Origin of the sequence: Sphingobium sp. (genome assembly GCF_036170395.1) — a bacterium.
Lineage (GTDB): Bacteria > Pseudomonadota > Alphaproteobacteria > Sphingomonadales > Sphingomonadaceae > Sphingobium.
In genome coordinates this window covers 1-90,561 of record NZ_JAVHPD010000021.1, presented here as the reverse complement: position 1 = coordinate 90,561, position 90,561 = coordinate 1, and the positions used below count along the sequence as shown (strand labels likewise).

Annotated in this window: 93 protein-coding genes and 1 pseudogene; 39 read left to right on the top strand and 55 right to left on the bottom strand. The window is 65.8% G+C overall.

Going from position 1 to position 90,561, the window contains the following annotated elements:
- From atpA to V2B31_RS07285, 3 genes are all read right to left on the bottom strand, one after another.
- A partial coding sequence (atpA, locus tag V2B31_RS07295) for a F0F1 ATP synthase subunit alpha (RefSeq protein ID WP_328276919.1) occupies positions 1 to 893 on the bottom strand: 893 nt, incomplete at its 3' end.
- A 12-nt stretch (positions 894 to 905) separates the two neighbouring features.
- A complete protein-coding gene (locus V2B31_RS07290; RefSeq protein WP_328276916.1) occupies positions 906 to 1,460 on the bottom strand; it encodes a F0F1 ATP synthase subunit delta in 555 nt (184 codons plus the stop codon).
- Between the two features lie 204 nt (positions 1,461 to 1,664).
- A complete protein-coding gene (locus V2B31_RS07285; protein ID WP_328276914.1) occupies positions 1,665 to 3,212 on the bottom strand; it encodes a S1C family serine protease in 1,548 nt (515 codons plus the stop codon).
- Positions 3,213 to 3,328: 116 nt separating this feature from the next.
- Between V2B31_RS07285 and ada the strand changes: the two genes are divergently transcribed.
- Positions 3,329 to 4,393, top strand: a complete 1,065-nt coding sequence (ada, locus tag V2B31_RS07280; protein WP_328276912.1) for a bifunctional DNA-binding transcriptional regulator/O6-methylguanine-DNA methyltransferase Ada — start codon at positions 3,329 to 3,331, stop codon at positions 4,391 to 4,393.
- 94 nt (positions 4,394 to 4,487) lie between these two features.
- A complete protein-coding gene (gene bchE, locus V2B31_RS07275; RefSeq protein WP_328276910.1) occupies positions 4,488 to 6,032 on the top strand; it encodes a magnesium-protoporphyrin IX monomethyl ester anaerobic oxidative cyclase in 1,545 nt (514 codons plus the stop codon).
- Here the strand turns inward: bchE and V2B31_RS07270 are convergent.
- Together V2B31_RS07270 and V2B31_RS07265 are read right to left on the bottom strand one after the other, a co-directional pair.
- Positions 5,998 to 6,156 (bottom strand): DUF1289 domain-containing protein, encoded by a 159-nt coding sequence (locus V2B31_RS07270; protein WP_328276908.1) that lies wholly within the window; start codon positions 6,154 to 6,156, stop codon positions 5,998 to 6,000. The two genes, bchE and V2B31_RS07270, sit on opposite strands and share 35 nt — an antisense overlap.
- Positions 6,156 to 8,324 carry a primosomal protein N' gene (locus V2B31_RS07265; protein WP_328276906.1) on the bottom strand — a complete coding sequence of 723 codons (2,169 nt, stop codon included), beginning with the start codon at positions 8,322 to 8,324 and terminating at the stop codon, positions 6,156 to 6,158. The genes V2B31_RS07270 and V2B31_RS07265 overlap by 1 nt, the downstream gene beginning before the upstream one ends.
- An 84-nt stretch (positions 8,325 to 8,408) precedes the next feature.
- On the opposite strand from V2B31_RS07265, the gene fsa reads away from it, so the two are divergent.
- On the top strand, positions 8,409 to 9,062 hold the full coding sequence (gene fsa, locus V2B31_RS07260; protein WP_328276902.1) for a fructose-6-phosphate aldolase: 654 nt from the start codon (positions 8,409 to 8,411) through the stop codon (positions 9,060 to 9,062).
- Positions 9,063 to 9,074: 12 nt separating this feature from the next.
- Here the strand turns inward: fsa and V2B31_RS07255 are convergent, their stop codons facing one another.
- Entirely contained in the window at positions 9,075 to 10,250 is a 1,176-nt protein-coding gene (locus tag V2B31_RS07255) for a vWA domain-containing protein (RefSeq protein WP_328276898.1), read from the bottom strand.
- A 137-nt stretch (positions 10,251 to 10,387) separates the two neighbouring features.
- On the opposite strand from V2B31_RS07255, the gene V2B31_RS07250 reads away from it, so the two are divergent.
- Positions 10,388 to 11,752, top strand: coding sequence for a methyl-accepting chemotaxis protein (locus V2B31_RS07250; RefSeq protein WP_328276923.1), 1,365 nt, complete (start codon positions 10,388 to 10,390; stop codon positions 11,750 to 11,752).
- Here the strand turns inward: V2B31_RS07250 and V2B31_RS07245 are convergent.
- From V2B31_RS07245 to V2B31_RS07205, 9 genes are all read right to left on the bottom strand, one after another.
- The gene (locus tag V2B31_RS07245; RefSeq protein WP_328276894.1) at positions 11,740 to 12,594 is read right to left on the bottom strand and encodes a DUF817 domain-containing protein; all 855 of its coding nucleotides are present in this window, start codon (positions 12,592 to 12,594) and stop codon (positions 11,740 to 11,742) included. The two genes, V2B31_RS07250 and V2B31_RS07245, sit on opposite strands and share 13 nt — an antisense overlap.
- Positions 12,595 to 12,619: 25 nt before the next feature.
- Positions 12,620 to 13,654 carry a hypothetical protein gene (locus tag V2B31_RS07240; protein ID WP_328276890.1) on the bottom strand — a complete coding sequence of 345 codons (1,035 nt, stop codon included), beginning with the start codon at positions 13,652 to 13,654 and terminating at the stop codon, positions 12,620 to 12,622.
- A 92-nt stretch (positions 13,655 to 13,746) separates the two neighbouring features.
- Positions 13,747 to 14,160, bottom strand: coding sequence for a GFA family protein (locus tag V2B31_RS07235; RefSeq protein WP_328276886.1), 414 nt, complete (start codon positions 14,158 to 14,160; stop codon positions 13,747 to 13,749).
- A gap of 3 nt (positions 14,161 to 14,163) precedes the next feature.
- The gene (locus V2B31_RS07230; RefSeq protein ID WP_328276882.1) at positions 14,164 to 15,009 is read right to left on the bottom strand and encodes an AAA family ATPase; all 846 of its coding nucleotides are present in this window, start codon (positions 15,007 to 15,009) and stop codon (positions 14,164 to 14,166) included.
- A gap of 73 nt (positions 15,010 to 15,082) precedes the next feature.
- Positions 15,083 to 15,763, bottom strand: a complete 681-nt coding sequence (locus tag V2B31_RS07225; RefSeq protein ID WP_328276878.1) for a DUF6975 family protein — start codon at positions 15,761 to 15,763, stop codon at positions 15,083 to 15,085.
- Between the two features lie 155 nt (positions 15,764 to 15,918).
- A complete protein-coding gene (gene rpoD / locus V2B31_RS07220; RefSeq protein WP_328276876.1) occupies positions 15,919 to 17,967 on the bottom strand; it encodes an RNA polymerase sigma factor RpoD in 2,049 nt (682 codons plus the stop codon).
- Positions 17,968 to 18,011: 44 nt separating this feature from the next.
- On the bottom strand, positions 18,012 to 19,883 hold the full coding sequence (gene dnaG, locus V2B31_RS07215; RefSeq protein ID WP_328276874.1) for a DNA primase: 1,872 nt from the start codon (positions 19,881 to 19,883) through the stop codon (positions 18,012 to 18,014).
- Positions 19,880 to 20,278 carry an endonuclease domain-containing protein gene (locus tag V2B31_RS07210; RefSeq protein WP_328276872.1) on the bottom strand — a complete coding sequence of 133 codons (399 nt, stop codon included), beginning with the start codon at positions 20,276 to 20,278 and terminating at the stop codon, positions 19,880 to 19,882. The genes dnaG and V2B31_RS07210 overlap by 4 nt, the downstream gene beginning before the upstream one ends.
- Before the next feature lie 59 nt (positions 20,279 to 20,337).
- A complete protein-coding gene (locus V2B31_RS07205) occupies positions 20,338 to 20,790 on the bottom strand; it encodes a GatB/YqeY domain-containing protein (RefSeq protein WP_328276869.1) in 453 nt (150 codons plus the stop codon).
- 154 nt (positions 20,791 to 20,944) lie between these two features.
- Between V2B31_RS07205 and carA the strand changes: the two genes are divergently transcribed.
- From carA to V2B31_RS07175, 6 genes are all read left to right on the top strand, one after another.
- Positions 20,945 to 22,123 carry a glutamine-hydrolyzing carbamoyl-phosphate synthase small subunit gene (gene carA / locus V2B31_RS07200; protein WP_328276866.1) on the top strand — a complete coding sequence of 393 codons (1,179 nt, stop codon included), beginning with the start codon at positions 20,945 to 20,947 and terminating at the stop codon, positions 22,121 to 22,123.
- Positions 22,120 to 22,488 carry a ribonuclease E inhibitor RraB gene (locus V2B31_RS07195; RefSeq protein ID WP_328276864.1) on the top strand — a complete coding sequence of 123 codons (369 nt, stop codon included), beginning with the start codon at positions 22,120 to 22,122 and terminating at the stop codon, positions 22,486 to 22,488. The genes carA and V2B31_RS07195 overlap by 4 nt, the downstream gene beginning before the upstream one ends.
- 8 nt (positions 22,489 to 22,496) lie before the next feature.
- The gene (locus tag V2B31_RS07190; RefSeq protein ID WP_328276862.1) at positions 22,497 to 22,871 is read left to right on the top strand and encodes a hypothetical protein; all 375 of its coding nucleotides are present in this window, start codon (positions 22,497 to 22,499) and stop codon (positions 22,869 to 22,871) included.
- Positions 22,871 to 26,206: a carbamoyl-phosphate synthase large subunit gene (gene carB / locus V2B31_RS07185; RefSeq protein ID WP_328276860.1), complete on the top strand. Its 3,336-nt coding sequence runs from the start codon at positions 22,871 to 22,873 to the stop codon at positions 26,204 to 26,206. Before V2B31_RS07190 ends, carB begins: the two co-directional genes overlap by 1 nt.
- An 83-nt stretch (positions 26,207 to 26,289) precedes the next feature.
- Positions 26,290 to 26,766, top strand: coding sequence for a transcription elongation factor GreA (greA, locus tag V2B31_RS07180; RefSeq protein WP_328276858.1), 477 nt, complete (start codon positions 26,290 to 26,292; stop codon positions 26,764 to 26,766).
- 5 nt (positions 26,767 to 26,771) lie between these two features.
- Positions 26,772 to 27,431: a rhomboid family intramembrane serine protease gene (locus V2B31_RS07175; RefSeq protein ID WP_328276856.1), complete on the top strand. Its 660-nt coding sequence runs from the start codon at positions 26,772 to 26,774 to the stop codon at positions 27,429 to 27,431.
- Between the two features lie 80 nt (positions 27,432 to 27,511).
- Here V2B31_RS07175 and V2B31_RS07170 read toward each other — a convergent pair whose 3' ends face one another.
- From V2B31_RS07170 to V2B31_RS07150, 5 genes are all read right to left on the bottom strand, one after another.
- The gene (locus V2B31_RS07170) at positions 27,512 to 27,733 is read right to left on the bottom strand and encodes a DUF4170 domain-containing protein (RefSeq protein ID WP_328276854.1); all 222 of its coding nucleotides are present in this window, start codon (positions 27,731 to 27,733) and stop codon (positions 27,512 to 27,514) included.
- 112 nt (positions 27,734 to 27,845) lie between these two features.
- Complete coding sequence (locus V2B31_RS07165; protein WP_328276852.1) at positions 27,846 to 28,421, bottom strand: hypothetical protein; 576 nt, start codon at positions 28,419 to 28,421, stop codon at positions 27,846 to 27,848.
- Positions 28,414 to 28,707 (bottom strand): hypothetical protein, encoded by a 294-nt coding sequence (locus tag V2B31_RS07160; protein ID WP_328276850.1) that lies wholly within the window; start codon positions 28,705 to 28,707, stop codon positions 28,414 to 28,416. The genes V2B31_RS07165 and V2B31_RS07160 overlap by 8 nt, the downstream gene beginning before the upstream one ends.
- A gap of 26 nt (positions 28,708 to 28,733) precedes the next feature.
- Entirely contained in the window at positions 28,734 to 29,141 is a 408-nt protein-coding gene (locus V2B31_RS07155) for a phage holin family protein (RefSeq protein ID WP_328276848.1), read from the bottom strand.
- Positions 29,142 to 29,195: 54 nt separating this feature from the next.
- Complete coding sequence (locus V2B31_RS07150; protein ID WP_328276846.1) at positions 29,196 to 29,798, bottom strand: hypothetical protein; 603 nt, start codon at positions 29,796 to 29,798, stop codon at positions 29,196 to 29,198.
- Positions 29,799 to 30,296: 498 nt separating this feature from the next.
- On the opposite strand from V2B31_RS07150, the gene eno reads away from it, so the two are divergent.
- The 4 genes from eno (at position 30,297) to V2B31_RS07130 (ending at position 34,630) form a co-directional block, all read left to right on the top strand.
- The gene (gene eno / locus V2B31_RS07145) at positions 30,297 to 31,571 is read left to right on the top strand and encodes a phosphopyruvate hydratase (protein WP_328276844.1); all 1,275 of its coding nucleotides are present in this window, start codon (positions 30,297 to 30,299) and stop codon (positions 31,569 to 31,571) included.
- A 77-nt stretch (positions 31,572 to 31,648) separates the two neighbouring features.
- On the top strand, positions 31,649 to 31,960 hold the full coding sequence (locus V2B31_RS07140; protein WP_328276842.1) for an FtsB family cell division protein: 312 nt from the start codon (positions 31,649 to 31,651) through the stop codon (positions 31,958 to 31,960).
- 214 nt (positions 31,961 to 32,174) lie between these two features.
- Positions 32,175 to 33,251, top strand: a complete 1,077-nt coding sequence (pdhA, locus tag V2B31_RS07135; RefSeq protein WP_328276840.1) for a pyruvate dehydrogenase (acetyl-transferring) E1 component subunit alpha — start codon at positions 32,175 to 32,177, stop codon at positions 33,249 to 33,251.
- Positions 33,251 to 34,630 (top strand): pyruvate dehydrogenase complex E1 component subunit beta, encoded by a 1,380-nt coding sequence (locus V2B31_RS07130; RefSeq protein ID WP_328276838.1) that lies wholly within the window; start codon positions 33,251 to 33,253, stop codon positions 34,628 to 34,630. The genes pdhA and V2B31_RS07130 overlap by 1 nt, the downstream gene beginning before the upstream one ends.
- Before the next feature lie 33 nt (positions 34,631 to 34,663).
- Here V2B31_RS07130 and V2B31_RS07125 read toward each other — a convergent pair whose 3' ends face one another.
- From V2B31_RS07125 to V2B31_RS07115, 3 genes are read right to left on the bottom strand one after another with little or no spacing between them, the layout of a single operon-like run.
- Complete coding sequence (locus V2B31_RS07125) at positions 34,664 to 35,329, bottom strand: TadE family protein (protein ID WP_328276836.1); 666 nt, start codon at positions 35,327 to 35,329, stop codon at positions 34,664 to 34,666.
- Positions 35,326 to 35,934: a TadE/TadG family type IV pilus assembly protein gene (locus V2B31_RS07120; RefSeq protein ID WP_328276834.1), complete on the bottom strand. Its 609-nt coding sequence runs from the start codon at positions 35,932 to 35,934 to the stop codon at positions 35,326 to 35,328. The genes V2B31_RS07125 and V2B31_RS07120 overlap by 4 nt, the downstream gene beginning before the upstream one ends.
- Positions 35,934 to 38,009, bottom strand: a complete 2,076-nt coding sequence (locus V2B31_RS07115) for a TadE/TadG family type IV pilus assembly protein (protein WP_328276832.1) — start codon at positions 38,007 to 38,009, stop codon at positions 35,934 to 35,936. Before V2B31_RS07115 ends, V2B31_RS07120 begins: the two co-directional genes overlap by 1 nt.
- A 141-nt stretch (positions 38,010 to 38,150) precedes the next feature.
- On the opposite strand from V2B31_RS07115, the gene V2B31_RS07110 reads away from it, so the two are divergent.
- Positions 38,151 to 38,807 carry a hypothetical protein gene (locus tag V2B31_RS07110; RefSeq protein WP_328276830.1) on the top strand — a complete coding sequence of 219 codons (657 nt, stop codon included), beginning with the start codon at positions 38,151 to 38,153 and terminating at the stop codon, positions 38,805 to 38,807.
- A gap of 37 nt (positions 38,808 to 38,844) precedes the next feature.
- A complete protein-coding gene (locus tag V2B31_RS07105) occupies positions 38,845 to 39,309 on the top strand; it encodes an EF-hand domain-containing protein (RefSeq protein ID WP_328276828.1) in 465 nt (154 codons plus the stop codon).
- A gap of 79 nt (positions 39,310 to 39,388) precedes the next feature.
- Here V2B31_RS07105 and trmFO read toward each other — a convergent pair whose 3' ends face one another.
- From trmFO to V2B31_RS07080, 5 genes are all read right to left on the bottom strand, one after another.
- Entirely contained in the window at positions 39,389 to 40,726 is a 1,338-nt protein-coding gene (gene trmFO / locus V2B31_RS07100; RefSeq protein ID WP_328276827.1) for a methylenetetrahydrofolate--tRNA-(uracil(54)-C(5))-methyltransferase (FADH(2)-oxidizing) TrmFO, read from the bottom strand.
- A 233-nt stretch (positions 40,727 to 40,959) separates the two neighbouring features.
- The gene (locus V2B31_RS07095) at positions 40,960 to 41,337 is read right to left on the bottom strand and encodes a hypothetical protein (RefSeq protein ID WP_328276826.1); all 378 of its coding nucleotides are present in this window, start codon (positions 41,335 to 41,337) and stop codon (positions 40,960 to 40,962) included.
- A 77-nt stretch (positions 41,338 to 41,414) separates the two neighbouring features.
- Complete coding sequence (locus V2B31_RS07090) at positions 41,415 to 41,786, bottom strand: hypothetical protein (protein ID WP_328276824.1); 372 nt, start codon at positions 41,784 to 41,786, stop codon at positions 41,415 to 41,417.
- Between the two features lie 77 nt (positions 41,787 to 41,863).
- Positions 41,864 to 42,412 carry a GbsR/MarR family transcriptional regulator gene (locus V2B31_RS07085; protein WP_328276823.1) on the bottom strand — a complete coding sequence of 183 codons (549 nt, stop codon included), beginning with the start codon at positions 42,410 to 42,412 and terminating at the stop codon, positions 41,864 to 41,866.
- Between the two features lie 215 nt (positions 42,413 to 42,627).
- On the bottom strand, positions 42,628 to 43,947 hold the full coding sequence (locus V2B31_RS07080; protein WP_328276821.1) for a dicarboxylate/amino acid:cation symporter: 1,320 nt from the start codon (positions 43,945 to 43,947) through the stop codon (positions 42,628 to 42,630).
- Positions 43,948 to 44,128: 181 nt separating this feature from the next.
- On the opposite strand from V2B31_RS07080, the gene V2B31_RS07075 reads away from it, so the two are divergent.
- The 6 genes from V2B31_RS07075 to V2B31_RS07050 all read left to right on the top strand — a co-directional run bounded on the left by V2B31_RS07075 (position 44,129) and on the right by V2B31_RS07050 (position 49,628).
- The gene (locus tag V2B31_RS07075) at positions 44,129 to 45,499 is read left to right on the top strand and encodes a M20/M25/M40 family metallo-hydrolase (protein ID WP_328276819.1); all 1,371 of its coding nucleotides are present in this window, start codon (positions 44,129 to 44,131) and stop codon (positions 45,497 to 45,499) included.
- A 106-nt stretch (positions 45,500 to 45,605) separates the two neighbouring features.
- Positions 45,606 to 46,184: an SRPBCC family protein gene (locus V2B31_RS07070; protein WP_328276817.1), complete on the top strand. Its 579-nt coding sequence runs from the start codon at positions 45,606 to 45,608 to the stop codon at positions 46,182 to 46,184.
- Positions 46,184 to 47,371 (top strand): zinc-dependent alcohol dehydrogenase, encoded by a 1,188-nt coding sequence (locus V2B31_RS07065; protein ID WP_328276815.1) that lies wholly within the window; start codon positions 46,184 to 46,186, stop codon positions 47,369 to 47,371. Before V2B31_RS07070 ends, V2B31_RS07065 begins: the two co-directional genes overlap by 1 nt.
- Positions 47,372 to 47,382: 11 nt before the next feature.
- On the top strand, positions 47,383 to 48,165 hold the full coding sequence (locus V2B31_RS07060) for an SDR family NAD(P)-dependent oxidoreductase (RefSeq protein WP_328276813.1): 783 nt from the start codon (positions 47,383 to 47,385) through the stop codon (positions 48,163 to 48,165).
- Positions 48,166 to 48,372: 207 nt separating this feature from the next.
- A complete protein-coding gene (locus V2B31_RS07055; protein WP_328276811.1) occupies positions 48,373 to 49,260 on the top strand; it encodes an iron-containing redox enzyme family protein in 888 nt (295 codons plus the stop codon).
- The gene (locus V2B31_RS07050) at positions 49,260 to 49,628 is read left to right on the top strand and encodes a hypothetical protein (RefSeq protein WP_328276809.1); all 369 of its coding nucleotides are present in this window, start codon (positions 49,260 to 49,262) and stop codon (positions 49,626 to 49,628) included. Before V2B31_RS07055 ends, V2B31_RS07050 begins: the two co-directional genes overlap by 1 nt.
- A gap of 223 nt (positions 49,629 to 49,851) precedes the next feature.
- Here the strand turns inward: V2B31_RS07050 and V2B31_RS07045 are convergent, their stop codons facing one another.
- From V2B31_RS07045 to V2B31_RS07020, 6 genes are all read right to left on the bottom strand, one after another.
- Positions 49,852 to 50,163: a hypothetical protein gene (locus tag V2B31_RS07045; protein ID WP_328276807.1), complete on the bottom strand. Its 312-nt coding sequence runs from the start codon at positions 50,161 to 50,163 to the stop codon at positions 49,852 to 49,854.
- A 78-nt stretch (positions 50,164 to 50,241) separates the two neighbouring features.
- Positions 50,242 to 52,602, bottom strand: a complete 2,361-nt coding sequence (gene treY / locus V2B31_RS07040; protein ID WP_328276805.1) for a malto-oligosyltrehalose synthase — start codon at positions 52,600 to 52,602, stop codon at positions 50,242 to 50,244.
- A complete protein-coding gene (gene malQ, locus V2B31_RS07035) occupies positions 52,599 to 54,305 on the bottom strand; it encodes a 4-alpha-glucanotransferase (RefSeq protein WP_328276803.1) in 1,707 nt (568 codons plus the stop codon). Before malQ ends, treY begins: the two co-directional genes overlap by 4 nt.
- Positions 54,302 to 56,005, bottom strand: coding sequence for a malto-oligosyltrehalose trehalohydrolase (gene treZ, locus V2B31_RS07030; RefSeq protein WP_328276801.1), 1,704 nt, complete (start codon positions 56,003 to 56,005; stop codon positions 54,302 to 54,304). The genes malQ and treZ overlap by 4 nt, the downstream gene beginning before the upstream one ends.
- On the bottom strand, positions 56,002 to 58,107 hold the full coding sequence (gene glgX / locus V2B31_RS07025) for a glycogen debranching protein GlgX (RefSeq protein ID WP_328276799.1): 2,106 nt from the start codon (positions 58,105 to 58,107) through the stop codon (positions 56,002 to 56,004). The genes treZ and glgX overlap by 4 nt, the downstream gene beginning before the upstream one ends.
- Positions 58,108 to 58,136: 29 nt before the next feature.
- On the bottom strand, positions 58,137 to 58,358 hold the full coding sequence (locus V2B31_RS07020; protein WP_328276798.1) for a DUF2934 domain-containing protein: 222 nt from the start codon (positions 58,356 to 58,358) through the stop codon (positions 58,137 to 58,139).
- A 188-nt stretch (positions 58,359 to 58,546) separates the two neighbouring features.
- On the opposite strand from V2B31_RS07020, the gene V2B31_RS07015 reads away from it, so the two are divergent.
- From V2B31_RS07015 to V2B31_RS07005, 3 genes are read left to right on the top strand one after another with little or no spacing between them, the layout of a single operon-like run.
- Positions 58,547 to 58,807 carry a hypothetical protein gene (locus tag V2B31_RS07015; RefSeq protein ID WP_328276796.1) on the top strand — a complete coding sequence of 87 codons (261 nt, stop codon included), beginning with the start codon at positions 58,547 to 58,549 and terminating at the stop codon, positions 58,805 to 58,807.
- A complete protein-coding gene (locus V2B31_RS07010; protein ID WP_328276794.1) occupies positions 58,804 to 59,322 on the top strand; it encodes a CinA family protein in 519 nt (172 codons plus the stop codon). Before V2B31_RS07015 ends, V2B31_RS07010 begins: the two co-directional genes overlap by 4 nt.
- Positions 59,309 to 61,372, top strand: coding sequence for an NAD(+) synthase (locus V2B31_RS07005; RefSeq protein WP_328276792.1), 2,064 nt, complete (start codon positions 59,309 to 59,311; stop codon positions 61,370 to 61,372). Before V2B31_RS07010 ends, V2B31_RS07005 begins: the two co-directional genes overlap by 14 nt.
- A gap of 6 nt (positions 61,373 to 61,378) precedes the next feature.
- On the opposite strand, the gene V2B31_RS07000 is transcribed toward V2B31_RS07005, so the two are convergent.
- Both V2B31_RS07000 and V2B31_RS06995 read right to left on the bottom strand, forming a co-directional pair.
- Complete coding sequence (locus V2B31_RS07000; RefSeq protein WP_328276789.1) at positions 61,379 to 62,131, bottom strand: Crp/Fnr family transcriptional regulator; 753 nt, start codon at positions 62,129 to 62,131, stop codon at positions 61,379 to 61,381.
- 353 nt (positions 62,132 to 62,484) lie between these two features.
- The gene (locus tag V2B31_RS06995; RefSeq protein WP_328276787.1) at positions 62,485 to 63,123 is read right to left on the bottom strand and encodes a Crp/Fnr family transcriptional regulator; all 639 of its coding nucleotides are present in this window, start codon (positions 63,121 to 63,123) and stop codon (positions 62,485 to 62,487) included.
- 180 nt (positions 63,124 to 63,303) lie between these two features.
- On the opposite strand from V2B31_RS06995, the gene V2B31_RS06990 reads away from it, so the two are divergent.
- Both V2B31_RS06990 and V2B31_RS06985 read left to right on the top strand, forming a co-directional pair.
- Positions 63,304 to 63,543, top strand: coding sequence for a DUF6894 family protein (locus V2B31_RS06990; RefSeq protein ID WP_328276785.1), 240 nt, complete (start codon positions 63,304 to 63,306; stop codon positions 63,541 to 63,543).
- Between the two features lies 1 nt (position 63,544).
- Positions 63,545 to 64,333, top strand: a complete 789-nt coding sequence (locus V2B31_RS06985; protein ID WP_328276783.1) for a Crp/Fnr family transcriptional regulator — start codon at positions 63,545 to 63,547, stop codon at positions 64,331 to 64,333.
- Positions 64,334 to 64,336: 3 nt separating this feature from the next.
- Here V2B31_RS06985 and V2B31_RS06980 read toward each other — a convergent pair whose 3' ends face one another.
- From V2B31_RS06980 to V2B31_RS06945, 8 genes are read right to left on the bottom strand one after another with little or no spacing between them, the layout of a single operon-like run.
- Positions 64,337 to 64,876, bottom strand: coding sequence for a DUF1003 domain-containing protein (locus V2B31_RS06980; RefSeq protein WP_328276781.1), 540 nt, complete (start codon positions 64,874 to 64,876; stop codon positions 64,337 to 64,339).
- 11 nt (positions 64,877 to 64,887) lie between these two features.
- Positions 64,888 to 65,913, bottom strand: coding sequence for a UDP-glucuronic acid decarboxylase family protein (locus tag V2B31_RS06975; RefSeq protein WP_328276779.1), 1,026 nt, complete (start codon positions 65,911 to 65,913; stop codon positions 64,888 to 64,890).
- Positions 65,914 to 65,936: 23 nt separating this feature from the next.
- Complete coding sequence (locus V2B31_RS06970; RefSeq protein WP_328276777.1) at positions 65,937 to 67,010, bottom strand: CgeB family protein; 1,074 nt, start codon at positions 67,008 to 67,010, stop codon at positions 65,937 to 65,939.
- Positions 67,007 to 68,113: a CgeB family protein gene (locus V2B31_RS06965; protein WP_328276775.1), complete on the bottom strand. Its 1,107-nt coding sequence runs from the start codon at positions 68,111 to 68,113 to the stop codon at positions 67,007 to 67,009. Before V2B31_RS06965 ends, V2B31_RS06970 begins: the two co-directional genes overlap by 4 nt.
- Complete coding sequence (locus V2B31_RS06960; protein ID WP_328276773.1) at positions 68,110 to 69,234, bottom strand: CgeB family protein; 1,125 nt, start codon at positions 69,232 to 69,234, stop codon at positions 68,110 to 68,112. The genes V2B31_RS06965 and V2B31_RS06960 overlap by 4 nt, the downstream gene beginning before the upstream one ends.
- Positions 69,231 to 70,313 carry a glycosyltransferase family 4 protein gene (locus V2B31_RS06955; protein ID WP_328276771.1) on the bottom strand — a complete coding sequence of 361 codons (1,083 nt, stop codon included), beginning with the start codon at positions 70,311 to 70,313 and terminating at the stop codon, positions 69,231 to 69,233. Before V2B31_RS06955 ends, V2B31_RS06960 begins: the two co-directional genes overlap by 4 nt.
- A complete protein-coding gene (locus V2B31_RS06950) occupies positions 70,310 to 71,383 on the bottom strand; it encodes an SDR family NAD(P)-dependent oxidoreductase (protein WP_328276769.1) in 1,074 nt (357 codons plus the stop codon). The genes V2B31_RS06955 and V2B31_RS06950 overlap by 4 nt, the downstream gene beginning before the upstream one ends.
- The gene (locus tag V2B31_RS06945) at positions 71,380 to 72,492 is read right to left on the bottom strand and encodes an NAD-dependent epimerase/dehydratase family protein (RefSeq protein ID WP_328276767.1); all 1,113 of its coding nucleotides are present in this window, start codon (positions 72,490 to 72,492) and stop codon (positions 71,380 to 71,382) included. Before V2B31_RS06945 ends, V2B31_RS06950 begins: the two co-directional genes overlap by 4 nt.
- 303 nt (positions 72,493 to 72,795) lie before the next feature.
- Here V2B31_RS06945 and V2B31_RS06940 point away from each other — a divergent pair, with 303 nt between their 5' ends.
- The 6 genes from V2B31_RS06940 to V2B31_RS06915 are packed head-to-tail and all read left to right on the top strand — an operon-like array spanning position 72,796 to position 78,355.
- Positions 72,796 to 73,422, top strand: a complete 627-nt coding sequence (locus tag V2B31_RS06940; RefSeq protein WP_328276765.1) for a histidine phosphatase family protein — start codon at positions 72,796 to 72,798, stop codon at positions 73,420 to 73,422.
- Positions 73,419 to 74,228 carry a TIGR04290 family methyltransferase gene (locus V2B31_RS06935; protein ID WP_328276763.1) on the top strand — a complete coding sequence of 270 codons (810 nt, stop codon included), beginning with the start codon at positions 73,419 to 73,421 and terminating at the stop codon, positions 74,226 to 74,228. Before V2B31_RS06940 ends, V2B31_RS06935 begins: the two co-directional genes overlap by 4 nt.
- Complete coding sequence (locus V2B31_RS06930) at positions 74,225 to 75,148, top strand: glycosyl hydrolase (protein WP_328276761.1); 924 nt, start codon at positions 74,225 to 74,227, stop codon at positions 75,146 to 75,148. Before V2B31_RS06935 ends, V2B31_RS06930 begins: the two co-directional genes overlap by 4 nt.
- Positions 75,149 to 75,162: 14 nt before the next feature.
- Positions 75,163 to 76,284 (top strand): inositol-3-phosphate synthase, encoded by a 1,122-nt coding sequence (locus tag V2B31_RS06925; RefSeq protein WP_328276759.1) that lies wholly within the window; start codon positions 75,163 to 75,165, stop codon positions 76,282 to 76,284.
- Positions 76,281 to 77,285 (top strand): MDR/zinc-dependent alcohol dehydrogenase-like family protein, encoded by a 1,005-nt coding sequence (locus V2B31_RS06920; RefSeq protein ID WP_328276757.1) that lies wholly within the window; start codon positions 76,281 to 76,283, stop codon positions 77,283 to 77,285. The genes V2B31_RS06925 and V2B31_RS06920 overlap by 4 nt, the downstream gene beginning before the upstream one ends.
- Positions 77,282 to 78,355, top strand: coding sequence for a Gfo/Idh/MocA family protein (locus tag V2B31_RS06915; RefSeq protein ID WP_328276755.1), 1,074 nt, complete (start codon positions 77,282 to 77,284; stop codon positions 78,353 to 78,355). Before V2B31_RS06920 ends, V2B31_RS06915 begins: the two co-directional genes overlap by 4 nt.
- Here V2B31_RS06915 and V2B31_RS06910 read toward each other — a convergent pair.
- The 9 genes from V2B31_RS06910 to V2B31_RS06870 form a co-directional block, all read right to left on the bottom strand.
- The gene (locus V2B31_RS06910; protein ID WP_328276753.1) at positions 78,286 to 79,680 is read right to left on the bottom strand and encodes a Coenzyme F420 hydrogenase/dehydrogenase, beta subunit C-terminal domain; all 1,395 of its coding nucleotides are present in this window, start codon (positions 79,678 to 79,680) and stop codon (positions 78,286 to 78,288) included. The genes V2B31_RS06915 and V2B31_RS06910 overlap by 70 nt on opposite strands.
- On the bottom strand, positions 79,677 to 80,723 hold the full coding sequence (locus tag V2B31_RS06905; protein WP_328276751.1) for a polysaccharide pyruvyl transferase family protein: 1,047 nt from the start codon (positions 80,721 to 80,723) through the stop codon (positions 79,677 to 79,679). The genes V2B31_RS06910 and V2B31_RS06905 overlap by 4 nt, the downstream gene beginning before the upstream one ends.
- Positions 80,720 to 81,166, bottom strand: a complete 447-nt coding sequence (locus V2B31_RS06900) for a DUF6165 family protein (protein WP_328276749.1) — start codon at positions 81,164 to 81,166, stop codon at positions 80,720 to 80,722. Before V2B31_RS06900 ends, V2B31_RS06905 begins: the two co-directional genes overlap by 4 nt.
- On the bottom strand, positions 81,163 to 82,074 hold the full coding sequence (locus tag V2B31_RS06895) for a glycosyltransferase family 9 protein (RefSeq protein ID WP_328276746.1): 912 nt from the start codon (positions 82,072 to 82,074) through the stop codon (positions 81,163 to 81,165). Before V2B31_RS06895 ends, V2B31_RS06900 begins: the two co-directional genes overlap by 4 nt.
- 273 nt (positions 82,075 to 82,347) lie before the next feature.
- Positions 82,348 to 82,962: a F0F1 ATP synthase subunit B family protein gene (locus V2B31_RS06890; protein WP_328276742.1), complete on the bottom strand. Its 615-nt coding sequence runs from the start codon at positions 82,960 to 82,962 to the stop codon at positions 82,348 to 82,350.
- Positions 82,955 to 83,449: a F0F1 ATP synthase subunit B family protein gene (locus V2B31_RS06885; RefSeq protein ID WP_328276740.1), complete on the bottom strand. Its 495-nt coding sequence runs from the start codon at positions 83,447 to 83,449 to the stop codon at positions 82,955 to 82,957. The genes V2B31_RS06890 and V2B31_RS06885 overlap by 8 nt, the downstream gene beginning before the upstream one ends.
- An 88-nt stretch (positions 83,450 to 83,537) precedes the next feature.
- Positions 83,538 to 83,765, bottom strand: a complete 228-nt coding sequence (locus V2B31_RS06880; RefSeq protein ID WP_006961951.1) for a F0F1 ATP synthase subunit C — start codon at positions 83,763 to 83,765, stop codon at positions 83,538 to 83,540.
- 45 nt (positions 83,766 to 83,810) lie between these two features.
- Positions 83,811 to 84,596, bottom strand: coding sequence for a F0F1 ATP synthase subunit A (locus V2B31_RS06875; RefSeq protein ID WP_328276739.1), 786 nt, complete (start codon positions 84,594 to 84,596; stop codon positions 83,811 to 83,813).
- A 31-nt stretch (positions 84,597 to 84,627) separates the two neighbouring features.
- Entirely contained in the window at positions 84,628 to 84,966 is a 339-nt protein-coding gene (locus V2B31_RS06870) for an AtpZ/AtpI family protein (RefSeq protein WP_328276737.1), read from the bottom strand.
- Positions 84,967 to 85,155: 189 nt separating this feature from the next.
- On the opposite strand from V2B31_RS06870, the gene V2B31_RS06865 reads away from it, so the two are divergent.
- On the top strand, positions 85,156 to 85,461 hold the full coding sequence (locus V2B31_RS06865) for a metalloregulator ArsR/SmtB family transcription factor (protein WP_328276735.1): 306 nt from the start codon (positions 85,156 to 85,158) through the stop codon (positions 85,459 to 85,461).
- An 11-nt stretch (positions 85,462 to 85,472) separates the two neighbouring features.
- Here the strand turns inward: V2B31_RS06865 and V2B31_RS06860 are convergent, their stop codons facing one another.
- Together V2B31_RS06860 and V2B31_RS06855 are read right to left on the bottom strand one after the other, a co-directional pair.
- Positions 85,473 to 85,874, bottom strand: a complete 402-nt coding sequence (locus tag V2B31_RS06860) for a type II toxin-antitoxin system VapC family toxin (RefSeq protein WP_328276733.1) — start codon at positions 85,872 to 85,874, stop codon at positions 85,473 to 85,475.
- Positions 85,875 to 85,877: 3 nt separating this feature from the next.
- Positions 85,878 to 86,111, bottom strand: coding sequence for an antitoxin (locus tag V2B31_RS06855; protein ID WP_328276731.1), 234 nt, complete (start codon positions 86,109 to 86,111; stop codon positions 85,878 to 85,880).
- Between the two features lie 94 nt (positions 86,112 to 86,205).
- Here V2B31_RS06855 and recO point away from each other — a divergent pair, with 94 nt between their 5' ends.
- The 5 genes and pseudogenes from recO to V2B31_RS06830 all read left to right on the top strand — a co-directional run.
- A complete protein-coding gene (recO, locus tag V2B31_RS06850; protein ID WP_328276729.1) occupies positions 86,206 to 86,940 on the top strand; it encodes a DNA repair protein RecO in 735 nt (244 codons plus the stop codon).
- A 155-nt stretch (positions 86,941 to 87,095) separates the two neighbouring features.
- The gene (gene leuB / locus V2B31_RS06845; protein ID WP_328276727.1) at positions 87,096 to 88,139 is read left to right on the top strand and encodes a 3-isopropylmalate dehydrogenase; all 1,044 of its coding nucleotides are present in this window, start codon (positions 87,096 to 87,098) and stop codon (positions 88,137 to 88,139) included.
- A gap of 61 nt (positions 88,140 to 88,200) precedes the next feature.
- Positions 88,201 to 89,193 (top strand): threonine dehydratase, encoded by a 993-nt coding sequence (locus V2B31_RS06840; RefSeq protein WP_328276725.1) that lies wholly within the window; start codon positions 88,201 to 88,203, stop codon positions 89,191 to 89,193.
- Positions 89,190 to 90,398 carry a trans-sulfuration enzyme family protein gene (locus V2B31_RS06835; protein WP_328276723.1) on the top strand — a complete coding sequence of 403 codons (1,209 nt, stop codon included), beginning with the start codon at positions 89,190 to 89,192 and terminating at the stop codon, positions 90,396 to 90,398. The genes V2B31_RS06840 and V2B31_RS06835 overlap by 4 nt, the downstream gene beginning before the upstream one ends.
- A gap of 31 nt (positions 90,399 to 90,429) precedes the next feature.
- Positions 90,430 to 90,561: pseudogene (locus tag V2B31_RS06830) on the top strand (Co2+/Mg2+ efflux protein ApaG); the annotation flags it as partial.

Below are 90,561 nucleotides of genomic sequence, written 5' to 3'. Positions count from 1 at the left end.
ACGTCGCCCGGATAGGCTTCGCGGCCCGGCGGGCGGCGCAGCAGCAGCGACATCTGGCGATAGGCGACGGCCTGCTTGGACAGGTCGTCATAGACGATCACGGCGTGCATGCCGTTGTCGCGGAAGAACTCGCCCATGGTGACGCCGGTATAGGGCGCGAGATACTGGAGCGGGGCGGGCTCCGAAGCGGTCGCGGCGACGACGATGGAATATTCCATCGCGCCATTTTCTTCGAGCTGCTTGACGATCTGCGCGACGGTCGAGCGCTTCTGGCCGACCGCGACATAGATGCAGTAGAGCTTCTTGCTCTCGTCGTCACCCGCGTTGATGCCCTTCTGGTTGATGAAGGTGTCGATCGCGACGGCGGTCTTGCCGGTCTGGCGGTCGCCGATGATGAGTTCGCGCTGGCCTCGGCCGACGGGGACGAGAGCGTCGATGGCCTTGAGGCCGGTCTGCACCGGCTCATGCACCGACTTGCGCGGGATGATGCCCGGCGCCTTCACTTCGACGCGCTTGCGTTCGGTATAGGCGATCGGTCCCTTGCCGTCGATCGGGTTGCCCAGGCCGTCCACGACGCGGCCCAGCAGGCCCTTGCCCACGGGCACGTCGACGATGGTGCTGGTGCGCTTGACGGTGTCGCCTTCCTTGATCTCGGCGTCCGAGCCGAAGATCACGACGCCGACATTGTCGGCTTCCAGGTTCAGCGCCATGCCCTGCACGCCGTTGGCAAACTCGACCATTTCGCCCGCCTGGACATTGTCGAGGCCATGGACGCGGGCGATGCCGTCACCCACGGTCAGCACGGAACCGACTTCGCTCACCTGCGCTTCGGTGCCGAAATTGGCGATCTGGTCCTTGATGACCTTGGAGATTTCTGCGGCGTTGATGTCCATGATGTGAGCCTTTTAGCCTTTCATCGCCTGGGCGAGGGTGTTCAGTCGGGTTCGGATGGAGCTGTCGATCATCTGGCTGCCGATCTTGACGACCAGCCCGCCCAGGATCGCGGGGTCGACCTTCGTTTCGAGCGACACGTCGCGGCCGACGCGGGCGCGCAGGCTGCGCTGAAGCGCCGCGACTTGATCGCTGTCAAGCGGGTGGGCGCTAGTCACCTCGGCGCGCGCCTCGCCCTTGTGATTCGACAGCAAAGTCTCATAGGCGCGGATGACAGCGGGCAATTGCGCGAGGCGGCGGTTCTGCGCCAGCACACCCAGAAATTTCGTGGTGAGGCTGTCCAGCCCCATGGAGGAAGCGACCGCCTCGATCGTCTTGCCCGCTGCGTCGCGGCTCAGGACCGGGCTGTTGATAAGACCCTTGAAGTCCGCCGACTGCGCGATCGCCGCTTTCAACGCCGCAAGGCTGCCAGCCACTGTGTCGAGCGCGTTAGAATCGCGCGCCAGATCGAACAGCGCCACTGCGTAGCGGCCGCTGAGACTGGCCTGAATACCGCCGCTCGTCTCCACGCTTCTACCGTCCTCCAATTGACGGACCGGCGTGATCGTCCATGCCGGTCATGCAAAAAGGGGGCGCGGTCTGTTGCCGTCCCGAGCCCCTGTCGCCCGGCCGGTTAGCAGTGCGATTATGACTATGCAAGTCATGTGACGCGATTCGATCTTAAGTGGCAAATAGCCTGTGTTTAGCGGACTGACGCAGCGGCCTGATGACGGTCAGGGCGCAGGATTGGCCGGATCGAGCCGACCTTTCTGGCATAGATAGACGATGCGTTCATTGGGCTGGGCGGGAAGCAACGCTGTCACATCTCCGCGCAGCGCCGCCACCCGCGCCAGCAGGTCGGTGTCCGCGCTACAGCCCTCGATCGGCTTGTCCCTGGTGAGCGCGCGCAGCTTCTCCATCGTGTCGAGATCGGGCAGCCAGCGCTGGACCCGCAGCGTGCCGCTCGCCGGGTCGAACCGGCTGTCGGTCACATAATTGCCTTCGGTCGGGATGGCGGTGCGCTGCCATTGCGATCCGTTCGCCACATATTGCGTATCGCCATCGACGCACCCGCCCTCGGCCCAGTTGAAGCCGATGTCATTGGGCTGCGATATGGTGAGGCGGCTGCGGTTAAGGTCCACCTTGCAGACATTGTCCCCCGCCCAGGCGAACGCTCCGTTGCTGGTGACGCCATTCTCATCGGGCAGCTTCACCCGCTCGTCGATGCTGGAGAAGCTCGGCCGCAGAAAGAAGAGGCCAAGCGCCGCCAGCAGCGCCACCCCGCCGCCGGCCAGGAACCAGGTCGCCTGTTTTTCCTTGCCCTGCGTGTAGAACAGCCCGCCCGCGCACAGACCCAGCACCGCAAGCGCCAGCAGCACCGCCGCGCCCGCCATCGCATTTTCGCGCGCGGTGATGACGTCCCGCTCGGCATCGTCGCGCGCCTTCGTCAGCGCCCGCTCGCGCGCCTGGCTCACCGCCCGCTCCTTCTGCTCGCTCGCCTGCGCCTGCCGCTGCGTCAGCGCGGCTTCGGCCGCATCGGCCTCCGCCATCGACCGGCACGGGACGACCGTATGCAGCGAGGAAACCCCCGCCTGCCGCAGGAAGGAGGCGATCTCCCGCCACGACACGGCGAAGCCGAATTCGGCATCATTGCCGTCCGACACCGACCCGAAGCTGTTCACCCCCAGCACCCGCCCGCAATCATCCACCAGCGGCCCGCCGCTGTTCCCGGCGGCGAGCGGCGCTGTGTGCAGGATCGTGTCGAAACTCTGGCTCGCGCGGCCCGAAGAGATGTTGCCGCTGGTCTTGACTGTCGCCAGCGGCTCGACCAGCTGCTTGAGGCCGAGCCCCTGCGCCCGATCGACTGCGCCGGGATAGCCGATCGCGGTGACATGCTGCCCGTCACTGACCGCGCCGGCGAAGAATGTGCTGACCGGCAGCCGTCCTTCCTCCAGCTGGATGAGCGCAAGGTCGTTGCCCGGCGAATAAGCGATGATCCGCCCGCCATAGGTCTTCGTGCCCTCGGACGGGATCACCCCGATCACAAGGTTCTTTTCCTCGCGCGCCAGTTCGACGACATGGGCGTTGGTCAGTATCTTGTCGGGCGCGACGGCGAAGCCGCTGCCATGGCCGACGAAATAGGCGTCCGATCCGTCCGTCGCCACCAGCGCCACACGCACCACCCCGCGCGCGGCGGCGGCGATATCCTGTTGCTCGGCCCGCGCCGCGGCAGGAGCGAGCAGGGCCAGGAGCAGGGCGACACGGCGAAGGAAGGCATTCATCGTCGCGCATTCATATGCGAAGCGGGCGGGCGCGCAATCGGTAAAAGGGGAACGCGCCCGGTTTGGCCGCAAGGCGCGGGAAGCATGGCGCGCGCCCGCGCTTTATAGCATAGGCCATGAACCAGATGACCGCCCTCGTGCCCCCTCCGCCCGTCCTGCCGGATGCCGACACCTGTTGGGACGCCTTCCTGCGCCGCGACCGTGCCTTTAACGGCCTGTTCGTCGGCTGCGTCGCCTCCACCGGCATCTATTGCAAGCCGAGCTGCGCCGCCCGCCACCCCAAGCGGGAGAATATGACCTTCCTGCCCGACGGCGCGGCGGCGCGCGCGGCCGGATACCGCGCCTGCCTGCGCTGCCGCCCGGACGAGCTGGGGCGCGATCGCATTGCGGTGGCAGCCGCCATCGCTTTCCTCCGCGACGCTGAGGCGGTGCCCGCCCTCGACGCGCTCGCCGCGCATGTCGGCTACGCCCCGCACCATTTCCACCGCCTGTTCAAGCGCGAGACCGGCCTCACCCCCGCCGCCTACGCCCGCGCCCTGCGCGCCGAGCGGCTGAAGGCGGCGTTGACAAGGGAGGACAATGTGACCGACGCCATTTACGACGCGGGGTACAGCGCCCCCAGCCGCGCCTATGCCGACGCGCGCGCGCATCTCGGCATGACGCCCAGCGCCTGGCGGGATGGCGGGCGCGGCGTCGTCATCCGCTGGCGCGTGGTGGACAGCAGCCTGGGACCGGCTTTGGTCGCCGCAACCGACAAGGGGCTGTGCCGCATCAGCTTCGGCGAAGGCGAGGCGGAACTGCGGGCGCGCTTTCCGAAGGCAGAACTGCGCCCTGCCGACGCCGCGCTCGACGCCATGGCGGCGGCGGTCGCCGCGCTGATCGATGATCCGGCGGCTGTGCCCGACCTGCCCCTGGACGTGGCCGGCACCGCCTTCCAGCAGGCAGTCTGGGCCGCCCTGCGCGCGATCCCGCCCGGCGAGACGCGCAGCTACGCGCAACTCGCCGCCGCCGTCGGCCGCCCCGCCGCCACCCGCGCGGCCGGCAGCGCCTGCGGCGACAACAGCCTCGCCGTCCTCATCCCCTGCCACCGCATCCTGCGCAGCGACGGCGGCCTCGGCGGCTATGCCTGGGGCCTGGAGCGCAAGCAGGCGCTGCTCAATCGGGAGAGGGGCGGCGGCTAGGCTTCTCCTCTCCGGTTTGCCCAAATGTCTGTCGCTTGAAGCCGTCATTGCGATACAGGAGGCGATCGGGAAAAGGGTTTCAATCTTGCGAATCTTGTTGGTCAATGTTCCCCATCCGGCGATCGGCAGCCGGATACCAAGGGAACAACTGCCGCCGCTGGGTCTGCTTTATATCGGCGGATCGCTCATCGATAGCGGCCATGACGTGACGTTGCTCGATGGCGAGCATGGTCCTGTTCCGCTGCCGAAGCTCGTCGAAGACATTGTCCGACACGCGCCGGACGCCGTTCTGTTCGGTCATTCCGGCTCCTCCTCGGCGCAGCCCATCATCAGCGCGGTGGCGGCGGCCGTAGCCAAGGCGCTGCCAGAAGCATTCATCCTCTACGGCGGCGTTCATCCCACCTATTTCTGGCGGGAAATCCTCGCAGCCGAGCCCTATGTCCGCGCCATCGTGCGCGGAGAAGGCGAAGAGACGGTTCGTCGCCTGATCGCGGCCTTGCAGGCAGGGGCGGCACTGGACAACATCCCCGGCATCGCGTTCCGACAAGGCGACGAGATAGTCGGAACGTCTCCGGCTGCGGTCATCACCGACCTTGACGCATACAGAATAGGCTGGGAACTCATCGATCACCGCCGCTACAGCTATTGGGGCGGCAAGCGCGCCGTCGTTATCCAGTTCTCGCGCGGCTGCCCGCACCTTTGCAATTATTGCGGCCAGCGTGGCTTCTGGACCAGGTGGCGACATCGCGACCCTGTAGCTCTGGCCCGCGAGATCGCCTGGCTTCATCGCGAGCATGGCGTGGAAGTGTTTAATTTCGCGGACGAGAATCCAAGCGCCGGCCGCAAGCCCTGGAAGGCGTTTTTGGAGGCTCTGATCGCAGAAAATATCGAAGTCACTCTCGTGGGATCAACCCGTGCCGATGATATTGTGCGCGATGCCGACATACTCCATCTGTACAAAAAGGCCGGGTTTGAACGCTTCCTGCTGGGGATGGAGAATACCGACGAAACCACGCTGGCGCTGATCCGCAAGGGCGGCGCCGTCGCCACCGATCGGGAGGCAATCCGGCTTCTGCGCGAACATGACATTTTATCGATGGTCACCTGGGTTGCGGGCTTTGACGATCAGACCGACGCCGACCTGTTTCGCGGCCTGCGCCAACTGATCGCCTATGACGCCGATCAAATACAGGCGCTCTACGTGACGCCGCATCGCTGGACGCCCTATTATCGACTGGCATCGGACAAGCCAGTCGTACAGCTCGATATGACCAAATGGGATTACAAGCATCAGGTGCTGGCAATGCGCACCATGCCGCGATGGCGGCTATTCCTTTGGGTCAAACTGATCGAAGCCGTGGCGCAATTGCGGCCACGCGCGGTGCGCCGCTGGCTCTGGCATCGAGACGCCAAGTTACGCCATGCCATCCGCTGGTATTATCGGATGGGGCGGCGGGTATGGGTTCACGAGATCCTCTCCTTCCTATTTCGGGACCGCCCTTGCACCGAAGTGCGAACCGTAGCGCAGCATCTGGGCGCGCCGCAGGATCACGAGGAGGAGGCCTCGATCGTCGTTCATCGCCCTAGGAAGGCTGCTCCGGTTGCTACCTCGGCGGCCAATCCCGCACCCGCGCCATGACCGCTGCGCGCTCGGCGTCGGTCATGCTGCTCCAGCGCGCGATTTCGTGGATCGTCCGGCCGCAGCCCGTGCAGGACCGCTTCGCTCCGTCCAGCGCACAGAGGTTGCGGCAGGGCGTCTCCATCACATGAAGCTGTAGGGATCGACGTCCACCGCCACCCGCGTCGCCGATTTCCAGGCGAGATTGCCCAGCCACTCGCGGATCGCGCCCTGCACGTCGACCTGCCGGCTGGCGTGGATCAGCAGCCGGTGCCGGTGGCGCCCGCGCAGCACGGCAAGCGGGGCAGGGGCAGGGCCGTAGACGCGCATCCCCTCGATTACCGGCGCCGATTTGCCGATCAGCCGCGCGGTCTGCGCCGCTTCGTCGGCATCCTCGCTCGACACGATGATCGCGGCGAAGCGGCCGAAGGGCGGGGCGTTGGCCCGCCTGCGATTTTCCGTCTCCACGGCATAGAAGCGCTCGCTGTCGCCGTCGATCAGCGCCTTGATGACCTCGCTTTCGGGCATCCGTGTCTGGATGAACACCCGCCCCGGCTTCTCGCCCCGTCCGGCGCGCCCGGCGACCTGCACGATCTGCTGGAAGGTCCGTTCCGCCGCACGCAGGTCGCCGCCCTCCAGCCCCAGGTCCGCATCGATCACCCCCACCAGCGTCAGGTTCGGAAAATGATAGCCCTTCGTCACCAGCTGCGTGCCGATGATGATGTCCACGTCGCCCGCCTCGACCGACTTCACGAAGTCCGCGACCTTGGCCGGCGACCAGAGCGTGTCGGATGTCACGATCGCGGTGCGCGCGTCGGGCCACAGCGCCTTCACCTCGTCGGCGATCCGCTCGACGCCGGGGCCGCAGGCGACCAGGCTGTCCTCTTCCTTGCATTCGGGGCAGAAGCGCGGCGCGGGGATTACATGACCGCAATGGTGGCAGGCCAGCCGATGGGTCAGCCGATGCTCGACCATCCAGGCGGTGCAATTGGGGCACTGGAAGCGATAGCCGCAATGGCGGCACAGGGTCAGCGGCGCATAGCCTCGCCGGTTGAGGAACAGCAGGCTCTGCTCGCCTTTTGCCCGCGTCTCGTCGATCGCCTTCACCAGCTCCGGCGCGATCCAGCGGCCGCGCTCGGGCGGGTCGGTCAGCAGGTTGATGCCGTGGATGTCCGGCATCTCCGCCCCGCCATAGCGCGAGGGCAGCTTGATCTCCGCATAACGGCCCAGCTCCACCTGATGCCGCGTCTCGATCGCCGGCGTGGCCGACGCCAGGATCACCGGGAATTTCTCTATGAGGCCGCGCATCACCGCCACGTCGCGGGCGTGGTAATGAACCCCATCCTCCTGCTTGAAGCTCGCCTCATGCGCTTCGTCCACGACGATGAGGCCGAGGTTAGGATAGGGCAGGAACAGCGCCGACCGCGCCCCTACCACCACCTGCGCCTGTCCGCTCGCGATGGCGCGCCAGGCTCGCCGCCGCTCGCTCTGGCGCAGCCCGCTATGCCAGTTAACCGGGATCGTCCCGAACCGTTTCTCGAACCGCTCAAGGAACGGCTCGGTCAAAGCGATCTCGGGTAGCAGCACCAGCACTTGGGCGTCCGCGCGGATCGCCGCCGCGATCGCCTCGAAATAAACCTCGGTCTTGCCCGATCCCGTCACGCCATCGAGCAGGAAGGGCGCGAAGTCGTGGGCGCGCACTGCGTCGGCCATTTGCCTTGCCGCCGCCGCCTGTGCCTCGGATAAAGCGGGCGGTGCATGATCGGGATCGGGGGTGGGGAAGGGCGTATCGACGCTCACCTCCACCGCCTCGAAAATATCCTGTTTGATGAGGCCCCGGATCACCGCGTCGCTCACCCCGCCGATCATCGCCAGTTCGCGGATCAGCCCTTGGCGCTCGCCAATCCTTTCAAGAGCCTGCGCGCGCTGCTCGGTTATGCGCTCGGGCACCGCGCCGGTCGCGCGATATTCGATCACCGTCCGCGCCCCCTCCAGCGCCGACATGGAGGACAGCGCCATCCGCAGCACCGCAGCCGGGGGGCTGAGATAATAGTCCGCCGTCCATTCGATCAGCCGGCGCAGCGGCTCCGGGATCGGCGGCGCGTCCACCAGCTCCAGCAGGTTGCGCAGGCGATTGTCGCCCACGCTTTCGACATCGGGGAAGCGATCCTCCTCCCACACCACGCCGATCAACTGGCGCGGCCCCAGCGGCGCGACGACGATGCTGCCCGCTTCCACCCGCATCCCGTGCGGAACGCGATAGTCGAGCGGACCAAGGGCGGCGTTGAGCAGAAGGACACGGGCGCGGGACATTTCTCTGCCCATGTAGGACAGCAGGGGCGGGGGACGCTATAGCCCCTGCCAACGAATCACTTTTCCGCGTAAGGGCAGCCTCTCATGAAATTCTTCGTCGACACCGCCGACATCGCCGAAATCCGCGAACTTGCAGCCACCGGCCTGCTCGACGGCGTCACCACCAACCCGACCCTTATCCACAAGTCGGGCCGCAAGTTCATGGAAGTGATCGCGGAAATCTGCGGCGTGGTGGACGGCCCCGTCTCGGCCGAAGTCGTCGCGCTCGATCATGAGACGATGATGAAGGAGGCCGAAATCCTGCGGAAGATCGCGGACAATGTCTGCATCAAGGTGCCGCTGACGATCGATGGGCTCAAGACCTGCAAGGCGCTGACTGATGACGGCACTCTGGTGAACGTCACGCTCTGCTTCTCGGCCAACCAGGCGCTGCTGGCGGCGAAGGCCGGCGCCAGCTTCATTTCGCCCTTCGTCGGCCGTCATGACGACAACAGCTTCGACGGGATCAAGCTGATCGAGGACATCCGCCTCATCTACGACAATTATCAGTTCGACACCGAAATCCTGGCCGCGTCGCTGCGCCACCCGATCCATGTGCTGGAATGCGCAAAGATCGGCGCCGATGTAATCACCGCTCCGCCCTCGGTCATCAAGATGCTCTCGAAGCATGTCCTCACTGACAAGGGCTTGGAGGGCTTCGCCGCCGACTGGGCGAAGACCGGCCAGACGATCCTCTGACCTTCGGCGCGTTTAGCGCTTGCGCGTGAGTTCCCGCATGGCCGCGTCGATCCCGGCGATGGTCAGCGGGAACATGCGATCGTTCATCAGCTCGCGGATCATCTTGGTCGATTGGCTATAGCTCCAATAGGCTTCCGGCGTGGGATTGAGCCAGACCGTTGCGGGATAGGTATGCGCGACCCGCTGGAGCCAGACCGCGCCGGGCTCCTCGTTCATATGCTCGCCAGACCCGCCCGGATGGCTGATCTCATAGGGGCTCATCGCTGCGTCGCCGACAAAGATGACCTTATAATCATGCCCATATTTGTGGAGGATGTCCCACGTCGGCGTCCGCTCTGAAAAGCGGCGGCGATTATCCTTCCACACCCCTTCGTAGAGGCAGTTGTGGAAGTAGAAGAATTCCATATTCTTGAATTCCCCGGTCGCGGCTGAAAATAATTCTTCCGTCAGCGTGATGAACGGGTCCATCGATCCGCCGACGTCCAGAAACAGCAATAACTTGACCGCATTGTGCCGTTCGGGCCGCATGCGAATGTCTAGCCAGCCCTGCCGCGCCGTCCCCCGGATCGTCTCATCGAGGTCCATCTCGTCCGCAGCGCCCTCGCGCGCGAAGCGGCGCAACCGGCGCAGCGCTACCTTGATGTTGCGGGTGCCGAGTTCGCGCGTGTTGTCGAGATTGGCGAATTCGCGCTTCTCCCACACCTTGATCGCTCGCTTGTGGCGGCTTTCCCCGCCGATCCGCACGCCCTCGGGGTTATAGCCGCCATGGCCGAAGGGGGACGTGCCGCCGGTGCCGATCCACTTGCTGCCGCCCTGGTGCCGCTCCTTCTGCTCCTCCAGCCGCTTCCTTAGCGTCTCCATGATCTCGTCCCAGCCGCCCAGCGACTTGATCTTCTCCATCTCCTCGGGACTGAGATATCTCTCGGCGACGAGGCGCAGCCATTCCTCGGGTATCTCGGTCTCGATCCCGTTGCCGCCGATCACCCCCTTGAATACCTTGGCGAAAACCTGGTCGAAGCGGTCGAGCAGCCCTTCGTCCTTCACATAAGTGGCGCGGGCGAGATAATAGAAATCCTCCGGCCGCCGGGCGATGACGTCGCGGTCGAGCGCTTCGAGCAGCAGCAGATGTTCCTTGATCCCGGCCGGGATACCGGCGGCGCGCAGCGCGTCGAGGAAGTTGAGCAACATGGCACTGCTTGTCGGCCAGCGTCGCCGCCGATGCAAGCCACACCGGTTGTCCGAATATTAAGTGTTGCAGTGCATGGTTAATGCGTCACTATCCTCGTGACGGGGGCAGCAGCGGGGCGGGCTTGGAAAACAGGGATTTGCTGGCGGACCTGGGGGAAAGGTCCGGCGACATCGCATTGCAGTGCAGCGAAACGGCTGGATATCTGAGCGAGCTTAACCGCCGCATTCAGGGCGACCGCGCGCATCTGGACGAATTGCAGGCGCATATGGACCGGCTGGCGGCCAGCCAGTCGGAAAGCGTCGCTGCGGCGCAGGAACTCAACCTTACCGCCCGCCGCGCCGGCCGGATCATCGCCGAAGGGCATGAGGTGGTCGGCCTGTCGATCAACGAAATTGCCGGGCTGGTCGACCATGTGACGGGGCTGGAGGGGCATCTGCGCCAATTCCTCGCGGTCATCGAAGCAGTCGGCGGCATATCCGACCAGCTAAGCGCCATCGCCCGCCAGACGCGCCTGCTGGGCGTTAACGCCGCGATCGAGGCGGCGCGCGGTGGCGAGGCGACGCAGGGCTTTGCCGTGGTCGCCGACGAAATCCGGCGTCTGGCGGGGCAGGCGGGCGATTATGCCGCCTCGGTCGGCGATAAGCTCGGCCAATTGGATCAGGACGCGCGCACGTTGATCGGCGGAGTCGAATCGAACATCGTGCGGGGGCGAGATGTCGGCACCCATATCGACCGGCTACGGCTCAGCATGGCGGAGATCGCGTCGCTCGTCACGCAGTTCGGCGACCGGTCGCAGGCGATCGTGACCTGCACCGACGCTGCCGATGGGGACGTGGCGGCATTGCGGCAGGGGCTCGGCAGCTTCAGTCGCTCGGCTGGCGAGAGCGCCACGCGGGTCGATGGCGCGCGCGCGCAGCTCGAACAGCTGGAGGGTATGGCGAACGCCATGCTCAACGGATCGGCCCATGGACCGCAGCAGACGCGCAACAGCCGCTACATCGCGCTGGCTGAGGATGGCGCGGCGGAGGTCAGCGCCGTGATCGCGCAGGCGCTGGAGGAAGGCGCGCTGACCCTCGATGCTCTGTTCGACACCGACTATCAGCCCATCGTGGGCGCGGACCCGATGCAATATCTGAACGACTTCACGGCCTTCGCCGACCGGCGGATACAGCCGCTGCTCGATCGTCACACGGCGCAGGATGCGGCCGTCGTGGGCTGTTGCCTCATCGACATGAACGGTTATCTGCCGACCCATATCAGCCCCCGGTCGCAGCCGCAGCGGCCGGGGCAAGCGGTCTGGAACATGGAACATGCCCGCAACCGGCAGATTTTCATGGACAGCCAGACCCGCCGGGCACTGGATGGGGAGGGGGATTTCTTCCTGTTCACCTACCGGCAGGATCTGGGCGAGGGGCGCTATCGCGCGCTCCGCAGCGTGTTCGTGCCGCTGGTTTTCGCCGGGCGACGCTGGGGGCTATATGAGGTCGGCTATCTGATCTGATCGTCGCGCCGTATTCCATGGACCAGCGATACGAGCACGAAGGAGATAATCATCAGCAGATACCAGCTGCCGAGCTTGGCGATGCTCACCATCTGCCAGCCATGGCGCTGGTCCGGGTAGGTCCAGGCGTTGGCGAAGGTGCCGATATTTTCCGCGAACCAGATGAACAGCGCGACGAGGAAGAAGCCGACCAGCAGCAGCATCCGGCGCGGGCGCCGCCAGGGCGTGTAGATGACCCAGGTCCGCCCGAACAGCAGGATCGCCGCCGCGAACAGTGCCATCCGCACGTCGGGCAGCCAGTGATGGGCGAAGAAGTTGACGTAGATCGCTGTGGCAAGCAGGACGGTTGCCCAGACTGGCGGAAAATGGGTGAAGCGAAAGCCGAAGATGCGCCAAATGCGCGCGATATAGCTGCCCACCGCCGCATACATGAAGCCGGAGAAGAGCGGCACCGCGCCGACATGCAGCAGGCTTTGTTCGGGATAGATCCATGAGCCAGCCTGCGTCTTGAACAATTCCATGATCGTGCCGATGACATGAAAGGCGAAGATCACCTTCGCTTCGGCCCAGCTTTCGAGGCGAAAGGCCAGCATCGCCGCCTGAATGCCGAGCGCCGCGATCGTCAGGAAATCATAGCGGTGCAGCGGCGCATCGAGTGGGTAGAAAAGGTGCGTCGCCAGCAGCAGCGCCAGCATCAACGCGCCGAACAGGCAAGCCCAGCCCTGCTTGAAGCCGAACAGCAGAAACTCGAACGCCCATGCCTGCGGGCCGCGCTTAACATGCAGTCCCTCCAGATGGGCGCGGATACCCGCGAAGCGAGTCGCGCCGGACGATCGGATCATGCGCAGCGCTGGGGCGGAAGCCGCGTCAGCGCGGCGCGGCGGCGGTCAGCCGGCTGACCGTCACCTGCCCATTCGCCGCATATTCGGCCGTGACCTGCGCCTGCGCGGTCTGCGGGTCTTTGCCGTCGATGATCGCGGCGATCTGGCCGGGGCTCGGCACCCTGTCATAGGTGTTGTAAAGATCGGTTTGTCCGACCATGTGGATGGCAAGACTGTAGCCGCGTCCGTCGCTGGTGGGATCGAAGGCGAGGACGGTGCCGCTGTCATCGACCGGCACGATCACCGCGCCGTCGGCGCGCCCCGCTTGCTGGAGCATGTCGAAGCGGCCCTCGCCGCTCGTCACGGTGCCACGAACGCAGAGCGAGTCCTTGCCGTCGCGCGGTATGCGCGGTTCCTGCGTGGTTGTCGGCGCCGCCATTTTGCTAAGCCGGGCGTCGCCGCGATCCGGGCCGGGGCAGGCGGCGAAGCGCGCAGGGGTAGCGGCATGGAGCGACGCGCTATCGTCAAACGTCAACTGCGCCAGCATCCCGTCCAGCCCGGCGAGCACCTCGGTCCGGCGCTCGGTCGGGCCGGTAACGCGCAGCTTGACGATCCAGCGCCCGGCATGGACGAAGCCCGCCGCCGTGGTCAGCGCGCCGTCCGCCGCGTCGTCATACACGGCCCGGATCGCGCGTCCTGGCTGACCGGCGGCGGCGACGCTCGCATAAGCGGTTCGCCGCGTCTTCCCTCCGAACCGCTCCATCACCGCCTTGTCGGTCATGTAAGCGGCAAGCGCCGCATCGGCATAAGTGGGCATATAGACATAAAGCGTCGCCTGGATCGCGCCATCTTCGGACAGATATTGGGCGTAATTATCTACGGCTCGCCCGCCGTTCGAGGCTTCGCCGCTCTTGCTGAGCGATAGGCCGGCCACGGTCTGCGGCAGCGACACACCGGCCGCGTTGGCGCGGATCATGGTCTCGTTCGGCGTCCACGCTTCCGCATCCTTGCCCGCCTGCGCCAGAGATGGCGCGGTGACGCCCAGGAAGGCGGACAGCAGGATCAAGGCGCGCTTCGGCATTGGCATCCGTCTCCAGATCAGACCGTCTTGGCGCGGCCTCATTTTCTGGGATTGGAGGCTATCGCCTGAACCGACGCGCGCAAGCGGCTTTTTCAGGTGACGGGCGGAATTTGCGCCGGATAATGGGGCAGATCGGGGTCGAGATGCGCCCAATCAGGCGCGGCACTGGTCCAGATCACTGCCTGCGGGGCGATCAGCGCCGGGTCGTCGAGCGCGCCTGCGCGGATGAAGGTCAGGTGCGGCCGCGATTCGGCGAGGCTGAAGACAGGTGTCCCGCATTCGGGGCAGAAGCCGCGCCGCATCGACGTGCCGCTGTCGGCGGTGCTGGCATACCAGCTCAGCTTTCCCTCCGTTGTCACCTTGTCGGACGGGAAAGCGACATTCACCGTAGCCGATCCGCCGCCAAGATATTGGCACAGCCGGCACCAGCACATGCGCGCCGCGATCGGATCGGCGTCGATCGTGATGCGGACCTGGCCGCAAAGACATCCTGCTGCGTGCGGCATCGCTCAGCGCCCCTGCCGCCGCGCCATGAAGGCGAGGCGCTCGAACATCATCACATCCTGCTCGTTTTTCAGCAGGGCCCCGTGCAGCGGCGGGATCGCCTTGGTTGGATCGCTGTTCTGGAGCACATCCAGCGGCATGTCCTCGTTCAGCAGCAGCTTCAGCCAATCGAGCAGCTCGGACGTGCTCGGCTTCTTCTTGAGGCCAGGAATGTCACGAATTTCGTAGAATATGTCCATCGCGCGCGACACAAGGATCTTCTGGATGCCGGGAAAATGGACCGCGACGATCCGCTCCATCGTCTCTCGATCGGGGAATTTGATGTAATGGAAGAAGCAGCGGCGCAGGAAAGCGTCGGGGAGTTCCTTTTCATTGTTGGAGGTGATGACGACCACCGGCCGCTCCGCCGCCGCGATCGTGTCGCCCGTCTCATAGACGTGGAAGGCCATGCGATCGAGTTCCTGGAGCAGATCGTTGGGAAATTCGATATCGGCCTTGTCGATCTCGTCGATCAGCAGGACGGGCAGGCGGGGCGATGTGAACGCCTCCCACAGCTTGCCCTTGCGGATATAGTTGGCAATGTCGTGCACGCGCGGATCGCCGAGCTGCCCGTCGCGCAGCCGAGCGACGGCGTCATATTCGTAGAGCCCCTGATGCGCCTTGGTCGTCGATTTGACATTCCATTCGATCAGCGGGGCGTCCAGCGCATTGGCGATTTCCTGCGCCAGAACAGTCTTGCCGGTGCCCGGTTCGCCCTTCACCAGCAGCGGCCGGCGCAGCAGCACGGCGGCGTTGACCGCAACCTTCAGATCGTCGGTGGCGACATAATCCTGCGTGCCTTCAAACCGCATATTCGCTCGTCCACTCCGTTGCCATTGGCAACCGGACTAGGGAAAGCGGCGGAGCGGCGCAATACGGAAAGGGTCAGCCCTGTCGCGCGCGCAGGTCGGCGCGCGCGGCGAGCAGATCCCAGAGGCCGCGATGCTGGTTGAGGAGCTGGCGCGCCCCGAACTGGATCGCGCGATCGATGGCGTCATCCCCGCCCACAGCGCGTGCGACCGTCAGCGTGGCGGCGCGGTCGGGCAGGGTGCAGGTCTGCGGTTCCAGCCCCGCGCGGATCGCTGCCATGTCGAGCACATGGCGCACCGCGCGCCAGTCCAGCACCAGGGCCATGGCCGCGCCCATCGCGCAGCCGCGCCGGTCGGACTGGGCCAGCATGTCGAGCGCGTGGCGCTGCTGGCTGACCACCGTCTCGCAATCGGCCTGGCCGGCGGTGCTGGGAGCGGGGCCGGCGGCGACCGTTACCTGCGTTAGATAGGAGCGCTCCCGCGCGAAGCCGTCCGCCGCCTCGATTAGCCACTGGCGCGCGTCATTGTCGGCGGATCGGGTGGCGGCATGGTCGATCACGCCCGGATGCCGGCCATGGAGCAGACAAAGATAATAAGCCGCGTCGGCCAGATCGGCGAGCGAGAGGAGCGCCTCGCGCGATACGCCGGTGCTGGCGCGGGTGGCATAAGCGTGGGCCGCGGTCCCGTCGGCGGCCACCAGCGCTTCCAATATGCGCGCGATGTCGCCGAACTGATATCGCGGTGCCGCTTCACTCATGCCGAACCCCTGTGCTGCCCCACATGAGCGGGGTTTAAGCGGCACCATAGGCGATCGGAGTAAACGTCCGGTGTATAAATACGGAAAGGGCGGCCGTGTAAGCCGCCCTTTTGCGTCGATGATGGTTAATTCGGCTTTACCGATCCGCTTTTATTTCACTGGTCGAGGAAAGAACGCATCTTCCGCGACCGGCTCGGATGCTTGAGCTTGCGCAGCGCCTTCGCCTCGATCTGGCGGATGCGCTCGCGGGTCACGCTGAACTGCTGGCCGACTTCCTCCAGCGTATGATCGGTGTTCATGCCGATGCCGAAGCGCATCCGTAGCACGCGCTCCTCACGCGGGGTGAGGCTGGCAAGGACGCGGGTGACCGTTTCCTTGAGGTTCGCCTGGATCGCGGCATCGACCGGGATGATCGCGTTCTTGTCCTCGATGAAGTCGCCCAGATGACTGTCCTCCTCGTCGCCGATCGGCGTTTCGAGGGAGATCGGCTCCTTGGCGATCTTCATCACCTTGCGCACCTTCTCCAGCGGCATGGAGAGGCGCTCGGCCATCTCCTCCGGAGTCGGCTCGCGGCCCTGCTCATGCAGGAACTGGCGGCTGGTGCGAACCAGCTTGTTGATCGTCTCGATCATATGGACCGGGATGCGGATGGTCCGCGCCTGATCCGCGATCGATCGGGTGATCGCCTGCCTGATCCACCAGGTCGCATAGGTGCTGAACTTGTAACCCCGGCGATACTCGAACTTATCGACGGCCTTCATCAGGCCGATATTGCCTTCCTGAATAAGATCAAGGAATTGCAGGCCACGGTTCGTATATTTCTTGGCGATCGAGATGACGAGGCGCAGATTCGCCTCGACCATTTCCTTCTTCGCGATCCGCGCCTCGCGCTCGCCCTTCTGCACCATGTTGACGATGCGCCGGAACTCGCTCAGCGACATGCCGGTCGCCTGCGCAATCTCGCTCACCTCATTGCGGATGCGATCGACCGCACGCCCTTCGGCGGCGGCGAAGGCGGCCCATTTCTTGTCGAGCCCCTGCACCTTGTCGAGCCAGCCATCGTCCAGCTCATGATTGACATAGCGGTCGAGGAAATCCTTGCGGCTGACCTTATGGCGCTCGGCGAGGCGAAGCATCTGACCACCGAGTGCGGTCAGGCGGCGGTTATAGGCATAGAGCTGATCGACCAGATATTCGATCTTCTGCTGGTGGAACTGAACGCTCTCGACCTCGGCGGTCAGGCTCTCTCTCAGGGCTTGATAATCGTCCTCCGCCTTCTGGCTCAGTGTGTCGCCATTCGCCATCGCGGTGATGCGCGCTTCCTGCGCCTTGGAAAAGCTGCGGAAAATTTCCGTGATGGTCGCGAATTTCTCCAGCGCCATCGGCTTCAAAGTCTCTTCCATCTGCGCGAGGGAGAGGGTGTTATCCTCCTCATCATCCTCTTCCGCCCGGCGGGTGCGGCGCTCGGTCAGCCCGTCCTCATCCTCATCGGCGTCGGCGGGCTCTTCCTCGGGCTCCTCCTCTTCCTTGAAGCTGGGGCCGGCGGTCTTCTCGCTAATCTCGCCGTCATCATCCTCGGCGCCTTCCTCCAGGCTTTCCGGGGCAGGGTCTTTCGAGAGCATGGCGTCGAGATCGAGAATCTCGCGCAGCTGCATCTCGCCATTGTTGAGCGCGGTCGACCATTCGATGATCGCGTTGAAGGTGGTCGGGCTTTCGCACAGCCCCAGGATCATCGTGTCGCGCCCGGCCTCGATCCGCTTGGCGATCGCGATCTCGCCCTCGCGGCTGAGCAGTTCCACCGCGCCCATCTCGCGCAGATACATGCGCACCGGATCGTCGGTGCGATCGACCGTTTCCTTCTTCTTCTCGGTAACGAGCTTCGGGCCGTCGTCCTCGGCGCCGTCGTCCGCCGTCTCGTCGTCCGAATCGTCGCGCTGATCGTCGCCGTCCTCGCCCGCTTCCTCATTCTCGACGATATTGACGCCCATTTCGTTGAGCGCGGCCATGATGTCCTCGATCTGGTCGGTGGACATCTGATCCTGCGGCAGGGCGTCGTTCAGCTCGTCATAGGTCAGATAGCCGCGCTTCTTCGCGCGCGCGATCAGCTTCTTGACCGACGCTTCGTTGAGGTCGAGCAGGGGGGCGTCGCCGCCATCCTCCCCATCGCCCGCGCCGTTATTCTTGCTGTTCGCCTTGGTCGCCATCTATTCGCCTTAACTCCGCCGCCCCATGTCAGGGCGGTGCCATGTCATATATTCTCTGCGGGCTGCGCCAGTTCCGCCAGCCGGCGATCGTGATCGGCCTTTAGCGCCATTATGCGCTGCTGCTCAGCGAAATTTTCCTCGCTGACGTCACTCTCGAACCGCTTCGTCGCCTCCACCAGCGCCATGTCCAGCTCCGGCCCCTGCGCCATCACCCGAATGGCCTCCTCCAGATCGCGCGCAACGCGATCCGGGTCGGCGGTCATCCTGTGCGGGGTGAGTGTGAACGTGTCGGCCCGGAGCATTCCCCTGGCCCTATTATACACTTCACCTTCGCCCAATATGGTAAGGAGGGCCTGCGTTTCAACTGTTTCTTTGTGGAAGGAGCAACGGATCATCGCCGCGAGCAGATCGGCCAGCACCGGATCGGCGATCGTAAGGCCAGCCAGCATCTCCCGATGCGGCGCGATCTGCTCGGGATGGCGCAGCAGGCTGGCGAGCGTCGCACGCAGCAGCCTTTGCTCCATCCCGCTCTGCCCGATCGCGCGGGCTTCGGTGCCAGCCGGCGGCAAAGGCGGCCTCCAGTTACCGCGCTTGTCGCGCTGCCAGCGCTGGTTCGCGCCGGCGGCTGCGCGCTGCGCCGGCGTCGAGTCACGCCGGGCGAAGAAGAGGGCGTCATAACGCTGGCGGAACTCGTGCGCATAATGGGCGCGCACGTCGGGATGCTGGATCGAGTCAGAGAGGGCGCGGAGCCGCTGCTTGAGCGCCGCCTTCTGCTCGGGCGTATCGAGCGGTGCGGCGGCGACCTCATGGCTCCAGAGCCGGTCGATCAACGATTGCGCTGCGCCCAAAACGCTCTCCATCGCCGCAGCGCCCTTGTCGCGGATCAGGTCGTCGGGATCTTGCCCCGTCGGCAGCGTGGCGAAACAGAGGCTGTGCCCCGGCCGCAGCAAGGGTAGCGCCCGGGTCGCCGCGCGGATCGCGGCCTTCTGCCCCGCGCTGTCGCCGTCGAAGCAGAGGATCGGCACCTCGACCATTTTCCACAGCCGTTCGATCTGATGTTCGGTCAGCGCGGTGCCGAGCGGGGCCACAGCATCAGCAAACCCCGCCTGCGCCAGCGCGATCACGTCCATATAGCCTTCGACCACGATCACACGGCCGCTCTGTCGGCTGGCGGGCGACGCCTTGTCGATATTGTAGAGGGTTCGCCCCTTGTCGAACAGCGGCGTGTCGGGCGAATTCAGATATTTGGGCTCGCCCGTCCCCAGGATGCGCCCGCCAAAGGCGATTACGCGCCCACGAATGTCGCGGATCGGGAGCATGAGGCGGCCCCTGAAGCGGTCGTAGGCGTCTCGCTCCCCATCTGGGTCGATCAGCAGCCCCGCTTCGACCAGCATCGGCTCGCCAAATTCGCCGAGCGCGTCTTTCAGCTTGCCCCGTGCGTCCGGCGCATAGCCGAAGCCGAAGGCCCGCCGCGTCGCCTCGCTGATCCCGCGTTTCCCCAGATAGGTACGCGCCTCGCCTCCATCGACCCCGCCAAGCTGCGCCTCGAAAAAGCCCTGTGCCGCCGCCATCGCATCATGCAGCCCCTTCGCTTGCTCCGCCCGTTTCGCCGCGCGGGGATCAGGCGCTGGCACGTCCATGCCGGCGGTAGCGGCCAGTTCCTTCACCGCCTCCATGAAGGGCAGGCCGCGATGCTCGGTCATCCAGCGGATCGCATCCCCATGCGCGCCACAGCCGAAACAATGGTAGAAGCCCTTCTCATCGTTGATGGTGAAGCTAGGCGTTTTCTCGTTATGGAAGGGGCAACAGGCTTTATATTCGCGCCCGGCTTTTTGCACCTTCACAGTGCGGCCGATAAGGGTCGATAACGCCGTGCGCGCCCGTAACTCGTCCAGCCATTGCGGGGTGAGGCTCATGACTTATCGCGAAGAAAGCTCCCCTCCCGCCTGCGGGAGGGGTCGGGGGAGGGCATGTCGGCGATCACGCCACCAATCTCCGCAATGACGCCATCCAGATTGTTCAATACGTCATTATTCCAGAAGCGGACCACGCGGAAACCCTGCGCCTCTATATAATTTGTCCGCTCTGCATCGGCTTCATCGCTATGCTGTCCGCCGTCAACCTCGATCACCAGCCCGATAGACCGCGCCACAAAATCGCAGATAAAGGGGCCGATCGGCACTTGGCGATTAAAACGAACGCCACGCACTTTCCGTGCGCTGATGGCCTGCCAAAGCGCGCGTTCAGCATCCGTCGCATTGTTGCGGAGGGCGCGCGCTTTCATGGTCGGGCGGGCATAGCCTTTATCCATCGACCCTCAACATGCCCTCCCCCGACCCCTCCCGCAAGCGGGAGGGGAGATGCCTGACTTTAAGCAAGCGCTGCCTTCACCAGCCCGCTCGCCTTGCTCATGTCGATGACGCTGCCGTGGCGTTCCTTCAGCACCGCCATCACCTTGCCCATATCCTTGACGCTGCTCGCGCCGACCTCCGCCTTGATGCGCTCGATCGCGGCCCTGGTCTCGTCCTCGCTCATCTGCGTGGGCAGGAAGCTCTCGATCACGTCCAGCTCGGCCAGTTCCTTCGCGGCCAGCTCGTCGCGCCCGCCGCTCTTGAACATCTCGATCGATTCGCGCCGCTGCTTGGCCATCTTCTGGAGCACGTCGACCACCACCACATCGTCGTCCGGCACGCTGGAGGCCACGCGCAATTCGATGTCGCGGTCCTTCAATTTGGCGAGGATCAGGCGCACGGCGGCCAGCCGATCCTTGTCCCCGGCCTTCATGGCGGTGACCTGGGCGCTTTTGATAGCGTCGCGAATCATGGGCGATCGAATCCTGTCTCTGCGGGAAAGAAGCAGATATAGCGGCAAAAGAGATTTTTAACAGACGTTGACCTTGGGGGGGGAGACGCCTACCTGACCGGCCGTTTAACCCGCATCAGACGGGTTCCCGCAAAAGCATAAAGGAACCGCAACCATGGCTGACGCCAAGACCCTCACCGTGCCCAAAGGAGCGACAGGGGTCGTGGTTTTCGCCGATGGTTCCGCCGTGTTCGGCCGCGGCTTCGGCGCTGTGGGCGAAGCAGTGGGCGAACTCTGCTTCAACACATCGATCACCGGCTATCAGGAGATCATGACCGATCCCAGCTATGCCGGTCAGATCATCAACTTCACCTTCCCCCATATCGGCAATGTCGGCACGAACCTGGACGATGTGGAGGCGGACAATCCCTACGCGCTTGGCTGCATCGTCCGGCAGGACGTGACCGCGCCCAGCAATTTCCGCAATGTCGAACCCTTCGACCAGTGGATGCGCGAACATGGCCGCATCGGCCTGGCGGGCGTGGACACGCGCGCGCTCACTCGCCTGATCCGGGTGAAGGGCGCACCCAACGTCGTCATCGCCCACGATCCCGAAGGCGCGTTCGATCTCGAAGCGCTGGCGGCCACGGCGGCAAGCTGGCCCGGCCTTGAAGGCATGGACCTTGCCATCGAAGTGACGGGCAAGGAAAGCCGCCTGTGGAAGGACGGCGTGTGGAAGCTCGGCTTCGGCTATGGGGCAGGGGAGGCGACGGAGGAGCGCCCCCATGTCGTCGCGATCGACTATGGCGCGAAGAACAACATCTTCCGCAATCTGGTGAAGGCCGGCGCGCGCGTGACCGTGCTGCCAGCCACCGCCACTTATGAACAGGTGATGGAGCAGAAGCCCGACGGCGTGTTCCTGTCCAACGGTCCCGGCGATCCTGCCGCGACCGGGGCCTATGCCGTCCCCGTGATCGCGGCGCTGCTGACCGAGAATGTGCCTATGTTCGGCATCTGCCTTGGCCACCAGTTGCTGGGGCTGGCCGTGGGCGCGAAGACGATCAAGATGCATCAGGGCCACAGAGGCGCGAACCATCCGGTCAAGCGGCTGAGCGACGGGCTGGTCGAGATCACCAGCATGAACCACGGCTTTGCGGTCGATGTCGACACGCTGCCCGCCAATGCGCGGGCGACCCATGTGTCGCTGTTCGACGGCAGCAATTGCGGCATCGAACTGACCGACAAAAACGCTTTCTCGGTACAGTACCACCCCGAAGCCTCGCCGGGGCCGCAGGACAGCTTCTACCTGTTCAAGCGGTTCGTGGACGGCCTTAAAGGCCCGGTCGCGGCGTGAGCCAGAACCTGCCCCCCGTCGATGAAGCGCGCCTCGCCGCCGAGTGGGAGGCGGACAGGCAAGTGCTCGCCAATCTCGCCGCAAACGGCGATGTCGCGCGGGTCGCGCGGCCCGTGGATGTCAGCTTCCGGGGCAGCGAGCAGGATTTCGAGCGCGTCCTGACCATCGCGAGCCAGTTCGGCATGGTCGAACTGGACCGGGAGGAAGATGAGGAGGGCGACCTGTTCCTGTTCCTCGAATGCGTGCAGCCGGTCGACGAAGCTTCAATCCGTGCGCTGGCGAAGAAGTGCCTCCAGATCGAAATCCTCTGCGGCGTCGAATATGACGGATGGGGGTGCGAGGCGCAGACGGGGGCGGTGCATTGAGGTCGTGGTTGGTGCCATTCGCCGGCGGGGCCGCACTTTCCGCTTTCACATTTTTGGGAGGGTGGATTGTTCAGCAGATGCGTGCGGAGAAGGCTGTTATCACGCTAGAGTATCGCCGGGCTACGGGATGGGATCCAAAATGGGCGGACGGCAAGACGGACCCCGCGCGTGATGTGGCAAGCGTCAGCGACCATGTTCTGAAGGTCGCGACCAAATGTCGTTTACGATCTTGGCGGCTGGAAACCAACGACACCATGACCGATGTTGATGAAACGGCGTGGTTACGTACCGACGCGGATGCTCTGAGCGATAAAAGCTTCAACTGCATAATGTCCTTTGTCAGCCCGCCTTACGTCCGGCTGTTTCGTGAGAGCCAAAGATAATGCCCAAACGTACCGACATCTCCTCCATCCTCATCATTGGCGCGGGTCCGATCATTATCGGCCAGGCGTGCGAGTTCGATTATTCGGGCACGCAGGCGGTGAAGGCGCTCAAGGAAGAGGGCTATCGCATCATCCTGGTCAATTCCAACCCGGCCACGATCATGACCGACCCGGAATTTGCCGACGCGACCTATGTCGAGCCGATCACGCCCGAAATCGTGGCGAAGATCATCGAGAAGGAACGCCCCGACGCGGTGCTCCCCACCATGGGCGGGCAGACGGCGCTCAACACGGCGCTGGCGCTGTTCAATGACGGCACGCTGGAGAAATATGGCGTCAAGATGATCGGCGCGGATGCCGAAGCCATCGACAAGGCGGAGGATCGCCTGAAGTTCCGCGACGCAATGGACAAGATCGGGTTGGAGAGCGCCCGCTCGCGCATCGCCCATACTATGGAAGAAGCACTGGAAGCGCTTGAATTTACTGGCCTGCCTTCCATCATCCGCCCCAGCTTCACGCTGGGCGGAACCGGCGGCGGCGTCGCCTACAACCGGGAAGAGTTCAAGCGGATCGTCTCCGAAGGGCTGGACGCGTCCCCCACGACCGAAGTGCTGATCGAGGAATCGCTGCTCGGCTGGAAAGAATATGAGATGGAGGTCGTGCGGGACCGCAACGACAATTGCATCATCATCTGCTCGATCGAGAACGTCGATCCGATGGGCGTCCATACGGGCGATTCCATCACCGTCGCGCCCGCGCTGACGCTGACCGACAAGGAATATCAGATCATGCGCAACGCATCCATCGCGGTGCTGCGCGAAATCGGCGTGGAAACAGGTGGTTCCAACGTGCAGTTCGCGGTCAATCCGAAGGACGGCCGCCTCATCGTGATCGAGATGAACCCGCGCGTGTCGCGCTCCTCGGCGCTGGCGTCGAAGGCGACTGGCTTTCCGATCGCCAAGGTCGCGGCGAAGCTGGCGGTCGGCTATACACTGGACGAGATCGAGAATGACATCACCGGCGCGACCCCGGCGTCGTTCGAGCCGACAATCGACTATGTCGTGACGAAGATCCCGCGCTTCGCCTTCGAAAAGTTCAAGGGCGCCGAACCGCTGCTGGGCACCGCGATGAAGTCTGTCGGTGAAGTCATGGCGATCGGCCGCAACATCCATGAATCGATGCAGAAGGCGCTGCGCGGCCTGGAAACCGGCCTGTCGGGCTTCAACGACGTCGATCAACTGGTCGGCGCGCCCAAGGACGACATCGTCGCCGCGCTCGCCCAGCCCACGCCCGACCGCCTGCTGATCGCGGCGCAAGCGCTCCGTGAGGGCCTGAGCGTCGCGGAAATCCACAATATCGCCAAGTTCGACCCCTGGTTCCTGGAGCGCCTCAAGGAAATCGTGGACGCCGAAGCAGAGGTGCTGAGCAACGGCCTGCCCCAGGATGCGGACGGGATGCGCCGCCTCAAATCCATGGGTTTTTCCGACAAGCGCCTCGCTTACCTCGCGCTCAAGTCTGCCAATCTGCGCGGCATGGAGCGCGGCATCGCGCGCGGTTCGGGCCTCATCCACGAAGCGGTCAAGGCGATGACCGGCGGCGTCACCGAAGCTGAAGTCCGCGCGCTGCGCCACAAGCTCGGCGTCCGCCCCGTCTTCAAGCGCATCGACACCTGCGCCGCCGAGTTCGAGGCGAAGACGCCCTATATGTATTCGACCTACGAAGCGCCGCTGTTCGTTGAACCGGAGAATGAATCCGCGCCAACGGATCGAAAGAAGGTGGTCATCCTTGGCGGCGGGCCCAACCGGATCGGGCAGGGGATCGAATTCGACTATTGCTGCGTCCACGCCTGCTTTGCGCTCAGCGAGGCGGGCTATGAGACGATCATGGTCAACTGCAACCCCGAAACCGTCTCGACCGATTATGACACGTCCGACCGCCTCTATTTCGAGCCGCTTACCGCAGAGGACGTGCTGGAGATACTGAGCGTCGAAATGTCGAACGGCACGCTGGCCGGCGTCCTTGTGCAGTTCGGCGGACAGACGCCGCTGAAGCTCGCACAGGCGCTGGAGGACGCAGGCGTGCCGATCCTGGGCACGTCGCCCGACGCCATTGACCTCGCCGAAGACCGCGAGCGCTTCGCCGCGCTGATCGATAAGCTGAAACTCCGTCAGCCCGCCAACGGCATCGCCCGCAGCCGCGAGGAGGCGATCGCCGTCGCCAACCGCATCGGCTATCCCGTCCTGATGCGCCCCAGCTATGTGCTGGGCGGCCGCGCGATGGAGATCGTGGACGGGCAGGCGCAACTCGAGGAATATATCGCCACCGCCGTGCAAGTGTCGGGCGACTCGCCGGTCCTCATCGACCAATATCTGCGCGATGCAGTCGAGGTGGACGTGGACGCGCTCTGCGACGGCGCCGATGTCGTCGTGGCGGGCGTGCTCCAGCATATCGAGGAGGCGGGCGTCCATTCGGGCGACAGCGCCTGCTCGCTCCCGCCCTACAGCCTGTCGGCGGAGGTCATCGCGGAAATCGAACGGCAGGCCGATGTCCTCGCGCGGGCGCTTTCGGTGCGGGGCCTCATGAACATCCAGTTCGCGGTCAAGGACGAGACGGTCTATCTGATCGAGGTCAACCCGCGCGCCAGCCGCACCGTGCCCTTCGTTGCGAAGGCGATCGGCACGCCCATTGCCAAGATCGCCAGCCGCGTGATGGCGGGCGAAAAGCTCAAGGACTTGCCCAAGATCGACCGCAACGCGATTGCGCATGTGGCGGTCAAGGAAGCCGTTTTCCCCTTCGGTCGCTTCCCCGGCGTCGATCCCGTCCTCTCACCCGAAATGAAGAGCACCGGCGAAGTCATGGGAATCGATAGCGACTTCGCCACCGCCTTCGCCAAGGCGCAGATCGGCGCGGGCACCCTGCTGCCGACCAGCGGAACCGTGTTCGTCTCGGTCAAGGACAGCGACAAGCCCGTCATCCTGCCCGCCGTTCAGAAGATCGCGGCCATGGGCTTCACCATCATCGCCACCGGCGGCACCGCATCCTATCTGGAGGCGGAAGGGATCGCTGTTCAGCGCGTCAATAAGGTCGCAGAAGGCCGCCCGCACATTGTCGATCGGATCACCGACGGCGAAGTGCAGCTCATCTTCAACACGACCGAAGGCTGGCAGTCGCTGAAGGACAGCAAGGCGATCCGCACCTCCGCGCTCCGGGCCAAAATCGCCAGCTTCACGACTGCTGCCGCGAGCGTCGCGGCGGCGGACGCGATCGAGGCGTTGCGGGGCCACGCCCTTGAAGTGCGGGCGCTCCAGTCCTATTATCCCCTGTCGCACGCTTGATCCCCTGCACAGGAATGACGCTGCGGGGCGGCTCCACCGAGGGGGCCGCCGAAGGGACGTTTTTGACGAAGGAAGTTTAGGGAATGGCGACCGTCGAGAAGATGCCGATGCTCCAGGCGGGCTATGAGAAGCTGAGCGCGCAGCTGCGCGAGCTGAAGGCCGAGCGCCCGCTGATCGTGGACGCCATCGAAGAAGCACGGGCCCACGGTGACTTGTCGGAAAATGCCGAATATCACGCTGCCAAGGAACGGCAGGGCCAGGTCGAGGCGACGATCGCCGATCTTGAGGACAAGCTGTCGCGCGCGCAGATCATCGATCCGACTACGCTGTCCGGGAACAAGATCGTCTTCGGCGCGACCGTGACCTTGCTGGACGAGGAGGACAAGCCGATCCGCTACCAGATCGTGGGCCAGGCCGAAGCCGATGCGAAGGTTGGCATGATCTCCTACAACAGCCCGCTCGGCCGCGCGCTGATCGGCCGCGAAGTCGGCGACGAGGTCGAAGTGTCGGTTCCCTCCGGCGACAAATTCTACCTGGTCGACAAGATCGAGTTCATCTGATCGCCGTGAAACTCCCCACCGGCCGCCTTACCAATGGGATCGCGGCGGCCAATGTCGCTATTTTCCTGCTGCTTTGCCTGACGGGCCGGGTGGAGGACGCTGCTATCCTTGGCGGCTTCATCCCGGCCCGCATCGGCGCGCCGGGTCTTCTGGACGGCATGGCGGCCGTGCCAGTCTGGTTGACGCCGCTCAGCAGCACCTTCCTTCACGCTGGTTGGCTGCACATCGGCTTCAACATGCTGATGCTGCTCTTCTGCGGCCGGCAGGTCGAACATGTGCTCGGCTGGAGCGGGACGCTGATCCTCTATGGCGTCGGCGCCTATGCCGCCTGCCTCGCCCAATGGGCGGCCGATCCCGCCTCCACCAATGCGATGGTCGGCGCGAGCGGGGCGATATCGGCGATCATCGCGACCTATTCTTTGCTCTACAGCCAGCAGCAGGTGCGCCGCATCGGCCCACTCTCGGCCAGCCTTGTGCGTTCGCTCTGGCTGGCGGCGGCGTGGATCGCGATCCAGCTGATGATCGGTGTCGCCACTGCGGGCGGCGGAAGCGGCCTGGGCCAGATTGCTGTGGCCGCGCATATCGGCGGCTTTCTCGCGGGTCTGGCGCTCACCAGCCCGCTGCTGCGCTGGCGCTTTCGCAAGAAGCCCCGCGCCGTGCATTAAGGACCGACGCACGCAGCGCTAACAGGACAGTCTCACCCTGTAGCGATATCCCTCCACAAAGCGCAATCGGTGCAAGCGTGTCAGGAGTCCGGCAGTTCCGGCTCCAGCAGCCGATGCAGATGCACGATGACGTAGCGCATCTCGGCGTCATCCACCGTGCGCTGCGCCGCGCCGCGCCACGCCTTCTCGGCCGACGCATAGTCGGGATAGACGCCGACCAGATCAACCTGGCTCAGATCCTGAAATTCCAGCGTTTGCGGATTGGTGACGCGACCGCCCATCACCAGATGCATTTTGCTCATGGCGTTATCTATTCTCCTTTGGATGAGCCGCGACCCTAGCAGCGCCGCATCGCCTCTCCAAGGGGCGGGGCGGCCGATCTCATCAGCTTTGATCCGCCGCTATAAATATCGCTCAATTCCGGGGCAGGCGCGCCTTGATCGCATCGCTGAGCGCATCGACTTTCGCCGCCACCAGCGTCGCCACATCGTCGGCCAGCTTGGAGGCCTTGGCCGGCAGGTCGGCGCCGACCACGCTGTCCTTGGCGGTCGATGCAGTGTCGGCGGCGGCATTGATCGCGCTGCTGGTGCCCTGCTTCACACTTTCCGCGCCCTCCGCCGCGACCGATCGCGCCGCAATGGCCGCCTCGACCAGCTTGGAGCCTGCGGTGGCGGCGATCGCCGGCAGCGCCTTCATGGCGCGGCGGCTCTTGGGGAACATCCAGGCGACGACAGCGCCGATTGCGACCGCCCCGGCGACGGCGGCGATCGGATGCTCCTGCACGATCTGATTTGCCCGAGCGGCCGCAAGCTGGGTCTTGTCACGGGCGTCGCCATAGGCTTCGCTCGCCTTGTCGCGGCCGGTCTGGATCAGGTCGCTCGCGCTTTCCCGAGCTTTGTCGGTGCCGTCCTTGATCCGGTCAGTCGCGCTCATCGCCGCGTCATTGGCGGCTTCGCGGACGCGGGTGATTTGCGAGCGGATGTCAGCCATCGTCAGTCTCCGAATGTTCAGGGTGGGTCTCGGCAAAGCGAACGTATAGCCGTTGAAAAAGGTTCAGCAGCGGTCGCCTTGCCAGGTAAATGCCCAGCGCAACCACCGCACCGCCGATCGCGTATGGCCGCTCCCGCGCCTGAGCCGCGCCCTTTGCAACGGCGTTCAGTGCGGCGCCCTTGATCTTGTCCTTGGCGTCCTGCTTGAGCCTGGCGGGAGCGACCCGCGCCTTGGCCGCCTCCGCGCTGTCCCGCAGCCGCGCGCGGGCGGCATCGGCGCGGACCACCGCGTCTCGGTAAGCCTGCTCCTCACTCATGGCCTGATCGCTTTCACCATCCGGCTGATGCTCCCCTTTGCGAGCAGCGCCAACACTACCACCAGCAGCAAGCCACCGCCGACGACGATCAGCGTCGCCCATAGGGGGTCCATATGCTGCGCCAAACTAAGGATCAGCCCACCCAGCAGCGCGACGATACTTGCAAAGGCAAGGATCAGCGCCAAAGCGCCGAAGATCGCGGCGTTGCGCACCCCGGCCGCGACGATGGCGGCACGCAGCTTCTGCTTGTCGATCTCAGCGCTCGCATAGGCGCGCCCGTCTTCGATCAGGCGCGCCACAACATCCTTCACGCTTTCATCAGGTGCAGCGGCACCCTCCGGCGCGCCGTGCCGTTGCCCGTCGGCGTGCGGCGTCGCCGCCGTCTCCGCTGGCTCTTCTGTCAATTGCCCCTCCGCCCCGCCATGCGGGTCCATGCGTCGGTATGGGAAAGCCGGTCGTCAGGCCTTGTCGTCGGACCCCTTGGCCAGCCGCATCAGCACATAGCCGACGACCGCTGCCGCGCCGATCGCCACGGCCGGGCTCTTGCGGACAAAATCCCGCGCCTCGGTCAAAAGCTCCTCGACCTCCTTACCGTCCAGCGTGTTCGCGGCACCGGCCACCGATTCCGCCGCCTGCCGCGCATAGTCGCCATATTGCGGGCCTAGCTTGGCATCGACCGTTCCGGCCGTATCGGCAATCAGCTTGGCAAGGCTCTGCATCGCGGTGCCGGTCTTTTCCTTGGCGGCCCCGGCAGCCGACAGAGCGGTCTTGCCAGCCTGCTCCTTCAGCGGATCGATATGGGCCTTCCAATCGACGCTGTTCAGCTTGTCAGCCGCCGCCTTCGCGGCCTTCTCCGCCTGCTCCTTGATGGGAGCGATCTGCGCTGCCCAACTCTGCGAGGCCGCGCCGTTGCCGGCCTTGCGGGTCGCGGCCTTCTTGACCGGCGGGGTTTTGACCGGGGCAGGGGAAGCGGCGCTTTTGATCGGCGTCGCCTTGGCGGGCTTTTCGGCGGCGGGCTTCTTGCCGCGCTTGACGGGCGGCGTGTCGGGTGTGTCGGCCATCGTCCTGATCTCCCTCTTTTCAATCCATTGCCGGTCACGGCCTTGGCAGGTCTCCCGCCCCTAATGCTTCGTGCAGGCCAAGTGTTCCGTTGCCGTTACATTGAGGGTGCAGACCCATAAATTGCAAGGATCGAGACAGGATTGTCCGGGATGCTGTGGGAGGAGAAGCACGAAGATCGGGCCGGCTGCCCCGTTCGAGTGCTTCGACGCGCCACAGCGCCCGGACAATCCTGCCCCGAAGGGGTGGGACGAAAATGGCCGCTGGAGCGGTCGAACGCTCGCGAGATAGTCCCGCTATCCCGCTTCGCGCTCTCCCTCCCAGCAACCATTTTCGTCTCCATCTCGACCTCGCAATTTGTGGGCCTGCACCCTTATGACCATCGGCATTTTTCCGCCGTGCGCAAGCCCTGCATTGCCAAGCAAGGGGCTGCTGGCTAAGCGAAGCGCCACAGCGCGGGGCCAGGGGGCCGCTAGAGACATTAGCTGCAGGGAGCGATCATGACCGCCATTCTCGACATTCACGCCCGCCAGATTCTCGACAGCCGGGGCAATCCCACGGTCGAGGTCGATGTCATGCTGGAGGATGGCAGCTTCGGCCGCGCCGCCGTGCCCTCGGGCGCGTCTACCGGCGCGTATGAGGCGGTGGAAAAGCGCGACGGAGACAAGGGCAAATATCTCGGCAAGGGCGTGCTTCAAGCGGTTGCCGCCGTGAACGATGAGATTGCCGAGCAGATCATCGGCCTCGACGCCGAGGATCAGGCGGAGGTCGACGCGGCCATGATCGACCTCGACGGTACGGACAACAAGTCGCGGCTTGGCGCGAATGCCATATTAGGTGTCTCACTCGCTGTCTCAAAAGCTGCTGCCGATGCGCGCGGGCTGCCGCTTTATCGCTATGTCGGCGGCGTTTCGGCCCATGTTTTGCCGGTGCCGATGATGAACATCATCAACGGCGGCGAACATGCCGACAACCCCATCGACTTTCAGGAATTCATGGTCATGCCGGTGGGCGCAGAGAGTATCGCCGACGCGGTGCGGATCGGCTCGGAAATTTTTCATACGCTGAAGAAGGGCCTGCACGATAAGGGCCTTGCAACCTCGGTCGGCGACGAAGGCGGCTTCGCCCCCAACATCGCCTCGACCCGGGACGCTCTGGACTTCATCCTCGCCAGCATCGAGAAGGCGGGATACAAGCCGGGCGACGATGTCGTGCTGGCGCTGGACTGCGCGGCGACCGAATTCTTCAAGAACGGCCAATATGAGATTTCGGGGGAGGGCCTGTCGCTCTCCCCGGTCGAAATGGCCGATTATCTCGCTGCCCTGTGCGCCGACTATCCGATCAAGTCGATCGAGGACGGCATGAGCGAGGATGATTTCGAGGGCTGGAAGGCGCTGACCGACAAGATCGGCGGCACGGTGCAGCTGGTAGGCGACGACCTGTTCGTGACCAACCCCGCGCGCCTCGCCATGGGCATCGGCAAGGGGCTCGCCAACTCGCTGCTGGTGAAGGTCAATCAGATCGGCACGCTGACCGAGACGCTCGCGGCGGTCGATCTCGCCCACCGCTCGCGTTACACGGCCGTCATGTCCCACCGATCGGGAGAGACCGAGGATGCGACTATCGCGGACCTCGCTGTCGCCACCAACTGCGGCCAGATCAAGACCGGTTCGCTCGCCCGGTCCGACCGGCTTGCAAAATATAATCAGCTGATCCGCATCGAGGAAGAGCTGGGCGACATTGCCGTATATGCCGGCCGATCGATTTTCCGCTGATGCCGTAACGAATCGGCTGGCCGCAAAGACGCGATTTTTCGCTTGCGGCCGGCCGAATCCTGTGATTCATCAGAGCGATGGCGCACATCGCTAAACTTCGCCTTCTGCTCTTCTCGGCCTTCGGTCCGGCGATCGCGCTGCTGCTCCTGCTCTTCTTTGCGGGCTATGTCGTGCTGGGATCGAACGGCGTCCTGGCCTGGGGCGACTATTCGCGCCAGCTGCGCGCGGCGCAGGGCGAACTGCACCGCGTTCAACAGGCGCGCGCCGAGCTGAAAAACCGGGTCGAGGCGCTCGATCCGCGCCGGGTGGACCCCGATCTGGCCGACGAGCTGATTCGCCGGCAGTTGGGCGTGATCCATCATGATGAGGTCGTGGTCCCGCTGGACTGAAGCGGTCGCGCGTAAGCTTGTGTCGTTGCGAAAAGCAGCCGGGCAATTTTGATGCACCATCCGCTATCGCCGTATCCGGGCGGGGGGCGCGCAATATCAAATTCCAGTCTCTGCGATAGGAAATGGCGGGTTTCCGGGATCGGTACGGTTGCAATAACTGCAACCCTGCCGCTATATCGGCCTTCCTTCCTACCCACGCAAAAGGACAAGAACCTTGGCGAAACCCACAACGCCGCGTCCGACGCGCGCAAAGGCTCAGGCGGCTGCACCCGCCGCCGGCGCGGATCATAACCGGCCCCGCCCGGACACACCCGGCGATTACAAGGCGAGCAAGGAAGAATTGCTGGAATTCTATCGGCAGATGGTCCTCATCCGCCGCTTCGAGGAAAAAGCGGGCCAGCTTTACGGTCTCGGCCTCATCGGCGGCTTCTGCCACCTCTATATCGGCCAGGAGGCGGTCGCGGTCGGCATCCAATCGGCGCTTCAGCCCGGCAAGGACAGCGTTATCACCGGCTATCGCGACCATGGCCACATGCTTGCCTATGGCATCGATCCCAAGGTCATCATGGCCGAACTGACCGGCCGCGAAGCCGGCATTTCGCGCGGCAAGGGCGGGTCGATGCACATGTTCAGCGTCGAGCATAAATTCTACGGCGGCCATGGCATCGTCGGTGCGCAGGTGTCGCTCGGCGCGGGCCTTGGCTTCGCGCACAAATATAATGAGGATGGCGGAGTGTGCGTCGCTTATTTCGGCGACGGCGCGGCCAACCAGGGGCAGGTCTATGAAAGCTTCAACATGGCCGAGTTGTGGAAGCTGCCGATCATCTTCGTGATCGAAAATAACCAATATGCCATGGGCACCAGCGTCAACCGCTCGTCGGCCGAGGACCAGCTCTATCGCCGCGGCGAAAGTTTCCGCATCCCCGGCATCCAGGTCAACGGCATGGACGTGCTCGCCGTGCGCGGCGCGACCGAGGAAGCGCTCAAATGGGTGCAGGGCGGCAATGGCCCCATCCTCCTTGAAATGAAGACCTACCGCTATCGCGGCCATTCCATGTCCGATCCCGCCAAATATCGCTCGCGCGAGGAAGTGCAGGCGATGCGCGACAAGTCCGACCCGATCGAGGGCGTAAAGAAATATCTGACCGACGCGGGCGTCAGCGAGGAAGAGATCAAGACGATCGATCAGGACATCCGCAAGATCGTTGCCGAAGCGGCCGATTTCGCCGAAACCTCGCCCGAGCCGGACATGGCCGAACTCTATACCGACGTGCTGGTGGAGCAATATTGATGGGTATCGAAATCAAGATGCCGGCCCTCTCGCCGACGATGGAAGAGGGCACTCTGGCCAAGTGGCTGGTCAAGGAAGGGGATGAGGTCCGGTCGGGCGACATTCTCGCCGAGATCGAGACCGACAAGGCGACGATGGAATTCGAAGCCGTGGACGAAGGCAAGATCGGCAAGATCATGGTGCCAGAAGGCTCCGAAGGCGTGAAGGTCGGCACGGTCATCGCAGAGATGGCTGGCGAGGGCGGTGATGCCGCAGCGCCTAAGGCGCAGGAAAGCGCGCCGCCCGCTGCGCCCGAAGCCGCGCCCGAGGCACCGAAGAAAGCCGAGAGCGGCACCGCCAAGCTCGCCGCCGAGACCAAGGCGTCGGTCAAAGACCCGGCCATCCCCGACGGCACCGCCTATGTGAAGACCACCGTCCGCGAAGCGCTGCGCGACGCGATGGCGGAGGAGATGCGCAAGGATGAGCGTATCTTCGTCATGGGCGAGGAAGTCGCCGAATATCAGGGCGCCTACAAGGTCACCCAGGGCCTGTTGGACGAATTCGGGGCGAAGCGCGTCATCGACACGCCGATCACCGAATATGGCTTTGCCGGCATCGGCACGGGCGCGGCGATGGGCGGCCTGCGCCCGATCGTCGAGTTCATGACCTTCAACTTCGCCATGCAGGCGATCGATCACATCATCAACTCGGCGGCCAAGACCAACTATATGTCGGGCGGCCAGATGCGCTGCCCGATCGTGTTTCGCGGCCCCAACGGCGCGGCGAGCCGCGTCGCGGCCCAGCACAGCCAGAATTATGGTCCCTGGTACGCCTCCGTCCCCGGTCTTATCGTCATTGCGCCCTACGACGCGGCTGACGCCAAGGGGCTGCTGAAGGCCGCGATCCGCTCCGAAGACCCCGTCGTGTTCCTGGAGAATGAGCTTGTCTACGGCCGCAGCTTCGACGTGCCCCAGCTCGACGATTATGTCCTGCCGATCGGCAAGGCGCGGATCGTGCGCGAAGGCAAGGACGTGACGCTGGTCAGCTACTCGATCGGCGTCGGCGTCGCGCTGGAAGCGGCGGACACGCTGGCTGGCGAAGGGATCGACGCGGAGGTCATCGACCTGCGCACCCTGCGCCCGCTCGACACCGACACGGTGCTGGAGAGCCTTAAAAAGACCAACCGCATCGTCGTGGTCGAGGAAGGCTGGCCGACCTGCTCGATCGCGTCGGAAATCGCCGCCGTCGTCATGGAAAAAGGATTCGACGACCTCGACGCCCCCGTGCTGCGCGTCACCAATGAGGATGTGCCGCTGCCCTATGCGGCGAACCTGGAGAAAGCCGCGCTGATCGATGCCGCACGCGTAGTCGCGGCGGCGAAGAAGGTCATGTATCGGTGAAGGATGAGGGGCGGCTTGCGGGTCGCCCCTCCTTTAGGTGGCCGAGTAGGTCGAGCAGCTCGACGCGGTGACCCCTTCGGTATTGTAAATGCCGTTGGTGCCGCCGGTATAATCCCGGTTGTCGCGCACCGTCATGGCGGCGATTTCCTTGATCTCCTGCTTGTTTATGAAGCTGGCTCCAATCAGCGGTTGATAGTTATAGACGATTTCAACGAACATCACCGCGCCGTTGGCTGGGGGTGTCACCTTGAAGACATTGGTGCTGCCAGTGTTCCGCTCGGTCGTGCCGGCGGCGGGGTAGGTCGTCGCAGTGTATGACTTCATCCCCTTGCACCTGTCCCATTTCACGACATATTTACCGGCCGTCGGCGCAGGCTGAATGCTGCGGATGATGACCCGCCCGTTGGCGAAAAGATTGAGCTTGCCTGCTTGAAGGCTGGCGCCGGTCAGAAGATCATTGATCTGCTTTTCGCTTATGGTCTTGTTCGACAAAACGGTTCCGGTGCCGATCCGCGACGCATTGTCGGCAATTTGCAGTGCGAGTTGGCTCACGCGCATCTTCGTGGTGGTATAGTTAGTGAGTTCCGCCGCGCCCATCGTCACCATCACGACAAAGGGCAGCGACAGGGCAAATTCGACCGCCGCCATGCCGGCGCTGTCGCGGCGCAGCCCGCCGATGCGGCGAAGACGCGCGATCATGTGCAATTCCTCACGGTGACGGCCGCCTGATCGCCATAGGGCTGGTTTACCAGCGCGGCCGACGCGTTCACGGTCACGGTGCCCGGCAAGCCGACGACGCGGACATAAGGAAATAATCGGGGATAAGTGACGCTGGCCGAATAGATCACCGTGTCCTTGGCCCCACCCTGCGAATTGGCAACGCCATTATCGACATCCCACGAACCGCTGCCATTATTGTCCTCATAGGGTTCGCCTGCGTCGCAGGTGCTGTTGCCGTTGGTGTCGGTATATGGCTCACGTGCGGGCGTGGCTGCTTTCACATAATCCCTGAACGATGTGCGATTGACGGCCACGGTCGCATTGTTGGCGAGCCGCTGGACCTGCGCCGTAAAGGCGGTCTTTGTCGTCTGAAAGACCGAATCCTGAGTGCCTGACTCCAGGCTCGCGTCGCGCGCCGCCTTCTGAAGAGCGCCCTGAACGACGCTCTGCATATAAAGCGTGTGGCCGAGATCAAGCACGCCCATCATCAGCATCATGAAGACGGGTGCGATCAGGCCGAACTCGGTGATCGAGATGCCGGATTGATCGTTCGGGCACACGCGGAGGCGGGAAGCGGCGTGCATCAGTTGGTCAGCCTCAATTGCGAGATTTCGTCGGCGATCGCCTTGAACTGGTTGATGAGGCTCGTGCTGTTGGTCGCGTTATAGAAGCGGCCGCTGCTGGCGCAGTTGGTGAGCCGTGTGGCATCGGCGCTGCCTGCGGACCCGTAATAGATCACCCATAAGGTGATGTTCCTGTTCTTGATGACCGAGCACAGAGCCGTCAAACGGGCGTCGATCGTCGATTTCAGTACGGTGTCACTTGTGGAGGTCGCCTGACGCCGGTCCCACCATGGCACGCCATAGGCGGTGTAGTTCGAGTTCGACGCGACAGACGCGCCGTCGGTCATGAAGATCATATGCCGTTCGATCGTGCCGCCATTGGGGGTCAGCGCGTTCTCGCTGGCGAACAGGCCGGTCGGAGACATCAGGCGCGCGCCCCAGATCAGACCTATGTCATGATATGTATTGCCGTCCGGCGTGAACGCATCGACATAGTTTTTGAAGTCGGTGACTTCCGAGGCCGTTTTGTAGATCGACAGCTTGCGCGCCGGGCGCGGGCAATAATAGCTGCGGTTCCGGGGCATGTCGTTGATGGTCATGGACTGCCAGTAGGAGCCGTTCCAGTAGTTCCAAGGGCCGGTAATACGGGCTTCGCTCTGCGTCCAGTTCCACGACGCCGCAGGATCAACCCGGCCCCACACGGCACCGGGGAGCAGCGGCTTCCAACGTGTGTCGTTATCGCTGGTCGGCACCATATCTATGTCCATGTCCCATGCATCGCTGGGGATGGGCGAATAGTCGTTTGAGGGGTCGCCATCGGTGTTCTTATAGGCTTTACGTTCCTCGATGCAGCCGTCCCAGTCTATGGACGCATCTGTTCCATTCGCGCCGATCGGCAACGTGACCGAACTGTTCCAAGAACTCCCGCCAGCCTTCAACCCCCGCACGTCCAATGCAACATCATTGTTGTAGCGCCAGCCGCCAAATGTCACGGTCGTTACTGTGCTCGTGGTGTCGGTGCGGGAATAATAGCGAGTGAGCGTAGCGTCGTATTCGCCATAGCGAATACGACAGCGGCCGTCTCTGGACCGCCAGTCTCGCATTTCATAGTCGCGGTTCTCGCCGGCTTGAGTAGTGTTCCATGTCGTCGTATTGCCCGATGTGGACGTGTTTCGCGGGCCGCTCTCGGTGCCGGTCGCAACAAACCCATCAGCCGGCACGAGCGCGAGACAATCAGCCTCGGTAGCTGTGAACTGGTTGGTTATGTTGGTCCAGTACGCATAGTTACCAGGCGTCACCGACGTGGAGGTTACGACTGGCGTGCCAGGCGTCGTCTGGGTGGTCGTCGTGGTATTCCAAAGTGGGTAACGGGTTTGGTACTGGGCTTCATCGACCATCCAGTCGTTGTTTAGCAGCTTGCCGACATTCACATTGACCGCATAGGGGACGAAGCCGAACCGCAGCTGCACCGTATTGCTGTTGCCGCCGGTCGGCGTACTTCCGCAATCGACATTGTCGATGTCGATTTTCGCCAGAGCTTCGTAGAAGCACTTCACCGCCTTTTTGAGGCCATCGATCTTCTTGCTCGTATCGCCGGGAATTGTTTCATCCATCGACCCTGTGGTGTCGAGCACGAACATGACGTCGGTGTTAGGGATACGCATTTCCGCGTCGCAGGTGACGTCGACAGTCTTCGACGTCTGGCCGAAAATCTTCATGATGGTCATCGGCACAACGACCGATGCGGTGCCCGTCACCTTCCCCGCGCTTTCGGTAAAGCTGCGGGTGGTGCCACTGGTGCCATAAGGGTTGGAGCCGAAATTGGCGTCGAACAGTTCCAGCGCCACCGTGTTGGGCTTGTTGCTATTGGCCGTCCATGCGCCCGCGCCCATTTCCTTGCGTCCAGCGAGCGATCCGGCGTCGCAGGCCTGTTGCAGGCGCGCTTTGGTGAGGTAAAGGCGGCTCATATCGATGCCGCCGCCGACAAGGCCAAGCAGTGGAATGATGCCGGCGGCGACGATCGCAAGCGTATTCCCCGCCTGGTTCGTCCGCAGCCGCGTCATTATGCCGCAAAAATGTTCGATCGTCTTGCCCATCGCCTTGCAATCACCCATGTCGCGCCCGACACCCCCCAGTTCCGGGTCAGGCAACCTGCCCGCCTATGCGGGCGGACCGGTTAGAATCTGTATGAGGAAGATGGTTAAAGGACCGATAACTGCGCTGAATTTGGCGCAGCCATGCTGACGCAGGAGGCGCTGCCGCCGCTTGCGGCGCTGCTCGCCGCCCATGCGGGCGCTCAGGCGGAGCGGCATCGGGCGATCTGGGCATTCGATGCGCGGCTGGCGCAGGTCGCTCGGACCACCAGCGAACCCCGGATCGGGCAGATGCGGCTTGCCTGGTGGAATGAGGTGATCGACGACCCGACCGGCATCAAGGGGCGGGGGGAGCCCATGGTCGATGCTTTGCGGGCCAGCGGGGCAATGGCGGCGCCGGGGCTGGTGGCGATGATCGACGGGTGGGAGGTTCTGGTCGTCGAGCCGGAGATCGATGCGGCGGCGCTTGGCGACTATGCCGCCGGGCGGGGCGGAGGGCTGTTCCGGGCGCTGGCGGATACGGCGGAGCCACCGGCCTGGCTCGATGCGGCGGGGGCGGTTTGGGCGCTCTGGGATCTGGCGGGGCATGTGGGTGCTCCGGCGTTGGCCAAGGCGGCTCTGGCGGCGGCGAGGGACGTGTTGCCGCAGGTCGGGGAGGTCCACTGGCCCAGACAATGGAAGCCGCTGCGGATCGCCTTCACTTTGGCGCGGCAGGATGTGCTGGCCGGGCGGGGTGCGCCGCTCGGGGTGCCGCGGTCGCTCGCCTTGCGGCTGCTGCGGATCGCGCTTGTCGGGCGGTAGCGGGTCGGGATAGGCTGGCGCTCCAGGAGGACGAGGCATGGGACGATCTCTGGCGGCCGGAATGGCGGCCTTGCTGCTGGTGGCCGGCGGGCTGTTCTGGTGGCAGGGGCGCGCCAGCCAGCAGCCCATCCCCCAGCTCGCCACCGCACCCGCGCCGCCGCCGGCGATCGAGCCGCTGCCGGAGGGCGACCCCGATGCGGTCGGCGACGCGCTGCCCATGCCCGGTGAAGCCAGCCCGCAGAGCCGGGAGGAAAAGCGCTTCGCACGCTATGATCGCAATCGCGACGGCACCATCACACGGATCGAGATGATGGGGAGCCGCACCAAGGCCTTCAAGGCGCTGGACAAGGACGGCGACAATCTCCTGTCCTTCGAGGAATGGGCGGCGGCGACGGCGGATCGCTTCGGCGGGGCGGATGCCGACAAGGACGGCAAGCTGACTCCGGCGGAGTTCGCGACGACCGCGCCCAAGCGGGCGGCGAAGCAGAGGTGCCGGTGCTAAGTTTCCGTTCGGTTCGAGCTTGTCGAGAACCGGTGCGCGGCGGTTCTCGACAGGCTCGAACCGAACGGGGGTTTGTGGTTCACGCCATCTCCCCCAACCATTCGCCGAAGGACGCGCGGGCGCGCGCTGTATAGGCTTCCTTGCGGCTTTTCTTCTTCACATCGGTGAGCGGCGGGAAGAGGCCGAAATTGACGTTCATCGGTTGATAGTCGGCGGTTTCCACATTGCCCGTCACATGGCCGAGTAGAGCGCCCAGCGCCGTGTCGGCGGGGGGTGGTGTCAGCGCCTGACCCAGCAGTTCCGCCGCGGCGAAGCGCCCGGCGAGGAGGCCGATCGCGGCGCTTTCGACATAGCCTTCGCAGCCCGTCATCTGGCCGGCGAAGCGGATATGCGGCGATGACTTCAGGCGCAGCGTCGCGTCGAGCAGCTTGGGCGACTGGATGAAGGTGTTGCGATGCAGGCCGCCCAGCCGCGCGAACTCGGCCTGCTCCAGGCCGGGGATAGTGCGGAACAGCGCCACCTGCGCGCCATGTTTGAGCTTGGTCTGGAAGCCCACCATGTTCCAGAGCGTGCCGCTGGCATTGTCCTGCCGCAACTGCACCACCGCATAGGGCCAGCGGCCGGTGCGCGGATCGTCGAGGCCCATCGGCTTCATCGGGCCGTGGCGTAGCGTCTCCGGGCCGCGCGAGGCCATCACCTCGATCGGCATGCAGCCCTCGAAATAGGGGGTGCTGGCCTCCCATTGCTTGAACTCGGTCTTTTCTCCGTCGATCAGCCCCTGGACGAAGGCCTGATACTGGTCCTTCGTCATCGGGCAGTTGATATAATCCTTGCCCTCGCCGCCGCCGGGGCCGACCTTGTCCCAGCGGTTCGCCATCCAGCATTTGTCCATGTCGATGCTGTCGCGGTGGACGACCGGGGCGATCGCGTCGAAGAAGGCGAGATGCTCCATCCCCGCCGCCTGGCCGATGCTGGTCGCGAGCGCCGGGGCGGTGAGCGGGCCGGTAGCGACGATGGTCATGCCCTCGCCAGGCAGCGTGTCGATGCGTTCGCGCACGATCTCCACATTGGGGTGATTGGCCAGCGCGCGGGTGACGCCATCGGAAAAGACGTGGCGGTCGACGGCGAGAGCGGAGCCGGCGGGCACCTTGGCGGGCTCGGCTTGGCGCATGATGAGCGAACCCAGCCGCCGCATTTCCTGATGCAGCAGCCCCACGGCATTTTTGTCGGCGTCGTCGGAGCGGAAGCTGTTCGAGCAGACCAGTTCGGCAAGGCCGTCGGTCTGGTGCGCGGGGGTCGTGTCGCCGCTTCCCCGCATTTCGGACAGGCGCACGCGCACGCCCGCCTGCGCCAGCTGCCACGCCGCTTCCGAACCCGCAAGGCCGCCGCCGATGATATGGACCTGATGATGGGGCACGATGATCTTTGGGTCTCTTTGCTGATTACCGGGTCCGCGCCAGTGGCGCATCGCGGCGTTCGGGGCAAGACTTAGCGGATCGGAGGCGGGTAGGACAGGGGTGGCAGAGCGGGGTGCGGCGCTGCGAAGGGGTGCGAAGTATACAGTGTGGTAGAGTTTGAAAATGCGTGGGTGCGGGGTTGGCAGAGGGACTTTGCAATAGGAAGGGTTTTGCGAAGTGGTGTTCCCTGGCGCTAGTCAGTGACACGACGATGGCTAAGCCAAGCGCACAACCCACTTGTGGCGGTCAGGGCGAAGGTGAGTTCGGCCACCTCTTGTGCCGCGCCGATGATCCATGAAAAGCCCCAGCCGATCCCAAGGCCCACCAGCAGCCAGACCGCCCGGATGCGGAAGGCTGGCAGCCGGCCGCTTATGACGTCCATGATGGTAGCGCCGATCAGGACAGGAATGCAGCTGATGAAAGGACCGAACATCAGCGCGAACAGAAGGATTGTCGGCCCCACGATCAACATGGCCGGTTCGAACGCGATCGGCTCGGGCAACCTTAGGTAGAAAGAGGCTGCGCCGAGGGCAATCATGAAGGCCGGCCCCGCCACGAGGATGGCTTGCACAGCGCCGCGATAATATACCGATGGAGCCTGATACATGATTGCCTCCATAATTGGCTGAGCGGGGACCGGCCCGACTTTCAGGCGATCTGACGATAGCCGTCGGTCAGCCAGCCATTAACCTTGCGGCCGAAATGCGCGATCGCGCCCATGTTGAAGAAGTGCATTCCGCCAAGGACCAACACGGCAAGGCCAATCTTGGCGCTGAGGAAGCGGATGGTTTCGGCATAGGTCACCGGTTCGCGACCCAGGCTGAGCGTCAGGGTGATGAAGCCGATGTTGACGAGGTAGAAGCCGACGACCAGCAGATGATTGGTGGAGCGGGCAAGCTGGGCGTCGTGCCCAAAACATTGGGTCAGGAACACTTCGCCATTCTTGGACAAGGTGCGGGCGACCCAGATGGTAATGGCAAGGGTGATGGCGAGATAAATCGCATAGGCAGTTTCAACCATGTTCATCTCCTTTGGTAAATTCCGTTGTTTCGGTAAAAACAGAAATACATTGCTAAAAAAGGTGGGGGTAAATGTCCTCAGCCTGCCTTAGACCTTCCGCCCGGCAGGAACCGGGCGACCTTGCCGCCCAGCTTCATCAGGGCGATCAAGGTGGGCTTGGGCAGGACGCGGACCTGTTCGTACCAGCCGCCCAGGGTGGACAGAAATTCGTGCATCCGGGTGATGCGCTCGCGGACATGGGGCGGGGCTGTTTCATCCTTCACGAGGCGGGCGGCGAGTTCCCCCATCAGCGCGATGGTAGGATCGATTTCCCGCCTTTTCCGTTCGGCGGCGATGCGGGTCAGCATGTCCCACAGGTCCAGTTCGGCGACGAAATGGTCGCGCCGGTCGCCCTCGACATGGACTCGCCGGACGATGGCGTAGGATTGCAGTTCCTTGAGCGCGGTCGATACGTTGGAGCGGGCCAGGCCGAGCTGATCGACGATCTCGTCAGCGGGAAGGGGGCGATCGGACAGATAGAGCAGCGCATGGACCTGGCTCACCGAACGGTTGACGCCCCATTGCGTGCCCATTTCGCCCCAATGGAGCAGGAACGCCTTGGCATCCGGATGGTCGAGGAGAGGCATGACGTTCCTTTCTGTAAAAACAGAAATGACGGAAAATAGTGAGTCGCGCAAGGGGAAAGATCGAGGTTGGCGGCACTCTACCCAGTTATTGTCGTTCCCGCGCAGGCGGGAACCCATCTCCGAGCCTATCACCTAGGCGCGAGGTCGGGAGATGGATTCCCGCCTTCGCGGGAATGACGTAGGGAGGGTGGATGGGGCGGTGGTCGATACCGCGTCTACTCGGCGGGAGCGATCAGCGCGTCCGGGTTTTGCGACCCATAATAAGCCCCCTCGTCCAAGATCCCTTCCCTCTTCGCGACGATCACCCCCACCAGCACCTGGCCCGCGACGTTCACGGCCGTGCGGCCCATGTCGAGGATGGGGTCGATCGCGAGCAACAAGCCGGCGCCTTCGAGCGGCAGGCCCAGCGTCGAGAGCGTCAGCGTCAGCATCACGGTCGCGCCGGTGAGGCCCGCCGTCGCGGCCGATCCCAGCACCGAGACAAAGACGATCAGCGCATAGTCGATGGCGTGGAGGGGGATGCCGTAGAAGCCCGCGACGAAGATCGCCGCCAGCGCGGGATAGATCGACGCGCAGCCGTCCATCTTGGTGGTGGAGGCGAGCGGAATGGCGAAGGCGGCATAGCCTTTCTCGACCCCCAGCCGCTCGGTCACGGCTTCGGTCACGGGCAGGGTGCCGACCGAGGAGCGCGAGACGAAGCCCAATTGGATCGCCGGCCATGCCTTGGCGAAGAAGGCGGCGGGTTTCAGGCCATTGGCGATCAGCAGCAGCGGATAGACGACCAGCAGCACCAGCGCGAGGCCGAGATAGACGCTGGCGGTGAAGCTGCCGAGTTGCGCCAGTGCGCTCCAGCCATAGGTGGCGATCGCGGTGCCGATCAGCGCCGCCGATCCGATCGGGGTCAGGCGGATGACCCAGCCCAGGATCGCGCGCACGACGGCGAGCAGCGAGCGGACGAAGGCGAGGAAGGGTTCGGCCTTATCGCCGATTTTCAGCGTCGCCAGGCCAACCGCGATCGAGATGACCAGCAGTTGCAGGATGTTGAAGGAGACGGTGGTGGTGATCGCCCCCGTATCGCTCGTCTTGCTGCCGGCGGAGAGGGCGAGGCTGTTGCCGGGGACGAGACCTTTCAGGAAATCGAGCCAGCCGCCGATCGAATCGGGCTGCTTGGCGGCGAGCGCGGCGGTCGAGACGCCGACGCCCGGCTGCACGATGACGCCGATCGTGATGCCGATGGCGACCGCGATCAGCGCAGTGATCGCGAACCAGAGCAATGTCTGACCGGCGAGCCGCGCGGCATTGTCGAGCGCGCGCAGGTTCGCGATCGAGGCGACGATGGCGGCGAACACCAAAGGCGGGACGATCGCCTTCAGCAGCGAGACGAAGATGGAGCCCACCGTCTTGAGCGTGGTGGCGAGCCAGTTCAGCTCTCCGTCCGGCCCCGCGCCGATCTGTCGCGCGACAAGGCCGAGCAGGAGGCCGACGACCATGCCGGCGAGAACCTGAAATCCGAAGCTGCGGTAGTTGAGGGCCATTTTCATCTCCGGGCGACCGGCGCGCAATATCGGATGCGGTCCGGGCGATTGCGCGCAAGCAATTCTATCAAGGGGTGCAACGCGGATGAGGTGGCCCTCTTTCCCGTGTCCGTCCTGCTGCAAACGCATTGGCGGCGTCAATCCGCTATGCCAGATTGCGGGCGAGACAGGGAGGCGAGACATGATGATGCGGGGCATGGTGGCGGGCGTAGCGCTGATGGCGGCGGCGCAGGGGCAGGCGCTGGCGGCGGCGGACGCAGGCGAGGCGAAGGCGATATTGATGCGCTCCATCGCGTTCCGCACGGTCGAGGGGGCGGGCGAGGTGCCCAAGCTCGCGGCCTATTATGCCGGGCTGCTGAAGGGGGCGGGCTTTGCCGAGGCGGATGTCGTCATCACGCCGATGGGGGAGACGGCGACGCTGGCGGCGACGATCCGGGGCAGCGACCCCAGTCTCAAGCCTATTGCGCTCATCGGCCATATGGATGTCGTCGCCGCCAATCGCGCCGACTGGACCCGCGATCCCTTCGTGCCGGTGGAGGAGAATGGCTATATTTTCGGGCGCGGGGCGGAGGATAATAAATATGACGTCGCGATGATGGTCGCGACCATGGCGCAGCTCAGGAAGGAGGGATGGACGCCGCGCCGCACGGTCATTCTGCTGCTGTCGGGCGACGAGGAAACCGCGATGGTGACGACGCGGGCGCTGGCGAAGCAGTATCGGAATATCGAGCTGCTGCTGAATGGGGATGGCGGCGGCGGGTTGCTGAACGAGGCGGGGCAGCCGGTGCTCTATACGCTCCAGGCCGGCGAGAAGACCTATGCCGATTTCGAGATCGGTTTCACCGATCCGGGCGGGCATTCGAGCACGCCGACGCCGGGCAATCCGATCTATCGGCTGGCGAAGGCGATCGACCGGATCGCGGCGTATCGGTTTCCGCCGATGCGGAGTGAACTGACGCGGGTGTCGCTTTCTCAATCCGCCGACCGGATCGGCGGCGCGGTGAGTGAGGCGATGCGGCTTTATGCGGAGAGTGGCGATCCTCAGGCGGCGGCTTTGCTGTCGGAGCGGCCGGAGTTCGTCGGGCAGGTGCGGACGACCTGCGTCGCGACGATGGCGCAGGCGGGCCATGCGCTGAACGCCCTGCCGCAGAGCGCCAAGGTGCAGGTCAATTGCCGCATCTTTCCGGGCGTCAAAATAGAGGAGGTGAAGGCGCAGCTGGTGAAGCTGATCGCCGATCCGAGCGCGACCGTCACGACTTTGGGCGATCCGGTGGCGAGCGATGCTTCCCCGTTGCGGGCTGACGTCATGACGGCGGTGCGCGAGGCAATCGCCGCGCGCGCGCCGGGCATAACGGTCATGCCCGGCATGTCGTCGGGCGCGACCGACAGTCTGCATTTCCGGGCGCTTGGCGTGCCGAGCTATGGCGTCTCCAGCCTGTTCATGAAGGCGGAGGACGGCTTTGCCCATGGCCTCAACGAGCGGGTGCCGGTGGCGGGCATCGCCGGCGCGCTCGGCCAGTGGGACAGGGTGATCCGCGCGCTCGCTCGGTAAAGGCGCGAACTTACACAGGTTATCGTCGTCGCTCTTTCGCGCCGCCCCGCCGGAACGGGCTGCGGCGGGCGATGGTTGCCCCGCCATCCACATCAAGGAGGCAGGCATGGGCGACACCATGACGCCGGCGCGCGACGACGCGCCGGCCAGCACATCCAAGCATGGCGACGAGGCGGCGGCGCTCGCCGGCGGGCCGGGCGAGAGCGTCACCGCCAAGACCGTCACCATCAACCGGCCGCGCCAAGAGCTGTATGACTATTGGCGCACGCTCGAAAATCTCCCGACCTTCATGGACAATGTGGAGGAAGTGCAGGAGCTTGGCGGCGGTCGTTATCATTGGGTGGTGAAGGCGCCGGCGGGTGCGCATGTCGAGTGGGTCGCGCGGATCACCCAGGATGTGCCCGGCGAGACCATCGCCTGGGAAACGGAAGAGGGCGCGGACGTGCCCAATAGCGGCCGCGTCGATTTCCGCGATGCGCCGGGCGGCCGTGGAACCTGGGTCACGGCGACCATCGCCTATGATCCGCCGGCGGGCGTCGTCGGCAAGATCGTCGCCAAGCTGTTCCAGCGCGAGCCCGCGATCCAGGCGCGGCGCGACCTGCGCCGCTTCAAGCAACTCATGGAAACCGGCGAGATCGCCACCGCGGCGCGGAACCTGCGTCAGCTGGCAGAGGAGATGGACTGATGCGCGCACTGGCTTGGCACGGAAAGCACGATGTGCGCGTCGATACGGTGGACGATCCAGAGATCGTCAATCCGCGCGACGCCATCATCAAGATCACCTCGACCGCGATCTGCGGGTCCGACCTCCACCTTTATGACGGCTATATCCCGACGATGAAGGCGGGCGACATATTGGGCCATGAGTTCATGGGCGAAGTGGTGGAGACCGGCCCCAAATCGACGCTCCAAAAAGGGCAGCGGGTGGTGGTGCCCTTCACCATCAGCTGCGGCAGCTGCTTCCATTGCTCGAAGCATCAATATTCGGCGTGCGAGAATGGCTTGCCCGCCGACAATCAGGATATCGCCCAAACCGCCTATGGCCATCCGATGGCGGGCCTGTTCGGCTATAGCCATATGACCGGCGGCTATTCCGGCGGTCAGGCCGAATATGTGCGCGTCCCCTTCTCCGACGTGGGGCCGATCGTCATCCCCGACGGGGTGGAGGACGAGAAGGTGCTGTTCCTGTCCGACATCCTGCCGACCGGCTGGATGGGCGCGGAGAACGCTCAGATCGAGCCGGGTGACACCGTTGCGGTCTGGGGCTGCGGCCCGGTCGGGCTGTTCGCGGTCCAGTCCGCCTTCCTGATGGGCGCGGAGCGGGTGATCGCGATCGACCATTTCCCCCACCGGCTGGACCTCGCGAAGCGTTTCGGCGCGGAGACGATCAATTTCGAGGAGAGCAAGACATATGAGGCGCTGATGGAGATGACCGGGGGCATCGGCCCGGACGCCTGCATCGATTGCGTGGGACTCGAAGCGCACGGCTTCTTCGCGGACAATGTGTGGGACCAGATCAAGGTCTCGACCTTCATGGCGACGGATCGCACCCATTCGATCCGGCAGGCGATCCTGGCGTGCCGCAAGGGCGGGCGGGTGTCCATGCCGGCGGTCTATGGCGGCTTCGTCGACAAGTTCCCCTTGGGCGCGTTCATGGAGAAGGGGCTGACGCTCAAGACCGGCCAGACCCATGTGCAGCATTATATGCCCGGCCTGCTCAACGCAATCATGGAGGGCAAGGTCGATACGACCTTCCTCATCAGCCATCGCATGCCGCTGGAGCAGGCAGCCGACGGCTACCGGCTGTTCCACGACAAGCAGAATATATTCACCAAGATCGTGCTGAAACCCGGCATGGACCTGGCCGCCTGAGGAGAAACATTATGGCGAACCAATTCGCGATCGTCACCGGCGCATCCACCGGCATCGGCTTTGAACTGGCGCATCTGGCGGCGCAGGCGGGCTATGACCTGCTGGTGGTGGCGGACGAACCGCTGATCGAAGCGGCGGCGCAGGATTTCCGCCGTCATGGCACCAGCGTGGAGGCGCTGGAGGCCGATCTTTCGACCACCGAAGGGGTCGACCGGCTGCTGGCGGAGACGGGCGGGCGGCAGATTGACCTGCTCTGCGCCAATGCCGGACGCGGCCTCGGCCATGGCTTTGTCGATCAAGCGCCTGCCGACTGGCGGCGGGTGATCGACACCAATATCACCGGCACCCTCTATCTGCTCCAGCCGGTGCTGCGGCAGATGGTGGCGCGCAACGACGGCAAGATCCTCATCACCGGATCGATCGCGGGCTTCATCCCCGGCTCGTTCCAGGCAGTCTATAACGGCACCAAGGCGTTCATCGACAGCTTCGCCGACGCGATCCGCAACGAAGTGAAGGAGAGCGACGGCGTCACCATCACGACGCTGATGCCCGGTCCCACGGAAACCGAATTTTTCGAGCGCGCCGATATGCTCGACACCAGCGTCGGCGCCGACGAGAAGGACGATCCGGGCAAGGTCGCGCGGGATGGCTGGGACGCGCTGATGGCGGGGCAGGCGCATATCGTGTCGGGATGGAAGAACAAGCTCCAGGCCGCGGCCGCGCATGTGACGCCTGCCGCCGTCATGGCGGAACGACATCGCAAGATGGCGGAGCCCGGCACGGCGGAGGGGTGAAGGCCGCGGTGGGCTAATAGCCATTTAAGATGTTCCCCGGCGAAGGCCGGGGTCCAGTTTAGAGCGTGGAACTGGACCCCGGCCTTCGCCGGGGAACAGGAAGTTCGTACTGCCAGCTTGCCTCGACTAACCTTTGTTAATGCGATTGTGGGGAACGGCGGACCGGGCTGCCGGATTGTCTTGGTAGACAGATTGAGAGGTTATCCTGTGGCTACCCAGCTGAATTTTGAAGGCTCGCAATTTCTCCGACAGGATTTCCAGGAGGAACTGAGCCGCTGGAACCGACAGCGGCTCGCGCCGGACTATCCTGATACGCTGACCGCCGACCGGTTCGAAGCCGACCGGCGGATGCTGCGGCTGGAACATGGTTTCATCGAGGAGCTGCGCGCCGCCGTTCGCGTGGAAGCCGCCGCCGCGCCGACGGACGCGGACGGCTTTATCGCCTGGTTCGAGGGGCTGAAGGCCAACGGCCCCGGCCAGCACGACCGGCTGTTCCCCTGGCTCGCCGATCAGGCAAACCGCGACGAGATACGCTGGTTCCTCTCGCAGGAAGCGGCCGGCGAAGCAGGGTTTGACGATCTGGTCGCGATGACCCAGGTCAAGCTGCCCAATCGCGCCAAGATGGAACTGGCGCGCAACTATTGGGACGAAATGGGGCGCGGCAATACCAAGGGAATGCACGGCCCGATGCTGGGCCAGCTGGTCGCGATCCTGGACCTCGACACGCGCATCGAAAATACGGTGTGGGAAAGCCTGGCGCTCGCCAATGCGATGACGGCGATGGCCTCGTCGCGCCATTATGCCTGGCACAGCGTCGGCGCGCTGGGCGTGATCGAACTGACCGCGCCCGACCGCTCGGCGCATACCGCGCGCGGGCTGCGGCGGATCGGCCTGTCGGACAGCGAGCGGCGCTATTTCGACCTTCACGCCGTGCTCGACATCAAGCATAGCCGCGACTGGAATGACGAGGCGATCCGCCCGCTGGTCGAAGAAGACCCGCGCCGGGCGACCGCGATGGCCGAAGGGGCGCTCATCCGCTTGCGCTGCGGCGAGCGGTGCTTCGATCGCTATCGGGCGCAGTTCGGGATCGCCTGATGCGCGAGACGCCCCATATCTTGCTGGTGGAGGATGATCCCCGGCTCGCCGCGCTGATCGCCGACCTGCTGGAGGCGGCGGATTATGCCGTCGATGGACCCTATGCGACGCTGGCCGAGGGCGCGGCGGCGGTGGCGCATCGGCTGCCGGGCGGCGCGGTGCTCGACGTGCGGCTGGCGGACGGGGATGCGGGTCTGCTGGCCGACGATCTCGACAGCTACGATATTCCCTATCTTTTCTGCTCGGGCGCAGGCGAACACCCGATCCTGGCCGACCATCCCGACGCGCCGCTGCTGCTCAAGCCGGCGATCGCGTCGCGCTTGGTGGCGATGCTGAAGGATGCGATGCGGAAACGGCCGCTGCACTGACCTAGATCAGGGGGAACCGGCGGAACCTTGGCGGCCGCTGTCCCTTACCCCGTTGATAATCAGGCAGGAGGATAGGATGTCCGACAGATTGCGATGTCGTTTGACGGTGGTGGGGAAGGACGCCGACGGCCGCAAGGCGACGGCCCTTTTCTGCCGCGAGGAAGCGGCGCGTCGACGGGCCTGGCTCGGCCTCGACAAGGAGGCCGAGCAGGGTGCGTCGAACTCAGGCGGCCAGCGCGCTCGGCATTGAGGGCAGAAAGGTCGCGCGGGCGGTCTGAAGACATTGGTCGAAGGACGGCCCGCCGACATGGGCTTCGGTGCCGTCCGCCATGCGGACGCTCAGTTCCCAAAGATTGTCGCTGTCGATGCAGCGCTGGCGCAGGGCGGCGGCGCCGAACATCACCTGCTCGCCCAGCCGTTCGCGATGCAGCAGGTGCCGCGCGACGGTGGTGGCGCTTTCCCGATGCGCATTATGCTGAAAACGGAAGCTCTCGCTATGGGTCGAAAGCCAATCGATGATGCCACTGTCCCGCACGTCTGATCCTCTGGTGAAATCGGCTGATCGCAACCGATGAGACGCGCGATTTGCCTCCTAGTTCCAGAGATTTGCGGCTTACTCACCTAAATCAATCAAATAAGGGCGATCGGCGAAGATGGCGGCGGCGGAGAGGCGGCTGTCTCCGTCGATGTGCGTGTCGCCCCACCAGTCCGCGCCGGGCAGGCCGCCCGCCTCCACGATCGCCGCACCGGCGCGCAGCATGACCGCGCAGAGCAGGCCCTTGTCGCCGTGCCGGCGCGCAAAGGCCAGCACATGCGCGGCGCGCCGGCCGGTGACGGGGAGGGGACGATAGCTACCCTCGCTGAACAGTTTCGGATGGGTCCGACGGAGGGCGAGGGCATCGCGGATCAGCCGCAGCTTGCGCGAGTCGAAAGACCCGTCGGGCGCGCGCAGCAGCGCCTGCCGCCGGGCATAATCGACCGGGCGGCGATTGTCGGGATCGACGAGGCTGAGGTCCGCCAGCTCCGCGCCCTGATAGAGATCGGGGACACCGGGCAGCATATATTTGAGCGTGACCTGGACGAGGCTGTTGGCTTCGGCGGCGGGCACGATCCGCGCGAGGAAGGTACTGAGATCCGCGCGGAAGCCGTCATGCGCCAACAGGTCTTGAAGGAGCGCTTGGGCGGCGGCTTCATAGTCGGCGTTCGGCGCTTCCCAGCTCGACCGTAGCCGTGCCTCACGCAGCGATTTGTCCTGCCAGGCGGCAAGGCGATCGGCGAAGTCGGGCGCGGGTTCGCCACTCTGCGGCCATGCGCCCAGCAGCGACTGGAACAGTTGGTAGCGGTCGGCGGGATGCACGCCATGGCCCTGCGCCATCGCCGACCAGCGGGCGACCGCTTGATCCCAGAGGTCGGGCACGGCGCTCAGCACCGCAAGCCGCGCGCGGACATCCTCGCCGCGTTTATGGTCGTGGGTCGCGGTCGTAAGCATCGCATGGGGCGGGCGGCCGGCGGCGCGCTGGTGGAACTGGTCGGGCGAAAGCGCGAATTGTTCGGGGTCGGAACCGACATCATTGGCCGAGAGCAGGGGCGCGTAGCGGTAGAAGGCGGTGTCCTCCACCCCCTTGGCCGCGATCGGGGCGGACAGCTGCTGGAAGCGGCGGACGGCTTCGGCCGCGAGCGCGGGATCGCCTTCGCCCGATCCGCCCAGCAGGTCGAGGATGCGGCGCGTGACAGGCGCTTCGCCGGAGGGCAGGTGGCGCTGGACCATGCGCCATGCCTTATCGCGCTGGGCTGTGTCGGTTTCAGGTGCGGCGGCACCGTCGCCATAGGTGCGATAGACGGGGAAGACCCAGAGCAGCCGCTCGATCGCGCGGCGCAGCATGGCGGGGGTGCACGCCTCATCGTCCGCGAACAGCGCGGCGAAGGCGGCGACGCAGGCGGAAAGCTGCGCGTCGAACTGCCAGCTCAGCATGTCGCGGCGGGACTCGAGCACCACCTGCGCGGGATCGGCGTGGGCGGGGTCGAGGGAGCGCCACAGGTCGCGCAGCGGCGCTTCGCCGGCGGGGTCGTGGAGCAGCGCGGTCAGGTCGCGCATCGCGTCATAGCCGCTGGTGCCGCCCACGCCCCAGTCGGCCGGCAGCATCTCGTCCGCGCCCAATATCTTCTCGACGATGATCCACGCGCCGGGCCGGATCGCGTCCAGCTCCGCGCGCAGCCGGCGGCAATAGCCGGCCGGGTCGGTCAGCCCGTCGACATGATCGACGCGCACGCCGTCGATCAGCCCGTCGCGATATAGGTCGAGATAGAGGCGGTGTGTCGCGTCGAACACGGCGGGGTCTTCCACCCGCAGCGCCGCCAGTTCGTTGATCGCGAAGAAGCGCCGCCAGTTGAGCCGGTCATTGGCGGTGCGCCAATGGACCAGGCGGTAATACTGCGCGTCGAGAAGGTCGCGGAGCGGGAGGTGAATGGCGACATCGGGGCGGAGCGGCAGCCGCTGTTCGCCGTAGAGGAGGATGTGCGGTTCGCCCTCCCGGACCAGAGCGATATCGCCCGCGTCGATTACCTCGCTCAGCGTCGCGCCCAGGATCGGGAGGATCAGCGGTCCGGTCCAGTCGATGTCGAACCAGCGCGCATAGGCGCTGTCGCGGCCAAGGCGCAGCACGTCGTTCCAATACCCATTCTCGCCGCCCGCTACGCCCATATGGTTGGGCACGATGTCGATGACGATGCCGAGGCCATGGGCTCGCGCGGCGGCGGCGAGGCTGCGAAAGCCGGCCTCGCCGCCCAGTTCCGGGTTGATACGGGTCGGGTCGGTGACGTCATAGCCATGGGTCGATCCGCTGCGCGCGGTCGTGATCGGCGAGGCGTAGACATGGCTGATGCCGAGGTCCGCCAGATAGGGGAGGATCGCCTCCGCCGCCGCGAAAGGGAAGTCGCGGGTCAGTTGCAGGCGGTAGGTGGCGCGGGGGATCATAGGGTTCTTTCGCTGTTCAGCGTCGCGATGCGGCGCGCGACCTCGGGGCGCGCGAGCAGCGCGGCGATCGGGGCGGGCAAGCGGCGTCGCCAGTTGGGATGCTCGTCCACCGTGCCGGGCAGATTGGGCTGTTCGACAAGGCCGAGCAGATCCTCGATCGGCACGATCGCGAGCGGGCAGGGGGTGGCGGCGAGGAAGGCGAGGGCGGCGTCCACCACCGGGGCGGGATCATCGTCGGCGGGCCTGGGTGCGCCCTTGCCGATGACGCGCCAGAGCGTGGCGCGATCCTGCGCGCGCTTGGCCGCTGTGTCGCCGCCGCGATTCAAGGTGGCGTTCCATTCGAGATCGCGGCCGCTCCACCAGCCGGCGATGGTAGCGGTGTCGTGGGTTCCGCTCATCGCGACCGAAGTGTCGGGATAGGCGCTTGCGGGCAGGAAGCCGCCCTTGCGGTCGCGCGAGAAGGGCAGCACCGCCATGCCGTAGATGCCGGCCTCCGCCAGCGTCTCGCTGAAGCCCGGCGGGCGGGTGCCGAGATCCTCGGCGATGACGATGGCGTCGGCGCGCCAGGCTTCGAGCTTGATGAGGCGCAGCAGGTCCGCAAAGGGGTAGGCGAGATAGGCGCCTTCGCTTGCCGGGCGGCCTTCCGGAATGACCCACAGCCGTTGCAGGCCGAACGCATGGTCGATGCGGATGCCGCCGCCCCGCGGGATGTTTGCGCGCAGCATGGCGATGAAGGGCGCGAAGCCGCGGTCGCGCAGGCCATCGGGGCTGTAGCTGGTGAGGCCCCAATCCTGTCCCTGCGGCCCCAGCGGATCGGGCGGCGCGCCGATGCGCAGACCGCGCAGAAATGCGCCGGGATCGTCGCGCACCTCCTCGCCGGCCGGATCGACGCCGACCGCGAGGTCGGCGATCAGGCCGATCGCCATGCCGGCGTCGCGCGCGGCTTGCTGCACGGCGTCGAGGCCGGCGCGGGCGCGGGATTGGAGGTAGCCGGCGAAATCAGCCGCTTCATTTTGGGCGGCGAACTGCGTGCGTAGCGCAGCAAGCTTGGCTGGGCCGGCGCTTTGCCAGTCGATAAGGTCGGCGGTCGCGCCTTCGCAACGCGCATCCGCGAGTAGGCCGTTGAGCGCCAGCCGGCTGGAGGGCGAATAGGGAGCGAAGCGGCCGGGATCGTCGAGCGATTGCGCATGGGTCGGGCTGAGCGCCACGGCGTCCGCGCCGCAGCGGCCGAGCGCCGCGACGGCTTGCGCGAGTAGGGCGAAGTCGCCAAAGGCGCGGCCCTCTCCCACGAGCGAGGGGATTTGGATGGCCACGCCCCAGCCGCGCTTCGGGATAGCGCGGCAGCGCGGCGGCGCGATGGCTAGGGTGGTCTCTCCTGCTGCATGGCGTAGGCGGTAGTAGCCGGGCCGGGTCGGGCTGGCGACGGATGCGCCTGCCTCGTCCAGCGGGTCGAAATCGCCCAGACTTTCGGGCAAGGTCAGCGGCGCGCCGCAATCGATCGTCACCAGCTTGGGCAGCGCTGCGTTCCTCGCCTTCAACCGCGCGCGGCTCTCCGCAATTTCTGCGTCGCTTTCCGCCGGCAGGTCGAGCGCCGAGAGGATGGCGCGCAGGCTCTCGTCGCTCACCTGCTGCTTCGCGCGGTCGGCATCGGTCCAGAGGCGCGCTATGCCCGCTTCATCGGCCAGCGCGTCGAGCGGCGTCATGCCGGCGCGATCCAGGCGGCGCAACTTGCCGGGCCGCCCGGAGCGCCAATGGTGAAGAGCGGCGCGCCGCTTTCCTCCGCCGCGACAGGCTCCGTGCCGAGATTGAGGAGGATCGTCAGCGTCTCGCCGCCGCCGAGCCGCCAACGCGCCTCCACCGCCTTGTCGGACAGCGCCCGCGCGCCGAGCGGGCGGCTGCCGTCCAGCCCCGGCACGATATGGCGATGGCGCAGGTCGAGCAGGCTGCGGTAGAAATGCCGCCATTCAACGGCGTCCTCGCCGGGGGCGACGCGCGCCTTCTCGAACGTCGCGAGCGCGTTGGGATCGGGGATATGCGCACGCGCTTCCTCGCTGGCGAAGGCGGAAAAGCCGGCGAATTCGCGCCTGCGCCCTTCGCGCACGATGTCGGCCAGCTCGTCGTGGAAATCGGTGAAGAAGAGGAAGGGGCTTTGCGCGCCGACTTCCTCGCCCATGAACAGCATCGGGATGTGCGGCAGCAGAAGCAGCAGCGCGGTCGCCGCTTTCAATCGATCGACGTCCGTGAGGTGGATCAGCCGATCGCCCAGCGCGCGGTTGCCTGTCTGGTCGTGATTCTGGAGGAAGGCGATGAACGCAGTGGGGGGCAGGTGGCCGCTCGGGCTGCCGCGCGTCTTCCCCTCCTGATGGGGCGAGGGATCGCCCTGGTAGATGAAGCCTTCGCCGAGGCAGCGGGCGAGCTTGTCCGCTGGGCGGTCGGCGAAATCCTGATAATAAGCGTCGGTCTCGCCGGTCAGAAGGACATGCAGGACGTTATGGAAGTCATCGTTCCACTGCGCGTCATAGCGGTCGGGGGAGAGGCGGGCGGCGTCGTTGTGCTCATTTTCGAGCATCAGATGGACATGCCGGCCGGGCGCGACAGCGGCGCGGATGTCGCGGGCAAGTTGGTCCAGGAAGCCGTCGTCGCCGATCGCATGGACCGCGTCGAAGCGCAGCCCGTCAAAGCCATAATCATTGAGCCACATCAGCGCATTTTCGCGGAAGAAGGCAGCGACCGCCGGCCGGTCCACCGCGATCGCGCCGCCCCAGGGGGTCTGGCGTTCGGCATGGAAGAAGGACGACGCATAGGCGCCGAGATAATTCCCGTCCGGCCCGAAATGATTATAGACGACGTCGAGGAAGATCATCAGGCCATGGGCGTGCGCGGCCTCCACCAGCGCGCGCAGATCGTCGGGGCTGCCATAGGCTTCGGCGGGGGCGAAGGGCAGGACACCGTCATAGCCCCAGTTGCGCGAACCGCTGAAGGCGTTGACGGGCATCAGTTCGATCGCGGTGACGCCGATGTCCTTGAGCGCAGGCAATTGCGCCGCGACGCCCGCGAAACCGCCGCACAGGCCCGCATGAAGTTCGTAGATCACGGTCTCGCGCCAGGGGCGGCCCTGCCATGGTGCCGGGGGCGTGAGGGGCGTGACGACGCTCCAGCCATCGACGCCGCCCGATTGGGCGCGCGACGCCGGATCGGGCACGGCGAGATCGGGATCGAGGCGGAAGCGGTAGCGAGTGCCCGGCGCGGCGTCGGCATCGGCGACGAACCAGCCGTCCTCCGCCGCCGTCATCGCCACCGTTTCCGCGCCGTCGCGTTCCAACGTCACCGCATCACGATCGGGCGCCCACAGGCGGAAACGCCAGCGTCCGTCGCCAAGATCGGCTGGTCCCCACAAGGTCATGACGCGGGCTGATCCCCAATCCAGCAGACCAAGACCGCCGAATGGGCCTGCACCGCATAATCGTCGCCAATCTCGAACGGGTCGCGATCGGGCTGGGCGCTGTCGATCAGCACCTCGCGCGTGGCGGACGGCGGGGGCAGGATGAAATCGACCGGATCGTCGCCGGCGTTAAGCAGCAGCGTCAGCGCCTCCACCCGGCCGTCCTCGCGCAGCGTCGCGCGGCGCATGGTGAGGGCGCGGGCTTCGGGGTTGTTCCAGTCCTCGGGGCTCAGCTGCTGGCCGCGCTCGTCCCACCATTCGATGTCGTTGACGCCGAAGCCGGGGGAATCCTGCCCGTAGAGGAAGGTCGCGGCGCGCATCACGGGATGCGCCTGGCGCAGCGCGATCAGGCGCGCGGTGAAATCGAACAAAGCCTTGCCCTCGTCGCTCTCCAGCAGCGACCAGTCGATCCAGCTGATCTCATTATCCTGGCAATAGGCATTGTTGTTGCCGCCCTGGGTGCGGCCGAACTCGTCGCCGGCCACCAGCATCGGCGTACCGAGCGAGGCGAGCAGGGTGGTGAGCATCGCGCGGCGCACCCGGCCGCGCGTTTCGAGAATGGCGTCGTCCTCGGTCGGCCCTTCCGCGCCCCAGTTGCGCGAGAGGTTATTGTCGTGGCCGTCGCGATTATCCTCGCCATTGGCCTCATTGTGGCGTTCCTCATAGGAAACGAGGTCAGCGAGGGTGTAGCCGTCATGGCTGGTGAGGAAGTTCACGCTGGCCCAGGGCCGCCGCGCGCGCCGGTCGAACAGGTCGCCCGAGCCGGAGAGGCGCGCGGCAAGGTCCGCCCGCTGGCCGGGATCGCCCCGCCAGTAGCGGCGGGTGGTGTCGCGAAACTTGTCGTTCCATTCGGCGAAACCGGGCGGGAAATTGCCGAGCTGATAGCCGCCTATGCCTACATCCCATGGCTCGGCAATCAGTTTCAGCCGGCCGAGGATCGGGTCTTGGCGCAAGACGTCGAACAGCCCCGCATTGGGATCGAAGCCATGATCGGTCCGCCCCAGCGTCAGGCCAAGGTCGAAGCGGAAGCCGTCGACGCCGAAGCTGGTGGCCCAGTAACGCAGCGAATCCGCCACCATCTGGATGACGCGGGCATGAGTCAGCTTGAAGGTATTGCCGGTGCCGGTGTCGTTGAGGCAATAGCGCGGATTATCGGGCAGCAGCCGGTAATAGGTGGCATTGTCGATCCCGCGCCACGACAGCGTTGGCCCCAGCTCGCTGCCCTCGCAACTATGGTTATAGACGACGTCGAGGATCACCTCGATCCCCGCCGCGTGCAGCCGCCGCACCGCGACCCGAAATTCGTCATGCGTGTCGCTGGAGAAATAGCTGGGTTCGGGCGCGAAGAAGCTGAGCGTGTTATAGCCCCAATAATTGCGCAGCCCCTTTTCCTGGAGGAAGCGGTCCTGGGTGAAGGCATGGATCGGCATCAGCTCGATCGCGGTGATGCCCAGGCGCTTGATATGGTCGATGACCTTGGGATGGGCGAGCGCAGCGAAAGTGCCGCGTTCCTGCGGCGGCGCGGCTTCCAGCAGCTTGGTCAGCCCCTTGGCGTGCGCCTCGTAGATGACGGTTTCCGACCAGGGAATGTTGGGCCGCACGTCGCGCGACCAGTCGAAACTGTCGAGCGTCACCACCGCCTTGGGCATCGCCGCCGCGCTGTCGCGCTTGTCGAAGCCCAGGTCCGCGCGGCGGCCGCGCACCGGATAGCCGTGCAGCACGTCGTTCCAGCGCAGGCTGCCCGATAGGCGACGGGCATAGGGATCGAGCAGCAGCTTGTTGGGATTGAAGCGGTGCCCCTGCTCGGGCGCATAGGGACCATGCACGCGATAACCGTAGAGCAGGCCCGGCCGGGCATTGGGGAGATAGCCGTGCCAGACCTCATCGGTGCATTCGGGCAGGGTGAAGCGGGCAAGTTCGCGCTTCCCCTGTGGATCGAACAGGCACAGCTCGACCTTGTCGGCATGGGCGGAAAAGAGGGCGAAATTGACGCCCAGCCCGTCGAAGCTGGCGCCCAGGGGATAGGGTGATCCGCTCTCGAGGCGGTCGGGGAAATGGCTCAAGCGGCCTCCAGGGGTCGGGGGAACTGGGATCAGGCGGCGGGGGGTGGCGTGGCTTTGCGCCGGCGCGGCTTTGCCAGCTGCTCGGCGGCCGCGCCGCTCGCCAGCGGATTGGGCAGCGCCTCGGCGCTGTCGGCCTCCGCCAGTTCCGCCTCGGCCTGCCGCCAATGCTCGTCGGCCAGCCCCTCCGGGTAGCCCTGCGCTTCCCAGATGGCGTGCGCTCGCGCGCGGATACGCTCTTGTGCGTCGTTCACCCTGTTGCCTCCTCCATGCGCCAGCCGTGGCGAGCCAAGAATGCGCGGGGGCGCAATTGGATGCGGGGTCTAACCCAGGTGAGGCGCTTTTTTTCGCAAGCGCAACATTCGGGGGTCGCGGCAACCTATGTGATCGGCGGGGGGAACTCCCGCCGTTGCCTATTCTTGATAGGTCAAGGAGATCGTCCATGAATGCCTCTTTCCGCGACAGCCGCGAGCGCCCCACGGCGCATACGCGCAACCCCAATATCTCGACCGAGAACCAGCCCGAAGGCGCGGCACGCCGGCCCAGCGACACGCTCGATCGCGAGCCCGAGCGCGATCCGATCAGCGGCGGGACGATCCCGTCCGACTATGATCCGGTAGCTATGACCCGCCGGGGCGAGCAGGACGACAGCCGGGCGGGGCGGGAGGAAGCCGGCGCGAAGGCGCGGAGGTCGGCCGAATGAGCGAAGCGGAAACGCTCTCCCCGATCCTGCCCGATGATATAGAGAGCGCCGCCGCCGATCTGCTGAAGGCCGCGTGCGACGCGGATGTGAAGCTCGCCACGGCGGAAAGCTGCACCGGCGGGCTGCTCGCGTCGCTGTTGACCGATGTGGAGGGGGCGAGCCATGCGTTCGAACGGGGCTTTGCGGTCTATACCAAGGACGCCAAGACCGAGATGCTGGGGGTTTCGTCGGCCCTGATCGACGCCCTTGGCGCAGTGAGCGAAGCGGTGGCGCGCGCAATGGCGGAGGGGGCGATCGCCCATTCGCGCGCCGATGTCGCGCTGGCGATCACCGGCTATGCCGGCACGGCCCCTGATGACGAGGAGGACGGCCTCGTCCACTTCGCCTGCGCGCGCCTGAGTGGGACGACCCAGCATCGCGTCGCGCATTTCGGGGGTATCGGTCGCGGGCCGGTGCGCATATCGTCGCTTCGCATCGCACTGGACATGATGAGGCAGGCCGTTGACCGCAACTGAGGCATTTTCTTCCTTTCACACCCATGGTTTCGTTCGGCTCGCCGCCGCCACCCCGCGCGGCAGCGTGGGCGATGTCGCCGCCAACGCAGCGGCGGTGCTGGAACTGGCGCGGCAGGCGGCGGGGGAGGGCGCGAATGTCGTGCTGTTCCCCGAACTCTGCCTGTCTTCCTATGCGATCGACGACCTGCATCTTCAGGAAGCCTTGCTGGACCGGGTGGAGCAGGAAGCGGCGGCGCTGATTGCCGCGAGCGCCGACCTGCCGGTGCTGCTGGTCGGCGCGCCGCTGCGCCGCGCTGGGCGCGTCTATAATTGCGCGCTGGTGATCGGCGGCGGGCGGCTGATCGGCGTCGTGCCCAAGAGCTTCCTCCCCAATTACCGCGAATATTATGAGAAGCGCTGGTTCGCGCCGGGCGCTGGGCTGACAGGGCAGGAGATCGAGGTCGGCGGGCATAGAGCGCCCTTCGGCACCGACCTGATCTTCGCCGCCGAGGGCCAGCGCGACTTCATCTTCCATGTCGAGATTTGCGAAGATTATTGGGCACCGCTGCCGCCCTCCACCTTCGGCGCGATGGCCGGCGCGCTGATCCTGTGCAACCTGTCCGCATCGAACATCACCATCGGCAAGGCGCGCGACCGGCATCTCCTGTCCGCCTCGCAATCGGCGCGCTGCATCGCCGCTTACGCCTATTCGGCCGCCGGGGCGGGCGAGAGCAGCACCGACATGGCCTGGGACGGGCAGGCGATGGTGCATGAAAATGGCGAGTTGCTGGCCCAGTCCGCGCGCTTCGACGACGCGCAGGAGCTGATCTACGCCGATATCGACGTGCAACGGCTGCGGCTGGAGCGGATGCGCAACGGCACTTTCAACGACAGCGCGGTCGCCGCTGGTCATCCCGAAACCCGGTTCCGCACGCTGACCTTTCCCCATGCTCCAGCCGTCGCCGATCGAGGGCTCCGGCGCGCGGTGCGGCGCTTCCCCTTCGTGCCGGCCGACCCGCTCCAGCTCGACGCGGATTGCTACGAGGCGTTCAACATTCAGGTGGAGGCGCTGGTGAAGCGGTTCCGCTCAACAGCGGGCCGCCATCTGGTGATCGGCGTGTCGGGCGGGCTCGATTCCACCCATGCGCTGATCGTCGCGGCCAAAGCGTGCGACCGGATGGGCCTGCCGCGCTCGACCATCCTGGGCTACACCATGCCCGGCTTTGCGACGGGGGAGCATACCAAGGGCAATGCCTGGGCGCTGATGAAGGCGCTGGGGGTGGCGGGCGAGGAGATCGACATCCGCCCCGCCGCCAACCAAATGCTCGCCGACATGGACCATCCCTTCGCAAAGGGCGAGCCGGTCTATGACGTGACGTTCGAGAATGTGCAGGCGGGGTTGCGCACCGACTATCTGTTCCGCCTCGCCAATCATCATGGCGGCTTCGTCATCGGCACGGGCGACCTCAGCGAGTTGGCGCTGGGCTGGTGCACCTATGGCGTCGGCGACCAGATGAGCCATTATGCCGTCAATGCCGGCGTGCCCAAGACGCTGATCCAGTTCCTGATCCGCTGGTGCATCACCACCGGCCAGTTCGATGCGCCCACAGCCCAGGTGCTGGACGCGATCCTCAACACCGAAATCTCGCCCGAATTGGTGCCGGCGGGCGCGGACGGGGCGATGCAGAGCACGGAATCGCGCGTCGGCCCCTATGCGCTCAACGATTTCTTCCTGCATCATGTCGTCAGGCTGGGGCTGCCGCCCTCGAAGGTCGCCTTCCTCGCCTGGCACGCCTGGCGCGATGCAGGGCAGGGGGTGTGGCCGTTCGGCTACCCGGAGGACGGGAAGGTCGCCTATGATCTGCCGACCATCCGCAAATGGCTCGACAATTTCCTCTACCGCTTCTTCACCATCAGCCAGTTCAAGCGGTCCGCCCTGCCGAACGGCCCCAAGATTTCGCCGGGCGGCGCGCTGTCGCCGCGCGGCGACTGGCGCGCGCCGTCCGACGGGGTGGCCGGACCCTGGCTGGATGAGCTTGCCGCCGCGCTCGGCCCGGCGCAGCGGGATTGAGGCGGATCAGCCGGCGCTCGGCGCGCTGGCGTCCGGCGCGGTCGCCCAGCGCAGGCGGTTGAAGTCGGCCAGTTGCGCCAGCCGCTGCCGGTCGGCGATCATGATCCTGCGCCGGTCGCGCCTGATATAGCCCTCCGCCTCCAGCGCGCGCAGGGTGCGGTTGACGTGCACCGTGGTCACGCCGGTTGCGTCGGCGAGCACGGTCTGGGTCAGCGAGGGGCTGATGACCCATTCCTCCACCTCGTCGATCGGACCGTGGCGCAGCGCCAGTTCGCAGAAAAGATGCGCCAGCCGGCCGCGCGCATCGCGCCGCCCCATGTTCGATATCCAGGCGCGCACGATCGACATCTGCGCATCGACCTCCGCCCACAGGGCCTGCGCGACGCGCGGGTGGGTGCGACTGATGCCGAGTATGCTTTCGATCGGCACGGCGGCGACCTGCGTCGGGGTGATCGCCTGCACGGCATCCTCGGCCGCCTGGGGCGGCAGGACGGGCAGGTTCAATATATCGCCCTCGCCATGGATGCCGCCGATATGACGCACGCCTTCCGCCGAAAAACGATGGCGATGGGTGTAGCCGCTGAGGAGGATCTGGCAGGCCGATGCGCGTTCGCCTTCCTGAACGACATAGGCGCCCACGCCGACCGCCCGCACCTGAAAGGGAAGGGCGGACAGCGCCGCCCTGTCCGTGTCGGACAGGTCGATCCGCCCGCCGAGCCTTGCGATCAGCGGGTGCAGGGGATGAGGAGGAACGGTCATGCCGGTCGGGATCGATCGCGGCGGAGGGAGAAGCTGGAAAAGCCATGATCGGCGGCGGGCGAGCGGCGAGCCGAAGCGCCTCCCGCGATTAGCGCGCGGATGAAGATATCCGATGCCCCATATGCGTCCCCTGTTGCGACCGACGGCATGACGGCCGCCTCTACCTTTTTCCCTGTTCTATTTCTCGTCATGGTCCGTCATTTTGATGGCGATGGTCTGTTATCGCTCCCGGTCCGCAGTGCTCTGCATGACCAAAGGCGGCATACCTTGCGTCAAAGTTGAAAAGGCCGCCGCCAACATATGCTAATTAAGCTATAATTTTTGTCACATTTGGGTGTCTGCCGACGGTTCGATCAGATCACGGCATCAGCTTGGGATATGGCGGCGGCCTGCCGCAGCGCCGCTACATCCGGGATGCGCAGCCATTTGGATTGCAGCTCGACCAGCCCCTTGGTCCGCATCGTCTGGAGCGTGCGGTTGACGTGAACCGGGGTCAACCCAGTGAGGTCGGCAATGTCCATCTGCGTCAGCGGCAGCGCGCATTGCTGGCCATAGGCCAGGCCCGACTGGCGCATCCGCTCGAACAATTCCAGCAGCAGATGCGAGAGCCGCTCCAGCGCGGTGCGCCGCCCCAGCGTCACCAGCCAGTTGGCCTGTCGCTCGCATCCGTCCACCAGGCTTTTCCAGAAGCTCGGCTGATGATCGGCCAGCGCGCCGGACGGCACTTGGCACGGTACCCGTTTCGCGCGGACGTTGGTAAGCGCCACGATCGGCTGCGAGGGCATGCGCCCCAGCGCCCAGTGCGGCTCGCAATAGTCGCCCGGCAGATAGAGGGCCGTGATCTGACGCCGCCCGTCGGACAGCGTGCGATAGCGGCATGCCCATCCTTCGAGCATATGGTAAAGGCCGGCGGGCTGCTCGCTTTCGCGCGCGATGAACTCGTGCGGCCTGAAAAAGACGAGATCCTCGTCCGGTGCAATTTGGCTCAACATGGAATGTCCCTGTTAAGCCCCCCGCGACTCAATTTAGCGAAACTGTGATAATCCGAATTCACATATGTTGTTTGGGGAAAAATCCTCCGTTCGGCTCATGGCGGAACGGCCACAGCCTAGCGAAAAGGTCTGATTATGTGCGGGCGTGGAACCGATTTGCGCGTGGCGGGATTAATCGCCATGGCCCGCTATCACCTGCACCTGTTTAATGATATAGACATAATCGACGAGGAAGGCCGGGATTTCCCCGACCTGCCCGCTGCCGAGGTCGAAGCGGTGCGCAGCGCCCGCGACGTAATAGCCGATCATATATTGAGCGGGCGCCCTGTATGCCTGCACCACCGCATGGAGATCGCCGACGCGGGCGGGACCGTGCTCAAGGTGATCGCCTTCCAAGACGTTGTTCGTTTCGAGCCGTGACATGAGCAAGGCAGCGGCGCTACCCGACCAAGAGGAGTTGATGCCCAACGGCCACCCTGCCTTTCGCCCTTTCCTTCGCAGGCTGTTGCAGCGCTCGGTTCTCAATGAGGAGGAGCAGCAGGCAATCCTCTCGCTGAATGGCAGGGAAGTCGAGATCGAGCCGCATCGCGACATCGTGCGGCCGGGCGAACTCACGGATTTCTCCTGCCTTGTCGTGTCGGGCATGGCGGCGCGTTTCGGCCAGCTGCGCGACGGCCAGCGTCAGATCACCGCGATCCATGTTCCTGGCGACATGTGCGACCTCTATTCGCTGATGCTGCCCAAAGTCGAATGGGCGCTTCAGGCGCTGTCGGCACGGCTGACGATCGTGAAGGTCGCGCACCGCGATCTCCTTGAGCTGGTGCGGACTTATCCGGCGATCGGCGAAGCCTTCTGGCGCGATACGACCGCCGACGGGTCGATCGTGGCGCAATGGGTGGTAAGCGTCGGCCGGCGCGACGCGCGAATGCGGACGGCGCATCTCTTCTGCGAAATCGGCGTGCGGATGGAGCGCGCCGGCCTCGGCCGCCGTACCGACTTCGATCTGCCCGCGATCCAGACCCAGCTCGCCGACGCACTCGGCATGACACCTGTCCATATGAACCGCGTGATCCGGAGTCTGCGGCAGGATGGGCTGCTGATCCTGAAGGGGCGCGAGGTGCAGATACCCGATTGGGACGCGCTTGCCGCCACGGGCCAGTTCGACGGCGGCTATCTGGAAATGGACATGGCGCCGCTCGCGCGGCTCTGACGCTCAATCCCGGGTGGGATCGATCGCGTCCATCACCGCTTCGGGCGCTACGTCGCGCGCCAGTTCGGGCAGTTCGGGATCCTCGGCTTCGGCTATGCCCAGATGCGCCGCGATCGCGATGGTCAAGCGGACGAGGCGGGTCACTTCATGCTCGGCGAGCAGGCCGATCTGCAGGTCGAGCGTCGCGCGGCGGTCGGCGAGCGCGGCGGCGCGGTTCTGGCTGATGAGGACGAAGGTCGACAGGAAGATCGCCTCCACCGACGCCCAGGTCGCCAGGATGACGAAGGTCGGGTCGAAGCGCGGCACGCCCGGCAGCAGGCCGAGATTGGCAGCGACCCACGCGCCCACCAGCAGCAGATGGAGGCAGACGAAGGTCATGCTGCCGCTGAAGCGGGTGACGGCGTCGGCGACCCGCTGCGACAGGCTGGCGCGCTTCTCCTCCTCCGCTTGCCGATCGCGCAATGCAGCGATGTTGCGCTCCAGCGCGGCGGCGAGGTCTGGCGAATCGGGTGGTGGAACGGTGACTCGGGCCGCGGCAGTCATTGCTCAGCGCGTCATTCCGCCGCGATCGGCGTGGCGAGGTCCAGCGCCTCCAACGGCGGATGCAATCGCTGCCGCTCCAGTTCGCCTGCGAAGAAGGCGCAGGTGCGCCGCAGCCCCTCCGCCAGCGGCACGGTCGGCTCCCAGCCCAGCAGCGCGCGCGCGCGGGTGATGTCCGGGCGGCGGCGGCGCGGATCATCGGTCGGCAGCGGCAGGCGGACGACATTGGCGGTCGTCCCTGTCTCGGCGATCACCCGCTCCAGCAGTTCCAGGATGGTATATTCCTCCGGATTGCCGAGGTTGACGGGCGCCAGATCGTCAGGCTCGGACTCCATCAGGCGAATAAGCCCCTCCACCATATCTGACACATAGCAGAAACTGCGCGTCTGCGATCCGTCGCCATAGATGGTGATGGGCTCACCCGACAGCGCCTGGCACAGCAGGTTGGAGACGACGCGGCCGTCATCCGGGTGCATGTTGGGGCCATAGGTGTTGAAGATGCGCGCCACCCGCACATCGGCGCGGCCCAGCCGCGCGAAGTCGAACGCCATCGCTTCGGCTGCGCGCTTGCCTTCGTCATAGCAGGCGCGCGGGCCGGTGCAGTTGACCCAGCCTCGATACGCCTCCTGCTGCGGATGCGCTTCGGGGTCGCCATAGACTTCGCTGGTCGACGTGAGGAGGAAGCGCGCGCCGGTCTGTTCGGCGAGGCGCAGCAGCCGGTCGGTGCCCAGGACGTTGGTCAGCATCGTATGTTCGGGATCGGCCTGATATTGCGGCGGCGATGCTGCACAGGCTAGATTGTAGATGCGGCCGATGTCGCGCCGCCGGGTCACGGCGTCGGGCAGCGGATCGACGATGTCGCCGCGCACGAAGCTGAAATTCCGGTGCCCCTCCAGTTGCTCCAGATTGATGGATCGGGCGGTCTGGAGATTGTCGAGGCAAATCACCTGATGCCCGCGATCGAGCAGCGCGCGGCAGAGATGCGAGCCGATGAACCCCGCGCCGCCCGCGACCAAAACGACTTGCTTGTCCTGCTGCATCAGCCTTTCTTCCTCTTGTCCGTTCATTCGGCGGCCACCAGCCGCTGGCGCACCAGCGCCGCTTCGCCGATCATCTGCTCCAGCTCGGCGGCGCGCGCGTCGGCGCCATGGGCGGCCAGGATGCGATCCCGAGCCGCCGCGCCGATCGCGCGCTTGTCCTCGTGCAGGAAGACCAGCATCTGCTCGGTCTTGTCGGCGAAGATGATCTCGCGATTGGGGGCGAGCAGGTCGGACAGGCCCGGCCACACGTCCGAGATGATCGTCGTGCCGCACGCCGCCGCCTCGAACAGCCGAACCGAGGGCGACCAGCCGGCCGCGATCATGTCGGCGCGGGTAACGTTGAGCGTGTAGCGCGACGCGCTGTAGAAGGCGGGATGGTCGGCCGGGGGCAGATGCTCGATCCGCTCGACATTGGCAGGCCAGTCGATGTCGTCGGGATATTGCGGCCCGGCGACGACAAAGCGCTTGTCGGGCATCAGCCGGGCCGGCTCGATCAGCAGCTTTTCGAGCGTCGGCTGACGATCGGCGCTGTAGGTGCCGAGATAGGAGAGATCCCATTGCCTGGGCACCTCCATCGGGCGATAGGCGCGGGTATCGACCGAGCAGTAGAGCGCCCGCGCCATGGCGGAGCCATAGCGTTCTTCCAGCAAGTCCAGCGTCGGCCCGCCGGTGAAGGAACAATAGAGGTCATAGCCGGCGATCAGTTCCGGCGAGAGATAGGCGCATGTCCCCTCGCGCAGCGCCGCCAGCGTCACCGGCGTGTCGATGTCGTAGAAGGCGGTGACGCCGCGCGCGTGACGCTGCACCCATTGCCCGACCGCGATCCCGTCCGGCACATAGGAGCCGACGATCACCGCGTCCGCCGCCGCGATCTCGCCGCGCCAGTCCTCCAGCGCGGCCAGATCGTCATAGAAAGCGAGCCGGCAAAAATCGGGCGCGGCGAGATCGCGCTGCCCGGCATACCAGGGCACGTCGCGCTCCAGGAAGAGTATGTCGTGGCCCCTCTCGGCGAAGGCGGACAGCAGGGCGCGGTAGGTGGTGGCATGGCCGTTCCCCCAAGACGAGGAGAGGCTGAGGCCAAGGACGACGAGCTTCATGCGCGCTCCATCTGCGGTTGGCGGGTGACGGTGCGGCCGGCATGGTCGCGCAGGATCGCGTCGACCTGCTCGCCGCGCAGGGCATAGCTATGCTCGCGCTTCACCCGGTCGAGCGCGGCCTGGCCGATGGAGCGGGCGCGCTCGGGCGTGAGGGCGGCGAGATGATCCGCGACATCCTGCCCGTCGCGCGCGACCAGCACTTCCTCGTTGGGGGTCAGGAACAACTCGATCCCCTCCCAGGCGTCGGTGATGAGGCAGGCGGCTGCGCCTGCCGCCTCGAACACGCGGGTCGCGGGCGAAAAGCCGACCTGCGCCATGCTGTCCCGCGCCACATTGAGCACGGCGAGGGGGGTGCAGTTGAAGGCATTATGCTCGGCGGTATAGACATGGCCGCGATGGCGGACATTGGCGGGCATGGCCTTGCTGTCCCAGCCATTGCCGCCGATCAGGAAGCTGCGGTCGGGCAGCAGCGCGGCCGCATGCAGGAAATATTCCTCCACGCGGCGTTCCCGGTCGGGCAGGCGGTTGCCGAGAAAGGCGAGATCGCAGGCGAAGCGCGGATCGGGCGGCACCGGGAAATGGCTGGCCGGATCGAGCGCGTTATAGACGGGGATGCACTCCCGCGCGCCCATCTCCCGATAGGCGTTCACCACCGGATCGCCGCCGCCATAGGTCAGCACCAAGTCGAGACCGGGCAGCGCCTGGCGCACTGGGTGCTGGGGTGCCACGCGCATCTCGTCCAGCGTCGCAGCGGCGTCCACATCCCAGAAGATGTGGAGCGCGTGGGGGGCAGCGCGCTGCATCACGCCGGCGATCAGCTCGTCATCGAACACGCCGACCCCGCTCGCCTTCACCACCACATCGGCGTCGGCCGCCTCGTCCATGACCCGGCCCAACGCCTCGACCGTCGCGGGATAGACGGTGACGGTCGCCCAGTCGGGCGGATCGATGTCGCGATGCTGCTGGCGGTCGAAAGCGTCGGGCTCGTAGAAGTGGATGGCGTACCCGCGCGCGGCCAGCTCGCGCAAGATGCCGCGATAATAGGTCGCCGCGCCATTCCAGTAGGAGGACAGCAGGCTGGAGCCGTAAAAGGCGATCTTCATGCAAGGCTTCCTGCGAGTTGCGGTTGCGGGATGGGCGCGAGGCTGTCGACGATGGCGAGCAATTCGCGCGCGCGATGGGCGCAGCTATGGCGGCTGCGAACGGTCTCCAGCCCGTGGCGGGCAAGGCTGGCACGCAGATCGGCATCGGCGGCGATCGCGCGCAGATGATCGGTCATCTCCGCGCCCGAGCGGGCGTAGAGAAAATCCTCGCCGGGGCGAAACAGCCCCTCACTGTCTTCCCAAGGTGCAGACACGAGCGGAATGCCGCAGGCCAGCGCCTCGAACATGCGGATGGTCGGGATGCCGGGCAAGATCTGCGTGTAGTAGCGGCGCGGCACATGGACGGTGGCGCGGTGCCGGGCGAACAATGACGGCGCGGCGGCATTGGCGGCCCAGCCATGATAGCGCACGCCATGGCGCGCCAGCATCGCCAGCGCCTCTTGCGGGTAGCGCACGCCATAGATGTCGAGCGGCAGGCCGGCGGATGCGGCGGGGCGGAAGAGAAATTCCTCCAGCTCGGCGGTGCGTTCGCCATCGCCCCAATTGCCGATCCAGATCAGGCCGTCGCGGGGCTCTTCTTCCTCTGGCGGGCGGAAGTGGCGGATGTCGGCGGCTTCGTGCCAGGTCCAGACCCGTTCGCCCCAGCCCCATCGGCGATACACGTCCGACAGCGCTTCGCCGAAGGCCAGCACGCCGTCATAGCCGCTAAGGTCGAACGCGCGGATCGCGTCGGGATCGGACACGGCGCGGTGATGGGTGTCGTGGAAGAACAGGGTGAAGCGCGCGCCCTCCGCGCGCAGCCGCCCGATCCGCGCGACCAGCGCCGGATCGTTCCATTCATGGACGATGACTAGGTCCGCGCCGTCGGTCAGCTCAGCCACATCCGCATCGCTGGCGTAGCTGCGCGGATGAAGATCGGGATAGGCATGGCGGAACGGCGCAAGCCCGGCCTCGCCATGATCGGCCATGAGGTTGGCGAGGCTCCAATTGCTGCCCTCCGGCTCCAGCGCCAGCACGTCATGGCCGAGCGCGCCCAGCTCGCGCAGCACCCCGCGCAGGAAATGGGCGTTGCCATGGTTCCAGCAGGACAGCAGCGAGTGGGTGAAATAGACGATCCTCATGCCGCCGCCCTCTTCTGAAGCCGGGCGTAGAGGCCGGCCATGCGGCTCGCCATCGCTGCTGGCGTGTAGCGTGCGGCCCGGCGCGCGGCACGGTTGCCGGCTTCGATCCGGGCAGCGGGATCGGCAACCAAGGCGTTGATGGCTTCGGCGAAGCCGGCCGCATCGCGGGGATCGACGAAGGTCGCGGCATCCTCCCACAATTCGCGGAAGGTCGGAATGTCGGACAGGACCAGCGCGCAGCCCGCCTGCGCCGCCTCCAGCACCGATAGGCCGAAGGGTTCGTACAGCGCCGCCGACGCGAAGATCGGCCGCGCGCCGAGCTGGCGGGCAAGCGCTACTTCATCGAGCGTGCCCTGAAGGCTCAGCGTGTCGAACGCGACGGCCTCGCCATGGGGCGCGCGGGTCGGGCCGGCGGCGAGGAAAGGCACGGCGATCCGCGCAGCCGCCGCGTCGAGCGTGCGGAGGTTCTTGCCCTCGTCCCACAAGCGCCCGGCGGTGAAGACAAAATCATGCATGGGTGCGGGCGCGCTGGCGAGACTGCGGCCATTATGGACAGCGACCGGCGCAACGCCATAATGCCGCCGCGCAACCTCGGCGAAGGCCGCGCTGGGCGCGACGGCCAGGGTAGCGCGTGCAAGACCCTGGGCCACCAGAGCGGTGCGCCAGCCAAAATCGGCCGGCATCGGCCCGCTCCGCACCGCCGCCCACCAGCTCGCGACGCAGCTGTGCAGCACCGCGACTATGGGGCAGCGATACAGCCCCCGGCTCACCAGCGCCGGGCTGTGCAGTTGCACCAGATCGGCGCGACAGTCGCCCGCCAGTTCGGCCAGCCGCTGCTCGGCGGCCAGGATCGCGGCGGGGCTCTCCGCCAGCCATTCGAGATCGAGGCCCGTGTCGATCAGGCGCAGACTGCCGATCGCCGCCGCCTTGTCCCGCTGCGCGGCCGAGGCGGCGGGGCCGAGCAGCGCCAGGGTCACCTCATAGCCATATGGCGCGAGCGCAGCGGCGAGATCGACCGAATATTGCCATACCCCGCCCACCGCATCGGCGGTGAGCAGCAGGTGCCGCCGCTCGCTCACAGCGCTTGTTCCGCGAGATAAATATGCGGCGCAGGCGCAGGACGGTTGGCGACCAGCCAGCCGGCAAGGTCCGCCACGCCCTGCCGCCACGGCTTTGCCGCGCGGAGCGGGATCGCCTCACGCAGCGCGCGCGTATCCGCGACGAAATAGCGCTGGTCGCCCGCGCGCCAGTCGGACAGTTCGGTGCTCAGCGGCCGGCCGAGGTGCTCGCCGATGAACCCCAAAATCTCGCGCAGGCTGACCGCATTCTCGACGCCGCCGCCCAGGTTGAACGCGCGCCCGCGCACCCGGTCGATATTGCGCAGCAGCCCGACATAGGCGTCTACCGCGTCGCCCACATCCAATATGTCGCGCACTTGGCAACCATCGCCATAGAGGGTAATCGCCCGCCCCTCGATCGCCCGGATCAGAAAATGCGCTACCCAGCCCTGATCCTCGGTCCCCATCTGGCACTGGCCGTAGATGCAGCTCATCCGCAGCACGGCGGTCGGCACGCCAAAGCTGCGGCCATAATCCAGCACATATTGGTCGGCCGCGCCCTTGGAGCAGCCATAGGGGGTGTGGAAATCGAGCGGGCGGTTCTCGCCGATGCCATGCGCGGCGATGTCCGGCGCGACCGGCACATAGGCGTCGCCGTCCAGCGCGAAGTCCAGATCCTCCAGCCCGCCATAGACCTTGTTGGTCGATGCGAAGATGACCGGCGGCGGGGAGGCGCAGCGCCGCGCCGCCTCCAGCAGCGAAAAGGTGCCGAGCGCATTGACCTCGAAATCGGCGCGCGGATTGTCCAGGCTGGTCGTCACCGCCACCTGCGCCGCCATATGAAACACCGCGCTCGCCGACCGGACGCTGTGCGCCAGCCGCGCCTCGTCGCGTATGTCGGCGATCAGCGGGACGATGCGCCCGCCATGCCGTTCCTCCAGCCAGGCGAGGTTGCGCTCGACGCCGGGGCGGGCAAGCGAGTCGTAGATGATGACCGATCGGCCCTCCCGCGCCAGCCGGTCGGCGATGTTGCAGCCGATGAAGCCAGCGCCGCCAGTGACGAGGACGGGGCGGGGATCGGCGCCGCTCATGCGACCAGCCCGCGCGCTTCCAGTTCGGCGCGCGCCTCCGCCACCCGGTCCTGCGCCGTCTGCCGCGCGACCCATTCGGCGAGTTCGGCCAGGCCTTCCCCGAAATCCTGTCGCGCCTCAAACCCCAGCCGCTCGGCGGCCATGCGCGTGTCGCAGAAGCAGTGACGGATATCGCCTGTCCGCGCCTTCCCCACAATGTCGGGGGTCAGGTCGTCGCGGCCCATCGCTCCGGCCAGCGCATTGGCCACCTCCGTCACCGATCGATGCTGGCCCGACCCGATGTTGAAGGTGCCGCCGGCCGCCTGCGGCTGTTCCAGCGCATCGGCGAAGGCGCGCGCGACATCGCTTACATGCACGAAGTCGCGCCGCTGTTCGCCATCTTCGAAGATCATCGGATGCTGCCGGTTCAGCAGCCGCGAGGCGAAGATCGCCAGCACGCCGGTATAGGGGTTGGACAGCGCCTGACCCGGCCCATAGACGTTGAAGAGGCGCAGGCACACGCCCTCCATGCCGTAAGGCGCGGTCATGATATGCGTGGTGCGTTCCTGCACATATTTATTGAGCGCATAGATGGAGGCAAGGTTGGGCTTCTTCCATTCGGGCGTCGCGACCGGGGTGAGCGGCCGTCCGGCGCGGTCGGTCGGCTCCCAATTTTTCTGCCCGTCGCGCAAGGTTCCGCGATCGGCATCCTCGACGAATTGCCCGTCCAGGTCGCGATACAGCCCCTCGCCATAGATGCTCATCGAGGAGGCGGTGACGACCCGGCGCACCGGCTGGTCGATCAGCCGCTCGAACAATATGGCGGTGCCGACGTCGTTGACGCTGGTATAGCGCTCGACCTCATACATGGATTGGCCGACGCCGACTTCGGCGGCGAGATGGATGATGCCGTCCACGCCCCGCACCGCGCGCGCCACCGCGTCCCCGTTGCGGATATCGGCTTCGATCAGTTCCACTTCGGGGTCGAGATCGGCGGGGCGGCCACCATGCCCGTGCACCTGCTCGATCAGGCTGTCGAGCACGCGGACCTCATAGCCCCGACCCAGCAACTCCTGGCAGACCCTGCGGCCGATAAAGCCGGCGCCCCCGGTGACGAGTATCTTCTCCACGCGCTCTCCCATGCTGGATGTAGGTGGGCCTTGCGGTCAGGCAGGATGCTGCCGCATAAGGATCAGGCAATGGGTGAGGAACATCTTCTTCAATAGCTTTGTTCCTGAATGGAGTCGGTAAGCGAACGATCGAAAAACACAGGTTATAAAAAGTTACATGGGTTAAAACATGCCAATCTGCGTTCCGAATATTTCACTTGATATATATTGATTGCGGGAAACTGGGAACATTCACGCCTTGTGATTTGATTGATCGTTCCTGCTGTGGAACTTTCATATCTACAGCAATGTTAGGAAGCATCTATGTTGATGCTCTCCGATACTCGCACCGCCGTCACCAGCCAGGTCCATGTCCATCTCGCCCGCCATGGCGTCCATGCCGACTATGGGCAGGTGCTGAGCGGCCGGGCCGGCGCTGCGCCTCTGACGGTCGCCGGCCGCGCGCAAGCGGGGCGGCTGGCGCGCTGGGCGCTGCGGCACGGTGTCGGCATCATTCACGCAAGCCCCCGTAGCCGCACCGTCGAGACCGCCGCGCTGGTCGCGGAGGCGCTGGGGGTGGAGGCGCAGCGCAGCGATGCGCTGGACGAGATCGACTTCGGCGCGTGGAATGGCCGGGCCTTCGCCGATCTGGACGGCGATCCGCTCTGGGACGACTGGAACCGCCAGCGCTCGGTCGCCCCGACGCCGGGCGGCGAGACCATGGCGCAGGCGGTGGTGCGCGCCGCCGCTCATGTCGCGTCGCTGGGGCAGGGCGGCGATGCCGCGCTCTGCGTCACCCATTGCGACATCATCCGGGGGGTGATCGCGCATTATCTGGGACTTCCCCTCGACCATATCCTGCGCTTCGACATCGATCCCGGATCGGTCAGCACCATCGCCTTCGGCCCCGATGGCGCGCGCGTCATCCGCATCAACGAGGTGCCCGCATGAAGACCGCCGCTATCGCCTCGAACGAAGACCTCGCCCTGCGCCGCCGCATCGACGCGCTGGGGCCATGGTTCCAGAATTTGCGCATCGGCGGGGTGGAAACCGCGCCCGACCATTTTCTGGGTGACTATCCCGCGTTCAAATATGCCCGCTTCCGCGACGCCATCCCCGCCGACCTGACCGGCAAGACCGTCCTCGATATCGGTTGCAACGCGGGCTTCTACGCGATCGAGATGAAGCGGCGCGGCGCGGCCGAGGTCGTCGGCATCGACAGCGACGAACGCTATCTGGCGCAGGCCCGCTTCGCCGCCGAGGTGGAGGGGCTGAGCGACATCCGCTTCGAGCAGCTATCGGTCTATGACGTCGCGCGGCTCGGCCGCCGCTTCGACCTCGTGATCTTCATGGGCGTCCTCTATCACCTCCGCCACCCGCTGCTGGCGCTCGACCTGATCCGCACGCATGTCGCCGGCGACATGCTGCTGTTCCAGACGATGCAGCAGGGTTCGCCCGACGTGCTTCAGGTGCCCGAGGATCATCCCTTCCACGTCCCCGGCACGATCCGGCCGCCCGGCTATTTCGACAATCCCGCCTATCCCAAGATGCACTTCATCGAACGCAGCTTCGCCCATGACTGGACCAACTGGTGGGCGCCCAACGCCGCCTGCGCCCAGGCGATGCTGCGCGCCGCCGGCTTTACGATCGAAGCGCAGCCGGAGGAGGAAGTCTGTCTTTGCCGCGTCGCCCCGGTCCCGTTCGGCGACCTGATGGGCAGCGCCGCCGTCTATCCCGCCCGAGAGGAACCTGTATGATCGAAGCCGCGATGATCTGGAACGAGCCCAACAACAAGTCGCATTGGGATCCGGAGGTCGACCCCGACTGGTCGCTCTACGCCGACATGGTGATCCGCGCGGGCGGCGCGATCCGGGCGATCAATCCGGCCGTCACGCGCGTTCTGGGCGGCATGTCGCCGATCGACCCGCACTGGGTGAACCGGATGCGCGACCATGGCGCGCTCGACGCTGTGGATGTTGTCGCGGTCCATGGCTTCCCGCTCGACTGGAATCTGTGGCCGATCCACGCCTGGCCCGACAAGATCGCCGAGATCGAGGTAGTCCTGCCCGACAAGCCCGTCTGGGTGACGGAGGTCGGGGTCGGCTCCTTCGGCGCGGAGGAGGTGCAGGTGTTCGGCGTGAACCGCACCGCCGAACTCCTCATCGGCCGAGTGCCGCGCGTCTATTGGTACAGCCTCTACGACCTGCCGCAGGAGTGGGGCGCGACCACCCGGCATCGCGAGGCGGAGGGCTCCAGCTATTACCGTCATTTCTACATGGGCCTGATCCGCGCCGACGGGACGCCCAAGCCCGCGCTGGACGATTACGCCAAGGTCGCCGACCGCATGGGCCTGATGCAATGGTTCCATTTTGAAGACCCCCGCCTCGACGACGCCGTCGCCTGGATGAAGCGGCTCGGCGTTCGCCAGCTCCGCACCGGCCTTAGCTGGGCAGACAGTCTCCGCCCCAATGCGGTGGACTGGTTCGATCGGCAGATGGACGCGCTCGCCGATTTCGACGTCACCGTCACCTTCTGCTTCACGCCCGAGCATCTGGGCATCGCCCCCCACCACAGCAGCGCGGCCCATGATCCGCAGGCGTTCGCGGATTTCTGTGCCTGGATGATCGACCGCTACGCGCCCGCGACCGCCGCGCTGCCCATCGCCCGGACCGCCTGACCGAAGGAATGTTCATGCCAACACGCCCCATCAACATCGCCATCATCGGCGTCGGCAATTGCGCCAGTTCGCTGGTGCAGGGGATCAGCCATTACCGCGCCGACAGCAACGATCATCACGGGCTGATGCATTGGGAGATCGGCGGTTATCGCCCCTGCGACATGAAAGTGGTCGCCGCCTGGGACATCGACCGGCGCAAGGTCGGCCGCGACGTGGCCGAAGCGATCTTCGCCAGGCCCAACTGCACCCAGAGCTTCTGCACCGAGGTGCGGCCGACCGGCGCGATCGTCGAAATGGGACGGGTGCTCGACGGCGTCGCCGAGCATATGGGCGATCATCCCGCCGACCGGACCTTCCTGCCCGCCGACGCGCCCGAAGCGACCCGCGAGGCGGTGGTGGCGAAGCTGCGCGCGGCGAAGGTCGACGTGCTGCTCAACTATCTGCCGGTGGGATCGCAGCAGGCGACCGAATTCTACGCCGACTGCGCGCTGGAGGCGGGGGTCGCCTTCGTCAACAACATCCCCGTCTTCATCGCCAGCGATCCCGCCTGGGCGGAGCGGTTCCGCGCGGCCGGCGTGCCGATCATCGGTGACGACATCAAGGCGCAGCTCGGCGCGACGATCGTCCACCGCGTCCTCACCGACCTGTTCGCCAAGCGCGGGGTGAAGCTCGACCGCACCTATCAGCTCAACACCGGCGGCAATACCGATTTCCTGAACATGTCGAACCGTAACCGTCTAAAATCAAAGAAGATATCGAAGACGGAGGCGGTGCAGTCCGTTGCCGAAACCCGGCTGGACGATGAGAATATCCATGTCGGCCCATCCGACTATGTCGCGTGGCAGAATGACAACAAGGTCTGCTTCCTGCGAATGGAGGGGCAATTGTTCGGCGGCGTGCCGATGAACCTGGAACTGCGCCTGTCGGTGGAGGACAGCCCCAATAGCGCCGGCGTCGCGATCGACATGATCCGCTGCGCCAAGCTGGCGCTCGACCGGGAGCTGGGCGGGCCGATCCACCCCGCCGCCGCCTATTTCTGCAAGCATCCGCCCCGGCAGATGACCGACGATCAGGCGCATGAGGCGCTCGATCATTTCATCCATGGCGACGGCCGGATCGCGGTGGCGGCGGAATGAGCGACCTCGCGACGATGGACAAGCCGGCCGAAACAACCGCGACGACGATGCGCGCGGCGGTCGTGACCGGGCCGGGTCAGGTGCGGATCGACCATGTGCCGTTGCCTGAGCCGGGGCCGGGGCAGGTGCGCATCAGGCTGGAGGGGTGCGGTGTCTGCGCCTCCAACCTTACCCCCTGGGCCGGGCCGGAATGGCAGCAATTTCCGCTGGAGCCGGGCGCTCTTGGCCATGAAGGCTGGGGCGTGATCGACGCGCTGGGAGAAGGCGTAACAACTGTCCCACTCGCTGTTCGGGTAGCAACCCTGTCCTATGCCAGCTACGCCGACTATGACATCGCCGATGCGAGCGCGGTCGTGCCGCTGCCGCCCGCATTGGACGGCATGGCCTTCCCCGGCGAGCCGCTCGGATGCGCCTTCAACATCTTCCGCCGCGCCGGGATCGAGGCCGGGCAGACGGTCGCGATCATCGGCATCGGCTTTCTCGGCGCGATCCTGACGAAGCTCGCGACAGACGCCGGAGCAAAGGTCATCGCCATTTCGCGCCGGCCTGAATCGCTCGACCTGGCGCGGCATTATGGCGCGGCCGAGACGATCGCGATGGACGATCATCAGCGCATCATCGATCAGGTGCGCGACCTGACCGGCGGGCGCTTCTGCGAACGGGTGATCGAAGCCGTGGGCAAGCAATGGCCGCTCGACCTCGCCGCCGAGCTGACCGCCGAGCGCGGCCGCCTCGTCATTGCTGGCTATCATCAGGACGGGCCAAGGCAGGTCAATATGTGGCTATGGAACTGGCGCGGCATCGACTTAGTCAACGCCCATGAGCGCGATCCGGCGGTCTATGCGCAGGGCGTGCGCGATGCGGTGGCGGCGGTCGTATCCGGGCAGATCGACCCCCGGCCGCTTTATTCGCACCGCTATCCGCTCGACCGGCTGGGCGAAGCGCTCGACGCGACCCGCGACAAGCCCGAGGGCTTCGTCAAGGCGATCATCACCCTATGAGCAAGGCCGCCTCGCTCGCGTCCGTGCTGACCCGCCCGCGCGTCGGCTTCCTCGGCGTCGGCTGGATTGGCCGCCATCGCATGGAGGCGATGCTGCGCGCCGGCAGCATCGAAGCCGCTGCGATCGCCGACGCGCTGCCGGTCAACGCGGAGGAAGCGGGGCTGCTCGCCCCCCAAGCCCTGCAACTCGAAACACCCGATGCGCTGTTCGACCAGGTGCTCGACGGCCTCGTCATCGCCACCCCCAGCGCCCTCCATGCCGCCCAGTCGATCGCCGCGCTGGAGCGCGGCGTGGCGGTCTTCTGCCAGAAACCGCTCGGCCGCACGGCCGCCGAAGTGCGCGGCGTGATCGAAGCGGCACAGCGGGCGGACCGCCTGCTCGGCGTCGACCTTTCCTATCGCGGCACTGCCGGTATGCGCGCGATCCGCGAGCGGGTGCGTGGCGGGGAGATCGGCCCTGTCCACGCGATCGACCTCACCTTCCACAACGCCTATGGCCCTGACAAGCCGTGGTTCTACGATCCGGCGCTGTCGGGCGGCGGCTGCATGATGGACCTCGCCGTCCACCTCATCGACCTCGCGCTTTGGACTCTTGATTTCCCGGCGGTCGAGCGGATCGACGCCGATCTTTATGCCAAGGGCAAGCGGCTGACCGACCGGACGAGCGAAGTCGAGGATTATGGCGTCGCCACGCTCAGGCTCGAGGGCGGCACGGTGGTGCGGGTCGCCGCCTCCTGGCACCTCCATGCGGGACAGGACGCCGTCATCGCGGCGGACTTCTATGGGGCAAGCGGCGGAGCATCCTTCCGCAATGTCGGCGGCTCCTTCTACGACTTCCGCGCCGACATGCTGCGCGGCACCACCCGCGAGACGCTGAGCGAGCCGGGCGACGCCTGGGGCGGAGTGATGGCGGCGGAGTGGGCGGCGCAACTGGCGCGCGATTCCCGCTATGATCCGGTGTGCGAGCGGCTGGTCGACGTGGCGCAGGCGCTCGACGGCATCTATGCCGCCGCTTTGGAGAACCAGCCTTCGATCCGGTCGAACGCCTTGCCCAGCCAGCCGCGCGAATAGGTCAGCCCCTGATAGACCGCCAGCGCCGCCCGGCCCCACAGCAGGAACAGCCAGGGCTGGCGCAGCGCGCGGGCGATGCGGAACATCCGCGCGCTGCCTCGCGCGATCCAGTGGCGGCAGCGATAGACGAGCTTGCGCCGCACAGGGATATGGTCGGCGCGCGGCGGCACGCGCTTCACCGGCCGCACGCCGCGCTTCGCCCAGGTCAGGCGATAGGACAGCCCCTCGCGCCGCTGGCGGAAGCCCGCCGCCTGCGTGTCCTTGACGAACGCCGCATCCACCTCCGTCAGCGCCAGCCGGCCCTCGGCCCGCGCCTCGTCGATCATCTCGCGCAGCGCCTTTGCGCGCACCACCACGACATTGGTGCCGCGCCCGTCCGACGAATAAGGCTCGACCCAGGCATCGCCGAAGCTGACGTCGGCGGTCTCACCCACCACATCGTCGCAATAGTCGCAGGCGCTGTTCTGGAAGAAGCCCGATCCCCAGTCGCCATCGACCAGATGCCACCAGTCGCGCATCCGCTCTTCGCCGTCGCGGGTCGCGAGCCGGGCGGTGTACCAGTTGGCCGGGCGATCGGGATTCTTGACCCGATATTCCACCGCCGCGACCGCATCGGCGGCCAAGTCCATCTGCCAGGCGAAGCTGTCGACCATGTGCCGGCTCTTCATATGGCCGCAGACCAGCGCCAGCGTGAAGCCGATGCGCTCATGCAGGATCGGGTCGGCGCGGCGGGCGAGATGCACCGCCTTGATGAAACAGGGGATGCCGATCACGGCATAGCGGCCGGGGGTGGCGCGGATCTCGTCCAATATGCCGGCCATGTCGACCGGGTAATAGCGCGACTTGGCGCCCGCCCGCAGCGCCGCTTCGTCGCGGGCGATGCGGTATCGGAACAGCCGGTCCTGCGCCGGCGCGACATGGGCGACGCCGTCCACCCTGTTCCGCCGCAGCAGTTCGGACGCGACCCAGGTCGCCATGCCGCCCGAGCTTCCCTGGGCGCGATACTCGTCCTCGCCGACATGGCCGACATAGGCGGCCTCATGCCGGCCGATCGCCTCGTCCTTGCGCGCCGCATCCGGAAAGCGCTGATTCGCGATCCCGTCCTCGTCGGTGGCGGCCGGGGAGAAGGGGCAGAGCCGCGCGAAGCCGCGTGTCCGCGCGCTGCGCCAGTGGGCGGGACCGTGGGGCTTGAGCTGCCCCTCGGCATCCCAATCCATCCGCACCCCCGGTCGGCCCATCAGGCTGGCGCACGCGCCGCAGCCGATGCAAAGCCCCGCATCTGCCATGTCCTGCGGGCTCAGCCTGTAGTCGGATGGCGCGCTCAAGCCGCCAGCCCGAGCGTCGATCGCAGGAATCGGTCCGACCGCGCGCGCATCGCGCCCAAGGGCCGCGCCGCGTCGATGGGTTGGGTGAGAAGCCGGGCGAGCATGGCGGCGCTGCTGTCCGCCGTAACGATCCGGTCGGCGGCTTCAAGGCTGGCCAGCAGGCTATGCACCTTGTTGGCGCGATAGGGGGTGGGGGCGGCGAGCAGCGGCCGATCGTGGAGCAGCGCAAAGACGCAGCCATGGAAGAAATTGGTGACGACCCCCTGCGCCGTGCCGATCAGCTGGTCGAACTCGGCCGGCCCGGCGTCGAGCCGCTGCGTATCCGCCCAATCGTTGCGATAGCCGATGCTGAGCAGCCGCAGCCCCCTGGCGCGGGCATGGCGGCGCACCGGCTCCACCAGCCAGGCCGGAAAATTATGCCCATAGACCGCGATATGGTCGCTCCGGTCGTTCGACGCGCGGCGCGGCGGCGGGAAGAGCAGGCAGGGATCAATCACCATTTCGGGCTCGCGGCCCAAGGCCGCGCGGACGATGCGGCGGCTATTCTCGTCCCGCACCGACACCGCCGAAAAGCCGTCCAGCCGTGCGGCCCAGTCGGGCGAGAGGCCGCTGTCCTGATTGCCGAAGCTGGCGGCGTAGGCGGCGAGGCGCGCGCGCACCCCCGCGCCGTAGAAGGTCGGGCACCCCCCATACCAGGGATGCTGGAGATTCCACACCTCGTCGCTGCCGACCAGCACCATGTCATAGCCATCCAGCCTGTCGGGCTGGTGAAGCGGAAAGGGGGCGGAGAGGGGCAGACGGTCGAACGCCGCGCGGAACTTGCGCGTCTTGGCGGCGTAAGCCGGGAAATCCTGCCGCTGCACCGGGGTCGGCAGCGTCGGGCGGAAGGCGCAGCGCAGCTCCGCCCGTTCGACCGCGACGGACTGGTGGTCGAGCAGCACGGCGTCCACCCCCAGCGCGCGCACCCCCTCGACCAGGCAGCGCGCCTGCCAATAGGAGCCGTAATTGATGCAGCGGTGGAAGGTGAGGATGCCGACCTTCATCCCCGCGGCCCGGCGGCGTGCGCGGCGCGTCGCATCGGTTGCTGATAGGCGAGGATGGCATAGCTCTTCTCCTCGACCAGTTCGGAACCCAGCAGATCGTTGATCCGGCGCTTGATCGCGGCGCGCCGATCGTTCATCCGATAGACCGCGCGGGCCAGGCGGATGAAGTCGGGGCCGAAGCGGGCGGCGGCTTCCTCCAGCCGGATCGCATCCTCGATCGACCAGAGCAGCCGGTTGACCCGCGCCAGCCGCCGCACCTCGGCGCGGATCGCCTCTGCGGCGAGTGCGGGCGCGGCGACCATCGCCAGCATCCCATATTCGCGCGCGATATTGGCCTGGGCCGGCGCGGCGGCGATTCGCTGCTTCTTGATCTCCAGGATCGTCAGCTTGTCCAGCAATTCGCCCCAGGATACCGGCACGGCGGGCGCGCGGGCGGCGCTCATGGCGCTTTGCTCGCGGCGGGGGAGAGGGTGAAGGCGCCAAGATCGCGCGCGACATCGGCCATCACCTCGCGCCAGTCGCCGGCGGTGCGCTGGGCATGGATGTGCATGGAGGGGTACCAGGGGGTCGCGTCGCTATCGACCGGCCAGCGCCAGTCGGGATCGGCCTTCAGCAACAGCCAGGTCGGCCGCCCCATTGCGCCGGCGAGATGCGCGATCAGCGTGTCGACGGTGATGACGAGATCGCAGGCGGCGACGAGCGCGGCGGTCGCGTCCATGTCGAACGGGCAGCCGCGCGGGTTGAGCACGGGAAGGCCGGTCGCCTGGGGGACGAGCGTAATGCAGCGCGAGCAGGCGCAAAGCGGCGCGAACAAGGCGGGCGGCACCCCGCGCGCCCCGTCCCAGTCGCCGGCGGCATAGCAGAGGCCGACCGTGCCATGGGGAAGGATGGCGCGCGGCGTGCTGAGATACGGCCAGGGCGCGTCCGCCGGCGTCGCGCGCAGCGCGAAGGCGAGTTCGGTAATCTCGATGTCGCATTCGGACGGGGGAAGCGGATGGACGACATCGAAGGGGAGGAAACGCACATTGGCCGCTGGCGCGATGCGCTGGAGCAGGCCGAGCAGGCGGGCCGGCGCTTCGACGACGACGGAGGCGGCGCGGCGCGCGAGCAAGGGGAGGAAGCGCGCGAACTGCACCGTGTCGCCGAGGCCGTGATAGCAGCGGACGAGGCAATCCCGCCCGTCGAACGCCCGGCCATCCCAGACCCAGCGGAGGTGATAGGGCAGGCAGGGATCGTCCCGCGTTGCCGGATCGCGCGCCTTGAGCACGGCGTCGGACAAGGCCCAGGCCGCCGCATGATCGTTGGCGCGCATCGCCGCCACCCAGCGAGCGCCGTCCTCAACGGTCGCCATGCGTGCCCGCGCGCGTCAGGGGAGGCTGGCCCATCTCGTCATCCATCCAGTTGCGATGGGGTGTCGAAAGCCGGACATGGGGCAGCGGTTCCGGCGAAGAAGCACTGCTTTCACATGGGTTAGCGCTGGCTTTTCTGCGATGGGCCTCTCGTCGGCACGCAGTCCGCGCTTCTCTGAATATTCCCTATCCCCGAGCGGCTGGCGCGGGGCGAGCGGCAAAGGAAAAGGGCCGGCGCGTTCCCGCACCGGCCCTTGTTCATCGATCCGCTCGGATCAGTTGATCGTGCCCAGCCCGCCAATGGCGCGATCGACCAGCGCCTTGTCGGCCTGCGCGTCATGGCCCTGCGCGATAAGCGTCGCGGCGGCGGCGGTCGCGGCGTTCACCGCGCGGGCGCGGATGCCGGCGATGGCGGCGCGCTCGGCCGCGCCGATCTTGTCCTCCGCCATCTTCTGCCGGCGGGCGACGAGCGCTTCGGCATTGGCCTTGGCGTCCTCGATCAGCCCTTCGGCTTCATGCTCGGCCGCCGTGCGCATGGCGGCCGCCTCGCTCGCGGCGGCGGCGAGCTTCGCTTCATATTCGCTCTTGAGCGCTTCGGCTTCGGCGCGGAGCCGGGATGCTTCGGCCAGCTGCTCCTTGATCTGCGCGATACGGCCGTCGAGCGCCTTGCCGATCAGCGCCGGCACTTTCTTGAAGAGCAGGATGGCGATGAACACCGCCATCGCCAGGCTGACCCAGGCCGTCGCGTCCATGCCGACCGCCTTGGGATCGGCGTGGGGCGCTACGCCTTCATGGGCGGCGGTGCCGACCGGCTCCAGCCCTTCGGCATGGATCGCCTGATCGAGGTTCGGGGTCGGTTCCCCGTGCTGCTGTGCTGCTGCCTCAGCCATGGGCCAGTGCCGCCTTTACTGCGTTGCGGGCCGCTTCGTCCGACGCTTCCACGCCAGCGATACGCGCCACCATGTCGCGCGCCGCATCGGCGGCGACGGTTTCGATTTCGGCAAGCGCCGCGTCGCTCGCGGCGCGGATGCGCGCCTCGGCGGCGGCGATCTTCGCCGCAACCTCAGCGTCGACGGCGGCCAGCTTCGTTTCGGAAGCCTTGGCCGCGTCCGCTTTCGCCTTCGCCACCACCGCCTGCGCGGCGGTGCGGTTCTGGGCGTCGCGAACCTTGTAATCCGCTTCGGCTTCGTCGGCGCGGGCGAAGGCCGCCTTGGCCGCATCCAGATCGCCCGTGATCTTCGCGTCGCGCGCGTCCGCCGTGCCCTGCACCTTGGGCACCATGCCAAGGCCGATGACGAAGAAGACGAAGCCGAAAGTCAGCAACAGCCAGAAGATCTGGCTGGAGTAGGTTTCGGCGATTTGCGCGATTTGAGGCATTTTGGGGTCCGTCCGGTCAGAGGGCGGTCAATAATATCGGTAGGCGGGCAGAGAGCGATCAGCGCCGTCCGCCCGCTTGCCATAAAGATCAGGCCACGAACACCAGGATCATGGCGATGACGAACGCCAGCAGACCCAGAAGCTCCGCCGCGGCGAAACCGATGAACAGGCGGCCCTGCTGACCATCAGCAGCACCCGGATTGCGCAGCGCGCCTTCCAGGAACGCGCTGAACACGTTGCCCACACCGAGGGCGGCGATGCCCGCACCGATCGCGGCCAGGCCAGCACCGAGCAGCTTTGCGGCTTCTGCGTCCATGTCGTAAACTCCTTCGTTAAATCTGTTGAAAAGGTTGGAAAAAACTCAGTGAAGATTTTCGGCGTCGTTGAGGTACACCGCCGTCAGCAGCGCGAACACATAGGCCTGGATCACCGCGACCAGCATCTCCAGCGCGCTGATACCAACCATCAGCACGAAGCTGGCGGTGCCAACGGTAAGGCCCAGCGCCGGCGAAGCGTTGGCGCTGTTGATGACGAAACCGGCCAGCACTTTCAGCAGCACGTGGCCGGCGGTCATCGCGACGAAGAGTCGCAGGCCGAGGCTGAACGGCCGCACCATGAAGGAGACCAGCTCGATGAAGAAGAGCGGCACCACCATCGCGATCGGCGTGCCGTGCGGCACGAACAGCGAGAAGAAGTGCAGGCCGTGCTTGGCGAAGCCCACGATCAGCACGATCGAGAAGCTCATGATTGCGAGCACGCCAGTCGCCGTGAAGTGGCTGGTGAAGGTGAAGGGGTGCAGCCCGAACAGGCCGAGCGGCAGCAGACCCAAGAGGTTCGCCAGCAGGATGAACATGAACAGCGAGAAGACGTAGGGGATGTATTTCCGGCCCTTGTCGCCGATATTGGCGATCAAAAGGTTCTTGATGAAGCCGGTCATATATTCGACCGCCATCTGCCAGCGGCCCGGCACCAGTTCCCGCTTCATGCCGCCGACCACGAACACCCACAGCACCAGGGCGGCGAGCACCATGTAGAGCGCGCTGTTGGTGAAGGCGATGTTGAAGCCGCCGATCGACAGATGATCCGTACCGAACAGGGGTTCGATAGCGAATTGATGCATCGGATCGATTTTGCCGGATTCTGCCACGGTGACCCCTGTAACGTCTTTAGCCTTCGGACTAGGGTGAGGGCGGTCCCTGTTCGTCGGGACGCTTCACCGTCGTCAATCGGATGATATTCCTGAACGCCGCCACGATCCCGAGACCGAGGAAGACGAGCAGAAGCCAGGGGGATGTGCCGAGCAGCCGGTCCAAGACCCAGCCGATCAGCGCACCGCCGACAAGACCACCGATCAGTTCGGCGAGCACCCGGTTGCCGAGGCGGGTTCCATCGTCCGCCGCCTGCTCCGTCGCCCCCTGCCTGACCTTCTCGGCCTGTTCGGCGCGCGCGATCCGTTCTTCCAGAGAAGCGATGCGCGCGTCCTCCCCCGCCGGGTCTTGTCCGGGTGCGTCCGCCATCCTGGCCACTCCTTCCGCGCTGTTGCTGTCGCGGCGGCATGGCGCTTGGCGCTGCACCCGTCAAGGCGACGCCCCTCTAGGAAGGGGATGGGGGTGTGTCAACCCGCGTGAGCGCCTGAATTTCCGTGTTTCGGGGCGAACGATGCGTGAGGCTTGCGCGCTCACATTTTCCTATTTAGCTAAATAGCCATGGACCGGATTTTCAAGGCTCTGGCGTCCGAACCGCGGCGACGCATTCTGCGCTATCTGGCGGACGAACCGATGACGGTGGGCGAGATCGCCGACAATTTCGAGATGACGATGCCGTCCATCTCCAAGCACCTAGGCGTCCTGCGCGAAGCCGGCCTGGTGCGCGAGCGCAAGCATGGGCAATATATGCTCTACACGCTGGAGCAGGAGCAACTCACCGCCGGCCTCTACGACTTCCTCGCCGACTTCTGCGACGACGCGCGGACGTTGGCCGAACAGCGCGCAAAGCGGCGGAAGCGGGAGTGATGCGTCCGCGCTTACGCGGCCCTTAACCAGTTCACGATCGACAAGCCCTGCACCCGCTCGAACTCGCGCATATTGTCCGTTACCAATGTCGCGCCGAGCGCCAGCGCGTGGGCCGCGATCAGCATGTCGTTGGCGCCGATCGGCGTGCCGCGGCGTTCGAGATCAGCGCGCAATCGCCCATAATGGGCATCTGCATCATCCCCCAGCGGCAGAACCGGCAGCAGGTCCAGCACTGCCTCCAACTGGGCCGTCAGCCGCGCCGATCCCCGCCGTTCCGCCCCATATCGCAGTTCGGCGGCAACGATGATGCTGGTCGCGACCTCCACTTCGCCAACCTCGGCGATCCGATCCGCGATCGGGCCCTGCGGATTGCGGACGAGATCGGAAAGGATGTTGGTGTCGAGCAGGAACATGAGTCAGAAGGGGCCGGGTTCAAGCGGCAGGTCGTCGATCGCGCCGAAATCCTCCTCAATCGGCTGAAGGGTCCTCAGACGGGCCAGCAGGGATGGGGCCGGGGCGGGCTCGATGATGATCCGTGCGCCCTCCTTCCGCATGATCGCTTCGTCACCGGGTAGCTCGAATTCGCGCGGAATGCGAACCGCCTGGCTGCGGCCGTTTTTGAACAATTTGACGTGGCGTTCGAAGATCATGCGTCAGCTTGGCATATGCCATGCCATATGCCAACAAACATTCCCTTCGCCATGAATGTTGGTCTCCGGCGTCCCAGCGCTTACAAGCGCCATCATGCCATCTCTCACCACCTCCGCCATCGTCTGCGCAGTCCGGCATCATGGCGAGCATGGGGCGATCGCGCGGCTGCTGACGCCGGACCATGGTCTGACGCCGGGCTATGTGCGGGGCGGTCGGTCGCGGGCGATGCGGCCGGTGCTGCTGCCAGGCAATGTCGTGAAGGCCGAGTTCCGCGCGCGAACCGAGGAGCAGCTTGCCGGGCTGACGGTAGAACTCGCCCACAGCCGCGCGCCGCTCCATGCCGAGCCGCTGCCCGCCGCCGCGATCGACTGGAGCTGCGCGCTCACCGCCGCCAGCCTGCCCGAGGGGACGCCCTATCCCGCGCTGCACCAGGCGCTCGGCGGCTTGCTCGACGCGGTGGAGGCGGCCCCGGCGGCGCGCGGCTGGGCTGTCGCGCTGGTGCGCTACGAGCTGCTGCTGCTCGCGGAACTGGGCTTCGGTCTCGACCTGACGCGCTGCGCCGCGACCGGCGACGCCGCCGACCTCGCCTATGTCAGCCCGCGCAGCGCCGCCGCCGTCAGCCGCGCTGCCGCTGTCGGCTATGAAAGCCGCCTCCTGCCGCTCCCGCCTTTCCTGCTGGAGGGCGGCACGGGGGATTGGACGCAAATCTTCGACGGATTGCGCCTCACCGGCTTCTTCCTCGAACGCTCGCTGCTCACCGATCGCCGCGCCGATGTGCTGGCGGCCCGCGAAAGGTTGGTGGAGCGGCTCAAAAGGGCGGTTGCGTGAGCGCTCCTCACCCCCGTTCGGTTCGAGCCTGTCGAGAACGTCGCGCAGGGTTCTCGACAGGCTCGAACCGAACGGAGCTTTGGGTTGCGCGCGCGTGCATGTTGAGCCATGGGGGCGCGCATCTTTTCTCCACCTGACGAGAGGTTGCCGCCGCCATGCTCATTGCCCTGTTTCCCGGAGACGGCATCGGTCCCGAGATTGTCGCGCAGGCGAAGCGGGTGCTCGATGCGCTGGAAATCCCCGGCATTTCCTATGAGGAAGGGCTGGTCGGCGGCGCGGCCTACAAGGCGGTGGGGCATCCGCTGCCGCCTGAAACGCTGGACCTCGCTAAACGCGCCGACGCGATCCTGTTCGGCGCGGTGGGCGATCCCGATTGCGACGCGCTGGAACGGCACCTGCGCCCTGAACAGGCGATATTGGGCCTGCGCAAGCATCTTGGCCTCTTCTCCAACCTGCGCCCTGCGAAGGTCTTCCCGGAGCTGGCCGACGAATCCGCACTGAAGCCCGAAGTCGCCGCTGCGATCGACCTGCTGATCGTGCGCGAGACCAATGGCGACGTCTATTTCGGCGAAAAGGGGTTCCGCACCACCGCCGACGGGCTGCGCGAAGGCTATGACGTCATGTCTTACAACGAAGCCGAAGTCCGCCGCATCGCCCATGCCGGCTTCCAGGCAGCGCGCGCCCGGCGCGGCAAGCTCTGCTCGGTGGACAAGGCCAATGTGCTGGAGACGAGCCAGCTCTGGCGCGACACGGTGATTGAGGTGGCGAAGGATTATCCCGACGTCGCCCTGTCTCACATGTATGTTGATAACGCCGCGATGCAGCTGGTGCGCAACCCCGGCCAGTTCGACGTGATCGTGACCGGCAATCTGTTCGGCGATATCCTGTCGGATCAGGCGAGCATGTGCGTCGGCTCCATCGGGATGCTGGCCTCGGCGACGCTGAACGAGAGCAACCAAGGGCTGTTCGAGCCGATCCACGGCTCCGCGCCCGACATCGCCGGCACCGGCAAAGCCAATCCGCTGGCGACGATCCTGTCGGTGGCGATGATGCTGCGCTACTCGCTCGACTTGCCCGAGCAGGCGGACCGGATTGAGGCGGCGGTGGCCACGGCGTTGCGGAACGGCGCGCGCTCGCCCGATCTGGGCGGCAGCATGTCCACGGCGGAAATGGGCGACGCGGTGCTGGCGGCGCTCTGACCGGGCCAGTTCCGCCGCATCGGTCCTGTCGCGCGCGCGGCCGCATCGATAAGGGCGGGCGATGACCGACCTCTCGCTCCCCTCGCTCCGCGCCGCCGCCGCCATGGTCCATGCGCAGATGCCGCCGACGCCCCAATATGCCTGGCCGCTGCTCGCCGCGCGGGCCGGCTGCGACCTGTGGGTCAAGCATGAGAATCACCTGCCGACCGGCGCGTTCAAGGCGCGGGGCGCGATCACCTATATCGACATGCTGCGCCGCGCCCATCCCGAAGTGACGGGCATCGTCACCGCGACGCGCGGCAATCACGGGCAGGCGCAGGCGCGCGCCGCCACTGCCGCGGGTCTCGGCATCACCATCGTCGTGCCGCACGGCAATGCGCTGGAGAAAAATGCAGCGATGCGCGCGTTCGGCGCGACCCTGATCGAACATGGCCATGATTTCGACAGCGCGAAGGCGGAAGCGACCCGGCTGTCGCGCGATCAGGGGCTGTTCATGGTCCAGCCCTATCATGGGGAGCTGGTGCGCGGGGTCGCCAGCTATGGCCTGGAACTGTTCGACGCGGTGGCGGATATCGACACCGTCTATGTGCCGGTGGGGTGCGGATCGGGCCTGTGCGGCACGATCGCGGCGCGCGATGCGCTGGGACTCAAGACAAAGGTGGTTGGCGTCGTCTCCGCCCATGTCGATGCCGCCAAGCGCAGCTTCGAGGCGGGGCGGCTGATCTCTTCCCCCACCGCCCACACCTTCGCCGACGGCGTGGCGGTCTGCACCCCCGTCCAGGCGGCGCTCGACTATTTCGGTCCCCGCGCCGACCGCTTTGTCGCCGTCACCGACGATCAAGTGGCCCAGGCGATCCGCGTCTATTGGGAGGACACGCATAATCTCGCCGAAGGCGCCGGCGCGGTCGCGCTCGCTGCCTTGCTTCAGGAAAAAGAGGCGATGCGCGGCAAGCGGGTTGCGGTAATCCTGTCGGGCGGTAATGGCGACAGGAGCCAGATGGCCGAGATATTGGCGGGTGGCACGCCCAAAGTGGACATGCGGAAAGCGATATGAAGCGCAAGAGCGGACAGGACCGGGAGATCACGAAGAACTGGAAGCCGGCGACGCTGGCGGTCCGGGGCGGCACCGCGCGCACCGAATATGGCGAAACCTCCGAAGCGCTCTTCCTGACCAGCGGTTATTGCTACGACCGGGCGGAGGACGCCGCCGCGCGCTTCGCTGGCGAGCAGGTCGGCATGACCTACAGCCGGCTCCAGAATCCCACGGTCGAGATGCTGGAACAGCGCATCGCCCTACTGGAAGGGGCGGAAGCCTGCCGCGCCACCGCGACCGGCATGGCGGCGATGACCGCCGCTTTGCTGTGCCAGCTGTCCGCCGGCGATCATGTCGTCGCGGCGAAGGCGGCGTTCGGCTCCTGCCGCTGGCTCACCGACACGCTGCTTCCCCGCTTCGGAGTGGAGACCACCACGATCGACGCGCACCGCACCGAGGAATGGGAAAAGGCGATCCGCCCCAATACCAAGCTCTTCTTCTTCGAGACCCCGGCCAACCCGACCATGGACCTCGTCGACCTGGAGGCCGTGTGCGCCATCGCGCGGGCGCACGGCATCACCAGCGTGGTCGACAATGCCTTTGCCACCCCGGCGCTCCAGCGGCCGATGGACTATGGCGCGGATGTCGTCGCCTATAGCGCGACCAAGATGATGGACGGGCAGGGTCGGGTGCTGGCCGGCGCGATCTGCGGCACGCAGGACTGGATCACCAATGTCCTGCTGCCCTTCCACCGCAACACCGGGCCGACGCTTAGCGCCTTCAACGCCTGGGTGGTGCTCAAGGGGCTGGAGACGCTCGACCTGCGCATCCGCCGCCAGAGCGAGAATGCGCTGAAGGTCGCGACCTTCCTCGAAGGACGCCTGCCCAAGCTGCTCTATCCCGGCCTCGCCAGCCACCCGCAGCATGCGCTGGCGAACAAGCAGATGCAGCTCGCCGGGCCGATCTTCTCGCTCTACACCGGTGGCGGCCGGCAGCAAGCGCATGGGCTGCTCAACGCGCTGCAACTGGTCGACATCAGCAACAATATCGGCGATTCGCGCTCGCTGATGACCCATCCCGCCTCCACCACCCATTATGGCATGGCGGAAGCGGCGCGGCTGGAGGTCGGCATTACCGAGGATATGCTCCGCCTCAACGTGGGGCTTGAGGATGCGGACGACGTCATCGCCGACCTGGATCAGGCGTTGCGGGCGATAGGGCGTTGACGGGCACGGGGGCAGGGCGCATTCCTCCGCCATGACCAGCAGCACCCTCGCGCTCTTCCCGTTCCATGCGATGACCCGCGACATCGGCGTGCATGTCGCCGTCACCTACCTGCCCGAACAGTCGGAGCCGGACCGGGGGCGCTGGTTCTGGGCCTATCATATC

Excerpts from the sequence above, each read along its gene's own strand:
- V2B31_RS06965 (WP_328276775.1), bottom strand. The coding sequence starts at position 68,113 with ATGAAGATCGCCTTTTACGGCTCCAGCCTGCTGTCCTCCTACTGGAAT.
- V2B31_RS06950 (WP_328276769.1), bottom strand. The coding sequence starts at position 71,383 with ATGAGCGGCGCCGATCCCCGCCCCGTCCTCGTCACTGGCGGCGCTGGC.
- carB (WP_328276860.1), top strand. The coding sequence starts at position 22,871 with ATGCCCAAACGTACCGACATCTCCTCCATCCTCATCATTGGCGCGGGT.
- V2B31_RS07010 (WP_328276794.1), top strand. The coding sequence starts at position 58,804 with ATGAGCGAAGCGGAAACGCTCTCCCCGATCCTGCCCGATGATATAGAG.
- V2B31_RS07120 (WP_328276834.1), bottom strand. The coding sequence starts at position 35,934 with ATGCACGCCGCTTCCCGCCTCCGCGTGTGCCCGAACGATCAATCCGGC.
- V2B31_RS06980 (WP_328276781.1), bottom strand. The coding sequence starts at position 64,876 with ATGACTGCCGCGGCCCGAGTCACCGTTCCACCACCCGATTCGCCAGAC.
- V2B31_RS07150 (WP_328276846.1), bottom strand. The coding sequence starts at position 29,798 with ATGGCCGACACACCCGACACGCCGCCCGTCAAGCGCGGCAAGAAGCCC.
- fsa (WP_328276902.1), top strand. The coding sequence starts at position 8,409 with ATGAAATTCTTCGTCGACACCGCCGACATCGCCGAAATCCGCGAACTT.
- V2B31_RS06940 (WP_328276765.1), top strand. The coding sequence starts at position 72,796 with ATGTTGATGCTCTCCGATACTCGCACCGCCGTCACCAGCCAGGTCCAT.
- V2B31_RS07090 (WP_328276824.1), bottom strand. The coding sequence starts at position 41,786 with ATGGTTGAAACTGCCTATGCGATTTATCTCGCCATCACCCTTGCCATT.
- treY (WP_328276805.1), bottom strand. The coding sequence starts at position 52,602 with ATGATCCCCCGCGCCACCTACCGCCTGCAACTGACCCGCGACTTCCCT.
- V2B31_RS07050 (WP_328276809.1), top strand. The coding sequence starts at position 49,260 with ATGCGCGAGACGCCCCATATCTTGCTGGTGGAGGATGATCCCCGGCTC.
- V2B31_RS06885 (WP_328276740.1), bottom strand. The coding sequence starts at position 83,449 with ATGCCTCAAATCGCGCAAATCGCCGAAACCTACTCCAGCCAGATCTTC.
- V2B31_RS06930 (WP_328276761.1), top strand. The coding sequence starts at position 74,225 with ATGATCGAAGCCGCGATGATCTGGAACGAGCCCAACAACAAGTCGCAT.
- V2B31_RS06925 (WP_328276759.1), top strand. The coding sequence starts at position 75,163 with ATGCCAACACGCCCCATCAACATCGCCATCATCGGCGTCGGCAATTGC.
- V2B31_RS06895 (WP_328276746.1), bottom strand. The coding sequence starts at position 82,074 with ATGGCGACCGTTGAGGACGGCGCTCGCTGGGTGGCGGCGATGCGCGCC.
- V2B31_RS06880 (WP_006961951.1), bottom strand. The coding sequence starts at position 83,765 with ATGGACGCAGAAGCCGCAAAGCTGCTCGGTGCTGGCCTGGCCGCGATC.
- V2B31_RS06870 (WP_328276737.1), bottom strand. The coding sequence starts at position 84,966 with ATGGCGGACGCACCCGGACAAGACCCGGCGGGGGAGGACGCGCGCATC.
- malQ (WP_328276803.1), bottom strand. The coding sequence starts at position 54,305 with ATGACGCCGCTCGACGCGCTGGCCGATGAAGCGGGCATAGCGCGCCTC.
- leuB (WP_328276727.1), top strand. The coding sequence starts at position 87,096 with ATGCTCATTGCCCTGTTTCCCGGAGACGGCATCGGTCCCGAGATTGTC.
- V2B31_RS07070 (WP_328276817.1), top strand. The coding sequence starts at position 45,606 with ATGGGCGACACCATGACGCCGGCGCGCGACGACGCGCCGGCCAGCACA.
- V2B31_RS07115 (WP_328276832.1), bottom strand. The coding sequence starts at position 38,009 with ATGGGCAAGACGATCGAACATTTTTGCGGCATAATGACGCGGCTGCGG.
- V2B31_RS07230 (WP_328276882.1), bottom strand. The coding sequence starts at position 15,009 with ATGCGGTTTGAAGGCACGCAGGATTATGTCGCCACCGACGATCTGAAG.
- V2B31_RS07015 (WP_328276796.1), top strand. The coding sequence starts at position 58,547 with ATGAATGCCTCTTTCCGCGACAGCCGCGAGCGCCCCACGGCGCATACG.
- V2B31_RS07205 (WP_328276869.1), bottom strand. The coding sequence starts at position 20,790 with ATGATTCGCGACGCTATCAAAAGCGCCCAGGTCACCGCCATGAAGGCC.
- V2B31_RS07210 (WP_328276872.1), bottom strand. The coding sequence starts at position 20,278 with ATGGATAAAGGCTATGCCCGCCCGACCATGAAAGCGCGCGCCCTCCGC.
- V2B31_RS06855 (WP_328276731.1), bottom strand. The coding sequence starts at position 86,111 with ATGATCTTCGAACGCCACGTCAAATTGTTCAAAAACGGCCGCAGCCAG.
- V2B31_RS06970 (WP_328276777.1), bottom strand. The coding sequence starts at position 67,010 with ATGAAGCTCGTCGTCCTTGGCCTCAGCCTCTCCTCGTCTTGGGGGAAC.
- V2B31_RS07265 (WP_328276906.1), bottom strand. The coding sequence starts at position 8,324 with ATGTCCCGCGCCCGTGTCCTTCTGCTCAACGCCGCCCTTGGTCCGCTC.
- V2B31_RS07170 (WP_328276854.1), bottom strand. The coding sequence starts at position 27,733 with ATGAGCAAAATGCATCTGGTGATGGGCGGTCGCGTCACCAATCCGCAA.
- V2B31_RS07000 (WP_328276789.1), bottom strand. The coding sequence starts at position 62,131 with ATGACCGTTCCTCCTCATCCCCTGCACCCGCTGATCGCAAGGCTCGGC.
- V2B31_RS06890 (WP_328276742.1), bottom strand. The coding sequence starts at position 82,962 with ATGGCTGAGGCAGCAGCACAGCAGCACGGGGAACCGACCCCGAACCTC.
- V2B31_RS06915 (WP_328276755.1), top strand. The coding sequence starts at position 77,282 with ATGAGCAAGGCCGCCTCGCTCGCGTCCGTGCTGACCCGCCCGCGCGTC.
- V2B31_RS06960 (WP_328276773.1), bottom strand. The coding sequence starts at position 69,234 with ATGAGGATCGTCTATTTCACCCACTCGCTGCTGTCCTGCTGGAACCAT.
- V2B31_RS06995 (WP_328276787.1), bottom strand. The coding sequence starts at position 63,123 with ATGTTGAGCCAAATTGCACCGGACGAGGATCTCGTCTTTTTCAGGCCG.
- V2B31_RS07080 (WP_328276821.1), bottom strand. The coding sequence starts at position 43,947 with ATGGCCCTCAACTACCGCAGCTTCGGATTTCAGGTTCTCGCCGGCATG.
- greA (WP_328276858.1), top strand. The coding sequence starts at position 26,290 with ATGGCGACCGTCGAGAAGATGCCGATGCTCCAGGCGGGCTATGAGAAG.
- rpoD (WP_328276876.1), bottom strand. The coding sequence starts at position 17,967 with ATGGCGACCAAGGCGAACAGCAAGAATAACGGCGCGGGCGATGGGGAG.
- V2B31_RS07165 (WP_328276852.1), bottom strand. The coding sequence starts at position 28,421 with ATGGCTGACATCCGCTCGCAAATCACCCGCGTCCGCGAAGCCGCCAAT.
- V2B31_RS06935 (WP_328276763.1), top strand. The coding sequence starts at position 73,419 with ATGAAGACCGCCGCTATCGCCTCGAACGAAGACCTCGCCCTGCGCCGC.
- V2B31_RS06900 (WP_328276749.1), bottom strand. The coding sequence starts at position 81,166 with ATGAGCGCCGCCCGCGCGCCCGCCGTGCCGGTATCCTGGGGCGAATTG.
- V2B31_RS07235 (WP_328276886.1), bottom strand. The coding sequence starts at position 14,160 with ATGCCGCACGCAGCAGGATGTCTTTGCGGCCAGGTCCGCATCACGATC.
- V2B31_RS07085 (WP_328276823.1), bottom strand. The coding sequence starts at position 42,412 with ATGCCTCTCCTCGACCATCCGGATGCCAAGGCGTTCCTGCTCCATTGG.
- eno (WP_328276844.1), top strand. The coding sequence starts at position 30,297 with ATGACCGCCATTCTCGACATTCACGCCCGCCAGATTCTCGACAGCCGG.
- V2B31_RS07075 (WP_328276819.1), top strand. The coding sequence starts at position 44,129 with ATGATGATGCGGGGCATGGTGGCGGGCGTAGCGCTGATGGCGGCGGCG.
- V2B31_RS06860 (WP_328276733.1), bottom strand. The coding sequence starts at position 85,874 with ATGTTCCTGCTCGACACCAACATCCTTTCCGATCTCGTCCGCAATCCG.
- V2B31_RS06920 (WP_328276757.1), top strand. The coding sequence starts at position 76,281 with ATGAGCGACCTCGCGACGATGGACAAGCCGGCCGAAACAACCGCGACG.
- V2B31_RS06835 (WP_328276723.1), top strand. The coding sequence starts at position 89,190 with ATGAAGCGCAAGAGCGGACAGGACCGGGAGATCACGAAGAACTGGAAG.
- treZ (WP_328276801.1), bottom strand. The coding sequence starts at position 56,005 with ATGACCTTGTGGGGACCAGCCGATCTTGGCGACGGACGCTGGCGTTTC.
- V2B31_RS07110 (WP_328276830.1), top strand. The coding sequence starts at position 38,151 with ATGCTGACGCAGGAGGCGCTGCCGCCGCTTGCGGCGCTGCTCGCCGCC.
- V2B31_RS07240 (WP_328276890.1), bottom strand. The coding sequence starts at position 13,654 with ATGCCGAAGCGCGCCTTGATCCTGCTGTCCGCCTTCCTGGGCGTCACC.
- V2B31_RS07125 (WP_328276836.1), bottom strand. The coding sequence starts at position 35,329 with ATGATCGCGCGTCTTCGCCGCATCGGCGGGCTGCGCCGCGACAGCGCC.
- V2B31_RS07225 (WP_328276878.1), bottom strand. The coding sequence starts at position 15,763 with ATGAGTGAAGCGGCACCGCGATATCAGTTCGGCGACATCGCGCGCATA.
- V2B31_RS06990 (WP_328276785.1), top strand. The coding sequence starts at position 63,304 with ATGGCCCGCTATCACCTGCACCTGTTTAATGATATAGACATAATCGAC.
- V2B31_RS06840 (WP_328276725.1), top strand. The coding sequence starts at position 88,201 with ATGACCGACCTCTCGCTCCCCTCGCTCCGCGCCGCCGCCGCCATGGTC.
- V2B31_RS07245 (WP_328276894.1), bottom strand. The coding sequence starts at position 12,594 with ATGATCCGATCGTCCGGCGCGACTCGCTTCGCGGGTATCCGCGCCCAT.
- V2B31_RS07130 (WP_328276838.1), top strand. The coding sequence starts at position 33,251 with ATGGGTATCGAAATCAAGATGCCGGCCCTCTCGCCGACGATGGAAGAG.
- V2B31_RS06985 (WP_328276783.1), top strand. The coding sequence starts at position 63,545 with ATGAGCAAGGCAGCGGCGCTACCCGACCAAGAGGAGTTGATGCCCAAC.
- V2B31_RS06865 (WP_328276735.1), top strand. The coding sequence starts at position 85,156 with ATGGACCGGATTTTCAAGGCTCTGGCGTCCGAACCGCGGCGACGCATT.
- V2B31_RS07065 (WP_328276815.1), top strand. The coding sequence starts at position 46,184 with ATGCGCGCACTGGCTTGGCACGGAAAGCACGATGTGCGCGTCGATACG.
- V2B31_RS07255 (WP_328276898.1), bottom strand. The coding sequence starts at position 10,250 with ATGTTGCTCAACTTCCTCGACGCGCTGCGCGCCGCCGGTATCCCGGCC.
- ada (WP_328276912.1), top strand. The coding sequence starts at position 3,329 with ATGAACCAGATGACCGCCCTCGTGCCCCCTCCGCCCGTCCTGCCGGAT.
- V2B31_RS06905 (WP_328276751.1), bottom strand. The coding sequence starts at position 80,723 with ATGAAGGTCGGCATCCTCACCTTCCACCGCTGCATCAATTACGGCTCC.
- V2B31_RS06975 (WP_328276779.1), bottom strand. The coding sequence starts at position 65,913 with ATGCAGCAGGACAAGCAAGTCGTTTTGGTCGCGGGCGGCGCGGGGTTC.
- V2B31_RS07270 (WP_328276908.1), bottom strand. The coding sequence starts at position 6,156 with ATGGAGACGCCCTGCCGCAACCTCTGTGCGCTGGACGGAGCGAAGCGG.
- V2B31_RS07140 (WP_328276842.1), top strand. The coding sequence starts at position 31,649 with ATGGCGCACATCGCTAAACTTCGCCTTCTGCTCTTCTCGGCCTTCGGT.
- V2B31_RS07105 (WP_328276828.1), top strand. The coding sequence starts at position 38,845 with ATGGGACGATCTCTGGCGGCCGGAATGGCGGCCTTGCTGCTGGTGGCC.
- carA (WP_328276866.1), top strand. The coding sequence starts at position 20,945 with ATGGCTGACGCCAAGACCCTCACCGTGCCCAAAGGAGCGACAGGGGTC.
- V2B31_RS07060 (WP_328276813.1), top strand. The coding sequence starts at position 47,383 with ATGGCGAACCAATTCGCGATCGTCACCGGCGCATCCACCGGCATCGGC.
- dnaG (WP_328276874.1), bottom strand. The coding sequence starts at position 19,883 with ATGAGCCTCACCCCGCAATGGCTGGACGAGTTACGGGCGCGCACGGCG.
- recO (WP_328276729.1), top strand. The coding sequence starts at position 86,206 with ATGCCATCTCTCACCACCTCCGCCATCGTCTGCGCAGTCCGGCATCAT.
- V2B31_RS07285 (WP_328276914.1), bottom strand. The coding sequence starts at position 3,212 with ATGAATGCCTTCCTTCGCCGTGTCGCCCTGCTCCTGGCCCTGCTCGCT.